The organism is Bacillus sp. Marseille-P3661, from assembly GCF_900240995.1.
In the GTDB taxonomy this organism is placed as follows: Bacteria; Bacillota; Bacilli; order Bacillales; family Bacillaceae_J; genus OESV01.
Genome location: NZ_LT965954.1, coordinates 1,038,088 through 1,153,430 on the forward strand (window position 1 = coordinate 1,038,088; position 115,343 = coordinate 1,153,430).

At 36.0% G+C, this 115,343-nt stretch carries 103 protein-coding genes and 3 pseudogenes (2 of these 106 only partly in view); 28 read left to right on the plus strand and 78 right to left on the minus strand.

Going from position 1 to position 115,343, the window contains the following annotated elements:
• Nucleotides 1-342, plus strand: the 3' portion of a protein-coding gene (locus C1724_RS16170) for a copper amine oxidase N-terminal domain-containing protein (RefSeq protein WP_102347737.1). 117 nt of this gene lie to the left of the window's left edge; 342 of the gene's 459 nt are visible here — the last part of the coding sequence; the start codon falls outside the window, past its left edge; the stop codon is at nt 340-342.
• Nucleotides 343-447: 105 nt separating this feature from the next.
• Here C1724_RS16170 and C1724_RS16175 read toward each other — a convergent pair whose 3' ends face one another.
• From C1724_RS16175 to C1724_RS16260, 18 genes are all read right to left on the minus strand, one after another.
• Entirely contained in the window at nt 448-870 is a 423-nt protein-coding gene (locus tag C1724_RS16175; RefSeq protein WP_142386561.1) for a hypothetical protein, read from the minus strand.
• Nucleotides 871-914: 44 nt separating this feature from the next.
• Nucleotides 915-2,240, minus strand: coding sequence for a hypothetical protein (locus C1724_RS16180; protein ID WP_142386562.1), 1,326 nt, complete (start codon nt 2,238-2,240; stop codon nt 915-917).
• A gap of 119 nt (nt 2,241-2,359) precedes the next feature.
• Entirely contained in the window at nt 2,360-3,709 is a 1,350-nt protein-coding gene (gudD, locus tag C1724_RS16185; protein ID WP_102347740.1) for a glucarate dehydratase, read from the minus strand.
• Between the two features lie 62 nt (nt 3,710-3,771).
• Nucleotides 3,772-5,283: a tripartite tricarboxylate transporter permease gene (locus tag C1724_RS16190; RefSeq protein WP_102347741.1), complete on the minus strand. Its 1,512-nt coding sequence runs from the start codon at nt 5,281-5,283 to the stop codon at nt 3,772-3,774.
• Between the two features lie 15 nt (nt 5,284-5,298).
• The gene (locus C1724_RS16195) at nt 5,299-5,700 is read right to left on the minus strand and encodes a tripartite tricarboxylate transporter TctB family protein (RefSeq protein ID WP_102347742.1); all 402 of its coding nucleotides are present in this window, start codon (nt 5,698-5,700) and stop codon (nt 5,299-5,301) included.
• 171 nt (nt 5,701-5,871) lie between these two features.
• The gene (locus C1724_RS16200) at nt 5,872-6,963 is read right to left on the minus strand and encodes a tripartite tricarboxylate transporter substrate-binding protein (protein WP_102347743.1); all 1,092 of its coding nucleotides are present in this window, start codon (nt 6,961-6,963) and stop codon (nt 5,872-5,874) included.
• 135 nt (nt 6,964-7,098) lie between these two features.
• Nucleotides 7,099-8,562, minus strand: a complete 1,464-nt coding sequence (gucD, locus tag C1724_RS16205) for an alpha-ketoglutaric semialdehyde dehydrogenase GucD (protein WP_102347744.1) — start codon at nt 8,560-8,562, stop codon at nt 7,099-7,101.
• Between the two features lie 81 nt (nt 8,563-8,643).
• Nucleotides 8,644-9,573 carry a 5-dehydro-4-deoxyglucarate dehydratase gene (gene kdgD / locus C1724_RS16210; RefSeq protein WP_102347745.1) on the minus strand — a complete coding sequence of 310 codons (930 nt, stop codon included), beginning with the start codon at nt 9,571-9,573 and terminating at the stop codon, nt 8,644-8,646.
• 21 nt (nt 9,574-9,594) lie between these two features.
• Complete coding sequence (locus C1724_RS16215; protein WP_258000421.1) at nt 9,595-10,308, minus strand: FadR/GntR family transcriptional regulator; 714 nt, start codon at nt 10,306-10,308, stop codon at nt 9,595-9,597.
• Between the two features lie 280 nt (nt 10,309-10,588).
• Nucleotides 10,589-11,941, minus strand: coding sequence for an IS1182 family transposase (locus C1724_RS16220; RefSeq protein ID WP_180994127.1), 1,353 nt, complete (start codon nt 11,939-11,941; stop codon nt 10,589-10,591).
• 224 nt (nt 11,942-12,165) lie between these two features.
• Entirely contained in the window at nt 12,166-12,855 is a 690-nt protein-coding gene (locus C1724_RS16225) for a FadR/GntR family transcriptional regulator (RefSeq protein ID WP_102347746.1), read from the minus strand.
• Between the two features lie 369 nt (nt 12,856-13,224).
• Entirely contained in the window at nt 13,225-14,154 is a 930-nt protein-coding gene (kdgD, locus tag C1724_RS16230) for a 5-dehydro-4-deoxyglucarate dehydratase (RefSeq protein WP_102347747.1), read from the minus strand.
• 9 nt (nt 14,155-14,163) lie between these two features.
• On the minus strand, nt 14,164-15,900 hold the full coding sequence (locus C1724_RS16235) for a CocE/NonD family hydrolase (RefSeq protein ID WP_102347748.1): 1,737 nt from the start codon (nt 15,898-15,900) through the stop codon (nt 14,164-14,166).
• 375 nt (nt 15,901-16,275) lie between these two features.
• The gene (locus C1724_RS16240; RefSeq protein WP_102347749.1) at nt 16,276-17,187 is read right to left on the minus strand and encodes an alpha/beta hydrolase; all 912 of its coding nucleotides are present in this window, start codon (nt 17,185-17,187) and stop codon (nt 16,276-16,278) included.
• Nucleotides 17,165-17,683 carry a DUF3237 domain-containing protein gene (locus tag C1724_RS16245; protein ID WP_102347750.1) on the minus strand — a complete coding sequence of 173 codons (519 nt, stop codon included), beginning with the start codon at nt 17,681-17,683 and terminating at the stop codon, nt 17,165-17,167. Before C1724_RS16245 ends, C1724_RS16240 begins: the two co-directional genes overlap by 23 nt.
• 82 nt (nt 17,684-17,765) lie before the next feature.
• Nucleotides 17,766-19,280 (minus strand): tripartite tricarboxylate transporter permease, encoded by a 1,515-nt coding sequence (locus C1724_RS16250; RefSeq protein ID WP_102347751.1) that lies wholly within the window; start codon nt 19,278-19,280, stop codon nt 17,766-17,768.
• A gap of 10 nt (nt 19,281-19,290) precedes the next feature.
• Nucleotides 19,291-19,821: a tripartite tricarboxylate transporter TctB family protein gene (locus tag C1724_RS16255; protein WP_102347752.1), complete on the minus strand. Its 531-nt coding sequence runs from the start codon at nt 19,819-19,821 to the stop codon at nt 19,291-19,293.
• Between the two features lie 81 nt (nt 19,822-19,902).
• Nucleotides 19,903-20,955: a tripartite tricarboxylate transporter substrate binding protein gene (locus C1724_RS16260; RefSeq protein WP_102347753.1), complete on the minus strand. Its 1,053-nt coding sequence runs from the start codon at nt 20,953-20,955 to the stop codon at nt 19,903-19,905.
• Between the two features lie 341 nt (nt 20,956-21,296).
• Here C1724_RS16260 and C1724_RS16265 point away from each other — a divergent pair, with 341 nt between their 5' ends.
• Complete coding sequence (locus tag C1724_RS16265) at nt 21,297-22,175, plus strand: LysR family transcriptional regulator (RefSeq protein ID WP_102347754.1); 879 nt, start codon at nt 21,297-21,299, stop codon at nt 22,173-22,175.
• A 134-nt stretch (nt 22,176-22,309) separates the two neighbouring features.
• Here the strand turns inward: C1724_RS16265 and garD are convergent, their stop codons facing one another.
• The 8 genes from garD to C1724_RS16305 form a co-directional block, all read right to left on the minus strand.
• Nucleotides 22,310-23,839 (minus strand): galactarate dehydratase, encoded by a 1,530-nt coding sequence (garD, locus tag C1724_RS16270; RefSeq protein ID WP_374703456.1) that lies wholly within the window; start codon nt 23,837-23,839, stop codon nt 22,310-22,312.
• Nucleotides 23,840-23,947: 108 nt separating this feature from the next.
• Nucleotides 23,948-24,964 carry a mannonate dehydratase gene (locus tag C1724_RS16275; RefSeq protein WP_102347756.1) on the minus strand — a complete coding sequence of 339 codons (1,017 nt, stop codon included), beginning with the start codon at nt 24,962-24,964 and terminating at the stop codon, nt 23,948-23,950.
• Nucleotides 24,965-25,329: 365 nt separating this feature from the next.
• Complete coding sequence (locus C1724_RS16280) at nt 25,330-25,659, minus strand: DUF2085 domain-containing protein (RefSeq protein WP_102347757.1); 330 nt, start codon at nt 25,657-25,659, stop codon at nt 25,330-25,332.
• 12 nt (nt 25,660-25,671) lie between these two features.
• Nucleotides 25,672-25,968 (minus strand): hypothetical protein, encoded by a 297-nt coding sequence (locus tag C1724_RS16285; protein WP_102347758.1) that lies wholly within the window; start codon nt 25,966-25,968, stop codon nt 25,672-25,674.
• A gap of 252 nt (nt 25,969-26,220) precedes the next feature.
• A complete protein-coding gene (locus C1724_RS16290) occupies nt 26,221-27,645 on the minus strand; it encodes a sensor histidine kinase (protein ID WP_258000422.1) in 1,425 nt (474 codons plus the stop codon).
• Entirely contained in the window at nt 27,642-28,343 is a 702-nt protein-coding gene (locus C1724_RS16295) for a response regulator transcription factor (RefSeq protein ID WP_102347759.1), read from the minus strand. Before C1724_RS16295 ends, C1724_RS16290 begins: the two co-directional genes overlap by 4 nt.
• Nucleotides 28,344-28,539: 196 nt before the next feature.
• Nucleotides 28,540-30,255, minus strand: a complete 1,716-nt coding sequence (locus C1724_RS16300; protein WP_102347760.1) for a hypothetical protein — start codon at nt 30,253-30,255, stop codon at nt 28,540-28,542.
• Between the two features lie 355 nt (nt 30,256-30,610).
• Nucleotides 30,611-30,982 carry a hypothetical protein gene (locus C1724_RS16305; RefSeq protein WP_102347761.1) on the minus strand — a complete coding sequence of 124 codons (372 nt, stop codon included), beginning with the start codon at nt 30,980-30,982 and terminating at the stop codon, nt 30,611-30,613.
• 515 nt (nt 30,983-31,497) lie between these two features.
• On the opposite strand from C1724_RS16305, the gene C1724_RS16310 reads away from it, so the two are divergent.
• Both C1724_RS16310 and C1724_RS16315 read left to right on the plus strand, forming a co-directional pair.
• Nucleotides 31,498-31,740 carry a hypothetical protein gene (locus C1724_RS16310; RefSeq protein WP_102347762.1) on the plus strand — a complete coding sequence of 81 codons (243 nt, stop codon included), beginning with the start codon at nt 31,498-31,500 and terminating at the stop codon, nt 31,738-31,740.
• 167 nt (nt 31,741-31,907) lie between these two features.
• Nucleotides 31,908-32,267 (plus strand): DUF1801 domain-containing protein, encoded by a 360-nt coding sequence (locus C1724_RS16315; protein WP_102347763.1) that lies wholly within the window; start codon nt 31,908-31,910, stop codon nt 32,265-32,267.
• 119 nt (nt 32,268-32,386) lie between these two features.
• Here C1724_RS16315 and C1724_RS16320 read toward each other — a convergent pair whose 3' ends face one another.
• Nucleotides 32,387-33,235: a DUF72 domain-containing protein gene (locus tag C1724_RS16320; RefSeq protein WP_102347764.1), complete on the minus strand. Its 849-nt coding sequence runs from the start codon at nt 33,233-33,235 to the stop codon at nt 32,387-32,389.
• Nucleotides 33,236-33,841: 606 nt separating this feature from the next.
• Here C1724_RS16320 and C1724_RS16325 point away from each other — a divergent pair.
• From C1724_RS16325 to C1724_RS16340, 4 genes are all read left to right on the plus strand, one after another.
• The gene (locus C1724_RS16325) at nt 33,842-35,476 is read left to right on the plus strand and encodes a PhoX family protein (protein ID WP_102347765.1); all 1,635 of its coding nucleotides are present in this window, start codon (nt 33,842-33,844) and stop codon (nt 35,474-35,476) included.
• A 167-nt stretch (nt 35,477-35,643) separates the two neighbouring features.
• Nucleotides 35,644-35,841: a twin-arginine translocase TatA/TatE family subunit gene (locus C1724_RS16330; RefSeq protein ID WP_102347766.1), complete on the plus strand. Its 198-nt coding sequence runs from the start codon at nt 35,644-35,646 to the stop codon at nt 35,839-35,841.
• 75 nt (nt 35,842-35,916) lie between these two features.
• Nucleotides 35,917-36,168 carry a twin-arginine translocase subunit TatC gene (locus C1724_RS16335; RefSeq protein ID WP_258000439.1) on the plus strand — a complete coding sequence of 84 codons (252 nt, stop codon included), beginning with the start codon at nt 35,917-35,919 and terminating at the stop codon, nt 36,166-36,168.
• A 690-nt stretch (nt 36,169-36,858) separates the two neighbouring features.
• Nucleotides 36,859-37,872, plus strand: a complete 1,014-nt coding sequence (locus C1724_RS16340) for a PstS family phosphate ABC transporter substrate-binding protein (RefSeq protein WP_180994300.1) — start codon at nt 36,859-36,861, stop codon at nt 37,870-37,872.
• 269 nt (nt 37,873-38,141) lie between these two features.
• Here C1724_RS16340 and C1724_RS26445 read toward each other — a convergent pair.
• The 3 genes and pseudogenes from C1724_RS26445 to rlmD all read right to left on the minus strand — a co-directional run.
• Nucleotides 38,142-38,210: pseudogene (locus C1724_RS26445) on the minus strand (hypothetical protein); the annotation flags it as partial.
• A 453-nt stretch (nt 38,211-38,663) separates the two neighbouring features.
• On the minus strand, nt 38,664-39,401 hold the full coding sequence (gene truA / locus C1724_RS16345) for a tRNA pseudouridine(38-40) synthase TruA (protein WP_102347768.1): 738 nt from the start codon (nt 39,399-39,401) through the stop codon (nt 38,664-38,666).
• Between the two features lie 113 nt (nt 39,402-39,514).
• Nucleotides 39,515-40,909, minus strand: coding sequence for a 23S rRNA (uracil(1939)-C(5))-methyltransferase RlmD (gene rlmD, locus C1724_RS16350; RefSeq protein WP_102347769.1), 1,395 nt, complete (start codon nt 40,907-40,909; stop codon nt 39,515-39,517).
• Between the two features lie 139 nt (nt 40,910-41,048).
• Between rlmD and C1724_RS16355 the strand changes: the two genes are divergently transcribed.
• On the plus strand, nt 41,049-41,768 hold the full coding sequence (locus C1724_RS16355) for a DUF421 domain-containing protein (protein WP_258000423.1): 720 nt from the start codon (nt 41,049-41,051) through the stop codon (nt 41,766-41,768).
• Between the two features lie 79 nt (nt 41,769-41,847).
• Here C1724_RS16355 and pdaA read toward each other — a convergent pair whose 3' ends face one another.
• The 5 genes from pdaA to C1724_RS16380 form a co-directional block, all read right to left on the minus strand.
• Nucleotides 41,848-42,627, minus strand: a complete 780-nt coding sequence (pdaA, locus tag C1724_RS16360) for a delta-lactam-biosynthetic de-N-acetylase (RefSeq protein ID WP_102347968.1) — start codon at nt 42,625-42,627, stop codon at nt 41,848-41,850.
• Between the two features lie 317 nt (nt 42,628-42,944).
• Complete coding sequence (locus tag C1724_RS16365; protein WP_102347969.1) at nt 42,945-44,468, minus strand: fumarate hydratase; 1,524 nt, start codon at nt 44,466-44,468, stop codon at nt 42,945-42,947.
• A 1,067-nt stretch (nt 44,469-45,535) separates the two neighbouring features.
• Nucleotides 45,536-45,718 (minus strand): SE1561 family protein, encoded by a 183-nt coding sequence (locus C1724_RS16370; RefSeq protein WP_102347770.1) that lies wholly within the window; start codon nt 45,716-45,718, stop codon nt 45,536-45,538.
• Nucleotides 45,719-45,829: 111 nt separating this feature from the next.
• Complete coding sequence (locus tag C1724_RS16375) at nt 45,830-46,576, minus strand: YfkD famly protein (RefSeq protein ID WP_258000440.1); 747 nt, start codon at nt 46,574-46,576, stop codon at nt 45,830-45,832.
• A 160-nt stretch (nt 46,577-46,736) separates the two neighbouring features.
• On the minus strand, nt 46,737-47,366 hold the full coding sequence (locus tag C1724_RS16380) for a YczE/YyaS/YitT family protein (RefSeq protein ID WP_102347772.1): 630 nt from the start codon (nt 47,364-47,366) through the stop codon (nt 46,737-46,739).
• 163 nt (nt 47,367-47,529) lie between these two features.
• On the opposite strand from C1724_RS16380, the pseudogene C1724_RS16385 reads away from it, so the two are divergent.
• The 3 genes and pseudogenes from C1724_RS16385 to C1724_RS16395 form a co-directional block, all read left to right on the plus strand.
• Nucleotides 47,530-48,670 (plus strand): annotated as a pseudogene (locus tag C1724_RS16385) (MFS transporter); the annotation flags it as partial.
• A gap of 176 nt (nt 48,671-48,846) precedes the next feature.
• On the plus strand, nt 48,847-48,996 hold the full coding sequence (locus C1724_RS16390; protein ID WP_102347773.1) for a BH0509 family protein: 150 nt from the start codon (nt 48,847-48,849) through the stop codon (nt 48,994-48,996).
• A gap of 509 nt (nt 48,997-49,505) precedes the next feature.
• Entirely contained in the window at nt 49,506-51,446 is a 1,941-nt protein-coding gene (locus C1724_RS16395) for a heavy metal translocating P-type ATPase (RefSeq protein ID WP_374703457.1), read from the plus strand.
• Between the two features lie 311 nt (nt 51,447-51,757).
• Here the strand turns inward: C1724_RS16395 and C1724_RS16400 are convergent, their stop codons facing one another.
• Together C1724_RS16400 and C1724_RS16405 are read right to left on the minus strand one after the other, a co-directional pair.
• Nucleotides 51,758-52,600: a YihY/virulence factor BrkB family protein gene (locus tag C1724_RS16400; protein WP_102347774.1), complete on the minus strand. Its 843-nt coding sequence runs from the start codon at nt 52,598-52,600 to the stop codon at nt 51,758-51,760.
• Nucleotides 52,601-52,613: 13 nt separating this feature from the next.
• Entirely contained in the window at nt 52,614-52,943 is a 330-nt protein-coding gene (locus tag C1724_RS16405; protein WP_102347775.1) for a YtxH domain-containing protein, read from the minus strand.
• Nucleotides 52,944-53,371: 428 nt separating this feature from the next.
• Between C1724_RS16405 and C1724_RS16410 the strand changes: the two genes are divergently transcribed.
• The 4 genes from C1724_RS16410 (at nt 53,372) to C1724_RS16425 (ending at nt 56,805) form a co-directional block, all read left to right on the plus strand.
• Complete coding sequence (locus tag C1724_RS16410) at nt 53,372-54,232, plus strand: basic amino acid ABC transporter substrate-binding protein (protein ID WP_102347776.1); 861 nt, start codon at nt 53,372-53,374, stop codon at nt 54,230-54,232.
• Between the two features lie 150 nt (nt 54,233-54,382).
• Nucleotides 54,383-55,039: an amino acid ABC transporter permease gene (locus C1724_RS16415; RefSeq protein WP_102347777.1), complete on the plus strand. Its 657-nt coding sequence runs from the start codon at nt 54,383-54,385 to the stop codon at nt 55,037-55,039.
• A 103-nt stretch (nt 55,040-55,142) separates the two neighbouring features.
• Entirely contained in the window at nt 55,143-56,489 is a 1,347-nt protein-coding gene (locus C1724_RS16420; RefSeq protein ID WP_102347778.1) for an alanine/glycine:cation symporter family protein, read from the plus strand.
• 91 nt (nt 56,490-56,580) lie between these two features.
• Nucleotides 56,581-56,805, plus strand: coding sequence for a DUF1128 domain-containing protein (locus C1724_RS16425; protein ID WP_102347779.1), 225 nt, complete (start codon nt 56,581-56,583; stop codon nt 56,803-56,805).
• 144 nt (nt 56,806-56,949) lie between these two features.
• Here C1724_RS16425 and C1724_RS16430 read toward each other — a convergent pair whose 3' ends face one another.
• Together C1724_RS16430 and C1724_RS16435 are read right to left on the minus strand one after the other, a co-directional pair.
• On the minus strand, nt 56,950-57,318 hold the full coding sequence (locus C1724_RS16430; protein WP_102347780.1) for a J-domain-containing protein: 369 nt from the start codon (nt 57,316-57,318) through the stop codon (nt 56,950-56,952).
• A 42-nt stretch (nt 57,319-57,360) separates the two neighbouring features.
• Nucleotides 57,361-57,807 (minus strand): DUF3052 domain-containing protein, encoded by a 447-nt coding sequence (locus tag C1724_RS16435; RefSeq protein WP_102347781.1) that lies wholly within the window; start codon nt 57,805-57,807, stop codon nt 57,361-57,363.
• 191 nt (nt 57,808-57,998) lie between these two features.
• Here C1724_RS16435 and C1724_RS16440 point away from each other — a divergent pair, with 191 nt between their 5' ends.
• The gene (locus tag C1724_RS16440; RefSeq protein WP_102347782.1) at nt 57,999-58,649 is read left to right on the plus strand and encodes a hypothetical protein; all 651 of its coding nucleotides are present in this window, start codon (nt 57,999-58,001) and stop codon (nt 58,647-58,649) included.
• 55 nt (nt 58,650-58,704) lie between these two features.
• On the opposite strand, the gene C1724_RS16445 is transcribed toward C1724_RS16440, so the two are convergent.
• Complete coding sequence (locus C1724_RS16445) at nt 58,705-60,390, minus strand: hypothetical protein (RefSeq protein WP_102347783.1); 1,686 nt, start codon at nt 60,388-60,390, stop codon at nt 58,705-58,707.
• Nucleotides 60,391-61,981: 1,591 nt separating this feature from the next.
• On the opposite strand from C1724_RS16445, the gene C1724_RS16450 reads away from it, so the two are divergent.
• Entirely contained in the window at nt 61,982-63,226 is a 1,245-nt protein-coding gene (locus C1724_RS16450) for a sensor histidine kinase (protein WP_102347784.1), read from the plus strand.
• A 282-nt stretch (nt 63,227-63,508) separates the two neighbouring features.
• Complete coding sequence (locus tag C1724_RS16455) at nt 63,509-63,895, plus strand: PilZ domain-containing protein (RefSeq protein ID WP_180994303.1); 387 nt, start codon at nt 63,509-63,511, stop codon at nt 63,893-63,895.
• Nucleotides 63,896-63,960: 65 nt separating this feature from the next.
• Here C1724_RS16455 and C1724_RS16460 read toward each other — a convergent pair whose 3' ends face one another.
• From C1724_RS16460 to C1724_RS16470, 3 genes are all read right to left on the minus strand, one after another.
• Nucleotides 63,961-64,833 (minus strand): YitT family protein, encoded by an 873-nt coding sequence (locus C1724_RS16460; RefSeq protein ID WP_102347786.1) that lies wholly within the window; start codon nt 64,831-64,833, stop codon nt 63,961-63,963.
• Nucleotides 64,834-65,062: 229 nt separating this feature from the next.
• Complete coding sequence (locus C1724_RS16465) at nt 65,063-65,893, minus strand: undecaprenyl-diphosphate phosphatase (RefSeq protein WP_102347787.1); 831 nt, start codon at nt 65,891-65,893, stop codon at nt 65,063-65,065.
• Nucleotides 65,894-66,243: 350 nt separating this feature from the next.
• On the minus strand, nt 66,244-67,341 hold the full coding sequence (locus C1724_RS16470; RefSeq protein WP_102347788.1) for a PRK06851 family protein: 1,098 nt from the start codon (nt 67,339-67,341) through the stop codon (nt 66,244-66,246).
• A 304-nt stretch (nt 67,342-67,645) separates the two neighbouring features.
• On the opposite strand from C1724_RS16470, the gene C1724_RS16475 reads away from it, so the two are divergent.
• Nucleotides 67,646-68,128, plus strand: a complete 483-nt coding sequence (locus C1724_RS16475) for a hypothetical protein (RefSeq protein WP_102347789.1) — start codon at nt 67,646-67,648, stop codon at nt 68,126-68,128.
• Nucleotides 68,129-68,285: 157 nt separating this feature from the next.
• On the opposite strand, the gene C1724_RS16480 is transcribed toward C1724_RS16475, so the two are convergent.
• From C1724_RS16480 to C1724_RS16490, 3 genes are all read right to left on the minus strand, one after another.
• Nucleotides 68,286-68,954, minus strand: coding sequence for a YczE/YyaS/YitT family protein (locus C1724_RS16480; protein ID WP_102347790.1), 669 nt, complete (start codon nt 68,952-68,954; stop codon nt 68,286-68,288).
• A gap of 108 nt (nt 68,955-69,062) precedes the next feature.
• Nucleotides 69,063-69,389 (minus strand): AzlD domain-containing protein, encoded by a 327-nt coding sequence (locus C1724_RS16485; protein ID WP_102347791.1) that lies wholly within the window; start codon nt 69,387-69,389, stop codon nt 69,063-69,065.
• Complete coding sequence (locus C1724_RS16490) at nt 69,380-70,114, minus strand: AzlC family ABC transporter permease (protein WP_102347792.1); 735 nt, start codon at nt 70,112-70,114, stop codon at nt 69,380-69,382. Before C1724_RS16490 ends, C1724_RS16485 begins: the two co-directional genes overlap by 10 nt.
• Nucleotides 70,115-70,616: 502 nt before the next feature.
• Between C1724_RS16490 and C1724_RS16495 the strand changes: the two genes are divergently transcribed.
• Nucleotides 70,617-72,173, plus strand: a complete 1,557-nt coding sequence (locus C1724_RS16495) for an ABC-F family ATP-binding cassette domain-containing protein (RefSeq protein ID WP_102347793.1) — start codon at nt 70,617-70,619, stop codon at nt 72,171-72,173.
• Between the two features lie 101 nt (nt 72,174-72,274).
• Here C1724_RS16495 and C1724_RS16500 read toward each other — a convergent pair whose 3' ends face one another.
• The gene (locus C1724_RS16500) at nt 72,275-72,904 is read right to left on the minus strand and encodes a nitroreductase family protein (RefSeq protein ID WP_102347794.1); all 630 of its coding nucleotides are present in this window, start codon (nt 72,902-72,904) and stop codon (nt 72,275-72,277) included.
• A 233-nt stretch (nt 72,905-73,137) separates the two neighbouring features.
• Here C1724_RS16500 and C1724_RS16505 point away from each other — a divergent pair, with 233 nt between their 5' ends.
• Complete coding sequence (locus tag C1724_RS16505; RefSeq protein ID WP_102347795.1) at nt 73,138-73,344, plus strand: zinc ribbon domain-containing protein; 207 nt, start codon at nt 73,138-73,140, stop codon at nt 73,342-73,344.
• 56 nt (nt 73,345-73,400) lie between these two features.
• On the opposite strand, the gene C1724_RS16510 is transcribed toward C1724_RS16505, so the two are convergent.
• Nucleotides 73,401-73,721, minus strand: coding sequence for a winged helix-turn-helix transcriptional regulator (locus C1724_RS16510; RefSeq protein WP_102347796.1), 321 nt, complete (start codon nt 73,719-73,721; stop codon nt 73,401-73,403).
• A gap of 186 nt (nt 73,722-73,907) precedes the next feature.
• On the opposite strand from C1724_RS16510, the gene C1724_RS16515 reads away from it, so the two are divergent.
• Nucleotides 73,908-74,435 carry a YceI family protein gene (locus C1724_RS16515; RefSeq protein WP_102347797.1) on the plus strand — a complete coding sequence of 176 codons (528 nt, stop codon included), beginning with the start codon at nt 73,908-73,910 and terminating at the stop codon, nt 74,433-74,435.
• A gap of 117 nt (nt 74,436-74,552) precedes the next feature.
• Here the strand turns inward: C1724_RS16515 and C1724_RS16520 are convergent, their stop codons facing one another.
• From C1724_RS16520 to C1724_RS16530, 3 genes are all read right to left on the minus strand, one after another.
• The gene (locus C1724_RS16520) at nt 74,553-74,972 is read right to left on the minus strand and encodes a VOC family protein (RefSeq protein ID WP_102347798.1); all 420 of its coding nucleotides are present in this window, start codon (nt 74,970-74,972) and stop codon (nt 74,553-74,555) included.
• Nucleotides 74,973-75,156: 184 nt separating this feature from the next.
• Nucleotides 75,157-75,954, minus strand: a complete 798-nt coding sequence (locus tag C1724_RS16525) for a hypothetical protein (RefSeq protein ID WP_102347799.1) — start codon at nt 75,952-75,954, stop codon at nt 75,157-75,159.
• 151 nt (nt 75,955-76,105) lie between these two features.
• On the minus strand, nt 76,106-77,869 hold the full coding sequence (locus C1724_RS16530) for a WG repeat-containing protein (RefSeq protein ID WP_102347800.1): 1,764 nt from the start codon (nt 77,867-77,869) through the stop codon (nt 76,106-76,108).
• A 185-nt stretch (nt 77,870-78,054) separates the two neighbouring features.
• On the opposite strand from C1724_RS16530, the gene C1724_RS16535 reads away from it, so the two are divergent.
• From C1724_RS16535 to C1724_RS16550, 4 genes are read left to right on the plus strand one after another with little or no spacing between them, the layout of a single operon-like run.
• Nucleotides 78,055-79,713: a spore germination protein gene (locus C1724_RS16535; RefSeq protein WP_102347801.1), complete on the plus strand. Its 1,659-nt coding sequence runs from the start codon at nt 78,055-78,057 to the stop codon at nt 79,711-79,713.
• Nucleotides 79,714-80,913 carry a Ger(x)C family spore germination protein gene (locus C1724_RS16540; protein WP_102347802.1) on the plus strand — a complete coding sequence of 400 codons (1,200 nt, stop codon included), beginning with the start codon at nt 79,714-79,716 and terminating at the stop codon, nt 80,911-80,913. It abuts the gene before it with no gap.
• Entirely contained in the window at nt 80,913-81,149 is a 237-nt protein-coding gene (locus C1724_RS16545) for a hypothetical protein (RefSeq protein ID WP_102347803.1), read from the plus strand. The genes C1724_RS16540 and C1724_RS16545 overlap by 1 nt, the downstream gene beginning before the upstream one ends.
• Before the next feature lie 17 nt (nt 81,150-81,166).
• The gene (locus tag C1724_RS16550) at nt 81,167-82,291 is read left to right on the plus strand and encodes a GerAB/ArcD/ProY family transporter (RefSeq protein ID WP_102347804.1); all 1,125 of its coding nucleotides are present in this window, start codon (nt 81,167-81,169) and stop codon (nt 82,289-82,291) included.
• Between the two features lie 1,752 nt (nt 82,292-84,043).
• Here C1724_RS16550 and C1724_RS16555 read toward each other — a convergent pair.
• From C1724_RS16555 to C1724_RS16565, 3 genes are all read right to left on the minus strand, one after another.
• The gene (locus C1724_RS16555) at nt 84,044-84,535 is read right to left on the minus strand and encodes a peroxiredoxin (RefSeq protein ID WP_102347805.1); all 492 of its coding nucleotides are present in this window, start codon (nt 84,533-84,535) and stop codon (nt 84,044-84,046) included.
• Between the two features lie 65 nt (nt 84,536-84,600).
• Nucleotides 84,601-85,851 carry an FAD-dependent oxidoreductase gene (locus C1724_RS16560; protein ID WP_102347806.1) on the minus strand — a complete coding sequence of 417 codons (1,251 nt, stop codon included), beginning with the start codon at nt 85,849-85,851 and terminating at the stop codon, nt 84,601-84,603.
• 328 nt (nt 85,852-86,179) lie between these two features.
• Nucleotides 86,180-86,872 carry a pseudouridine synthase gene (locus C1724_RS16565; protein WP_102347807.1) on the minus strand — a complete coding sequence of 231 codons (693 nt, stop codon included), beginning with the start codon at nt 86,870-86,872 and terminating at the stop codon, nt 86,180-86,182.
• 1,063 nt (nt 86,873-87,935) lie between these two features.
• Between C1724_RS16565 and C1724_RS26450 the strand changes: the two are divergent.
• Nucleotides 87,936-88,484 (plus strand): annotated as a pseudogene (locus C1724_RS26450) (methyl-accepting chemotaxis protein); the annotation flags it as partial.
• A gap of 129 nt (nt 88,485-88,613) precedes the next feature.
• On the opposite strand, the gene C1724_RS16575 reads toward C1724_RS26450, so the two are convergent.
• The 24 genes from C1724_RS16575 to C1724_RS16685 form a co-directional block, all read right to left on the minus strand.
• Nucleotides 88,614-89,165: an NADPH-dependent FMN reductase gene (locus tag C1724_RS16575; RefSeq protein ID WP_102347809.1), complete on the minus strand. Its 552-nt coding sequence runs from the start codon at nt 89,163-89,165 to the stop codon at nt 88,614-88,616.
• Between the two features lie 345 nt (nt 89,166-89,510).
• Nucleotides 89,511-91,076 (minus strand): peptide chain release factor 3, encoded by a 1,566-nt coding sequence (locus C1724_RS16580; protein ID WP_102347810.1) that lies wholly within the window; start codon nt 91,074-91,076, stop codon nt 89,511-89,513.
• Nucleotides 91,077-91,277: 201 nt separating this feature from the next.
• Entirely contained in the window at nt 91,278-92,282 is a 1,005-nt protein-coding gene (locus C1724_RS16585; RefSeq protein WP_102347811.1) for a LacI family DNA-binding transcriptional regulator, read from the minus strand.
• Between the two features lie 396 nt (nt 92,283-92,678).
• A complete protein-coding gene (locus C1724_RS16590; protein ID WP_102347812.1) occupies nt 92,679-93,821 on the minus strand; it encodes a conserved virulence factor C family protein in 1,143 nt (380 codons plus the stop codon).
• Nucleotides 93,822-94,752: 931 nt separating this feature from the next.
• Complete coding sequence (locus C1724_RS16595) at nt 94,753-94,947, minus strand: YwbE family protein (RefSeq protein WP_102347813.1); 195 nt, start codon at nt 94,945-94,947, stop codon at nt 94,753-94,755.
• Between the two features lie 3 nt (nt 94,948-94,950).
• Nucleotides 94,951-95,124: a hypothetical protein gene (locus C1724_RS16600; protein ID WP_180994304.1), complete on the minus strand. Its 174-nt coding sequence runs from the start codon at nt 95,122-95,124 to the stop codon at nt 94,951-94,953.
• Nucleotides 95,125-95,150: 26 nt separating this feature from the next.
• Entirely contained in the window at nt 95,151-96,116 is a 966-nt protein-coding gene (locus C1724_RS16605) for a calcium/sodium antiporter (RefSeq protein WP_102347815.1), read from the minus strand.
• A gap of 72 nt (nt 96,117-96,188) precedes the next feature.
• On the minus strand, nt 96,189-96,419 hold the full coding sequence (locus C1724_RS16610) for an excisionase family DNA-binding protein (RefSeq protein ID WP_102347816.1): 231 nt from the start codon (nt 96,417-96,419) through the stop codon (nt 96,189-96,191).
• Between the two features lie 134 nt (nt 96,420-96,553).
• Nucleotides 96,554-97,936 (minus strand): NADP-specific glutamate dehydrogenase, encoded by a 1,383-nt coding sequence (gene gdhA / locus C1724_RS16615; protein WP_102347817.1) that lies wholly within the window; start codon nt 97,934-97,936, stop codon nt 96,554-96,556.
• Nucleotides 97,937-98,307: 371 nt separating this feature from the next.
• Nucleotides 98,308-99,369, minus strand: a complete 1,062-nt coding sequence (locus tag C1724_RS16620; protein ID WP_102347818.1) for a tellurite resistance/C4-dicarboxylate transporter family protein — start codon at nt 99,367-99,369, stop codon at nt 98,308-98,310.
• A 127-nt stretch (nt 99,370-99,496) separates the two neighbouring features.
• Nucleotides 99,497-100,837, minus strand: a complete 1,341-nt coding sequence (locus C1724_RS16625) for a sodium-dependent transporter (protein WP_102347819.1) — start codon at nt 100,835-100,837, stop codon at nt 99,497-99,499.
• Between the two features lie 113 nt (nt 100,838-100,950).
• Nucleotides 100,951-102,330 (minus strand): tryptophanase, encoded by a 1,380-nt coding sequence (locus tag C1724_RS16630; RefSeq protein WP_102347820.1) that lies wholly within the window; start codon nt 102,328-102,330, stop codon nt 100,951-100,953.
• Nucleotides 102,331-102,606: 276 nt separating this feature from the next.
• The gene (locus tag C1724_RS16635) at nt 102,607-102,882 is read right to left on the minus strand and encodes a hypothetical protein (protein WP_102347821.1); all 276 of its coding nucleotides are present in this window, start codon (nt 102,880-102,882) and stop codon (nt 102,607-102,609) included.
• 322 nt (nt 102,883-103,204) lie between these two features.
• Nucleotides 103,205-104,161, minus strand: coding sequence for a 2-hydroxyacid dehydrogenase (locus tag C1724_RS16640; protein WP_102347822.1), 957 nt, complete (start codon nt 104,159-104,161; stop codon nt 103,205-103,207).
• A 430-nt stretch (nt 104,162-104,591) separates the two neighbouring features.
• Complete coding sequence (locus tag C1724_RS25715; protein ID WP_180994305.1) at nt 104,592-104,729, minus strand: hypothetical protein; 138 nt, start codon at nt 104,727-104,729, stop codon at nt 104,592-104,594.
• 1,270 nt (nt 104,730-105,999) lie between these two features.
• Nucleotides 106,000-106,761, minus strand: coding sequence for an SDR family NAD(P)-dependent oxidoreductase (locus C1724_RS16645; RefSeq protein WP_102347823.1), 762 nt, complete (start codon nt 106,759-106,761; stop codon nt 106,000-106,002).
• A gap of 204 nt (nt 106,762-106,965) precedes the next feature.
• Nucleotides 106,966-107,883, minus strand: a complete 918-nt coding sequence (locus C1724_RS16650; protein WP_102347824.1) for a ketopantoate reductase family protein — start codon at nt 107,881-107,883, stop codon at nt 106,966-106,968.
• 184 nt (nt 107,884-108,067) lie between these two features.
• The gene (locus tag C1724_RS16655) at nt 108,068-109,150 is read right to left on the minus strand and encodes a GGDEF domain-containing protein (RefSeq protein ID WP_180994306.1); all 1,083 of its coding nucleotides are present in this window, start codon (nt 109,148-109,150) and stop codon (nt 108,068-108,070) included.
• 461 nt (nt 109,151-109,611) lie between these two features.
• Nucleotides 109,612-110,613, minus strand: coding sequence for a Gfo/Idh/MocA family protein (locus tag C1724_RS16660; RefSeq protein ID WP_258000424.1), 1,002 nt, complete (start codon nt 110,611-110,613; stop codon nt 109,612-109,614).
• A 1,434-nt stretch (nt 110,614-112,047) separates the two neighbouring features.
• Nucleotides 112,048-112,176: a hypothetical protein gene (locus tag C1724_RS26160; protein ID WP_258000425.1), complete on the minus strand. Its 129-nt coding sequence runs from the start codon at nt 112,174-112,176 to the stop codon at nt 112,048-112,050.
• A gap of 202 nt (nt 112,177-112,378) precedes the next feature.
• Nucleotides 112,379-113,071: a TVP38/TMEM64 family protein gene (locus C1724_RS16665; RefSeq protein ID WP_102347826.1), complete on the minus strand. Its 693-nt coding sequence runs from the start codon at nt 113,069-113,071 to the stop codon at nt 112,379-112,381.
• 25 nt (nt 113,072-113,096) lie between these two features.
• Nucleotides 113,097-114,089 (minus strand): sulfurtransferase, encoded by a 993-nt coding sequence (locus C1724_RS16670; RefSeq protein WP_102347827.1) that lies wholly within the window; start codon nt 114,087-114,089, stop codon nt 113,097-113,099.
• Nucleotides 114,090-114,225: 136 nt separating this feature from the next.
• On the minus strand, nt 114,226-114,966 hold the full coding sequence (locus C1724_RS26455; RefSeq protein ID WP_374703458.1) for a glycine/sarcosine/betaine reductase selenoprotein B family protein: 741 nt from the start codon (nt 114,964-114,966) through the stop codon (nt 114,226-114,228).
• A gap of 177 nt (nt 114,967-115,143) precedes the next feature.
• On the minus strand, nt 115,144-115,343 hold the 3' end of the coding sequence (locus tag C1724_RS16685) for a dihydrolipoyl dehydrogenase family protein (RefSeq protein ID WP_102347830.1). Its footprint extends 1,228 nt past the window's final position; 200 of the gene's 1,428 nt are visible here — the last part of the coding sequence; its start codon lies beyond the right edge, outside the window; it ends in the stop codon at nt 115,144-115,146.

The following is a 115,343-nucleotide window of genomic DNA, read 5'->3' on the forward strand; positions in this document are numbered from 1 at the left end:
GTTCCAATCGATGAGGTTTTATATGTATTTGATGTCAGCTATAGTTGGGACGAATCTACCCAAACAGTTGTGATGACAAGAGGGGAACAAACCGTTGACTTAAAAGTCGGTGCAAATGAGATGACTGTCAATGGAGTAAAACAACCATTACCAACGGCCGCTAGAGTTGTCAATAGCCGCACGTATATACCGATACGGGCAGTTGGAGAATCTCTTGGTTTACTTGTAAGTTGGGATGCGGATCAGCAATTAACGATTATTCAAACACCAACTCTACGTACCGGTATGACTATCTATGCGCCTGATGCTCTTGTGAAATCATGGCAAGGTATTGGCAAGTAAACAGTTATAAGAAGAGAAGGCCAGCCCCAGTCCAAAAATCAGTGTACCAGGGGCTGGCATTAAATCAAACTCACCCTTACTTTTAACAATTGAGTGATGTGCATCTCAATTTTCAACCTGAAATTCAATGAAACAACTTCCTTGAGTGTTATTGCCATCTATTTGGATAGAGTACGATTTTTCCTCTGCAGCGAACTGGTATTTTCCACCCTCATCCGACGAAAAAGTCTTCTTGAATAGTTCTCCTTTTCTGTTTCGAAGAGTGATTGTAAGAGTCCCTTTTTCCACTTTTGCAGAATAACTTACAATAACTACAGATCCTTTTTTAAATCGAAAATAAAAATATTTGAATCCATGGAACAGTTTATACGTTGCACGGCAGGAACGTTTTGTATAAGAATCTGTGTAATCCAAATATTTACCGCTGCTAAAACGCAATATTCTTTTTTTCCATAAGAACCAGCCTATAAGCAGCAATATGGTGATTGGAATAAGTTCTAACAACTCATCTGTAAGTTGATTATCCAACATTTTTTTCCCCTTTCACCAAAAAGTGCTTTTGAAATGCTAACTTAAAAGTGTAACAATTTCAATAAATATATTACAACAATGCCAGCAAAGAATGTTGTAAGAATATAAGCTCCATTCCAAATAAATCCCACTTTGATACTGCTTGCTTTTACAGCATTTCTAATTAGCATATTAATTCCATTGAACGGACTAAGAATTGATGAAAGACACCATGCTAATATTAGGATAAAAGCTATTACAATCGGACTTGATCCTATTGAAACTGGATCAATTTGCATAATTAAAATCGGAACAATAATAATTTGATGAATTCCAATGAAAGCTAAAAGTACAACTATTAAAATAGTTAGACTGGCGAATAACAGGAATGATATAGAGGATACACTTGTAAGTACTTGACCGAACCACTTTGAAATCCCTGTATGGCTTAAAGCATTTCCAAATAAGCCTGCACTTAAGAATAACACAATTTCATTGCTTGTATTCGGAAGATTGTTTACAAAACGCTTGATTTCTATAAGCAGTTCCTTCCATTTCCCTTGAAATCCTCCAAGAACAAACGGACTAGCAATTGCAAATAAGCTAACTAGCAACAACATCGGCCTACCGGTCAATTGTTCTAGAAACAATAATAATACAGTCATAATAGTAATGGAAATAAAGAGTTTTAAGAGATTACTACTGTGGGCCTTCCTTTCTTCTTTTTCTATATTTTCATTCTGATCCTGCACAAGGGTAGATTTTTCCCTTTGAAAAATGTTATTAATCCTAAACAATCGATTTCCAATTATAAATTGAATAAATGCAAACGATACACCAATGAAAACATACTGACTAACCTTTATATTCATTAAAAAAAGAACTAACGTCGCCGAGGCAAAATATGGAGACCAGACCATTGCAGTTGAATATCCCAAAAAATAGGCCCTAGCAAGTAATTCAGGCTTTAATTCCAAATCTTTTACAATGTCATGAGTAACCCGTACCGAACCAAGATTTAAAATAGGGGCTATCATCGACATAAAAAAGGATAACCCAAAATACACCTTTTTGGGTGACCTCTCCGAATTATTCAAGAAATAATAAGCAGCGTTTAGGTATCCACTTAACTTCAAAGGTATTGAAAATAACGGAACCATTAGAATTAAAACTAGGATTGCCATATTTTCATGGAGACCCTCTATACTTGTAAATATATCTACCCCATTGAAACAATTAATAATTAGACCTAATAAAACTAAAGTTAACCCCATGATTTTCGGTGATTTACTAGCAGACCAAAGGCTGAAAATTAGAACAACTGTTATAAAAATTGAAAGAAAGTAATGTAGTAGAGAAGTTTGAACGAAATAATTAATTAAATACAAAATGCACATCCCTAAAATAAACAGACTCCTAATTGTAATTCCTCCTTTCTATCAACATGAAATAAGATTAACTGCTATAGATGTCAGTTAATCTTATTTCATAAAAATTTTTAAATTTATTACCTAACTAGGCAAGGACGCTTATTATCAAATTTCCACCCTGGAATTAAGTATTGCATAGCAATCGAGTCATCTCTCGCACCTAACCCCATTTTCTTATAAACCTCATGAGCTTGTTGAATTTTGTCCATATCTACTTCAATCCCTAGACCTGGCTTTTCAGGAACTTTAATTTTTCCATCGACAATTTGTAAAGGATCCTTTGTCAACTGTTGGCCATCCTGCCAGATCCAATGTGTATCGATTGCTGTGATTTCCCCTGGAGCAGCCGCTGCCACATGTGTAAACATCGCTAAAGAAATATCAAAGTGATTATTAGAATGCGAACCCCATGTTAAGCCCCAATCGGCACACATTTGAGCAACACGTACAGAACCTTGCATTGTCCAGAAATGTGGATCTGCAAGCGGAATATCTACAGCATGCAGCTGAACAGCGTGGCCCATCTGACGCCAATCAGTCGCAATCATATTTGTTGCAGTTGGTAAGCCGGTTGCTTTCCTAAACTCGGACATGACCTCACGGGCTGAAAATCCTCCCTCTGCTCCACAAGGATCCTCGGCATATGCTAAAACATGATGTTGATCCTTACAAAGTCGGATTGCTTCTTCTAGCGACCATGCACCGTTTGGATCTAATGTAATACGGGCATCAGGGAAACGTTTGGCCAACGCTGTCACTGCCTCAATTTCCTCTTCACCACGTAAAACGCCACCTTTTAATTTGAAATCATGAAACCCATAACGCTCATAAGCTGCTTCCGCAAGGCGAACGACTGCCTCAGGTGTTAAAGCCTCTTCATGACGTAAACGGAACCAATCATTTTCTGCATCCTGATCACTTAAATAGGCAAGATCTGTTTTGCGGCGATCGCCTATATAGAATAAATATCCAAGCATTTCAACTTCTGTTCGTTGTTGACCTTCACCTAATAGAGCAGCAACAGGCACCTGAAGATATTTCCCCAATAAATCTAGTAATGCAGCTTCTAATGCTGTAACCGCATGAATCGTAATGCGTAGATCAAAGGTTTGTAAGCCTCGCCCAGCTGCATCTCGGCCAGCAAATAGTTTCCTAACCTGATTCAAAATATTATTATAATTTCCAATTGATGCACCTATTAATAATGACTTCGCATCTTCTAATGTTTTTCTGATTCCTTCACCACCAGGAACCTCGCCAACCCCAACGTTCCCGCTGTTATCTTTTAAGATAACTACATTTCTTGTAAAATACGGTCCATGTGCCCCACTTAAATTTAATAGCATGCTATCATTACCCGCAACGGGTATAACTGACATCTCCACAATTGTAGGTGTATCGTGTTTTATTTTCATAGCTGATTCCATTAAAATCCTCTCCCAATCTTTTGGTATATACTTGTAGTAAGTTTTAATTGAGCAATTTTACCTTATATAGCATTATTTACAGGTTGATCGTCTATCTTTTTCGTTTTGCGATAATCAAGAAAGGCATAGATTAGTGATCCAGCAATTAATGCCCAAATCACAAGGGCAATTGGCCCTTTTGTAAAGAAAATCGTTAGATCACCGCTACTGCTTTTTAAACTATCGATAAAATACTTTTCAAGGTCTGCTCCTAAAATAAAGCCAATTAAAAACGGGATTACCTGAATGCCAATTTTCACAAATAGATAACCAGCAAAACCAAATAGTATTAGTGTCCAAACATCGAATAATACCCCATTATTAATAGCGTATGAACCAACTACACACATCACAATAATAATTGGATAAATAACAGACTTCGGTATATAAATAATTTTTGCAAAGTACTTAATCGAGAAGAACATCATTATAAACATAAAGATATTAGCGATAATTAAAGAGTAAATGATTCCATCCCATAATTCTGGGTTAGAACTAATGAATAAAGGTCCCACTTGAATTCCTTGTAACAAAAACGCTCCGACTAAGACAGCTGTTGTACTGTCTCCAGGAATACCTAAAGATAATAATGGAACTAATGCACCGCCAGTTAAGCCATTGTTAGATGCTTCACTCGCAATAAGTCCTTCAGGTTCCCCAGTCCCTAACTTTTCTGGATGTTTCGAGAAATTTTTTGTTGTAGAGTAAGCTGTAATCGAAGCGGCACTCCCACCAAGTCCAGGGAGAACACCTATAAATGTCCCAATTATTGAAGAACGAATGGTATTAATGGTTTGTCCCTTAAATATTTTGAAAGAAAACCTATTTTTCTTATTTTTTTCGAATTTAATAGATTGATGTGCTGAAACCTTCATCCCATCTTCTGCTTCTTCTAATATTTGTGTGATTGCAAATAGCCCAATTAAAACTGGCAGAAGTGAAAAACCATAAATTAATTCTTCTTCCAAGAATGAAGGAACAAGTCTCATTTCGTGATTATCGGCAAACGTTCCAATTAAGCTTAGATAGACACCGAATAAACCACTAAAAATGCCTCCAAGTAAACTTCCTTTTGATATTGAAGCAATAACTGTCAATGCAAATACAATAATTAAAAACTTTTCAACTGATGAGAATTTAATTGCCACAGATGCAAGAATAGGAGTGAAAAGATATAAAACAACTAAACTAATTACACCACCTATTAATGAAGCGGTTATTCCAATTTTCAGTGCCTTTTCGCCTTCACCTTTTTGTGTCATAGGATATCCATCAAATGTCGTACACAGTGAAGAAGGAGTTCCAGGAATATTTATTAAGGTAGCCGGTACTAATCCACCACTAATTCCTCCAACGTATAAACCTAGTAATAAAGCGATAGAATCAATAATGTCTAACGAATACGTAATTGGTAGAAAAATAGCGATCGCCATCGTAGCTGTCATCCCTGGAATAGCTCCAAAAATGATTCCTACAAGAACACCTAGAAAACAAAACAGGATTGTCATTGGTGATAAAAACTCAAGTAAATCCATTGCATGTCACCTGCCTTACGGTAAAGTAATATTAAATACTGTTCCAAATAAATACCAAATAACAACAGAAGTAGTAACTGAATTTGCTATAGAGACAATGATTGTTTTTCTTTTGAAGTTTCCGATAAATAAAAGCATGATTAAAAACATAAAAAGAATACTAGCAGCTAAAAACCCAATTATCTCAAGTGAAGAAACATAAACAATCAGTAATACAATCGTTCCAAAAAATTTTAACTTATCGTAGTCTTCCTTAAAGAACCTTGGTTGGAATTTAAACTTTCCTTGCTTTATTCTTTTTCTTACATTCGTTAAAACTATTAGTATTAATAAAAAGATAAGGATGGTTGAAATTATTTTAGGAAAGATTAGATGGTATTCACTATAGGTCATTTCAATTGTTAAGAGGTCTTTCAATTATGCCACCTTCCTTCTTGGGTTGTAATCAATTGGAAAAACATGATTTTGGCGTTAATGCCAATTTTAATGTTGTTCTTTAACTATAGTCCTTTAATGAAGTGAACCTTAATAAAGTTAAAGTCAGGCTGTCTGAACTCATGTACAGACAGCCATACGGTAATGCGGAGATTATTTTGCTATATCATCTAATTTCGGTGCATTTTGGATGATATATCGTAATGTATCTCTCTTTTCTAGTAGATAATCGACTGATTCAGCTTGTGGTTTATAATTAGCCATATACGCATTTTTCAATAAGTCATTTTGATAGCCGTCAGTTTCTGCAGCTTTGGCAACAGCTTGGTCTAAAGCTGTTAAGAAGGTTTGATCAATATCCTTCGGAAGGATAAAGAAGAATTCCTTATCAAAAACAAACTCTTTCCCATTTACTGTAATCCCTTGTTCAGCAAAAGTTGGAATATCGTAGCCTTCAACTCTATCTCCAGCTGTAAGTCCTAAAAACTTCATTTTAATCTTGGAGTCTACTTCATCTTTTGTATACTCGTTATTGGCACCAATGGAACCATGAATAATATCAACATTTCCATCCCATAGTGCTTGGTCTTTATCTTTTTGTGAACCAGTCACGTAAACTTTAATACGATCTGATACTTCGGTGCCATATTGCTCTTTAACCCATAAATAGAAACCATCAAAACCAATTTGTGACACGCCACCAGCTTCAATTGCTACCGAAAGTTCTTCTGATGGATTATTTTTTAACCATTCAGCAGCTTCTGCCATTGTGTTATATGGTGCATCTGCTGACGTTAAAAATGCATTCCCTGGATTTGTTGCAAAAACAGGACCAATTGTCCAATTTTCTAGGGCATTTTTTTCATCAAAGCTTCCATATTCAACTCCTAAGTATGCCATATCATGGAATACCATAACTTCGCTGCCGTCATTTTTAGCTTTTGCTAATTCGTTAAAAGCTCGTTCGCTGCCGACTGCATCTACTTTTATGTTCGTATCTAATGTTTCTGCTATATTTCTACTTATTAGATCCGCGATTTGGTATGTGTCGCCACCCGTTGAAGTCGAACCAATTAGTACCCTTATTCTAGAAAGATCAACTGCTGCTGTTCCCTCATCACTTGATTCTGATGTTTCTGATGTCTGCTCTTTTGTTTGTTCTTCTGTTCCAGTACTTTCACTACCACACGCTACTAAAAACAGTCCTAACAAAGCCACCATTAAAAAAGATAATAATTTCTTCATGCATACACCTCTTAGTAAGTTTTTTTGATGTAACCGATTACAACTATATCTAAATAAGCCGAACCGACTCGTGGTTACCAATAAAACAAGATTGCTATTATTATAGAAAAAGGGGATGGGAACTCCCCTTTTCTGTTACTTCACAAAAACAGTTTTAATAGAAGTAAAGAATTCTTTGGCTGCCTGTCCTTGTTCACGTGAATGTGAGCTTGATTGTTTCATACCACCAAATGGTGCTTGTAATTCAACTCCAGCACTTTCGGCATTAATTCTAATTAACCCTGCATCCATTTCATTTATAAATGAGAGCATTTTTTGGATATTAGTAGTGAAGATTGACGCACTTAATCCAAATGGAACATCATTCGCAAGTTCTAAAGCGCCTTCAAGTGATTCCGCTTTCATTAGTGCTAGAACTGGTCCGAAGATTTCTTCTTGGGCAAGCGTCATATCCTTTGTGACATTTTCAAATACAGTTGGTTCAATAAAATAGCCTTTATCATACTCTTCACCTGATAGTCTATTACCACCTGTAAGAAGGGCTGCACCTTCCTCTTTTCCTTTTTGAATATAATAAAGCACTGTATTTAATTGACTTTCACTAGCACTTGGTCCCATCCAAACTCCATCCTGAGTACCATTACCAACTTTAATTTCCTTTACCTTTTCAATCAGCTTTTCCTTAAATTCGTCATATACGTCCTCTTCAACAATGACACGGCTTGTTGCTGTACATTTTTGACCAGTTGAACGTAAGCCTCCGCTGATTGTCGCTTCAACTGCAAGATCAATATCAGCATCTGCAGCTACAATAACAGGATTCTTTCCGCCCATTTCAAGCTGATATTTTCCACCTCGAGCAAGCACAGTTTGTCCGATTTGCTTACCAACGCCACTTGATCCAGTAAATGTAATTCCGTTTACATCTGGATGGTCTGCCAATCCCTGACCAATAATTGAACCCGCACCAGTTACCATATTAATAACACCTGCTGGTAAACCTGCATCCGCAAAGCATTCGAGAACCTTTGCACATGTAATCGCTGTTTCTGTAGCTGGCTTAATGACAACGGAATTCCCATATATTAAAGCTGGCGCTATTTTCCAAATAGGAATTGCAACTGGAAAGTTCCAAGGCGTAATTACACCAACAACCCCTAATGGTGCTCTTGTTGTAAACATTAAGGCACTAGGATCTGTCGAAGGTATCACATCGCCAACACTTCTTAAGCCCTCACCAGCATAATAACGAAGAATTGCTATTCCACGAGCAGTTTCACCTTTCGCCTCAGGCAGGGTTTTACCCATTTCTCTTGTCATTGTTTCTGCAACTTCATCTAATCTACTTTCAAGGATATCTGCTACCTTATAAAGGTACTTTCCTCGGGAGTCACCAGATAATTTCCCCCAAGACTTTTGTGCATTTTTAGCTGCAGAGACTGCACAATTTAAATCTTCTTTTGTGGATTGCTGGACAAAACCAACGACGTCATCGATATTTGCAGGATTACTATTTTTAACTACCTCGTTTGTACTTGAAGCAACCCAGTTACCATTTATATAGTTCAAGTACGATTTTTTTTCAGTTTGTAACGCCATTTTTAACCTCCGATTTTTTCACATCATTTTATAGGAAAACCTAGGAGATGTTGCTTTGAGTTTCTAAATATTTACTAAGTATTAAATAACTGCTTTATTATTCGCAGGGTACTTTTCAAATGCTTTCTTTAGTATTTGTTCTAATTGTTGGTAATGGTCCTTTTCAACTGGTGTTACAGGCGGTCTTACTGATGTTGAAACTGGTAAACCTACAATTTCCATTCCCGCTTTTATAAGTGCAACTGCATATCCTTTTCTTTGTTTTCTAATTCGATTGATTGGTAGAATCACATCTTGATAGAGATCTCGTACTAGTTGCTTGTTATCATCAAGAAGTGCGTTATAGAACATTCTTGAAATATGCGGAATATAATTAGAGATTGCAGATGAATAAGAATCAAATCCTAATGGTAAATATGCTGGATGGGTTACTTCAGCCATTGGCATTCCATTTAACCAACTTAAACGATTACCAATTGCTGTCGTTAACTCAATATTCAAATCCATATTTCCAATACCATCTTTTAATCCAACAACTTGTGGAAGCTCTACTAATTTCTTGACAGCATCTAATTGCAGAACAGCATTTGCTCGGTTATAGACAATAGCATTTAGATCTGTGCTGTTAATGATTGTTTTATAATAATCTAAAACACCTTGTTGTTCCCCTTCTATTAAATATGGAGGTAAAATTAAATATCCTTCTGCTCCATACTTTGCAGAAATCTCTGCTCTTTCGATCGCTTCAGTTATATTACCACCGACACCTGTATAAACAGGAACCTTACCATCAACTACTGACATTGCTAATTCAACAGTAGATTCAAATTCTTTAGTGCTAAGCGCATGATACTCCCCTGCTCCGCAAGATACAAAGATTGCCTCTAATCCTTCTTCAAGTAAAAAAGTAATATTACGAGTTAAGCCCTTTTCATCAATATTTCCGCTTTCGTTAAAAGGTGTAACAGGAAATCCTAATATCCCTGTTGGTGCTTTTCTATTATTTGTCATATCTATTCCCTCACTTTTCTTTTATATTTTATTTAAATTACTAATACTAGCTAAGACTTTATTTCTTACATAATCTAGGTGTCGATACATGCTAGTAAAAGATTTAATTGGATCCCTTTTTTCTAATGCAATATAAATGTCCTTATGCTGTTGAATCGTTATACTTTTATTTCTATTTTCTAATGCGATATTTTCCAATGTTTTATCGTACATATTTAGCAAAGGGTCAATAATCCCTTCTGTGATAGAATTACTGGCGCTATGTGCGATGATTCTATGAAACTCACGATCTACAGCAGAATAATCACTTTCAGCAATCTCCATCTTTTCGATTGTTTCTTGTAAACGTTTTAGGTCAAACTCTGAAATTTTTTCAGCCGCTAAGGTTACTAATCCTAATTCTTGAGAAAGACGTGATTCCAGAATGGACTCAATATTCCCAGCCGAGAGCGCTAACATAATGCGATATGGATTACTACCAATTTTATCTGAAAAGTAGGTTCCATCTCTTGTTTTGCGGTGTATAAGACCAATCGTTTCTAATGAACTTAAGGCTTCACGTAAAACAGGTCGACTTACAAACAGCATCTCCATTAATTCCATTTCTGAAGGAAGTTTATCACCTGGATTGAGCTGCCCGCTCATAAGCAAATCAATAATCTGATCAATGACTTGATTTGATAGCGTTTTCCTTTTTACGGATTTCATCTTGACTTGAGCCAATTTTCCATCCAAGTTGCATCCGCCTCTCTTTTTCAATTGCTTGAAAATTTATTCTCTTGTTTGATGATTTTATTGTAAGACAAATAAAATAATCTGTCAATTCAAAATCGTAACTTTATTTATTTGTAAGACAAATTAAATTCATTATGCTATCAAAAAAAAAGCAAAAAGTACCACACAGGTACCCAGAGTGTAGAGAAAGGGGTATTTTTTCTCTACACTCTTTTTTGTTTAATGAAAATTAACCTAATATAAATATGAGATAGAATAAGAAAATATCACTCCCAACCACCTAGCCAAGTTTCGCTAGATGGTTGGCAATCTTTTTCATATTCTGGCAAGCTGCTGTAAGTAGCACTTGCTCACTTGCATTTTTAATTCCTCGTAACCGGCAGTAGCGAAGCCCATGCAGTTCTTTTGAATCTGCAAAGCTTCGCTCTACGGTTTCTTTTCTATATTTATAAAGAATTTTTCCTCCTGAAGATAATCGGTTAAGTCTCACCTTCTCTTTATGTTCTTCCCAAACATGTCGTGTGACCACTTTTTGCTTATTTTTTGACCGTGTACATTGTTGTAGGAGAGGGCAATTTGTACATTTTTTAGAGTCGGATTTATATTCACGATATCCTTCCCTTGTTGTGGTACGATAATTTAATTGTTCACCATTGGGACAGACATATACATCTGTATCCGCATCATATGTAAATTTCCACTTTTGAAAAAGTCCTCTTGTCGGTTGATATCTTCTGTGGGCAATTACACCAAAGATCTCACGATCAAATAATCCCTTACATATTGGATTTGTTAAGTATCCAGAATCTAGTGCCACCGCTTCTACGTTAAAATCAAATCGTGAGATTTGACGATCTAATCGCTTGAGATAAGGAACTGAATCATGGACATTACCGGGAGTTACAAAGGCATCTGTTATAATATTGTATTTAATATCGGTTGTACGGTGGTCTAGATAACAGAACATTTCTTGCTTATTATCACGTGACATAAATCCACAATCCGGATCAGTTGTACTCTTCCGGATTTCTTTCGTTTCATTCACCTCCTCTTTTTCCTTTAGAGGCTTTTTTCCATGTTTTACTCGATCTTCCTCAATGGCTTTATTTAATTCCTCTACATATTCACGTGTCTCCACTTCAACTTCTTCTTTTATAAATTTATGCTTATTTGCATTTGCCTTTAAATGAGTTGAATCAGTAAACAAGACTCTCCCACCAACCATTTTGTGATTAATGGCTTGCATAACACTTTCATCAAAGATCTCTTGAAAAATGTCAGTATCTTTAAAACGCATTCGACGGTTCCAACTAATAGTGGAGTGGTGTGGCACTGGATCAGTTAATTTAAGACCAAGAAACCAGCGGTAAGCAATGTTCATTTGTATTTCACGTTCAAGTTGTCTTTCTGAACGGATACCGTAAATATAACCAATAAACATCATCTTAAATAAAATAAGTGGATCCAACGAAGGACGTCCATTATCTTCGCAATAGTACGGTCGAACTCTTTCTGGAATAAATGAAAAGTCTATGTACTTATCGATTTTTCTTAATAGATGATCTTCAGGGACAAGGTCTTCGATAGATACAAATTCAACTTCGTTTTGAGTATTTTTTCTAGTGTTAAACATACTAATCACCATCCTATCTATATTACTTATATTATACCAAATTAACGCGGTGAATTGTTAAAGTTAATGTGAAAAAAATAGACTGTCGAGGGTTTCTCGACAGCCTGAGTACCACACAGGTACCTTTTGCTGCTTTTCAATGCATATAAAAGAAATAAAAGAGACAAAACTTTTGTCTAGCTTCCATCATAAAAGTAATTATTTCTTGGAATATATGTAGTCTTTTAGCTAGTTTTAATAATTCGTTTTCTTACAAAATCTAAGTGCTGAAACATGGCAGCCATTGCGGCTTCAGGGTCTCTATTTTTTAATGCATCATAAATAGCTACATGCTGCTTATATGTCTCATTACGATCCCGGTCCTCTAACGATACCAGCTTAATTGTTTTATCAAACATTTCTAATAGAGGGTCAATAAACCCCAATAAGATCGGATTGCTTGCGCTTGAAGCTATTATAAGATGAAATTGACGATCCGCTTCCGTGGTATCGTCTGCATTTTTAAATTGCTTTAATACCTCTTCAAGCTTTAACAAATCGTCATCAGAAATTTTCTCAGCAGCTAATGCAACCATACCTGTTTCTATCGATATCCTCGTTTCCATGATTGCATTTGCATTACCAGCTGAAAGTGCTAGCATTAACGAGAACGGCTCACTTCCTATTTGCTTTGCAAAATGACTTCCTTCTCTAGTTTTGCGGGTTATAATCCCCAGTGTTTCTAGGGAACTTAGCGCTTCTCGAATAACTGGTCTACTTACGCCTAGCATTTTCATTAGTTCCATTTCTGAAGGCAAACTATCACCTGGATTAAATCTTCTTTTTAATAATAAATCAATAATTTCGTCAATTACCTGTTTTGATAAGGTCTGCCGTTTTACAGAATTTATTTTAATATCGGAATTATTTCCCATACAAATAACCTACTTTCTATACTTTTCCGATGAGTTTATCTAACTTTATACCATTATAACAGGTTTAATTAACTCTTGTGAGGTATGATGGCCATTTCACCTTGCTTTATGCAATAAAAGTGCCTAATGTTAACTCTTTTCATAATTAAGAACAGGCTTCAAAATCTAAACCTTCTCATACCAATCTAAATCTTCCTTCTATAACATGAAAAAAGACTAACTACTTAAAGAAGCTAGTTAATCTTATTTCATACTAAATTCATATATAGTATACGTTAAATATGCCTACAACTTAGTAAGGGCGGCAGTTATCAAGAAGGTTCTAGTACCTCCAGCACATGTTCAATTTTATCTATACTTAACTTAATGTTAAATGACTGCCTTATTGTTTCGAGGATATTTTTCAAATGCCGTTTTTAAAATTTCTTCAAGTTGTGTGTAGTGATACTTTTCTACAGCAATAATAGGTGGCCTAGCTGTATTATTTACTGGTAATCCGATAATATCCATGCCCGCTTTAATTAAAGATACCGCATAGCCTTTTCTTGATTTACGAATACGATTGATTGGTAGAATGACATCTTGATAGATTTCATTCACTCGCTGTTGGTCCCCTTTAAGTAGGGCATTATAAAATGCTCTTGAAATATGAGGAATATAGTTAGATATAGCAGATGAATATGAATCAAACCCTAATGGCACATAGGCTGGCTGCGTTACTTCCGCCATTGGCATTCCGTTTAACCAGCCTAAACGACTACCAATCGTTTGTGTTAATTCAATATTTAAATCCATATTACCGAGTCCATCTTTTAAGCCAACTAACTGCGGAAAATCTGTTAATCTTTGGACTGCCTCTAATTGCAAGACTGCATTTGCTCTTTGATAGATGATTGCGTTTAAATCCGTACTTGTTATGATAGCTTTATAGTATTGATAAATTCCTTCCTGTTCACCTTCGATTAGGTAAGGAGGTAAAATCAGGTATCCATCAGCTCCAAGTTTTTCTGAAGTTTCTGCCTTCTCAGTAGCTTCTGATAAATTCCCACCTACCCCTGTATAAACTGGAACCCTTCCATCTACAACTGAAACTGCTATCTCTATCATCAACTCATATTCTTTACGACTAATAGCATTAAACTCACCTGAACCGCAAGCAATAAAAATAGCCTCTAGTCCTTCATCAAGTAAGAATTCAATATTACGAGTTAAAGACTTTTCATCAATACATCCATTCTCATTATAAGGAGCTACTGGAAACCCTAATATTCCTGTTGGCGCTTTCCTAATATTTGACATTTTTTTCCCTCACTTTTCTCTTTCAATTATTGGTAACAATATATGGGACTTATATGATTCATTGTGATGAACTTGATTAACAGCAGTAATGAAAGATTCCTCACTTTCACTACTAATACTTCCTCCCGAATTACTGTTCCGATCATACTTTGGAAAATTACTGCTTGATACTTCTAAGCGAATACGGTGACCTACTTTAAAAACATTTGAGGTAGCAGCCATTTCAATTTTGATTTTATAAATAGTCCCTTGTTCCATTAATTCAGGTGAGTCAAATGAATGACGGTAACGCACGCGCAGGATTCCTTCTGTAAGAATTTCTGCACGGCCATCTGGATGAACATCAACAAGTTTCCCTGTAAAATCAGTATCTTTCGCACTGGAGGAAATATAAAGTATTAACTCAATAGGACCCGTCACCTCCGTTGCTTCAAGTAAAGGTTCAGAAGTATAACAAAGTACATCATCGCGATCCTCAACACTACTCTGATCTAATGGCCCTGATATATGTTCATTGGCAAAATGTATATTGCCTCCTCTAGTTGGCACAGGTCTTTTTGGATTGTAAAGATAAACATCTGAAGGTTCATTTTTAGGTTCCGCTGCAGAAAGTACACCATCACCGTTTGCTCTGTTAGCATTACCATTACTATGTAAATAATAAGGACGATATTTTGTATCAGGTAACGGCCAATCTTCTTCATCACGCCATTCATTAATACCCATAACAAATAGCTTGACTGGTTTTTCCTCCTTAGTTTGGTTATCAATACCTTTAAGCCATTTATTAAACCACTCAATTAATAAACCCGTATGGTCGATCCCATCTAAGCCCGCCTTCATTCCGTATTCGTGCTCGGCAAATGTCCCCGTATTATTGGTATGTGTCCATGGTCCAATAATTAAGCGTTGATTTTTCTTTGCGATTTCACTGGAACTTCTCTGCTTAATTCCCTGAAAGTTTTTTAATGTTCCTCGAAGGAAAATATCATACCATCCAGCAGTGTGCAGAGCTGGTACGGAAATATCATGATAGAACTCTCTAAAAGAACTACTCTTCCAGTAATCATCTTTAACCGAATGTGTTAGCCATTCTTTGTATACTGGCCAATACTCGTTAAATTCTGCGGATTCCAATAGTGGTAGTTTCTCTACATTAAACGGATAAGACTTTCCACTTTGAAGAAACTCTATAAACTCTTTAGGCATCTCTTTTCCCTGCTCTAAAGCTCGTTTTACAATGACCGTAAAAAACATTCGAGTTGTCCAACTTAGTGTCCCTCCAAGTTCAAGTGCACCACCCCTATAGGCAAGATCTTCATAAAAATCAGATGGAGTAAGATGAGGGGCAATTGCTTTTAAAGCAGCAGGTTTTCTCTTTGCAGCAAGGATTTGTGTCATCCCATGATATGAACCGCCAATCATCCCAATATTCCCATCGCACCATGACTGAGCTGCAATCCAATTGATTGTATCTTCTCCATCTTCCGCCTCTTGATTAATAGGCAGAAACTCTCCTTCAGAAGCACCCGTACCACGTACATCTTGAACAACAACGATAAACCCTGCTTGCACAAGTCTTAGTATGTCTGGTCTGTCAAAAAACTTAGGTCTCTCTTTGTCATACGGCAACCTTCTAAGTAAGACTGGTAAAGCCTTTTCCACACAAGGTCGGTATACATCAGCCGCTAGTTTCACGTGATCCTTCATGGGTATCATTATATTTTTTTCTATTTTTATTTCCATTTAACCTAATCTCCTTTGAACGGAAAAAGTGTATGATAAAAATTACGGATACTTGGGGTAGATGAGTGATTTATGGGCTCAATTGAGATGTTTTGATTACCATAAATCCATTTCTTCCTTTTTTTACGGTCACCTAGCTCATACTTTAGTTATCGCTAGACCTCGTTTTTGAATTACGGTAACCAGACCAACAATTTTTTTCCTTTTGCGGCATTTTAACGGTGGTATGATTACCGTAATTAGCTATTTAAAATTAACTTTCTACACTAACAATATACGGTATTAGGTATTTAAACCGACAGAAACTATCAATATAACAATAGCAAGTTAGCAGAATATATTAACAATTGATCTTACTTTCCTTGATACATAACTCTACTTTTTTTTAAATACCTCTTGTAAGCAGGAAATGATCATTTCCTCTGCTTCCTTATAATCACCTGTATTTTTAACAGTAAACCCATGCTCACAGCCTAAAAACCTTTTAGCTGTAACCTTCACACCTGCTTCAATTAATTGCATAGCGAATTTTTCTGCCTCTTCACAAAGATTATCAAGTTCTGCCGATAAGATAACTGTTGGCGGCAAACCCTTTAACATTTCTACTGATGCATATACCGGAGATGCTAATGGTTTTTTTCGGTCGGCTGGGTCTATATAAAGGTCATTGTATGCTCTTGCCTTTTCTACAGGTATGGTTATATCTGTATTCTTCTTAAGAGCAGGATCTGTATATAAATCAAGAGGTGGATAATCTAAAATTTGTAATTTTACATCAAATTCCTTGCTTTCCTTAGCCATTAGCATTAATCCTGCAGTCAATGTCCCTCCAGCGCTATGACCGCCGACCACTATCCTATTGCGATCGATTGATAACAGCTCCGGATTATCGTATACCCATTTCACAATGTCATAACATTCATATAGTGCGTATGGGAACATTTTTTCAGGTGCAACTTTATAATCTATATCAACCACTACACAATCTAGTGCATATGCAATTTTTCTACAAAATAATGTATCTTGTTCTTGATGCCCCTTGATAAACCCTCCGCCATGGATATTGACATACACAGGATAAGCGGTACTTCCACCTAGAGGATAATGGATAATGACCCTTGTCTCACCATTCCTTGTCCTAACATACATCTCCCTTGATTCTTTCACAGGAAATTTTTCAAGAATGCTAGAAAGGTCACGATTTACTGTGTCGCTTTCTCTAATCTTATTGGCAATCTTAAGTTTTTCATCTAAATTCAGATGATTACCTGATGATATATGCATCATAAATAACACCCCGATTTGTTTTCGACATCACGCTCCCAATCGCAACTACATTATTAATCCAACTATATCTTTCGTCCCCACATTCAAAAAATAAATGTTGTCTAAAATAATAAGTATCTGGATCTACTGGATGACCTGATCTCTTTTCTAACATGATTTCTTCGCTCTGCTGAACATACCCTTTAGTAGACAAGCTGATATTAACACCATCGTCCGTTTGCAAAATATAACGAGTATCAATACCCTTGGTTGTGGATTGGTAATGATTTTCAGTATTCCAATCAGCCCCTATCGGAAGAACAATCCCTTTTAATTTAGGGCCTTCGAATTGACCGCCAATGATTGGGATAACTTTTAAAAACCCCTTTTCAACGTTACCGATCTCAATCGGCGGGCCACAATCAGCTATGAGTCTATATAAAAATTCAAACTTCGGTTTGGATGGTATAAAACCACCGTTCAAAGATAATACCTTTTTTTCGAATTCGACTGACATAAATAAACCTCCATATCTTTTAAACTAGATTTACGAATTATTAAACTTTATTGGTTAACTTTTCGTTCAATATTTCAGTTCTTTACAGATTAATTGAATCTTTAAGTTCGTTTTTTCTTGACTTTTTAATTTGTGAAATAAAGGTCATACCTACGAATATTATCGTGATTAATATAAATATTCCTGAAATAGGCTGAGTGATAAACGGAATGAACGATCCTTGACTTAGTTGAAGTCCTCGTCTAAGATTTGTTTCAACAATAGGACCTAAAATAAAACCTAGAACCATTGGAGGGAGAGGGAACTTTAAAAGCACCAATAAATAACCAATCACACCAAATAACACTAAAGTCCATACATCGAACATCCTACTATTCACACCGAAGGAACCAATTCCACATAAAACTAGAATAATTGGAAGAAGAATATGTTTTGGAACATCTAATAATTTAATAAAAATTCTTAAACCATAAAACTCAATGACTAGCATAATAATACTCGCAATGATAAGTGCGGCGAAAATCGTATATACAAGATCTGCATTGTTTACAAACAATAATGGCCCTGGATTGAGACCGTGTATTAAAAATCCACCTAACAGCATAGTCGTTACTCCGTCACCAGGAATCCCAAGACATAGCAATGGAATCATTGCTCCACCAATAGATGCATTATTGGCAGACTCAGATGCAACTACACCATCGTTAATACCTGTACCAAACTTTTCTGGATGTTTGGACATCCTCTTAGCTGCTGAATATGCCAAGATATTCGAAGTTCCTCCTCCAATACCAGGCAGGATCCCAATAGCAGAACCGATTACTGAAGAACGAAAGAAATTAACAATTTGACTTTTGAATTCCTGCAAACTAAAGCCATAGCCTTTTATCTTGCCCTTTTTATACGGTAGCTTTTTAATAACACCAGATTCTCGTGCAGATGACATGATTTCTGAAATCGCAAAGAGACCAATAATAGCTGGTAATGGATGAAATCCATTGTCTAATTCATGGAAACCAAATGTAAATCTCGGTAGTCCATCGATCGGTGCAATTCCGACAGTTGCAAACGCTACACCCATCATTCCACTAATAAGTCCTTTTGTGAGATTATTTCCGGAAAGTCCACAGATTAAAGAAAGCGAAAACAGAGCAATCGCAAAATATTCAAATGGACCAAACTTTAAAGCAACTTTTGCTAATGGAGGAGCAACAAACACTAATACAGCAATACTAAAAATGGTTCCGAGAAATGAGAACACCACACCTAATCCAATTGCTTTTGCTGCTTCGCCATTTCTAGCCATCGGCGCACCATCAAAAGTTGTTGCTAAAGATGCTGGCGTACCGGGCATGTTTAATAAGATAGCAGAAATTAAACCTCCGGAAACACCACCAATGTATAGTGCAATTAAAAGTGCAAAACCGGATGTAGGGCTAAGTCCAAATGTAATGGGTAGACATAGAGCAACTGCCATCGTGGCAGTAAGTCCGGGAATGGAACCAAATAGTATACCAACTGCGACACCCGCAATCATTAATAGCATGTTTGGTATAGTAAAAAGTGATAAAAATCCTTGAGCAAATAGATCTAACACTGTATCCCTCCTAACCCAATATCCCTATTGGAAGTAACAAATATAAAACATATCTAAAAATAAGATAGACTGATACAGATACAACTACGGAAACAATTCCAAATAACACATATCTTCTTTGGCTATTTTTTGATAACAATACCATTTGGGAAAATAGATAAAGAATGGATGATAACACAAAACCTAATGGGTTTAATAATAAAAAGTAAATAATAATACTAAGTAGCGTTAACAAAACACGGACATTATCATTTTTAGTGGAGGGAGTTTCTTCATTTTGTTCTATTACTTCTTTGGAACTCGTTGCATTCAATGCCTTCCGTACTCCTCCAGCAATAAGAATAACACTTAAAATGATCAAACAAACACTTGTAATTTTCGGCATAAAAGCTGGACCAATACTAGCGAAAGTAAGGGTTTTTATATTTGAAGATTCAATGTACATCCCAGTGAAAAAAAGTAATAAAAATGTCCCTACAATCACATCCTCAAATCTACGGAAATATCCCCCTAAATTAGTCATAGAATTTACCTTATTCACATTCTCACCTCACATATAGGATAAACTATCATTCACAGAATTTCTGTGAATGATAGTTATATAACTGCATAGTGGTTCCTACTATTTTGCTTCCACTTTAGATTTAAACATCATGAAAATATCTTTATTTTCTTGTAAGTACTTTAGTGCCTCATCAGGAGTTAATGCATATATTCTCGAAGCATATTTGTCCATTTGTGCTTTATACTCAGCATTATTGTTCAGTATGTTTAGTAAAGCCTCATTTACCTTAACTACAATTTCTTGATCTGTTCCCTTTGGATAGTATAATGCTCCCATTTGACCAGGGAATGTAAAGTCTATTCCTTGTTCCTTAAAGGTTGGAACTTCTGGAAGATGCTCACTTCTCTCTTCCGTCATTATTCCAATGTACTTTATGTCACCTGATTCAAGATAGCCTCTGTTATTCGCGTATTGGCTAGGCATTATATCGATCTGCCCCCCCATTAGCGCAGCTACTTTCTGAGCGTCTGGTCCTAAATCAACCACATTAAATTCAACACCGGCTGCTTCTTGGAATGCAGTAATCATCATGTGACTATGCCCCCCAATTTCAACGGCGATAGACAAAGATTTCGGCTCTTTCTTTAATTGCTCAACAACTTCTGTAACTGACTTGAAAGGAGAATCTTTACCTACAAAGAATCCATACGTATTATCAGCTGTAACTGTACCAATCACTTCAAAATCATTAATACCGAAGTCTGCTAATCCAATAACTTCGTTCATGATAATATTGTTAGTACCAAATAGCATTGTATAGCCATCTGGCTTAGCATCCTTTACTTGCCTGCTGCCGATTGTCCCTCCAGCACCTGCAACATTTTGCACAACCACCTGCTGTCCTAACTCAGCTTCAAAATACTCTGCAATACTTCTACCCATAATATCACTACCACCACCTGGGGCGGATGGCACAACTAGAGTTATAGGTTTCTTAGGCCAATCGCTTTCCTTTTTTTCAGTAGATTGATTGTCAGACTCAGATGCGCCTTCTTCTGCTGTTGGTTGGGATGACGTTGGCGCATTTTCTTGACTACCACAACCCGCGAGAAATGCTAGTGTCATAAACATTGAAATCATCAAAAATAAAGATAATCTAAATCTTTTCATTTTCTACCTCCTATAAACTTTTTTCATTGTAAGTTAAAAAATAAATCATCAATCCTTCTGTAAATACATTCTCAATCTCTTAGCGTCTCAAAACAGTACTCTCTTATCACTGATTATGAATTTCTGTTTCTAATAAAGACCCCCTTCCATTTAAAACGCTTTCAATTACCTTTTAAACATATTCTTCTGAAGGAGCAACAACTTTTCTGAATGTTTAAATAAAGTATAAGTCATTCTTAAATATAAATAAAATACAAAATTCTTTAAAAATTCTAAAAAATATTTTATAATTAAAATGTAAACTAACCAATTTTTAATAATTTATAAGGAGTTATTATGAAATGGATGAAAAGGATTGGGATATACTAACCACTATTTATGAAGAAAAAAACATCACAAAGGCAGCACAAAGACTTTATACTTCTCAACCTGCCTTGACCTATCGTATCAACCAATTGGAAAAAGAATTTAAAATTAAAATCTTTGTTCGTGGGAAAAGATTCATTAAATTTACAGCTGAAGGTGAGCATCTCGCAAAATATGCTCAAAAAATGAATAGTGAATTGATGAAACTAAAAAACCGGATTCAAGATATTAAAGGCAGTATAAGTGGGGAGCTTAGAATTGGGGCATCAAGTAATTTTGCGCTATACGAGCTTCCAGAAATTCTAAAGCGCTTTCATACAGAATATCCAAAAGTTCAATTCAAAATCCACACAGGACTAAATACATCCATTATAAAAAGTTTAGAAGAAGAAAAGGATCATATTAGTATTATTGGCGGAGATATTGATTGGAAGGACTCCAAACTATTTTTAAAGGAAAACCGTATATGTATAATCTCAAAAGAACCCATTAACTTAAATGACCTTCCAGACCTACCAAGAATAACATTCAGTTTAGATCCCACTGCCAAAAATACAGATAAAAGCTGGTGGGAGGAAAACTATTCACGTCCTCCATTAATTAGAATGGAAGTCGATAAGGTAGAAACTTGTAAAGAAATGGTTTTAAAAGGGTTAGGCTATGGTATTGTACCAAAGTATGCAATTGAGAGAGAGGAGGATATTAATAATTTGTACATTCTCCCGTTAACTCACAAAGATGGGACATATATTAGTCGAAATATTTGTGCTTACTATTATAAGGATGATCTTGAATTATCCACTGTAAAAGCATTTATAAACTTCCTAAAAGATTACTATTCTACAACTCAATAGCATAATTTTAAAGGTTAACCTAATCTTCCTTAGTGATTACATTTTCGAACATAAATTTTTTATAACGGAAAAAGCACCTACACATGTAGGTGCCTTTTTCCACTTCGATCATGAATCTTCCTACGAAATCTGAATTAGGTGATTGGCGCAGGATTAAATAAACTTAAATCATTATGAATTTCCCACTGGTCTGCGCAAGTCTTTTTCGTGCCGCTAGCAACCTCTAAAATAAAGTGAAAAATCTCCCAACCTACATCTTCAATAGTAGCTTCCCCAGTTGCAATCGTTCCTGCATTCACATCAATCAAATCATTCCATTGTTCTTTCAGTGAATTTCTAGTCGATACTTTTATAACAGGTGCCATTGCTAGTCCATATGGTGTTCCTCTTCCAGTAGTAAAAACTTGCATATGCATACCAGATGCAAACTGTAGTGTTCCACAAACAAAGTCACTTGCGGGTGTTGCAGCAAAAATCAACCCTTTTTCATTTACCTTTTCACCAGGAGCTAAAACACCAGAAATCGGACTAGTCCCTGATTTTACAATTGAACCAAGTGATTTTTCAATTACATTAGATAAACCTCCTTTTTTATTACCTGGCGAAGGATTCGCACTTCGATCTGCAGAGCCTTTTTCCAAGTAGTTGTCATACCACGCCATCTCACGTTTTAGGGCTTCCCCCACTTCCTTATTAATTACACGCGGTGTTAAAAGGTGAACAGCATCTCGTACTTCTGTGACTTCCGAAAACATGACAGTGGCTCCAGCTCGAACTAATAAATCTGCAGCATATCCAACAGCAGGATTTGCTGTTACACCAGAAAATGCATCGCTTCCCCCGCATTGCAAACCAACAACTAAATCAGAAACAGGACACGTCTCCCTCTTTCTTTCATTTAATATCTTTAATTTTTCATCGGCTGCTTTCACAATTGTAGAAACCATTTTAGAGAACCCATTTTGCTCTTGCAGCCTAATAATATTCGTTTCATGTTCTTCTGGAGCAATACTCTCTGGCACTAGCTTTTCACATCCTAAACCTACGACAAGCACTTCACCTCCGAAGTTCGGATGTGTCGTCATGCTTTGAATCGTCCTAATCGGAATAGTAGCGTCTGGGGCATTGATCGCAACACCGCATCCATACACGTGATTTAAGGCAATAACATTATCTACATTTGGATATTTAGGAAGTAGTTTTGCTTGTATACGATTTACTGCATAGTTAAGGACACCAGTAACACATTGCACACTCGTTGTAATTCCCAAAATATTTTTTATTCCTGCACTTCCATCTTTGTTCCGATAACCTTCAAATGTATACCCTTCAAGCGGTGGCAATGGTACCGGGATATTCGTTGCAATTGGTAATTCTTCTAACTTTGGAGGTGAAGGCAAGGTTATTGTAGATTCATTGATCCAACTTCCCCTTTTCTTCTCTTTAACGGTGTAGCCAATCGTCACACCATACCTAATTACAGCCTCACCCTGCTGAAAATCTTTTAAAGCTACCTTATGACCTTGAGGAACAAATTCCACTAGTTCCAAACCATTTTCAAAAACTGTTCCCTTTTGTAATCCTACCGTGTTTACAATAATTGCAACATTATCTTCGGGATGTACCTTTATATAAAGTGGTTTATCTTTGCTTAATGCATCCACTAGTTTCATCCTTTCATTTTAAATTCTTTCTGCAGTGCAATACCAGAAAGGAACGCCGCTTAAAACACTAGTTTTTCTCAATAACTTAATTACTTTCTCTTTTACTTATTAACATCTACCTTCAAATTCTGTTAAAGCTGTGAGCATAGCTTTGATATAGCCAATTGAATAAGCAAAACCAACACTAGAATAACTCCAACCCACATTTGAATTCGCAAAATTTTTATGCAAATCGGGACTGTCACCTTCCATAAGAGGGACATGGTCAGGATTAAGACAGCCGTTAAAGCCAACCTTCCTTAACTCTAATAAAATCTTGAACATGTTCATATCCCCATCGTCTAATAAGGCCTCCTCAAATGCTCCAGCTGTTGGAAGGCTTCCTCTTACATTTCTAAAATGAACGAGAAATATTCGATCTTTTCTTCCATATTGATTAATTTCATCAATAACGAGTGAGCTACCGCCTTCCTCTGCCCTCGTTCCAATACAATAAATATAACCTACATTTGAATTTGGAAATTCATCTATAATCCTTCGATAGCCTAATCCACTAAATGGCGAATCTGGAAAAGGTGGGTCGGATGGGTGCATCCCTATTTTTACACCTAAATCCTGAGCAGCAGGAACCAACTGTTGATATGCTTCTCTAAATCTTTTTCTCCATCTTTCAGTTTCTTCTAAAGTAGGCGTAGCTTCTTTCACCTTTTTATAGCTATAGCTTTCTCCTCGGGATATAGCACCGCCCCTATGTAACGCTTGATAACTTTCTGTTTGGCCAGGAAATACATCTCCAGCAAAGCGTTGTCTAACAAGTGAAATACCAGCTTCTGCAAATACCTTAATCGCATTCACACTATTTTCTACTTGTTGTTCACTACCGGGGGTACCATTCACATAATCCTCTGTCATATTCGGCAGAGTAACACGGTTAATATCCATACCCCAAGATCGTATTCTTCTTTTTATCTTTATTAAAGCATCTAGGTCAGGGAAACCTTGTTCCTTAACGCCAGGAAATGCAGAACCATTTCCAAAATCAATACAATCAACACCTAATTGGCTTAACTGCTTTAACTCACGGTCTTGTAAATCAAAGCTATTCGTAGTAATTGATACTTTCATTTTGCTCTCTCCTTTAAACTTGCTCTTAATGGAAAGGGGGAACATTTGTGCAACTGAGCATTATTCCTCAAGTAAAGTTCTCTTTAGGTATTCTTGTTGAACAATTTTCTTCCCCTTATAAACCGAATTACCATAATAATTATTTAAGAAAAATTATAAATTACATCCAAATATAAAGAAAATATAAAATTATTTGATAACTACAAAAAAACTTTTATAATCTAGGAGCCACAAAGGTTTGATAACTTATTATTTATAATTAATAATTAAAAAAGCACATGAACCAATGTTTGGTATTGTACCTACCTTTGGTTCATGCGCCTATTATTTTAGTTATGTAAATCACTTATAGACAAGAAATCCCTCTAATTTAAATATTGAACAATATAATGAACCACGATTGAAATTAGAAGTGATTGTCCGATGCCAAATAAAATTCCAGTTATAAAGCGGACAAGATTGGAACTATTCCTCCACTTCCATCTTTGTGTAAATCCGTCAATCAAAAGTGGCATCGCCATAATGATTGGTACCCACAAAGGTACAACCATGTTAAAAGCTAAAGCAATTGGTGTAAAAAAATAGCCAAGTAGCATAGCAAAGCATCTTGCACATACTAGCATTGGTTTCCCTTTAAAATGAAGACATCTTTCAGGCATACGATGACAAGGGATAGTCATTAGAATTTCCCTCATAATTCTTCCCCCCTATGGTGTTGAGCAATTCGGGCTACAGTCACAACCCAATCCTTTATCCCCATCACAATCCATCTTTTTCTTCGATGAAAAATCAGGACAATTAAGTGCACCAGCATTACAGTCGAGACAATCCAAACCGTCCTCTTCTTTTTTACGATTTCTTCGTCGATAATATCGAACTAATAAAATCAATAAAACAATACCCACTCCCAAAAGAATACTACCTATTAGATAAGAAGATTCTATAAGTAAGGCAACTCCAGACAAGAGCAATATAAGCGTAAAAGTTAATCCAACAAAGAACATAATATCCTCCCCCTTTTATTGTATATTCTACATTTCCACCAGAACTATATTTCTATTTTAATACTTTTGCTACTTATTCATGAACTGTTAGTGTCTGAGGAAAATCTCTAAAAAAAAATAAGGACCGTTCCTCTAGCTGTTTTATTAAAAGCAGACAGAGAAATGGTCTTTATTTTTTCTATAGCACAGTAATTTTTCTAGCTAAGGACTACAATATAAAATTAACTTTCATAAAGCGCTGGTCTTAAATCATCATTGCTGTGGCAGCCATATTTCAAATGTTGTTCCTTCACCGATTTTACTTTCAACAGTAATTTTACCTTCATGAAGTTCAACTAGTTCCTTCACTATAGCAAGACCAAGACCCGTACCTTTATTCTTTTTGGAACGTCCTCGATCGACTTTGAAAAAGCGCTCAAAGATAAATTCTTGATCAGCATCTGATATACCAATTCCAGTATCCACAATGCTAAAGCGAATATAACCCGCGTCCTCTTCAGCTTCTAGATAAATAGTACCCTGCTCTGTAAATTTCACGGCATTTTTCACAATATTGCCCAGTATTTGTTCTAGCCGATCCGGGTCAGCAATGACCGTCGGCATGTTATCTTCAACAGAAACATGAATCTCAGTCCCTTTCTCACTAGCTTCCTGCTGAAACTTAAAAGCAACTTTATTTAATAGATTTTCAACATGAATCGGTTGTTTTAGCAATTGTATTTCTTTATTTTCGATGCGAATCAGATCCATTAAATCATCTACTAATAGATTCATATGTAATGTTTCACTATACATCACACCATAATATTTTTGTCTTGCTTCTTCTTCCGTAATTAAACCGTCAATAAGCGCTTCTAAAAAACCTCGCATTGCAGTTAAAGGCGTTCTTAACTCATGCGATACATTAGCAAAAAATTCATTTTTGATCTGATCAAATCGATTTCTTTCTTGTTCGTTTTTTTCAAGTTTCATAGCCATGTTGTTAACAGTCTGAGCTAGCTCACCTATTTCATCTATTGAGTTAATATGAATTCGCTCACTATAATTACCTCTTCCAATTTCAGCTGCCGTTCGATCAATTCTTTTTAGTGGTCTAGAAATGGACCAAGATAAAAAAGACACCATCGCGGTTGATATGAGTAGCCCTACTAACGAGATCCACAAAATCGTCTCCCGAATGTTCCGCACCGTCTCATTTAAACCGACAATAGGTGAATGTAAAACAATGCCCCCATAAATATCATCTTCCTTCCCCCACGGGACAACAACTGATATCATCGGTTCTGTCAAACCCTCAAACTTAAGCTTGCTAACAGCATTTTCCCCTTTTAATACTTTTTTTACAATGTTAGGATGTATGGATTTCCCAACATATACATCGTCTTTTGTAGACGTGACAATAATCTCACCTTTATTGTTATGAACCCATATTCGTGTATTATAGGATTGGTCTAAAAAATTAAGAATTCCTTCTGTTTGATCTATTGATGGTACGTTTTGAATGGCTACATTAACATTTTTAGCTTTTCTCAGCAACTCCGCCTGAGTTGAATCATAAATATAACCCTTTGCAAAATAAGCAATTAAAAGACCTACTGCTCCGACTCCTAGCAAAACTGTAATGGTATAACTAAATAGCAATTTTCGAAAAATGCTCCGATTTATACTTTTAATCATTTAGTCTCAACCTCGAACTTATAACCAACTCCCCAAACAGTATGAATACAATTTATGCTTAAGTTGGCTAATTTTGCACGTACCTTTTTTACGTGTACATCGACTGTACGATTATCACCGATAAAATCATACCCCCATACTCCTTCAAGCAACCTTTCTCTTGTAAACACATTTCCTGGGGATGCTGCCATAAAAGCTAATAAATCAAATTCTTTCGGACGAAAATCAACTTTCTCCCCATTCACAATAACTTCTCGACGATTAATATTAATCTTCAATCCTTCAAATTCATAGGCATCCTTATCAATTTCCTCTGGATTTACCTGTCTTGGTTGCATTCGTCTGAAAATCGCCTTAATTCGTGCTACTAACTCCCTTGGACTAAATGGTTTTGTCACATAATCATCTGATCCAAGCTCAAGTCCTAGTATACGATCAATTTCATCACCTTTAGCCGTGAGCATAATAATCGGAATATCGTATTTTTTTCTTATTTCTCGGCAAGTTTCGTATCCATCCATCTTCGGCATCATGACATCCAGTAATATGATATCTGGTGATTCTTGTTCTACAATTTCAAGGGCCTCTACTCCATTTGTTGCCTCAACAAGTTCGATTTTCTGTTCTTCAAAATAAAGGCGGATGATATCCCGAACATTTTGATCATCATCAGCAACAAGTACTTTAAATATATCCATCACATCTCACTCCCTCGTAATGATGGGCAGATTCACACACTTAATATTTCGTACTACCTTTTCGATTTAAGGGGATAGTTATTTGATTAATAGTTAATCAGTCCAATAAACGGGAAGATATTAGCGATAGATTTATAAAGAATTAAAAGAAAACAGACTCAATAATTGAGCCTGTTTTCTCTAGTATTATATTGAACTATTTTTTCAATAAAAGGATGAAACTTTGATAAGCATCTGAAACCTTTTCATAATATTGAACTAGTTTATCCATTAAATAAGAACTTTTATTTTCTTGTTCTGTCACTTCAGATGTGTTAGTATCATCTTGTTCATAATTGTTATTTGTTGATGAATCATCTGTCCCAACAGTTGGTTCATCATTTTTTTCTGTATTTTCCTCATTATTAGCTGTAGACTCTTCTACTGTATCATTGGATATTTCTTCTGTTTGGGCTTGCGTTTCATCTTCTGTTGTACTATCATTTTCTGCTGTTGTGTCTTCGTTTGTTGTTTCCTCATCTGTTGATTCTTCTACTGTGCTATCGGATGTTTCTTCTGTTTGGGCTTGCGTTTCTTCTTCCGGTGTACCGTCATTTTCTGCTGTTGTGTCTTCGTTTGTTGTTTCCTCATCTGTTGAGTCTTCTACTGTGTTATTAGATGTTTCTTCTGTTTGATCTTGCGTTGCTTCCTCTGTTGTACTATCATTTTCTGCTGTTGTGTCTTCGTTTGTTGTTTCCTCATCTGTTGAGTCTTCTACTGTGCTATCGGATGTTTCTTCTGTTTGGGCTTGCGTTTCTTCTTCCGGTGTACCGTCATTTTCTGCTGTTGTGTCTTCGTTTGTTGTTTCCTCATCTGTTGAGTCTTCTACTGTGTTATTAGATGCCTCTTCTGTTTGATCCTGCGTTCCTTCTTCAATTGTGCTATCAGTTTCAGGTGCTTTATCTTCGTTCTGTGAATTATCATCAGTAAAATAATTTCCTAAATAAGTCTGGTAATAATCAATAAGTTGATCATAATCATCAACTACTGATTGGTAAGTATCGATAACCCATTTATATACTTCATTATTTTCATTTGCCTGCTCATCACTTGATTCCTGATTACTACTCTCCTCTGTAGTTGAGGCCTCTTCATTTTCAGTCGGGATTTCTTCATCTTCCGCTGCATCTTTTAGTGATGACTGATCTTCTCCCTCTGTTTCATCCTCTTCTGTAGTTGGCTTCTCTACATCTTCAGTCGGGATTTCTTCATCTTCCGCTGCATCTTTTAGTGATGACTGATCTTCTCCCTCTGTTTCATCCTCTTCTGTAGTTGGCTTCTCTACATCTTCAGTCTGCATTTCTTCATCTTCTTCTCCATCTTCTGGTGATGACTGGTCTTCTCCTTTTGTTTCATCCTCTTCTGTCGTTGATTCCTCTACATCTTCAGTCAGGATTTCTTCATCTTCCGTTCCATCTTCTAGTGATGTTTGGTCTTCTCCCTCTGTTTCATCCTCTTCTGTAGTCGAGCTCTCTACATCTTCAGTCGGGATTTCTTCACCTTCCGCTCCATCTTCTAGTGATGTTTGGTCTTCTCCCTCTGCTTCATCCTCTTCTGTAGTCGAGTTCTCTACATCTTCAGTCGGGATTTCTTCATCTTCTGCTCTTTCATCATTTTTAGAGCTTGCTAATTTACTAATTTGTTGACCTTTATCAGCAACTCCCTTTAAACTAGTAGCCATTTCAGAAACCTGTTGACCATGATTTTTATAAGCCTTATCGACAATCTCTATCTTACTCTGAACCTGTTTTTCTACTTCATTAGCGGACGCTGGTACTCCCGCGGCTAACATTGTAGTAGCTAACATTGTGGTAGACATTACCATTGGTAATATTTTTTTCCTACTTCTTTTTTGATCTTGATTATTTTTCATGGTTTCTCCTCCAACTTATCTTTATTTTTATATAGGTTTATCTCAACACAAAAGGACTTTTAATATGTAAAAACGATCAATTCCCCCTTTCAATAACTAACACCATATTAAACAGTTGTTCATCTCAACTGCTTGTCTATAAACATAAAGTAAAGATGTAACCGTTTTGTTATTAATCATTTAAAAAATAATGAATCATTTTTACGTTTCTGTTTCAGGCTAAATTAAATTTGTAATATTTCCTTGCAAGTTATCAATGCTTTTTCTCCACTGAAATTACTTCATGCTAAAAATTAAACTTTCTGATCCCACAAAAAAGAGCCCTCAGGCTCTTTTTTTAAAATATCCTTAATATTTACATTTCACCATCTGAATCTGATTCAGATGTTCCACCTTCTTCATTCATATCCGTCTCACTAGTTGGCTCATCTAATGGCTCCTCATTTTCCGAAGAAAGATCTGATTCTAGCGATGGAACTTCTTCCATTTGACCTTCAGGTGTTGTTGGCACAGGATCATCACTGTTTTCCGTTTCTTCACTCTCTCCTCCTTCACCAACTATTGGTACTTCAGTTTCTGGCTGTCCACTGACCGGCGCTTCCTCACCTGATGGTTCTTCCATTTCTATTACTTCTGTATCGCCTTCAGTCTCTCCTCCACCACACGCTGTCAATACAACTAATGAAAACACTGACCCGAAAATTGCAGCTAACCATCTTTTACTCATTGAAAAATTCCTCCTTGATTGATATTTGATTAGAATAAATCCAATCTAATTTAATGCACCTTTCTTTGGCACACCTTTAATTTACCGGAAAAAAGTAATCAATCTATTATAAAATTAAGATCTGTTTGTAAAAAATTGTTAAAAGATTATGAACTCATCCATCCCCAAAGGTAAATGTCCTTCCAAAGAAAAAGTCGGTAGACATTAAGAAGGAAGGTTATTCCCCCCCCCGAGGGACTAGGCCCTGGAGTTGGCAAGTACGTAAAAAAACAGTATGCCTATGCACACTGTTCCTGCAAACATTCATAAAAATGAATTTCTCGCATTAAACTTTTTCTTACCGACTTTACTCAATAGACCAAGGTTTTTTCAGTAACTTATCCCACGATACCCTTAGAACTATTACAATCCAAATTGAATAGCATTTATTATTGTCACAATATATCCAAAGAATTATATAGGAAGAAATAGAATATTATAGAATTCTAGAAGTATAAGAGAGGTGAATTTTTGCCATGGTTAAAAAAATTTGGAATTGGTTTTGGTATCGGCAAGGAAAAGTAAGATATCATATTTGGATTGACGAAGATAGGTACATTGCCTCTGCATCGAATAAACATTTAATCGCTTACAATTATGGCAACACCCCTGAACTAGCAAAAGAAGCAGCGCTTTTTACACTTCATCAAACATTAAACAAAAAAAAACGAAAATTTTTAACCAAAGGGAATAGAAATGTATTATATCGTATTAAATAAAAACGACGCCCTTCTACTTAGAGGGGAATTCATTTATTACGTCATTTAACCTATTTTAATAAAATCCGTGGCTGTTCAATCTTTAAAATTATCACCTACTATTGTTATTGAATAAGTGCTATCCAATACTAATATCAAAACTTTCTTATGAATAAGGAGCTTTGCAAATGTCTAAGACGGAAGTAGATTCATGGTTTTATGAATATGATCACCCGCTAAAAGATGTCATGATGTATGTGAGGGAGACTATTTTATCGGCAGATTCCCGTGTGCAAGAATGTATTAAATGGAAAAGCCCTACATTTGTTTTCAATGGAAATATCGCAAGCTTTAATCCACGTACTAAGAAACATGTTAGTTTAATGTTTCATACCGGAGCTTCAATACCTGGAAATTTCCCTCATCTTGTTGGAGAGGGAACTACTGCACGTTATATGAAATTTTTTAATCAAAATGAAGCAGAAGCCATTAGAGCTGAATTAATAGAAGTTGTTCAAACATGGTGTAAACAAAAGTCGGATATCTAGTCCGTTCAAAATCATATCTTGGCTGTACCATAAAAAAAAGCGCCTGCCCCTGGTGCGTTAATGCATTAATACACTGAGGGTCAGGCACTGAGGAAAAACTACTTATTTATCCCTCCTCTTTAAAACAAACCCAACTGTTTGGGAGCAAGCCCATCATAATCAATTCTTAAAATTTCTTGAAATGCTTTTGCATCCTCTGCTGCATGTCCACCTGAATTATTATTGAATAATACAATAATAGTTTTGGTATGCTTTGACAGTTCCTGAATGATTTTTTTCCATTCTAAGAGCTCTTCTCTACTATATTTATATAAAAAGCGGACTTCTCGCCAGTCGACGCCTTCTTGTTTGTTCCACCCCTGAACATTTCTGCCATGTAACCGAACAATTGTAATGTCTGAATCCGTTGCAACAGGAACCAATGGAACCGACCCTTCTCCTACCTGTGGTTCGTCAGCAATCGAGTGAATCCATCCTTCCTGTTTCATGAACGTTAATGTACCCTCACGATATTCGGTACTAAACCATGACCGGTGTCGGAATTCAAGTGCTACAGGGATATCAGCCATCATTTCCTTACAATACCTTATATAAGCAACATTTTCCTTACGACAGTCGAACCACGGTGGAAATTGAAATAAAACCGCTGCTAATTTTTCACTCTTCCTATAAGGATCCAGTGAATCCTTAAATATTTGAAACATTTCCTTGCTCGTGTTATAAGGATTATGATCTTTCCGCAGATGTTTTGTCATTCCTTGATACGCCTTTACTACAAATTGAAATCCATCCGGAGTTTCTCTTATCCATTTTTCAGCATTACGGACCGGTGGAATAGCATAAAAGGACGTATCTACTTCGACAACTATAAAATGACTGCTATATTCAGCTAGTTTATCTTTTTGCTTAATTCCATTAGGAAAAAGGGAATCATGGTCCCCCCAACCTGTTAGACCTATATAAATCATGAACTCCCTCCTCTTTAACGTTCAGAACCAGTATCTAGTAGAACATTACTAAAAACCATTTCATTACATTCACCTCCGATTTTTCATTCCGCTAGTTATTATTATATATCGTATAGTTCGGTTTATTGTTGCGATCACTTGTCATTTTGTCTTAATTTTATTTTCTATTAAAGTTTCTATTGTAATTTTTAACATTTAGTCAGAATGTCTAGAAAAGAACTCTCCGGTAGAAATAGTGATATCACTTTGGTAGAAACTAATAATGTTTGAGATTAATGGCAGGTTTATCCTATTGGTAATAATTACTAAATTAACAACTGATAAATTCATACCATCAGCTAAAGGGAGAACGATTCTAGCAAGTACGTCATTGACAGTTGGTTGTTTAAACGTATCTTTGGGGACTAATACGGGTAGCTAATAAAGGTTCCTGAACCCTAGTACATTCAACATAATATGTAAAATTTGTACCTTTCCATTATTTACAAACTATTCATAATTTAATATATTCTTTACAAATCATTACATTAGCTTAATTAACATTTCAGTCTACCCTCTATATAATCAGGTTTGTAAATAACTTTGAATCATAGGGAGGCAATACAAATGGATCGTCGTAAATTTTTAACGTATGTAGGAAGTAGTACTGCTGCTGTTGCTGTAGCTTCTACTGGCTTAGGCTCACTTACAAAAGCTATGACTGCAGATCATTTAATGGATAAAGGTACAACTAATAATGGAATACCGATGTCAGCACCTTTCACACCTGTGAGCCGCACTTGGGAAGATGAACTTGTTTTACCTAAGGGCTATACATATAACATTATTGCATCTTATGGTGATGAAATTAATTCAAAGGGTGAGAAATTTGGGGATGCCGCTGATTTAACTGTATATTTCCCAATCGATGCATTAAAAGGTGGAAATAATTCAGAAGAAGGATTAATTTGGGTAAATCATGAATTTCCAGAACCAGAAAACTATATGCAACTATTAGGTATTAATTCTAATAACTTTGACAAAGCAAACCTAGCTAACTACCCTCAACTTCTTAAGATGGAAAAAGAAGCTGTTGGCGGATCCGTCATTCATGTAAAAAAGGAAAACGGACAGTGGAAATTAATTAAAGACGATAAGTACAACAGACGTGTGGATGGAACTACAAAAATCGAATTAACTGGACCTGCAAGAGGAAGTAGTGCTGTTAAAGGTGCAACACATGTTGAAGGTTCACTTGGTAACTGCAGTGGCGGCAGAACATTTTGGAATACTGTACTTTCCTGTGAAGAAAATACATTTTATGGAGATGACTACGGGTGGCCAAACTTTACAGATGAGCATTATGGCTGGGTAGTCGAAGTAGACCCTTTTAATCCGAATAAACCAGTGCGCAAACATACATCCTTAGGGCGTTTTGCTCATGAAAATACAGCAATGGGATTAACAAAAGACGGTAGAGTTGTCGTATACATGGGCGATGATAAGAGAGACGAGTTCTTCTTTAAATTCATTTCTGATAGAAAGTATAATCCAAACACACGTGAAGGCAACTTTAACCTATTAGAAAGCGGAACGCTTTACGTTGCAGATCTTGGCGGCCAAAATTGGATTAAGCTTGACTATGATTCAAACAAGGATCTTCAAAACTATGAAAAAGATGGAAAGAAACTCTTTAAGAATCAAGCAGATGTTTTAACTTATGCACGTGATGCTGCTCGTGCTGTTAAAGCAACACCACTTGATCGTCCAGAAGATGTTGAAATCCACCCACAGGATGGCAGTGTGTTCTTAGCGTTAACGAATAACTCTAATCATGGAAATTTCCACGGTCAAATTATTCGTTTCTTACCAACAGACGGCGACCATGGTTCAGACACATTCACATTTGAAGTCTTTGTTGCCGGCGGTAAGCAAAGTGGTATTACATGCCCTGATAACTTACATTTCGATAGTGTCGGAAATTTGTGGGTAGTAGAAGATTACAGTGCTACTGAAGACAATGTTTATGCTGAATATAAGAACTGCGGTGTATTCATGATTCCAACTGATGGCGAAAGTTATGGTGAACCATTCCAATTTGCTTCAGGCCCTCGTGGTTGCGAAGTGACAGGACCATGGTTATCGCCTGATGAGCGTACACTATTCCTAGATGTGCAACATCCTAATACTTGGAACCCATACCCAGGTCAAAAATTTGGACGCTCATGTTTAGTTGCTGTCCAAGGTGGTAGCTTTAAGTAAAAGCCTACTTTTTAGAGTATAGGTATAGACTTTACCTTAAGTCTATACCTTGCTTGATGTTTTATGGTCAGCGGAATTATATTTCTAGTATGTAGTTATATTAAATATACATTTAAAAGTGTTTGAAATCTACACCACCTATAGTTATTTAAGGAGGACAATTAGATATGTTGCAAAACATTGGAATACCAGGACTTATTCTTATCCTTGTTATTGCTTTGATTATTTTTGGGCCATCCAAACTTCCTGAAATCGGAAAAGCATTCGGGTCTACTTTACGAGAATTCAAAAAGTCTACACGCGAACTAGTTGCGGACGATGAACAAGAGGATAAGAAGAAATTAAAGGATGAAAAAATTATCTAATTATAGCGAAGATGCGAGTAAGATTTGATTACTTGCATCTTCATTTTTCGTAAGGAGTGCATTATTGTGAATACAATGGATATGGATTTGGTTAGTCATTTAGAAGAGTTGCGGAAACGCTTAATGATTACATTAGGGGCCTTTATTGCGTTTTTTATTTTAGCAATAGTTTATGCAAAAAATGTCTACCAATGGATCGTGGAGGACTTAACGATACAACTTGCCTTATTAGGTCCAAGTGACATCATTTGGGTTTATTCAATAAAGTTAATTTATCTTCCAATTATTCGCATATTCTCTTTTTACGAAATGCTCCTACCATATTGAAAGATATTAAATTCTGCCACATAACTTCTCTTAGAATTTATGTTTATCCTGTAAGTGAAATGTAAATTTACATAAAAATAACAATAGCTACGAAATAGATCAAGCCTATAGCTATCAAAATTTTTTATTTCTTCTTAATAGAACCTTAAAGATTTATTTACTATGAATTAATTCACGGAATATAATACTCAACTACAATATCTATAGGCAGGGTGACAACCGGGGTCGCCATCACTGGCAGCGAAGGAGGGGCTGTCAGTATCAACACATACTTTGAATATAAAAAACCACATCATACTCTCTTTCTAACCCCATGAAAAATAAACCTACATAATAATAAGCGCGCAGCTCTGTGCTTTAAAAGCTTATTAAAGGACAATTACACATTAGTTTAATCTTCGGCGAGTCATCTACGCTACGTCCTATACAAAAATAAGCTTGGAGACAAGGTTATTTACTCCTTATCTCCAGGCTTATTTGTATTACTAAATGGTTTGAATTACTAGTAAGTTAATCGATATCAAATATGAAGGTTTCTAAAACAAACAGTCTTATGGATAAATTTATATTGTATTTTCTTAGATAGATTGATTTACAAAACATTAATATTGAATTCATATGTAGTTAACACAGAAGCTTTAAAGTAGTTTTTGTGTGAAAGAAACAAACATTTCAGGAGGAACTTAGAATATGAAAAACGTGAAAAATCTACTTTTAATGTTAGTAATGTCAGCTCTAGTAATTTTTGCAGCTGCATGTGGCGGAGGTCAAGAATCTGCTCCGGAGGAAAGTAACCAACAAACAGAAGAGCAACCAGTTGAAGAAACTGCTGAATTAGAAGGAGAAGTCATTGTTGATGGCTCCGGTACAGTATATCCTTTGATGGCTCGTATTGCTGAAGAATATATGACATCTGAACAAGAAAATGTAAGTGTTCAAGTTGGTCGCGCAGGTTCATCTGCAGGTTTTAAAAAGTTCATTCCTGGTGAAACTGATTTCTCTGATGCTTCAAGAAAAATTAAAGACGAAGAAATTGCTCAACTTGAAGAGCAAGGTTTAAAGTTTGGTGAAGATGTTCTTGAATTTAAAGTTGCATTAGATGGTCTAACAATTGTTATTAATAAAGAAAATACTTGGGTTACAGAAATGACTCAAGAAGAAATCGTGAATATGTTTATTTCTGGAAAATACAAAGAAGATGACAAAGTATTATGGTCTGATATCCGCCCAGAATGGCCGGCTGAAGAAATTAAATTTAATGGACCAAATGAAAACCATGGAACATATGAATTTTTCTATGAAACCATTTTAGATGAGCAAGATTTAGTATCTACTGTTAATCTTCAACAAGAGTATTCAACTTTAGTTGACCTAGTATCAAAAGATAAAAATGCAATTGCTTTCTTTGGTTATGGTTATTATGCAAGTAACACTGATAAGCTCCAAGCTGTTAAGATTGATTTTGGTAATGGCCCAGTGGAGCCTAGCTTAGAAACAATTGCTGAAGATGGTCCTTACGCTCCATTTACACGTCCGGTATTCACATACTTAAACGCTAAATATGCAGCTGAAAAGCCACAAGTTCTAGACTATGCAAAGTATGTTGTTACAATGGCAGATGATTTTGCTGGCGAAACTGGATTTGCTCCTATTCCAGAAGATACACTAAATGGCTATTTAGAGCAATTAAACGCAATTAAGTAAGATCTTATCCAATTATAAAAGAGAGAAGTTAGCTAAAAAGTTAACTTCTCTCTTTTGTTTATTAGTTGGGGAATTACAACAGCTCATTAAAAAGTTTACACTATAACCATTAGATATTTATTAAGCAGAGGGCGTGTACGGTAAAGCACAGCTCTCTTTTTGTATTCATTACAAAAACAATAGGAAATAGCCTATTTTAAACTTATCAGTGCCCATTAACTCTATCCTATTAACGAAAATTCCTTATACGGAACCAAATCAACCGGTTATATGTAAGTCACTTTATAAGCCTTGCTTAATATTTGAACATCCTTTGCAAGCGTTGACGGGTTACACGATTTATTAACTCCTGCAGCTTATATTTCTGGCTGAGAGGCATTAGTTAAAGCCGCTTGCCTGATCATTCTTATTCGCCATTTAGTCAACACTGCAGCTCCTAAAATTGCAAAGGCTCCACCCGCAAAAAAGTGCCTATCCCCTAGTGCGTTAATGCATTGATACACTAGGGTCAGGCTATAAAATGACTGCTACATTCAGCTAATTTATCTTTTTGCTTAATTCTATTAGGATCCCCCCAACTTGTTAGACCTATATAAATCATGAACTCCCTCCTCTTCCAACGGAAATCAGGGTTGGTTTAGTGAGAGTTTATTCTAACAAGCAAAAAAATTTATTTTGGAGTTACACCTATGCGGCAGCAAATGAGATACTATTGATTATAGTTAATTTTAATAAACAATCTCTTCGTTAAAAGAAATGTTGGTATAAAAAATAAAAAATAAGGTGATGGTTTAAAAACCCACCTTCTCCAAATACAATCCCTCGGCATCCGCCATACGACCAGTTTGAATTCTTTCTTTTGATTCGAGAATACTTGGTATTGCAGCAGCATCTTTTTCTCCTAATCCAACTTCAATTAACGTACCTACAATTTTTCTCACCATATTGTAAAGGAAACCATTGCCACGCACTTTGATTTCGATAAAGCCTTCAATTTCATTTATCTCAAGTGAGTATATTTCGCGCACCATGGACTTTTTCTTCGACTTTGCGTTGGAATATGAAGTAAAGTCATGCTTACCTAGAAAATATTGAGATGCTTTTCTCATTTTTTCGATATCAAGCTTTTCCTCCACATGCATACTGTACTTTCGCATGAAGGGATGTGTATATTGCACGTTCCAAATCTTATACAAATACGTTTTATCTTTAGCATTATAGCGTGCATGAAAACGATCATCAGTTAACGTAACATCCACAACGCTAATATCATTAGGAAGATATCTGTTTAAATAATGCATAACTTCATCTTCTGTTGCATTTTTACGCATTTTAAAATTAGCGATTTGACCAAGAGCATGTACACCTGAATCTGTTCTTCCAGATCCAATGATTTCAATCTTTTCTCCTGCCAACTCTGTTAATACGTTTTCAATTTTCCCTTGAATAGTGTTATCACTATCACCGAGTCGTTGCCAACCTTTGTAACGGCCACCATCATACTGGATGGTTAATTTATAATTGTTCATTGCTTTGCTTTCTCCTTATTTAATTACTTTGTCGCTTTGATACCTACCGTGCTTATTAAAGGAAAGAATAACGATACGAAATTTTTACGTAAAGTCGTATACAATGTTTATTGCTATTTCCTAACCAGCATCACCACTGCTTCCACATGCGCCGTATGTGGAAACATATCAACCGGCTGGATGTAGTTCACTTTATAAGCTTTGCTTAATGTTTGAACATCCTTTGCAAGCGTTGACGGGTTACATGATACATAAATAAGTTGTTTTGGTTTAAGATTTAGCACAGTTTCCAAGAATTTTGAATCACAGCCAGTTCGTGGTGGGTCGACAACAATGACATCTGGACGCCACCCTTCCTTTTCCCATTTAGGCAGCCAGTATTCAGCTTTACCGACAACGTAATGGGTATTGTTAAATCCGTGCTTTTTGGCATTTTTCCTAGCATCTTCAATCGATTCCGCAATCGTATCCATACCACGGATTTCAGATGCACCTTTAGCAAGCCATAAGCCAATTGTCCCTACGCCACAATAGGCATCTACTAACTTTTCTTTGCCTGTTAAATGCGCTGCTTTTTTCACTTCATCATATAGCTTTACAGTTTGGATTGGATTAAGCTGGAAGAACGCACGGGCCGATAGCTCAAATTCCAAGTCACCCAATGCTTCTTGAATAACCTCTTCCCCTTCAAGATAGATCGTTTCTTCCCCAAAAATCAGTGACGTTTTCCCACCATTTATATTTTGTAGAATTGAAGTCACTTCTGGCAGCCTTTTCTTAATTTCTTGAAGAAGTAATTCTTTCTTGGGGATGTTGGCTTTCGTCGTTACTAACACAAGCTGAATTTCACCAGTTTGAAAGCCGACTCTAGTAATAATCGTCCGTACAAGACCGCTATGTTTTCTTTCATTATATATTGATATATCTAAATCCTCCAATATGGATTTCACAATCGTTGTCACTTTATTTGTACTAGAATGCTGCACCATGCAATCAGATATATCCACAAGTTTATGTGAATTCATTCCATATAAACCCGCTAAAACTTTTTCTCCTTCCTTAGCGACCTGAAGCTGACTTTTATTGCGATAGCCCCATGGATTTTCCATCCCAATAGTTTCACGAATTTCAAGTTTATCCATAGCTAGTTTTGTATGGCGCTCGAATGCTTGCGATACTATATCCCGTTTTTCTTTAAGTTGCTGTTCATAATCTAAATGCTGCAGCTGACAGCCTCCACATTGATCATAGACAGGACATTGTGGCACAACGCGATGTTCTGATTTTTTGCGTATTTTTTTTACTTTCGCTTCGGCAAAATTATTTTGTACTTTAGTTGTTTCAGCTACTACCACTTCACCAGGCAGTGCCCCGGGTATGAATACCGCTTGTTTTTTAAAAAAACCAACACCCTCCCCATTAATTCCAAGCCTTTTAATCGTCAACGGAAACTCTTGCCCAACCTGTAATTGCCCTTGACTTTGTTGTTTTTCTTTAGCTTTAGTCATATCTAAATACGTCTCCAATTCACATTGATTTATATCTACCTATTATAATTTGATTATTTGTAGAGAAGCAAACACTCAAACTGGTTTGAAAATCTTATTCATGGCAAAGCTGAATATAAGGACTATTCGAGGTGGTTTTATGCATATCTTACTTGATTCACTTTTAGTAATCGGCCGAATTGTAACAATCCTGCCTTTCTTGCTATTCATCACGATATTTATGGGAAAACGTTCTGTTGGCGAACTCCCTGTTTTTGATTTCCTTGTTGTATTAGTACTAGGATCCGTTGTTGGAGCTGATATTGCAGATCCGAAAATCGAGCACATACACACTATTGTTGCAATAATAGTGATAGCCCTACTACAGAAGGTAATTATTCGGATAAAATTAAAAAACAGTAAAATCGGCAAACTGTTAACCTTTGAACCTACAATAGTTATTTACAACGGTGAATTCCAAAGAGAAAATATGGAGAAAATAAATTTCTCTATCGATAATGTGTTACAAAAGCTGCGTGAAAAAAATGTATTTCATGTAAAAGATGTTGAAATTGCCATTATTGAAGCAAACGGATCCATGTCTGTCCGTTCTATTCCCGAGAAAGAAACTGTCAAAGCTGGTGATTTAAAAATATTAGCTAAACCTGCTGGATATGAATTTCCCGTTATCCTTGATGGTGTTATCCAAACAGATTTACTTACTAGATTAAATAAAGATAAAATCTGGCTAATAAATCAGCTTAATTCAATGAAGATTCCAGATGAAACACGCGTCTTTTACGGAGGGTTAAATTCTAAAGGGGAACTGAATATATCGTTAAAAAAACAACAGGACCAAACTCCACCCATTTATCATTGAATGAGATAATGAATAATTAATTATTAAACAACTTAAAAACCAGTACTGTATACTTCTCTCAGTACTGGTCAAATGCTATTTATTTGAAATAGTTTTGATAAAGTAATGGTTTAGGAAAACGATCTTTCACCATTAAATCATCCAAACTTTTAAATGTATAGCCTTCTTTTTTCAGGTCATCAATCACTTTTGGTAACGCTTTGGCATTATCCTCCGAAACGCTGTGAAGTAGCAATATAGCTCCCGGATGAATTTGTTTCATAATATTATCGTAAGCATACTGCCAGCCCTTCTGATTATTAGTATACCAATCAACAAAAGCCAACGACCAAAATACATTTGTATATCCAAGATCTTGCGAAAGCTTTAGCGTTCTCTCACTAAAAATTCCTCTTGGTGCACGAAGGTACAGCATGTCCTTACGTCCAGTTAATTTTTCATATTCCTCCGAAATCAATGTTAGTTCTTTTTTTAAACGGGTATCGCTTACTGCTGTCAAATCTGGATGGTGCCAGGAATGATTCCCAACAATATGTCCTTCTTTTATCATGCGTTTTACAAGATCATCACTTTCCGTTATATAATGACCAGTTACAAAAAATGCAGCTGGAACTTTCTTTTCTTTTAAAACATCTAATATTTCTGCTGTATATCCATTTTCATAGCCGTTATCAAAGGTTAAATAAATATCCTTTTTACTAGTGTCGCCTATATAAACGGAACCATATTGTTTTAATAAATTTTCGTACATCGGACCAGCATCTGCTGGCTGGCCATTACCGCCTTTTTTATAACCCCAATGAATCGGATTATTAGAAACTGATTCCGCAGACACAAGGTTTGTCATTGTTAAACACATTACAAATGCTATTACAAAACACAATTTGTTAACCATAATAAAATACCTCCTTCTTTGCCAATCTTTACGCTTAGTTTTTGAAAGGAATACATTTTAATACCCAACATTAAATGGAAAAGAAAAGCGCAAGTCTAGGAAATAGGTACATAAAACTTACCTACAAGGTGACTACAAGGTACAAAGTGACAGGCACTTGTTGTACAAAGTGACAGGCACTTGTCGAAAAAATTGTTAATTGCGATTTTCAAGCAAGTAATAGGCACCTCAATCCACGCAAAAAAGAAGGCCCTAAGTTGGCCTTCTCTCCGTAAATTGTATTAGTTAAATACTTTTTCTTTAAATTGTGCTAATTTTTCAAGTGAGGTTTTTTCTACATCTTTGTGTAAGCTATTGCCGTGTGAATCCATTGTTACAACTGCTTTGAAATCTTTTACTTTTAAGTGCCACATTGCTTCTGGAACACCAAATTCAAGTAAGTCAACGCCTTCAACAGATTCAATACAGTCTGCATAATATTGAGCTGCACCACCGATTGCATTTAAGTACACACCGCCATGCTCTCCTAGTGCTTTCAATGTTTTTGGACCCATGCCGCCTTTACCCATTACCGCACGAATACCAAATTTCTTCATAATATCGCCTTGGTAAGGCTCCTCGCGAATACTTGTTGTAGGTCCAGCTGCTTTTACAACCCAATTCCCATCTTCATCTTTGGCCATAACTGGTCCACAGTGGTAAACGATTTGGCCATTTAAATCAAGCGGTGCATCATGCTCCATTAAATGATGGTGGATAGCATCACGGCCTGTATACATCATACCCGTAATGTTAACAACATCACCTACTTTTAATGAACGGATTTGTTCCTCAGTAATTGGAGCTGTTAGCGTCACTTCACGTGAATCCATATCTGTTTCCGCTGCAGAAGCAACTTCTTCAAGTGCTTTAGCAAAGTCTACATCTTCACCTTCTGTATAGTGCCACTCTTGGATTTCACCTGTTTCCGGATTTAACTTCACACCTTGACGACGGAATGCCCAACAGTTGTAAGCAACTGATACATAGAAACTAGCTGGAATACGGTGTGCTACACCTACTTTACAGCCAAGTAATGTAGTTTCACCGCCGAATCCCATTGTTCCGATTCCTAATTCATTGGCATTGTCCATAACGTATTCTTCTAGTTTACGTAAATTTTCATTTGGATTTACATCATCACAATTTCTAAATAACTGTTCTTTTGCAAGTTCGTAACCTAAAGTACGATCTCCACCGATTCCAACACCGATGAAACCAGCTGAACAGCCTTGTCCTTGTGCTTGGTATACAGAGTGCATAATACACTTGCGGATACCATCTAAGTCACGGCCTGCGCGTCCTAAGCCTTCTAATTCACATGGTAAGCTATATTGAATATTTTTATTCTCACAGCCTCCACCTTTTAAAATAAGACGAACATCGATATAATCTTTTTCCCATTGCTCAAACTTAACAACTGGAATACCTTCTCCAAGATTATCTCCACTGTTAGCACCTGTAATTGAATCAACAGAATTCGGACGGAGCTTAGCATCCTTTGTTGCAGCTGCAATCGCTTTTCGAATCGTATCTTTAATTACTAATTGGTTTACTCCAACTGGTGTTTTTACCTTAAATGTTGGTAGCCCTGTATCTTGACAAATTGGCGATACATTTTCTTCAGCCATAATAATATTATTAGAAATGGTATCAAGTGACATCGCTGCTCTCGTTCCAGCATTTTCACTTAATTTTGCCTTCATAATTGCACGGCGAACATCCTTTGGTAATTTTGTTGATGTTTCAACAATGAGGTTATACATGCTTTCATATAATTTTTCCAATGTAAACTCCCCTTCCCCTTGCCTAATATAGAACCTTCTATAAAATTCCTATCATTCAGATAGAGATAAACATGCCATCTATTATTATAAGCCTTGTCTGATAATTTCGAAAGACTCTATGTCTGGAAATTACACTTTAAACCAAATTTTATATATATGATCCGGTTATTTAGGCGTGGGGGGCATTATTGCATTTTTATTGTACTGAATTTTAGTCGCATTCTTGGGGGGATTTTGGCAAGAGGGATTCTTGCCAGCTTAAAAAATAATAGGGGATTTCTTACGTCTTTACTAAACTTTTGATCCTCTATCTCACTTTTAACCACTATTTTCGTGGAATTTAATGAAAATAACGTACTATATGTCCGGTTAATCGCCACTAATAGTTGCTTTGAGGTCAATAAGGAACTATTTAGCCGCTTAGTTCTTCTCCACGCTACTTTTGCCGGACATCTAGGCCGCTATCCACCTAAAAACAGCTTGTTTCACAAGTTTACCGGACATTGGATCCGCTATTCCAGCTTTTAACCCCTGTTTCCGCTGAATTTAATGAAAATAACGTACTTTATGTCCGGCTAATCGCCACTAATAGCTATTTTGGGGTCAATAAGGAACTATATGACCGCTTAGTTCTCCACGCGACTTTTGCCGGACATCTAGGCCGCTATTCACCTAAAAACAGCTTGTTTCACAAGTTTACCGGACATTGGATCCGCTATTCCAGCTTTTAACCCCTGTTTTCCTTGTATTTAATGAAAATAACGTACTATATGTCCGGCTAATCGCCACTAATAGCTATTTTGGGGTCAATAAGGAACTATATGACCGCTTAGTTCTCCACGCGACTTTTGCCGGACATTCAGGCCGTTATTCACCTAAAAACAGCTTGTTTCACAAGTTTACCGGACATTGGATCCGCTATTCCAGCTTTTAGCCCCTGTTTCCGCTGAATTTAATGAAAATAACGTACTATATGTCCGGTTAATCGCCACTAATAGCTATTTTGGGGTCAATAAGGAACTATATGGCCGCTTAGGTACCCCCATCTACCAATCCACTCTAAATTGGTTAATCTTATCCTGCAAATCATCTAGCATTTGTAATAATCTGTCTATATCTTCAACATCCGCTTCTTCAGGATCAATGGTCTCCAACACACTAAGCAATAAATTCAAACGGTTTGTTAAATAATCGATATGTGATTTTTTATCATGAATTGACTTTGCCATCTCAATGATCGCTCCCTTCTTCTTTTCATAGTATCCAATCGATTACACTTTGACAAACAAATTAAAAGAAGATCATATGACAACTCACATGATCTTTTAGTTTATTCTTACTTATCTTGGTGATTCAGACGTAACAAATTTAAAAGATAAATGATCTTGAACAGGTATCCACGCTCCGATACCTTGCTGTGTGACATTTTTTACTTTTAGCTTTACTTTACTTCCTTTTAATTCAAGATAAACTTCACCAAAGGTAATCTTCCCTTTTTCATTAACTGCTGGTGTATATGCATATAAGTATCCAAGTTTTTTCGGAGCTACGTTATACACTTGTTCCTTCTTGGTACCTTGTCCAATAACAGTTTCAAATGCTAACGGGAGCTCTGTTTTCTTCATCGCTGTTAACATCATCATTTTTTGAACTTCTTCAGCATTGTTTATCCGCGATGTTAAACCACCTTTTATAACCTTCTCTTCTTCTTGTTGATAATGAAGCTTTTGTGCACTTTTACCGCTGCGATTGTCAAAATTATTGGTATTAGCAGGTTTATACTCCCAATTCACATTTGTTTCAGTGGACTCATAACTTAATGGCCATTGTCCTAAATATATTGTTGCACGATAGCCAATTGCAGTCGGCGTTGTATTAATAGAAGATTCATTTAAAATTCGAATTAAATCAGGATTTTGAATCGGTACTTCTGTTGTTTCAAGTAAAGTTTTTGTCAATTCACTCGGTTGAAGATATGGTAAATCCTGCGTCGGATTTGGATAAGTATTTTCCTTCGAAATATCTAATACCGAATCTGGAACTTTAATTTTGTTTGACTTAGTTCCTTTTGCATCTGCGGCGTTAATTGTTCCAAAAGTATTTGCAAATATGGCTAATAAAGCAACGAGAGTAAATAGAAATGTACGTAACGCTTTCAACTCAGTGACCTCCTTTAAAATACTTATTTGTATTTTTTTCGTTCCTATGTTTGTTTATCCATCCTTACATTTGGAAATTGAAGGTAAACTAAGAATACGTACCCTTCGGTTGTGTCCACTTCATCATCATCATTTCAAATTTAGGGAAGAAAAACTGAATAATTGGGCCGAGCAATAAAGTAATAACAATCGTTCCGAACCCAATTGGCCCTTGAAAAATTAAAGCTAATACCAAAGCACTTATTTCTCCTATTGTTTTAGCAATCATTAAGTTAACTCCAGTTCTACGCTGGATCGCAATCATTAAATTATCGATCGGAACTGGTGGGAATTTAGCTTGCAAGTACATAGATATCCCTATAGCTAATGTAATCGTACCAATAATAAATAGACCGACTCTTACATATAGCGATTCAATATATATGTTTTGAAAAACAATATACAACCAAAAATCAATAACTAAACCATTTATTACAACTGTGATCATCGCTAAGTATTGTGGCTTTACTTTCATCAGCCATGCATTAAAAAAAATTAAAAGAAACCCTATAATAAACACCCATGTCCCCACCGTAAATCCAATTACCTGCGATAAACCTACATTTAGTGCATCCCATGCACCTGCTCCTACATCTACCTTTACAATTAAGGCAATTGAAAATGCAATGATGACAATTCCGCTCAAATACATAAATAATCGTTGCAAAAAGTTATTCATTTTGAGAATCTCCTTATCAAGTAATCGGGAGTTACTGTAAAAGTAGACAGACTCTTTTAAGAATATTTCTCTAAACAGGAATTTATATTCCTTGTCAAGTATTGTAAATCCTAGTACGATAATTTCAATGACTAAAATTAATACAAGGAGCTTATACAGCATAATGTGTTCTGTTCACTCAAGATTCTGGATATTAATAAGCCTTGTTGCCATTTCTGGTTTTTCCCAAGGAATGCTGCTCCTTTAATTGCAATCATCTTCGAAAAAAATGGTATGTCCTCAAGCTTAATCGGGTTTCATGCAACATCACTTTACATTGGCGTTTTCCTAGCATCTCCATTTATTGAAAAACCATTAAGAAAAATTGGATTTAAACCAATGATTGGTATTGGTACCTTCCTAGTACTATTTTCCATGTTTTTTTTCCGCTTTGGCACTCTTTTTGGTTTTGGTTTGTGTTAAGAATGATAATCGGCATTGGCGATCAAATGCTCCACTTTGGTACACAAACTTGGATAACAGCGACATCACCAACGCATAAACGCGGGCGTAACATTGCATTTTACGGTTTCTTTTTCAGCTTAGGTTTTGCAATAGGACCTATTATGACTGGATTTATAACAGTTAATCAGTACCTACCTTTCTGGTTAGCTGCAAGCTTAAGCTTTATTGCTTGGCTTTGTTTACTAACAGTTCGCAATGAATTCCCTGAAGAAAACCTGAATGATAAAACCAAAAGTCAGGGATCACTGAAACGATTTTATAGCGCTTGGAAAATTGCATGGGTCGCCTTTCTTCCTCCTTTTGGTTATGGTTTTCTCGAATCTTCATTACTGGGTAATTTTCCGGTTTATGCACTAAGAATAGGCTTAAACGTCGATCACCTCGCGCTATTATTACCTTTGTTCGCAATTGGGAGTCTAATCACCCAAATGCCGCTAGGAATCTTAAAACTCGGAGGACAAAAGCTTTTGATTTTCATACTAATTGGCGGTTTGCTAATTTTTTCGATCGCGAGTCTCGTTGAAACTCATTATATTGGCTTGGTTGTTTGTTTAGTAATTGCAGGGATGCTGGTAGGCTCTACTTTCTCTTTAGGTATTAGTTTTATGGCCGATCTTTTACCTAAGAACCTGTTACCAGCCGGAAATATCCTGTGTGGTATTAGTTTTAGTGTCGGGAGCATCCTTGGTCCATTTGTAGGTGGTTTCTATATACAATGGTTTCCCAACGGCAGTTTCTTCTATGTTTTATGTACAATTTTAATATTTATTTTAATACCGTTGGCTTTATACAAGGATAAAAAAAACGATTTTAAAGGTCGTACCATCTTAAGGAACAGCAATAGGCTGATTCCTTATTTTATTATCCTTTCTAAAATAGTAAAAAAGCGGATTGACCGATTTTCCCTAATTGTTATATAATACAATTAATACACTTTATCTGTATTAATACAGTATAAAATTTAGGGGGATTTTTAATGAGTCGGCAAGAGCGAAGAAATATGATTGAATACATTAACAAAAAAAGAGAGTTGAGTACAGAAAAGCTAATTTATATGACAGATGAAGAAATAGAACATATCTATAACATCACCTACTTTCACTATGAACAAATAATTGAAGGTTAGTGCTTTTTTCTTAAATACTAGGCTTTGTTAAATGAGCATGTTGATCTCGCTGAATGCTCGCGGCATACCAACGGCGGTGAGATCCTTCAGCGCATTACTCCTACAAGGTCTCACGGGATATCCCGCAGGAGTCTCGCACCTTTCGCTCTCCAATCAACCTTAAGCTTTAACAAAGACAAGAACCAAATAAACTCATTTAGTAAAACCGTTTGTAACGGTTCTTTTTTTTGAAAAAATAAATAATACTCGTATTACAAAACAAAACATCATCGTCTCAATCGAGAAAATCAGTTCATAAAAAATTGTGCCAATTAAAAATATTCATACATAAATTAATTAACCTAGTATTCTCCTTTTCAATCCCCATTTTAGATGCTATAATTTAAAATAATTATAAATAATAATTTATAGTAATTATTACTTTTCTACGATAAAACGTTAAATAACTACTGAAAATAAGCGTATTAAGGATGATTTTTATTCTCAATTAAAAAAAGGAGGAGAGAATTTTGAACGCACAAACTAGAACAATAGATAATGATTCTCAATTGAGTTATGCACAAAACGTTCCAAATAGAATGACTAAAATAATTGAACACGGTGAGTTAATTGCAGCAATAACAAGCGGTTTCCTCATTGTCATCGCCTGGTTATTGTCTAAATCCAGCGGTAACGAATCTATCTCAATTGCATTTTTCCTAGCAGCTTTTATAATTGGCGGATACGCTAAAGCCAAAGAAGGTATAAAAGCCACTATTAATGAGCGAGAGTTAAATGTAGAAATGCTCATGATCTTCGCAGCCATTGGCTCGGCAATCATCGGTTATTGGGCCGAAGGTGCAATATTGATCTTTATATTCTCACTTAGTGGTGCTCTTGAAACATACACCATGAACAAAAGTAAGAAAGAAATATCAAGTTTAATGAAATTGCAGCCTGAAGAAGCGCTACTTATTACAAACGGTGTCGAAAATAAGGTTCATGTCAGTACGTTGGAAATAGGCGATGAAATTCTAGTAAAACCTGGTGAACGGATTCCGTCCGACGGTATGATCATTCGTGGACAAACAACGATTGATGAAGCGGCGATTACAGGTGAATCGATTCCTGTTTCAAAAGAAATTAATGAGAACGTGTTTGCAGGAACTGTTAACTTAAACGGTGCAATCGTTGTGGGTATTACGAAACGTGCTAATGAAACACTTTTTCAAAAAATCATTAACCTAGTGCAATCAGCTCAAAGTGAAAAATCTCCTTCACAGCTTTTTATTGAAAAATTTGAAGGTACGTATGTCAAAGTAGTATTGACCGTTGTATTGCTAATGATGTTTGTTCCACACTTTTTATTAGGCTGGAGTTGGACTGAAACTTTTTACCGGGCAATGATCTTTTTAGTAGTAGCATCACCCTGCGCTCTTGTTGCATCAATTATGCCTGCAACATTATCAGCAATATCTAATGGCGCTAAGCATGGTATTCTTTTCAAGGGCGGTGTTCATTTAGAAAAGCTAGCAGGCCTTCAAGCCATTGCCTTTGATAAAACAGGCACATTGACACGCGGAAAACCAGAGGTTACAGATGTAATCGTACGATCAGATATCGATGAGGAACAATTTTTAAAAATTACAGCATCTATTGAAAATCACTCTAATCACCCTTTAGCGCAAGCAATCGTTCAATACGCAAAAGCGAACAATTCATTTTCATTAACATTAGATGAACCTAGTGAATTTAAAGATGTTGCCGGCTGGGGTATCCAAGCAACACTATACAATAAACAATGGAAAATCGGCAAAAGCGGTTATGTTGGAAAAGAACTCGTTACTCAATTTGAAAATGGCGTTGGTAAAAAACTTGCGGAAGAAGGAAAAACGATTGTCTACGTTGCAGACGACGAAGGCATAGTAGGATTATTAGCGCTAAAAGATGTAGTTCGTGAAATTTCCAAACAAGCAATCCAGATATTAAAAGAAAACGGAATCTACACGATTATGCTTACAGGAGATGGCAACAGTACAGCAAAAGCCATCGCTAAAGAAAGCGGCATAGATCATTATATTTCGGAATGCCTGCCAGAAGAAAAAGTAGAGCATGTAAAAAAAATTCAAGATAAATTTGGAGAGGTTGCTATGGTAGGAGATGGAATTAATGACGCTCCTGCTCTTGCAACTGCTAATGTCGGAATTGCCATGGGTGAAGGCTCCGATGTTGCCTTAGAAACAGCAGATGTCGTTCTTATGAAGAATGATTTAACGAAGATATCTGATGCGATTGCTTTATCAATTCGCATGAATAAAATTATTAAACAAAACATTGTATTTTCCATATTAGTTATCATGTTTTTGATTGCGTCAAACTTCCTCCAAATTCTTGACCTTCCATACGGAGTTATCGGTCACGAAGGAAGTACTATCTTGGTTATACTAAATGGATTAAGATTACTAAAATAAGAACAGATTGTAATGGATAAGTTTGCATTGGTAATACCCACCCTAAAATCACAAAGTAAAAAGGCGACCTCGTAACGGTCGCCTTTTTACTTTGTCATGCCCTAGCCGGCGGGTTAAGGCATTTTTGCATTTTAATGATAGTTATTCTTTTTATTGGCGCTACCAGACGTCTTATGTTTTGTATTACTATGATTTTTCTTTTGATTTTTACCCATCGCTAACGCCTCCTACAAATGAGTTGAAAGCTATTTATTAACCGCCTTCTTTTATAGCATGCCCTGTTAACTCAACGTAATTAATGACAAATTCCTCTATTTATGAAAATGCAGCCCATTTAGCTTAATCATCGCATTTATTTCTCCACCTATAACAATTACCATGGCAGATAAATAAAACCAAATTAATAAAATGATAATACCACCAAGGCTTCCATAGGTAGCGGAGTAATTTCCGAAGTTTGTTACAAAATATGAAAAGGCAAGTGAAACAATTTGCCAACCTACAGTAGCAAATAAAGCTCCGATCCATACTTCTCTCATCGTTAATCGAATGTTAGGCGCAAACCGATACAAAGCAGCTAAAACAATTACCATAATAAAAAAACTTATAATAATTCGCATCACATTCCAAACACTTAAAAACGATTCTGATAAACCAAGGTTAGTAAAGATAAAAATACCGATTGCCTTTCCAAAAACGGGCAACAATAGTGCGACAATAATCACAATAATCATTGCAATTGTTAACACAATAGCCATTAATCTCGAGACAATAAAGGAACGGTTTTCTTTTACATCATACGCTCGATTCATCGCCCTTATAATCGCATTAATCCCATTAGAAGCAGACCAAATCGTTGCAATGACACCAAATGATAGCAATCCACCTCTTTGCTTATCCATGATTTCATTTAAGGTTGTTTCAATTAGGTGCATGGTTTGACCAGGAGCATATTCACTAACAATTCCTAACACGTCTACTTGGGAAATTGGTAAATACCCTATTAAGGTTATTAAAAAAATCAAAAACGGAAACAGAGATAAAAGAAAAAAATAGGCCAATTGTGCAGCTAAACCTACAACTTCGTCATGGTGAAACCTATAATAAAATTCTTCCCAAAAACCTTTAATGGTCGTAACCTTCTTATGAGTCATATACCCTCCGTATCTATTCGCGGTTTTCCTCATCTTCTTTTACTATTAGGTTTGGACTTGGTTTTTTTACCTGCTCGGTTGTTTCCTTTATATCATTTACTTTGTCCATAATAAATAATACATCTTCTGATAACTCTTCAATTTTATTCCTTGCATTTGTCACCTGATTCACTAGAGAAGTTATCGTCTCTTCAGGATTTTTTGCATAACTCCATAGTTTTCCTCCATACTTTTTTATATTTGTTGTTGTACTCAATCTTGTTTCCCGATCTAATAAAGAAATTGCTGCCCCTACTACTGCCCCAACAGCCATTCCTTTAAGTAATTTATTATTTTTATTCATATATATGACTCTCCTTTTTAGTTCCGCAACTTTCCAATATTTTCAACCCAATTATAACCCAACATCAACAATTCTTTAAACTGCTAATGTAAAAACATACTGGTCATTAATAATTTTAACAAACTGTTACGCGCAACTTAAAATATACAATTTCGAGTTGTTTCCGCAAGCCAAAATCTGAGATAATAATTATACTTTAATATTTATTAAAGATATTTAATGGTTTTAAACATTGTTATATACATTGATATATTAATGATCTTTCAAGGTGGTTTCTGAAAATTTTTACTATTTTTATAAAACAAAAAGTTATTGCATAAATATTAGTTCTGATTTATATTTATTACTATATTTTATAAGACGTTAAATTGAGCAAACTACTTATAGAACTAACTAAATTATAACCATTGAAATTGGGAGGAAAAAAGATGAAAAGTAAAACTATCAAATCGATGCTACTATTTTTACTTATTAGTTTTGTTTTAGTTTTAGGAGCTTGTGGCCAGTCTGAAACTGCACCAGAGGAGCCAACAGATACTGAAACAACAGAAGAAACTCAAGGTGATCAACAAGAACCGGCTTCAAAAGAAAAAGTAATCGTTGGAACGAATGCATTTTTTGCACCATTTGAATTTATGGAAACTGGTAAGGTTGTTGGTTTTGATATTGATCTTATTTCAGCAGTTTTAGATGAAGCAGGCTATGAATACGAAATCCAAAATAACGGATGGGAAGCATTATTCCAGAATGTTCAAAATGAATCAGTTGACATCGGCGCTTCTGCGATTACAATTACGGATGACCGTAAACAATCATACGACTTTTCAAGCCCTTATTTTGAAGCTAGACAAATGATTTTAGTTCCAGAAGGATCAGATATTAAAGGTTATTCGGATTTAAACGATAAATTAATCGGGGTACAAAATGGTACAACTGGTGATTTTGCAGCCCAAGAAATTTTGGGTGAAAAAAGCACGAATGTTAAAAAGTATGAGGATGCACCTACAGCTATTATGGCGATGCTAAGAGGAGAAACAGATGCAGTTATCGCTGATAATGCGGTTGTTAAGTATTACATTACTAGCAACCCTGATCAAAAGGTTGTAGCGATTGATGACGCAGAAAACTTCGAGTCTGAGTACTATGGCATCCTAATTCAAAAAGGAAATGAGCAGCTTAAAACAGATGTTAACGCTGCACTTAAAACAATAATGGAAAATGGCAAATTCACTGAGATTTATAAAAAGTGGATGGGCGAAGAACCTAACCTTGAAGCATTAAAGCAATAGTTTTAAAAAAAAAAACGTATTTGCAAATGACGATGTATTTCTTATACTTTCATCCTTTGATGAAGTTAAACTTCCATAAAGTATAAAATGAAAATTGCGTAACGGAAACTGCGTTACGCAATTTTCATATAGAAAAGGAGTTAAATCAAAATGGATTTTAAATGGAGCATCATAGCAGAATATCTGCCATTTTTTCTAAAAGGAATGCTACTAACAATTGGCGTATCAATTTCCGGGGTCCTTATTGGCAGCATTTTTGGTTTATTAATTGCCTTAGGTAAAATGTCATCTATTAAATTAGTTAGGTTGCCCTTTATTTGGTATATAAATTTTTTTCGTGGTACACCACTATTCGTTCAACTTTTACTCATTCACTTTGGAGTCGTGCCGCTATTTATGACACCTGCAAATCCGATTGTTTCCACAATAGTAACACTTTCTTTAAATTCCGCTGCATATGTGGCTGAGATTTTCCGTGGTGGGATCCAATCGATCGATAGAGGACAAACAGAAGCAGCGCGTTCTTTAGGAATGTCTAACTTTCAAACAATGAGGTATATTATTATTCCACAGGCTGTTAAGCGTATGATTCCACCTTTAGGAAATGAATTTATCGTACTTTTAAAAGACTCTTCGCTCGCAGCGATCATTGCAGCTCCTGAACTAATGTATTGGGGACGAGCTGCAGTTGGACAATATATGAGAGTTTGGGAACCATATTTAGCCGTTGCAGTTATCTACCTTATTCTCACCCTTTCATTAACATATCTTCTTAATTATATGGAACGCAAAATGGCAACAAGTTAATTGTCATTTTGAACAACTTTTAGTTTCTTATTATTTACATTGACATATTATTCGAAAAAATATATAAATTTATAGTACTACATGAAAGGAGGGAAATAATTATATGGAACTAATAGGAAAAATTAGCGAATTAGTTTGGGGACCCCCGATGCTTATTTTGATAGTCGGAACTGGTATCTTTTTAACACTACGTTTAGGTTTTTTACAACTTTCAACACTTCCCTACGCTCTAAAGCAAGCTTTTGGAAAGCAGCAGGACCAAAAGTCTAAAGGGGACATCTCGCATTACCAAGCACTTATGACCGCTCTAGCTGCAACTGTTGGAACCGGTAATATTGCTGGTGTTGCTACAGCAGTCGTGGCAGGTGGTCCGGGTGCAGTGTTTTGGATGTGGATTAGTGCTATTTTCGGAATGGCTACAAAGTATGCAGAAGGCGTACTTGCCGTTAAATATCGTGTAGAAGATGAAAATGGCGAAATGTCTGGTGGCCCAATGTATTATTTAGAACGAGGGCTAGGACAAAAATGGCTCGGTATTTTATTTGCAATTTTTGGTGCGATTGCAGCATTTGGAATAGGAAATATGGTTCAATCAAACTCTGTTTCAGAGATTGTTAAATCAACTTTTCATATTCCTACGTGGGTTACTGGTATTATATTAACTATATTAACAGCACTTGTTATTCTTGGTGGAATTAAAAGCATCGGTAAAGTTACTGCCTTTTTTGTACCAATTATGGCAGTATTCTATCTAATAGCTGGTCTTCTTGTTATGGTAATGAATTTTGACCTTATTCCAGCTGCATTTTCTTTAATTTTTACAGATGCATTTACTGGTGAAGCAGTTGCTGGTGGAGCGATCGGTACAGTTATTCGTTGGGGTGTTGCCCGCGGAGTATTCTCAAATGAAGCTGGTTTAGGTTCTGCACCTATAGCAGCAGCAGCAGCTAAAACAGATTATCCTGCTCGACAAGCACTCGTATCCATGACACAGGTGTTTATTGATACAATTATAATTTGTTCAATCACTGGTCTTACATTAGTTATGGGTGGAATTTATAAAGATGGTTTAACAGGTGCAGAATTAACATCTGCTACTTTCGAACAATTTTTAGGAGCAGCAGGTCCGATTGTAGTCGCAATTGGTTTAATTTTCTTCGCATTTTCTACAATTCTTGGCTGGTCTTATTACGGTGAGAAATGTTTCTCTTATCTATTTAGTAAATCTGCCGTTAAGTACTATCGTATCGTCTTTGTATTTGCTGTCTTTTTTGGGGCAATTTTATCACTTGATGCCGTTTGGGGAATTGCTGATATTATGAATGGTTTAATGGCTATTCCTAACCTAATCGGTTTACTAGGTTTAACTGGCGTAGTTGTAGCTGAAACGAAACGATTTAAACAGATAATGAGAGATGAAAAAGAAAACGCAAATCGTGCAGAAGTTTAAAAATATTAGGAGATTGCAAATTGCAATCTCCTCTTTTTATGATACGATAATAAGAAAAGCGGATCTTTTTATTAAAGAAAGGAAGTGCAAAATGGACTTAACTAATAAATCAGCCGAAAACGTAGAATTTATGATCAATGCAATTAAAGACAAGCTTCGCATGGTTAATGTTGGTGCCGTTAAAGCGGAACATTTTGATGGAGAAATGTACGAAGAACTGAAAGATATCTATGAAATGGTTATCGGGAAAGATTCGTTTAGTATTAGTGAAATGCAAGCAATTGCAGCCGAATTAGGTAACCTTCGCAAAGTATAGCAGATTTGCTGCTATACTTTTTTATTTTCTTATCTCGGGGTCCTTCTGAAGAGATTTATCACGTTTTCTTGGCACTGTTCGCCCTCATCAACATCTTCTGTAACATTTTCTGCTCATCGTATATAGGCAGCACAATATCCAATTCTAAAATAATCGATTAATTTTCCCCTTATACCGCTTAAACGCACTAGATCTACCCATTTTCCGTTTTTCCATTAACATATTAAATCGCAATAATTTTTCATTTAAACGTTTATTTAACTTTTCCTTTTCCTCTAGATCTTTGCAGCATGCTATTAAATCTTCTAATTTTAACATATCCTTTTTCAACTGAACTTCCTCCGGCACCATACCCGCATTTTTTAATATTTTATAACCCATACGCAGTTCGGAGGGTACAGCTGAATCATCATCAAAATTTAACGGTTTACCTTTTCCAGGCAATTTATCAAATTCACCATTTTTTATAGAGTCTTTAATTCTTTGTTCTACCAAATTTGTAAAGTAATCCAACTCTATCACTCCAACTCGGTTATACTGTCACTCTGCGCGTGATCATTCAGTTCTTTCTTTTCCTTTTTCAGTAACAGCAAAGTTCCTTGTCATCTTTTTAATATGCTCTACCTTTCTATAACGCAGCGCTGACCAATCATCATCTATTGCTACCTGACGTACAGGTTCAAACCCTTCATCAGCAAGTATACCTGTTACAGAATCACGACTACAGTCCGATCCTTTATACTTCTTGGACGTTTTTTTCGGATAGCACAACCATAAAAGACCATCCTCCACTAGAACTTCCGCTCCTTTTTTAGACCACATTTTAAGCTCTTCATTTGCAGTACCAAACACTTGCACGAATTGATATTGATCATTTATTACTTCTTTATGAACCTCCGCTTGAAAAGCTGCTAATATATCATTGTATTCAACAGGAGCATTCAATATTAATACTGGCTTGCTTTCATCTTTTAGCTGTAATTTTTTAATAACCGGATTCATATCAAATAACCTCACTTAGATAATATTATTTTAACCCTCATACATCACATAGTATAAACATATTATCTCCCTTTAAAATGAGCAAGTTATTTGCAGCTTGCTCATTACTAACAAAAGTTAAATAGCAAATCATGTATATTTTTACAAAATTGATACAAACTGCTGATAGAATATTTAAAGGAGTTTTTAGTTTGAGGTTTAAATCACTTATTTTAGCTGTAACATTAACGCTGTCTTCTTGTAGTTCAAGTGGGCAGCCTGATGCACCAAAAGTACAGCTATCATCATCGATAAGCGGAGAAAAAGAAGTAGAGAATGGCGAAAATACATGGATTGATATTACTACCAATTCAGGCGAAGTAAAGTACGATATGACAACTAACGCTAAAGATTTTATTGCTCAAAAAAATAACGCCTTTCAAAATATTACAAAGAACTTGAACAACCAAGAAAATAAAGATGTGTATTATGATTATTATGTTGCGGCCATGGAACTGGAAAGAGGACTGCAATTTGTTGAGGTTGAAGGTGTCTCTATTCGTAAGGACTTTAATAACCTACAACATCTTACTAGAATCATTAAAGATGAACAGCAAAAACGTGTAGAAAACTCAAATCCAGCAGATTTCGGGGAGTACAAAACAGCTATGATGAAAGATTGGAAGGCCCCAAGTGACCGGATGAAACGTGCAATAAATTATTTGACAAAATTATTAAATGACCTTGATATTACAATAAATCATGATGGAAATGGCAAGATATTCGGTTATGCTTATCAAGAGGATGGGCCAAAAACTGTAGAACTAGAAACCTTTCTCCAAGAAGATATACAACAACAATAATCTATTAAAGCCCATGTGAAGTCACTTTCACATGGGCTTTTACCTTTTTACATTTTTACTGTAAAGCGTTAATTTCTAACTTTGTAACAGGCAAGAAGGTCTCTCCTGTTTCCAAAAAGCTTACATTCACTGCATCGCCTTCTCTTAAATAAATAGCTAAAGGGCTGATTTCTGATGTAACTAAAAAGTTCTTCCCATTATCTAGTAAAAAGGAAACAATTGTGAATGACTCTGAACGTTCTTTGTAAACTCTTACAACCGTTCCACTGATTTGTTTCTGCTCTGCACGGGACGCTCCATCGACACTACTTCCACTTCGTTGTAAAGCAGTTTTATATTGTTTCAACGCAGCATTCGGTGTGTCAGCATATGCTGATATCTCAGGATTTGCCGCAGATACAATAAAGTAATTTTGCAAGAAACCATTAGGATCAAGTACCGGAGTTAACCAACTTGCTTCTCCATAAAAATTATATAAAATAGGCATTTCACCATTCCATTGCTTTTCAATAAATTTCTTTTCGATAATATCAAGAGCCCCTTGTGAATCCATATAGGAGTTTTCCAGATTCCCCGTATAATAGGTTGCTTCACCTGTTTTAGAATGCGTTAACGAGTAACCAAGCATAGAGTCAACCCCTTCTTTTGGGCTCGAGAAGTCAGTGAAATAATACATTTCTCCATTTTCATCAAACACAGGACTTACATTGGCTTCTGTTCCTTCATCCGACGGCAGCTTGACATCTTGTTTCCCAAACACACTATTCCAAAAACCATGGACATACTTTCCGAAATAGCTGTTATGCAAGCTCACACTTTCAGGTGAAACAGCACCATCAATAAAATTCGGAACTTCACTTAATGGAACATCTCCAGTTACACCATTTGTTGGGTCAACCATGATAATTCCGGTTGGCGTAAAACCGTTACGAGCAGAGATAAAATCTCCATACGTACGAATATAATATGGCTTACCTTCTTCATCCACCTCAAGTTGGACATCACCGTAAAATATATGTTTCGGATATTCCATACGGATAAGACGTTCCACACTTTTATTAAAATATGATGAAGGTGTGTAGACCATTTGACTTTCGATAAAGATTGGATTTGCTGAAGAGTCTGTTGCGCTTAATGTGAAGTAACCTGGTGTTTCTTTACCTTTTAACCATTTAAAAATCCCAGAAAATTCAACTGGAGCAATGTACACATATTCTCCATTGACCTTTTGTATTTGTAGATTGCCTAACTGGTAATAACTCGTATTCGGAACTTGACCAAATGATTTTTTCATTTTATTTCGAGCAAATTGCGGAGGGACACTGGCAGGTGTTTTCGTTTCATCAAAAGCTGTAATTTCTACTTCCTCTTGCATTTTTGCTAGTTCGAATTTTTCATCTGCATTAAACATTGGAGCAGCCAGGAAAAAGCCTCCTACTAATAAACTTGCTCCGAACAAACAAATCTTTAGAAAACGCTCTTTACCACTTGCAAACGATGCACCAATTGCTGTTATAACAATTAATAATGGCCATACTGAAGATATATTTCGATCGAGATTCGTTAGATAATAAAATACAAACACAACTGATAATAGCAGCACTACTGTAATAACAAGTAACGTAGTTTGGCCTACCTTTGATTTTTCCTTACTCTTATCATCCCTCTTATTCGTAAGTGGAAAAATTAACAATGCTGATGCTAGTGCAACGATGACTGAAAATAGTAATATATTACCCATTAAATCTCCCCTTATTTAAGATATAGACAGAACTTGTTTTTGTTATAGTATATATACGTTACCTCTAGTTCATTAGTTTCAAGCAGTTATTTCCAAAAAAGCAACTAAGAGAACGTTGTCCTAGGAGGTTCTCCCTGCAAGATTAACTAGGACCCGGCTAACGGTATTTACTCCGATTCTGACTCGTTTGATGGCTTTTCTGGGTTTCCTGTCAGAATCACGTTCGGATTCTGACTCGTTCCACTCCTTTTCTTCGTTTCCTGTCAGAATCAAGCCTGAATTCTGACTCGTTCCACCGCTTTTCTGGGTTTCCTGTCAGAATCACGGTAGGTTTCTGACTCGTTTGACGGCTTTTCTGGGCTTCCTGTCAGAATCACGCTCGGATTCTGACTCGTTCCACTCCTTTTCTTCGTTTCCTGTCAGAATCAAGCCTGAATTCTGACTCGTTCCACCGCTTTTCTGGGTTTCCTGTCAGAATCACGTTCGGATTCTGACTCGTTCCACTCCTTTTCTTCGTTTCCTGTCAGAATCAAGCCTGAATTCTGACTCGTTCCACCGCTTTTCTTCGTTTCCTGTCAGAATCAAGCCTGAATTCTGACTCGTTCCACTCCTTTTCTTCGTTTCCTGTCAGAATCTGGCCCGAATTCTGACTCGTTCCACTCCTTTTCTTCGTTTCCTGTCAGAATCACGCTCGGATTCTGACTCGTTTCACCGCTTTTCTGGGTTTCCTGTCAGAATCACGCCTGAATTCTGACTCGTTCCACTCCTTTTCTTCGTTTCCTGGCAGAATCTGGCCCGGATTCTGACTCGTTCCACCGCTTTTCTGGGCTTCCTGTCAGAATCACGGTAGGTTTCTGACTCGTTTGACGGCTTTTCTGGGCTTCCTGTCAGAATCACGCTCGGATTCTGACTCGTTTCACCGCTTTTCTGGGTTTCCTGTCAGAATCACGTTCGGATTCTGACTCGTTCCACTCCTTTTCTTCGTTTCCTGTCAGAATCACGCTCGGATTCTGACTCGTTTCACCGCTTTTCTGGGTTTCCTGTCAGAATCACGCCTGAATTCTGACTCGTTCCACTCCTTTTCTTCGTTTCTTGGCAGAATCTGGCCCGGATTCTGACTCGTTCCACTCCTTTTCTTCGTTTCCTGTCAGAATCAAGCCTGAATTCTGACTCGTTCCACCGCTTTTCTTCGTTTCCTGTCAGAATCACGCTAGAATTCTGACTCGTTCCACCGCTTTTCTTCGTTTCCTGTCAGAATCTGGCCCGGATTCTGACTCGTTCCACCGCTTTTCTTCGTTTCCTGTCAGAATGACGCCCCGTTTCTGACTCCACAACAGCAAACCTCACAACCTGTCAAAATCACACACCTATACTGACTCAGTCAGCAACTTTTCCTCCTTCACTTCCTACCTCTACTAATTCACAAATAGAGTATCTAACCCGTTCAATCGTGAAAATATGTATTTATAAGATATGATTAATACTACAAAATTTGTACGAATCTGGTAATATGGGGATATGCTGTCATTATAGTATATTTTATTTGCATCAACTTCTTTACATAGATCCACCATATGAAAGGAGAACTAACTTGACTGAAACATTATTAATAAATTTTCTTTTTTTACTTATACCAGCCTTAGCTTATCTTATCTTTTTTGAAAACAAATTTCATTTCAACCACAATAGCATACATATTACCGTATTCTCAGCAGTTTCAATGATTCTTTGCATGTCCTTCCCCATTCGTCTAGAGTTGGGATTTATTTTTGATTTACGCTATATTCCCTTTATTATCGTTTCGCTTTTTAGCGGATACAAAGCTACCTTCCCCTTATTTATCGTTTTGAATCTTTATCGTTTGTATATTGGTGGGGATGGTGTATTGCTATCCTTCTTATTTTCAACACTTATTTTTAGTGTAGTGCCCTTATTTAGTAAGAAGTTTATAAATCTAGACACCCAAAAACGTATATTAACTGCAGGAAGTATCACTTTTGTAACGTTTACTATTTATCTATTTATTTATAGCACCCTACTGGAGACAGTATCCAAAACGTTTTGGATGAATGCTTTTAGTATGCTTTTCATTTATGTTATTGGAATCATCGTTATTCTGTCATTAATAGAGAAAATTATCGATAATGTGAAAACTCGCGAAAAGCTCGTCGATACAGAAAGATTGAATGTTCTAAGCGAACTGGCTGCAAGTATTTCACATGAAATAAGAAATCCATTAACTGTTACCAAAGGGTTTCTACAACTTTTAAATAATTCAACTAATATAACTAATGATGAAAAAAGATATGTTGATTTTTCATTACAAGAATTAAAACGTGCCGAAAAAATTGTAAGTGACTTTCTGTCGCTAGCCAAGCCACAAGCAGAAAATATGGTCAGTACTAACCTAAAAGAAGAAATAGAATATGTAAATAATATCATGATTCCATATGCCAATATCCATCAAGTGGATCTGCAGTATAATTTTAATAATACCCTTACTAAAAGGTTTGATAAAAATCAAATTCAGCAGACTTTAATAAACTTATATAAAAATGGTATTGAGTCTATGAAAGACAAAGGCGGTACTCTTACAATCAATGTATCGCAACAAAAAAATAAAATAATTATTAAAATAACTGATACAGGAATTGGAATGACAAAAGAAGAAATAATGCGGATAGGAAAGCCTTACTATTCTACTAAACAAGAAGGCACAGGGCTTGGCATGATGGTCGTTTATAGCACAATTAATAAGCTCAAAGGAAAAATAGAAGTAAATAGTGAAAAAGGGAAAGGAACAACTTTTTTAATAACTATACCGGTTAACAATTAATAATAACAATCAATCTATGGGGTAGATGACCTTTGTATTTTACAATGTCATTTACCCCTATTTCCTTTCCAGGAGTTACCTTCAAAATTTAAAAGGCACTTTTCTTCCATACAAATTAAAAATGCAGAGTAGCTCTGATCGGACCTATTCTAAATATTTAATACTCTTAGGATTCTAGGAAGTAATTGATATTTTTAAAAAAATCCCCCAAAAAATTCCCTCAAATTTCGAAATATGTAATAAAAATATTGGAAGTTAATCCATTCGGTGGAGGTTTTAAAGTTGATTAATAGACGTGGTTCCAATAAGAGACTAATTTTAAATAATCCATTAAAAGGTAGTTTGAGTATACATAAATTTCAAGAAAAAAAGGTTCCTAATAAAACAAGTTTAATAAAAGTTAATCATATTTCCGTTAACGGTTTTCAGTTTTCATCAAACTTAAAATTCCCTATCGATTCACGAATAAAATTATTATTTAAACTGCAATTGCTAGGTCAAACACATGATCTCTATGGAGAAGTGGTTTGGAGAAAACAAGTAACAAGCAAGAAATTTCATTATGGTGTTAAATTAACTAAAGCACAAATTGGTTACATAAAAACTATCCTCACGTTAACTGGAGAACTGAATAATAAAAATTCCCGGAAGTTTATTGAAGTTTCTTAAACATTTAATTTTGTTATTCATCATGACTATCATCACAACGGTCCAAGTATTTATGGGTGGATTAACTAATGAATATTATGCTTTTTGAAGTTACCACCTTTAACTTCTGCTACATCATATACAATAACAAAGGCATTCTCATCAATTTCGCGAATGATTTCTTTCATTTTGCTTTCTTCTAAGCGGTTAATTACACAAGTAATTTCTTTAAATTGTTCATTTGAATAACCGCCTTCAGCTAGTTTATAAGTTGCGCCGCGGCCTAAACGGTCACGTATTGTTTCTACCATTAGCTCTGGTTGAGTTGTGATAATCTTAAAGGTTTTAGAACCACTTAAACCTTCCTCCACTATATGAATAACTTTTGAGGCGATGAAATACGCGATTGCCGAAAGAAATGCTCCCTGTAGACCGAATACGGTGGAAACAAAAATAAATACAAATAAATTTAAAAATAAAATAAGATCACTTGTGCCAAATGGTAATTTTCTTGAAAGAAGTACAGCTAACATATCAATTCCATCCAGTGCGCCTCCATTCCGTAACGCTAACCCCATACCAAAACCAATGATAATACCGCCAACAACCGTTACTAACAACGTATCACCTTGAATAATTGTCGTGACGTGGTGCATAAGGATTGTTCCGATAGCAAGTGAAGCAATACCTATTACCGAATAAACCGCAAAGCTTTTTCCAATTTGTTTATATCCTAAAAAGATGAATGGGATGTTAAGAACTGCGATGAGTAATCCTAAAGGCAATCCAACTAGTTGTGAACCAACGATACTCAGCCCTGTTACACCACCGTCAGACACATCGTTTGGTATTAATACTGATTCTAGTCCGTATGCAGTTATAAAACCGCCAATAATAATCAATAGTGCTCGTGAAACCAATTTCAGTTTATTGGACTTTCGCTTTTTAATTACGCTCACTTTAAAATACCTCGTTTCAAACTTTTTTCATTCTATCTTCACTACTTTTCATTCGTTACCACTACCCCATTATTATATTAATATCTCTTTTATTAAGCAAAAATAAGAGAAATACACTATTGATTGATTGAGAAAGAAAAATAATCCTATTATAACAAACTCAGAAAAGACCAAATCAAATGATTTGGTCTTTTCTTTTTTATTTAACATCATATCCAATATCTTTTCCTTAAAAGTAAAAGATATAAATCGCAAGCGCTAATACAATGCGATAAATAGCAAATGGCGTTAGCTTAATTCTATTTATAAGCTTTAAAAAGAAACGAATAGATATTAGTGCAAATACAAAAGCGCTAATAAAGCCTGCAATAAAAAAAGGAATAGCATCTACAGTGAAATATTGCCAGTTTTTTAATAAGGATAAACCACTAGCCCCAGCCATAATTGGAACAGCCATAATAAATGTGAAGTCTGCAGCTGCTCGATGACTCATTCCCAGTAATACCCCTCCGGATATTGTCGAACCTGATCTAGAAAAACCTGGCCAAAGTGAAAGGCATTGAATGCACCCAACAAGAAAAGCTTGCTTATAAGATATCTCATCCACTGTCTGCACCATTGAATTCCTAGAGCTGAATCTGTCAGCAACTAACATCAATACTGCACCAACCACTAGTCCTATTAAAACAGTCGTAAGCGAAAATAAGTGTTCATCGATATAATCTTCAAATAAAACGCCTAATATTCCGGCTGGAAGTAAACCAACAATTACTTGGGATAACTTCAAACGTTTTGTCTTTGGCCCGGCTTTTTTATTGAGATTTTTTAATCCTAATAAATCAATAAAACGATCTTTAAAGACCACTACAACTGCTAAGATAGAACCAAGCTGTATAACAATTTTGAATGTATTTGCTACATATTTTGTTAAAAATTGTTCGGATTGCAACCACATATCATCTACAATTATCATATGCCCAGTTGATGAAACGGGAGCAAACTCAGTTAACCCCTCTACTAATCCTAGAATAATTGCTTTTAAAATCGTAATAATATCCATGCCTAATCCCCTTAATTCTAATTTTATCCATTAACATACATGCTAGAACAACCTATATACTAAGCTATTTTATAATAGCCTACAAACATGAAAAAGTCTCTATGTAATCCATCTGCAAAACAATTGTAACTTAGCCTTTTTATTTATCATCTTTATAATTTATGTTTACTGTCCCCTTTGCAGTATACTATGCAAATTAAAGTGTACAAATTCCTATTGTCTCCTCCTCACTATTAGATTATAAAATGTAAATCTTAATATTCTGTTCATCAATTCCTTAAGATTTTATGAACTAAAAAAACACCTGGCTTCTAGATGCACCAGATGTCTTTTTATATATAAAAAGAAAATTATCGTTTCTGAGCGATACTCTCAATCTCTGCTCGTAACTCCGCTTTAAGTTGCTCAACGATTGAAAAATCCATTGCTTCAATATAATAAGATTCTAATTCATCACGGAGCTGTTTTGCGTCTGAAAGAAGGGAAAGAGCCGCTTGCATTCTTTCTCGATAGCGTCCACTTATTTCTTTAATCTCTTCCGCATATTTTTCATCTGTTCCTGGCACGATCGCTCTTTCATACATATCGATAATTTCGTCGCTTTCTTTTTCAGGAAAATATTCATGCGGAGCTGTACTATCAAAGATTGCAAATCCTAACTCACGAACAATAACCATGTCTAAGCTGTTTGGATCAAAGCCACAATGATAAATTTCTACATCCAACCCGCGATCTTCCGCACTTTTAGCAAGCTTTTTTAACATCGTTGACTTCCCAGAACCAGGCCGGCCTTTGATAAAATACCGTTTCGCTAAACCTTCAGTGATATTAGGCACAAAATCAACCGCGCCTTCTGGAGTTGCTGCGCCAAGGAATCTGCGACGGACATCAGGCTGTTTATTTAAGTTAATTTCACCAAAAAGTTTAGCAATTAACTCTTCAGTTAAAGCGTTTGCTTCATCAAAATTCATGTTCTTAATATAAATTTCTTCCCATTCATCATGCACCTTAAGAGCTTGCCAAAAAGTATCATAAGCACTTTGAAATGTTTCAGCTATCTTACTGTTTAGCTTTAAAATTTCATCTTTATGTTGAACCAATTTCGCTGAATCCCAAGCTACTCCTAGATTGACATACTCGTCAATCACACCTGGCGCTTTAGGCTCAATAACATGTGGTGCCGTTCCATCTACAATTCCTACGTTCAGCTTTTTAATGATCACACCATCAATAGAATGGTTATCAGATGAACAATGTAATAATTCGATATCATACCCCTTGTTTAACCATTCTTCACCGATATCTTTCATCATTGATGATTTACCAGTTCCCGGTCCACCTTTAAGTATAAAAAGACGATCTAATCCTTGTAAATTAGATTCATATAAATTATGAAATCCTCGAGCTGTATTACCACCAGCATAATAATTTAAAATTTTTCCGGACATGTAAACACTCCCCATATAGCATTTTGTAATAATCGATCTACCAAGTCTGAATAATCTGGGTTTCTCGATATTTAATCATGCCTAAGAACCTATTTTACCAACTGAACTAACTTTATTGGTGACACTATAAATTATGTTTGAACAGTCAATAGGTGAATGTCTATATCATTAAATTTTTTTATATTTCTTATATGATTAATAAACATTCTAATTACACATACTAGTTGCGTTCGCAATGTTTACTAAATTTACCTGAATATAAAAGGTTAAATAAAACCTAAACCCAAAAAAGGGGGACCATTTTATGACACCCATCATTATACGGTTAGTGCTAGTTATCACTTCTTGGGCCTCTTTATTACTTCTGCCAAGAAGATCATTTGCTAAATTTTTGCCTGTAACATTATTTACTTCATTACTTGTATTATTTTTAAGCGCTTTATCCTTGCGTTATCATTTTTGGGTTGTAAAAGGCGGCTTAAAAGGAAAATTAGCCACTGACTTATCTTTCATTTTTGGACCATTCTTTGCCGGCTCATTATGGGTATTCCATTTTACGTTTGGTCGTTTTAAACGTTATATCATAGCAAATGCTGCCATGAACCTTTTTCTAGCTTATCCTGCTAATAAAATTTTCCAGAAATTAAATGTATACAAGTTAGTGAACTTTAAGTCAATTCATGTTTTTTTAACTTATATTGGTTATGCAGTTATCATTTATGGCTACCAACTCCTTTTAGATCAAGCAAATTCTAAATCAGTATTCATCCGAAAACTTTTTACGTAGTTCAAATCAGGTGCGGTGAGACTTTTCAGCAATAAAACCATATAAAAAACACTCGGATTCAAGAATGTATAGGATCCAAGTGTTTTATATCTCTAATCTTTAATTAAAAAAAGTATAGTCCAGCTAGTACACAGCACAGATTTTTTGAGAGAAATAATTAGACTTCCCCTTCCCGCACCTGTACCCAATGTTGCAGGTTTTTTTGATAATGACCGATAAGCCAGCCAAGAATTTTCCCGATAAAATATGCTGCCAGCAATGTACCTATTCCGATTGAGCCTAATGATTGAATGGATAATAAACATACCATACCAGCTACAGATACATTAATAAAATCACTTATAATCTTCGCTTTACTAAACTTTAACTGAAATCGCTCGCTTATAGCATATGTTAACGCATCATAAGGCATTAACGGAAGTTTTGCCGTTATATAACCTAGTAAACCGAGAGCCACAACTAATAAACTAAGCAATAAATATATACTGCGAACAACTATTGATTCAGGTGTAGGGAATATTTGCAAGATTAATAGGGTTCCATCCATAAAAAAGCCAAATAAAAAAGCAATAATTAATTGCACGGCAAATTCTTTTAAGTCAAGCCGTTTGTTTAAAATGACCTGAATTAGAATAAATAAAACATTCGCAAACACTGTAGTAGCACCTACAGAGATGCCGGTCGATAGTGTAATGGCAACGGCTAGTGATGATACAGGTGATACACCAAACCCCGCCTCAATCGAAAAGCTAACTCCAAGCGCTAAAATAAATAAGCCGAGCACGTACAATGCAAATTGTTTCAATGTAACATTTAGATGGTTCATACTATCCTTCACTTTCTTCCAATAATTTCAAACCCCAAAAATAAAGTATTAATATAATTATATCAAACTTGTATATGTTTTACTGTAATGTCGTATTCAAAGATAGTATTAAAGGAAGAATCGTAGAACCATTAATGAAATAATGCCAGCTAATACGGTAGCCAATAAACTGCGTGTTTTAATGGCTATTAAAAAAGTAGGAATGGCTGCCAATAGCTCAAGATTGCGGAAGGATAGTGAAACATTAGTTCCATCCATTAATATTTCCTGACCAACCAGCGCAGCCATAACAGAAATCGGAATAAAACTTAGCCAGCGTGTTCCCCACTCTGGTAACTCAAACCGACTAAGTACCATAAGTGGCAGCACTCTCGGAATAAATGTAACAATAGCTGTGCCTAAAATGATTAGAAATATATCCCATCTTACTTCCATTTTTCAATCACCATCCCAATAGTTGAAGCAATAATTGTTGCCATAATTACACCTAATGAGGCGGAAAACATCGCACTAATCCCAACTGCTATAATAATTGCAATGATAGCGACAACAATATCCAGTTTTATTTTACGGCGGCTTACCATTGCAAGTACAAGTAGACCGATAAACATAGCAGGTAGTGCATAATCCAAGCCGTATTTTTCCGGGTCCGAAATCCATTGACCAAAATAAGCGCCAGCTACATTCGCAAACACCCAGTTTAAATAAGCTGTTATATTTAAGCCATGCATCCACTTCTCATTAATTGATTTCTGTTTCATGGCTTTATTGATCGCAACACCAAATGTTTCATCAGTTAGCAATGTCCCAACAAGCATATTTTTGAGTGGAGACAAATGCCTAAAATACGGTGAAAGTGCTGCACTTAGTAAAATATGACGAAGATTCACAAAGAAAATTGTTATAATAATAGCAGTAGCAGAGCTATTTGCAGCAATCATACCAGCTGCAATAAATTGAGCTGATCCCGCATAAAGAATGAAACTTAATAGCACAATTTCAAATATGCTTAGGCCTGCTGTTTTTTCAACAACGCCCGCAGCAAATCCAATACTTAAATAACCTAACAGCGTTGGAATACAGTCTTTAACACCTTGTAGAAAAGTATCCTCACTCTTAGGTTTCACCGCTGGGTTTATCTGGTCATTTACGAGACCCATATAATCCCCTCCTTTTAGAGCTTTATTAAAATCCCTTTATGCATTCCGTAGCAAACTTTCCCAATTAATTATATAACTATAATTTCGCTTATTTAAGTCATAGTAGTAATTATAATTACCACTACCACTATTATCAATCTTTTTGAGTTTGATTGTTTCCTAGAAGCTTAATACTGGTAATAGATGCAAACAGTTCTAAAGGCATTATGACAATGCGATATTTTTCGGACATATAATCCCTTGGCTTGTTAAAATAAACACCTTTATTGAGCAGTAATGCTCCTGTTTTTTTTATTGCTATAAATCTAATACAAATACAATATACGAAAATTGGTACTATATTCTTTTCTAAAAGTACTCTTTTCTCTGTACGTTAACTGAAGTATAATCTTTTTATGTGTGTTTTAAATTTTCGAGAAAAGAATCAAGCTTTTTTTAATGAAATTCATATACGAATATAAATTCAGTTTTATATAAAGAGTCTAGAAAAGGAGGCCACCACATGAGTATTTTAACAGTTAAAAATTTAAGTCATGGGTTTGGCGATAGAGCAATCTTTAATGATGTTTCCTTCCGTTTATTAAAAGGAGAACACATCGGTTTAATTGGAGCGAATGGTGAAGGTAAATCTACGTTCATGAACATTATTACGCGAAAATTGGAGCCAGATGCAGGGCAAATTGAATGGTCAAAAAATGTACGCGTTGGTTATTTAGATCAGCATACAGTATTAGAAAAAGGCTTAACGATTCGTGATGTATTAAAAACAGCTTTTAAATACTTGTTTGATCTCGAAACGGAAATGAATGAAATTTGCGATAAAATGGGCGATGCTACACCTGAAGAGCTTGAAAAACTTCTTGAGGATATGGGAACGATCCAAGATTTGCTAACAAACAATGACTTTTATATTATTGATGCAAAGATTGAAGAGATAGCAAGAGGACTTGGTCTACAAGATATTGGACTTGAGCGTGACGTTACAGATTTAAGTGGCGGGCAGCGTACAAAGGTTTTACTTGCGAAACTATTACTTGAAAAACCAGATATTCTTCTACTGGACGAGCCGACAAACTACCTAGATGAACAGCATATCGAATGGTTAAAACGTTATCTATTAGATTATGAAAATGCGTTTATTCTAATATCCCATGATATCCCATTTTTAAATAGCGTTATTAATCTAATTTATCATATGGAAAATCAGGAATTAAACCGTTATGTTGGGGACTACGATAATTTTATACAAGTGTACGAAGTTAAAAAGCAACAGTTAGAGGCCGCATTTAAAAAGCAACAACAAGAAATCTCAGAACTAAAAGATTTCGTTGCTCGAAATAAAGCTCGTGTTTCCACTCGAAATATGGCGATGTCTCGTCAGAAAAAACTTGATAAAATGGAAGTTATCGAAATGGCTAAAGAAAAACCGAAACCAGAGTTTAATTTTAAAGAATCACGAGCATCCGGTAAGCTTATTTTTGAAACGAAAGATCTCGTGATCGGTTATGATGAGCCTCTTTCTCGTCCATTAACTTTACGGATGGAACGCGGGCAAAAAGTTGCATTAGTTGGAGCAAACGGAATAGGTAAAACAACATTGCTACGCAGCATCCTTGGTGAAATTCAGCCAATTGAAGGTGCAGTAGAGCGTGGAGATTACTTGTACACTGGTTACTTTGAACAAGAAATTAAAACAGCGAATAACAATACATGTATTGATGAAGTTTGGAATGAATTTCCTCATTTCAACCAATACGAAGTACGTGCAGCTCTTGCAAAATGCGGATTGACTACGAAACATATTGAAAGTAAGGTTGAAGTTTTAAGTGGTGGCGAAAAAGCAAAAGTTAGACTTTGTAAGCTGATTAACAATGAAACAAATCTACTCGTGCTAGATGAGCCAACAAACCACCTTGATGTTGATGCAAAAGACGAACTTAAACGAGCTTTAAAAGCTTACAAAGGTAGCATCCTAATCATTTGTCACGAACCTGAATTTTATAACGACGTTGTAACCGATGTATGGAACTGTGAGTCTTGGACTACTAAGGTATTTTAATTTGAAGGGCTTTGGGAAATTCCCCAAGCCCTTTTTAAAGTTATGAGCAAATCTATAAACAAGTTGCATATTACAACAACTTGGTCCATTTATTTATCCTGTTAAAACTGATTCCACACTGTAACTTCATCAACACTTAATCTATTGCTTGGATATGCAGGTTCTTTTGCCTTACCAACTGAGATTAACATGGTAGGGATGTATCTAGGTGGAATATTGAATTCCTCGATCATTTTTTGTCGATCAAATCCTCCCATTGGACAGGTGTCATATCCCATTGCTTTAGCTACTAACATTAACTGCATAGCTGCCAGCGATGAATTTAAGATACCTTGATCCTTTCCCATATTAGGGATTGTATAAGCGGATTCAATTTGATCGATTAATGTATTTTTTATTGTTTCCGTTACAAATCCCTTTTGAACCATATCATTAAAAACAGGTCCTGCATTTTTATTCGCTTCAAGGTCAGCCAAAATACATACGGTAATGGATGCATCAACGACCTGATGCTGACCATAAGAAATCGGCAATGCTTTTTCTTTTGCTTTCTGGTCCTCGAGGATTAAGAACTTCCAATGTTGAAGATTCCAGGCAGAAGGAGCTTTTTGTGTATGTTCGATTAACTCCTCAATTTCCTGTTTTGTCATCTTATGTGTTGCATCATACTTTTTTACTGAATGACGTTGATCTATAATCGTAAAAAAATCTAATAATGTAGCAGTTCCCATAAATACCTCCGATAAGCGATGTTGAATACCTATAACTATATAGAGGCAATCGATTGTTTGCCTGCATAATAAGCATAGTTTACTCATTATCAACATCATTCATAAAGGTAATATTTGTTTGGAAACTGCAGTCAAGAGCATAAAATAGTCATTTTACGCTCAACAATATTTGTAACAAATGATCCTCAAAAACGTACTAATAGATGAACACTAACAGAAAAGGAGCGATCATAATGAGCGAAAAGGGTTGTATTAAGTGTGGAAGTGCAAATGCAGGACAAAAAGAAGTTGCTATGACAGGAACGGGCTTGTCCAAGATGTTCGATATACAGAATAATAAATTTGTGGTGGTGTATTGCAAAAACTGCGGTTACTCGGAATTCTACAATAAGGAATCTTCTACTGCTGGCAATATTCTTGATTTCTTCTTTGGCGGTTAAAGCGAAATTATCACGTATACTATATCAAAGGGGAATTTCTTTTTCCCCTTTGATTGTTATTGTTCATCTTGACTGACCCAGCCTTCAGCCCATTTTTGAATTTCACGGATCGATGTTTCTAAAGCGACGCCTTTTTCAGTAAGTGAATATTCAATTCTAACCGGTGTTTCGTTAAACACTTCCCGCTTTACAATGTTTTCATTCTCCAAATCCTTCAAGCGTTCTGATAAAACTCTGCCGCTAATACCAATTTCCGATTCTATATTACTAAATCGCTGCGGACCTTTTAACAATTGAAAAATTATTAAGGTCGTCCAACGTTTACTTATGATTGATAAGGCTTTTTCGAATTTAGGACAAATATTTTCATTAACCATTGCATTCACCTCTTATTTCTATTATATACTAAATACCCTGAATGAATAGCACAAGGGTTTATCACGAATTAGGAATAAATCACTTGACTATATTTGATTGTAATATTATAGTTAGTTACATAAAGTAATTAGATTATTTTTTGTTTTAAGGCAAAATAAAATTTATTATCTGGGGGAAAATGTAAAATGACTACATTTAAGTTAGACAAAGTTCACAGTGGTGTTGCATTTCAAGTTAAGCATATGATGGTTGCAAAAGCTAAAGGCGAATTTAAAAACTTTGACGTCCAGGTGAATGGCGATCTAGAAAATTTAGAAGGTTTAACAATCGCGGCTACGATTGATGCTGCATCCATAAGCACAAATAACGACGACCGTGATGGCCATTTACGTTCAGGCGATTTTTTTGATGTTGAGAACTACCCAACTATTACAATTAAAGGCCAAAGCATCAAAATGATATCTGATGAAGAATATGAATTAACAGCACAAGTTACGATAAAAGATGTAACCAATACTGAAAAATTCATTGTAGAATTTAATGGTACATCAAAAAATCCAATGGATGGTTCCACTGTAACTGGTTTTGATGTGGAGGGGAAAATAAACCGTGAAGATTATGGTTTAACATGGAATGCTGCACTTGAAACCGGCGGATTTTTGATTGGAAAAGATGTTAAATTAAGTGCAAACTTTGAGTTTGTGGTTGAGTAAGCTAGAATAAACAAATGTAAGGCTATCTTAACTTGAGATAGCCTTACATTTGTTTCATATGTATATTCCTTAAAAGTTTAAAACTACTTAAATGGACATACAAATGCTAGCTTATTATCACTCTCTATCCTCATAACTAAACTGCCACCCTATCCCAAATTTATCAGTTAACATACCGTAACACTTGGTCCAGAACGTTTCCTGAAGTTCCATGATTATACTCCCCTCTTCTTTCAATTTATTAAAATAAGATTTCAGTTCATCAATATTTTTGCTCACTACTGCAACGGTAATGTTATTACCAACAGTATATGGTGCACCAGGGAACGTATCAGAAAACATGACATGACTCCCGCTAATGGTAAGAAATGTGTGCATGACCAGGTTCTTCGTTTCCTCTGGAGGTGAGAACTCTGGATTTGGCGGGGCATCACCATACGTCATGATTTGTGGTTTTTCTGTTTGAAAGACTTCTGCATAATACTCTACTGCCTCGCGACAATTTCCGTTAAAATTAATATAAACATTAACTGACATTATTTTATCTCCTTTACAAAAATTTCACCCTCTTAATATAGGCATTTAAAGTAACTTCTAAACAAAAATAAACTTAGTTTATTACATGTTGACAACTATGCACAAAACGTTCGGATAGTACCGAACGTTCTCATGTTATGAACTGGCCCTATCTTTACGAAACTACAGACAAATATTGAAATTGTTATGCTTGAAATTTACTAATAAAATATAGTTCACTTTGAAACTTATTTAATAGCTCGGCATATGTGTAGTTGATTAAAAACGGAAACAAATCTTCTAATGCATCATCATAATACTGACCAAGTCCTACTCTTATCGCAACATATTGATGAAAGAGCAATGCTTTTTCAAAGTCAATTCCTAATTCATATAATCCTTTATACAACTCTTCATTAGGAATCTGTTTTATCTTCTTAAAAACCCTTTCATTTTTTTCGATGAATTTTCTCTCAATAAAGTGTGTTAGATAATCTGCATATACCATTTGACCAATATCATCAGTATCCTTTTCGGTATTCGTAAAACCTATTACACTCTTATCTTTGCTCTCACGGATAATAAAAGTTTTATTTCCTTCAAGATGAGCAATAAAGCTCTTAACACTTTTATCAAAAATTTTATTGAATTCGATGATGTCATGTAGTTTTACTGCAAAATCTCTATGCTCATCACCGACAATAAATAATCGATCCACAATCGGTAGCAACTTTAGTACACCTTCCGAAAGCTGGCTCGAGGCGTCATATATAATGATATCGAATTCCTTTTTCATTTGCTTAACTTTTCGTTTTTGTTCGACCAAAGATAATTCAGAGAATCCATGGACTAGTTCATTTGTAGTCTGTTCTTTTTCCAAAGTCCCGTATGAAATAAAGGCTACCGATAACGCTGTGTTCCTTTTAAGCCAATTATAAATCGATAAAGAAAACTTAGTTACGCCTGACTTTGCTTTTGGAGAATAAAATCCTACTAAATACATTTCCACTCACCTACCTTTCTACTATAAATTATTCGAACAAGCAGATGAATGACTCGGACATCCTCCTACACAATATCAATTATTAAAGATTGCAAAACAAAGGGAGGATGAATTAAATCTATTCATTCTCCCATTTTGATTTATTAATATTTTATTTATCATGTCGTACATAGGTGTGGAAAGACCGCCAAAATTCCCCCTCGTTATTAATAATCGCCATAATTTCTTCAAATGGTATTTTAAAGGTCGGAAATCCCGCTGCATATGGCCCAATCTCGTATGGAGCAAAATAAAGATATAGTGCCTTATCATCTACATAAAACGGCTGATCAGGTGCAATTCCCTTAAATGCATCGGGAAAAACATAAGAATATGTTTCATCATTTTTGATTTGCTCTCGAATAATATCACTTAATACAGTTACATATTCACTATCTGCCTTAAATAAATCTTTTAATTCGTACATTTGACCGCTTTTAAGATTAATATGGGCATGTGCTTTATACGGCATCCCGTGAGCGGCCCCAAAAGGGTAATCATAGCCTTCAAATTCAATGACCAGTAGGTCTTGGCGATAAAATGAAATAGAAAAATCGCCACTATAGCTGCTATCTAGCGCTACATCACTTGGGACTGGTTTTACTAGTGATAGCTCCATAAGCCTTTGATTAACCTCAGATTGTGCACTTTTATTCTTCATTCCTTGTATTTCAGGATAATAGACAATATAATCCGGATTTGGATTATACTTTTTTTCTAGCACACGATATTGTTTATTTAAAGTAACCGTGTTATCTTGTTTCCAAACGATGTTTCCTGAACGATCATAATAAGTAATTCGGTTTTCTATATTTGCCCTAATCAATTTCCCTTCAAATGATAAAGTTCCAGCTCCCTCAACAACAGGTAAGTTTTTTACAATATTCCCACTACTATTAATAAAAAATGTCCTCGAACCATCTGAAACGGATGCGACCCCTTTTTCAAAATCAAGAATTATATTAAATTTGAATTCAGTTAATACTTTTCCTTCAAGAGTAGCTAGCGCATACCATAGTTCATTAGGTGGACGTCCTTCTTTCGTTTTGCCTAATGCAAGTCGATTATCACTAACCACTTTAATATCATTGTATTCGGGCTCAACAATAAATTCACCCTGCTTTTTAATAACTCCGTATACACTTGGGAAGGTTTCCCCCTTACCAACTATAGCAATTCCATGTTGAAATGGTTGCGCACTTTCAAAAGCTGGTTCGATTACAATGTCTCCACCCTCATTTATATATCCAAACCTTCCACCTTGCTCTTTCCTAAATGCTAATAACCCATCACCTTTACTCCCTACATATGGATAACGAAAAGTTTGGACCATTTTGCCTTGCTTATTAAGTAGTCCAAACTCTTCATCGCTTATTTGCACTAAGGCTGTGCCGCCTTCGAAGTCGTTAGCAGTTTGATAGGCTGCAGGAATGATTTCTTTTCCTTGCCGGTCCAAATACCCGTATATATATTTACCTGAAATCGTTTCAGAAAAAACTGCCCGACCTTCTTCGTACGTGCTGATATAGCTATATGGCTTTGAAGTTAGCAATCTGCCACTTTCATCCATAACATGATAGCCAGTTTCATCAGCGACAATTGCACGTTCTTCATAAAAAGGTGTAATTGTCCTGTATTGCGGCCTAACTATATATTTTCCTTTTTTATCAATGATTCCATTCAGCCCTTCATATTCAACAATTGCTAACTCGTTTGCTTGAAAGTCAAAAGCATAGTCAAATTTAGGCGTGATGACAAACTTTCCAAATTGATTTATATATCCCCATTTTTCCCCCGCCAATGTATTAATTTGGGCAGGAAATAAGGCGTTAGAATTGGGTGACTCTTTAAGTAGTTCACTTCTCCAAATATACATAAAAAAACTCCCCTACCTAATTTTTATTCAATATGATATGTAGGCCCACGCCTAGATGTGCCGCTTTAAAAATTAGTGAACTTTTAAGACTATCCAACCATATAATGTCGAAATTTATCGTTATAAACAACCAAATGTAGGAAATGCTAACACTATAAGGAATTTGATGGGAGATCTCGAACAACATGAAAAAATTAAAAGACTGGGTGAACGAAACTAAAGAAAAGAAAACGAAACCCAATGATCAGAATCAGAAACAACAACAACAAGAAAAGCCATCTAAGCCAAGCGATAAAACTCCAATCAAATTAAATGTGAAAGAATCGATCAGTTATATTAAAGAAAAGCTTGGTCAAAGCTCAGATATTATTACAAGGGAATTTTTAGCTGGTGAGAATGGAAGTTATAAAATAGCAATCGTGTATACTGACGGGTTAGCTGATAAAACATTTGTTCAAGATTTTATCCTAAAAACCTTAATGATTGATATTCGTAAAGCAGAATTAGATCAATCCTTCTCAAGTACATTGGATGCTCCTGACTTATTAGAACGTTTTTCAATTTCAACTGGAGATATGAAAAGGGTTTATGATTATGAGGCTACTTTTGAGCATGTTTTATCAGGAGATACAGCCATTTTTATCGAGGGCTATGCACTATGTTTTGTTGTAAGCTCACGCGGCTGGGAAGATAGAGGCATACAGGAGCCAAGTAGCCAAACAGTGGTCCGTGGACCGAAAGACGGATTCACTGAGACATTACGGACAAACACAGCATTACTTCGCCGTAAAATTAAAGATGAAAATCTTTGGTTTGAAGAAATGAAAATTGGCAGGAAAACGAAGACTGATATTGCAATTGCCTATTTAAATGGAGTTGCTGACAAAAAAATCATTGATGAGTTACGCCATCGACTAAAAAAAATTGATATTGATGGAATTTTAGAAAGCGGATATATCGAAGAAATGATCCAAGATGAAACATATACTCCATTCCCAACAGTTTATAATACAGAACGACCAGATACAATTGCAGCAGGTATATTAGAAGGCAGAATTGCTATTTTAGTTGATGGAACTCCTTTCGCTTTATTAGTTCCTGCTCTTTTTATTCAATTCTTTCAGGCAAGCGAGGATTATTATCAACGCAGCGATATAGGTACACTTATCCGCTTATTACGTTATTTTTCATTTTTTTTATCATTATTAGTTCCTTCTGTTTATATTGCTGTAACAACCTTTCATCAAGAAATGCTGCCAACAACGTTGCTAACAAATCTTTCACAACAGCGTGAAGGTGCTCCATTTCCAGCGTTTGTCGAAGCCATTATGATGGAAGTAACCTTTGAAATATTGCGCGAAGCAGGAATTCGAATGCCACGTGCAGTTGGGTCGGCCATTTCAATTGTAGGAGCCTTAGTACTAGGACAGGCTGCCGTTGAAGCCGGTATTGTATCTGCTGCCATGGTTATTGTTGTATCGTTAACGGCCATTTCAAGTTTCGTGGCACCAAACTTTAATATGGCTATTTCAACTCGAATCCTTCGATTTGGTTTCATGGCTTTAGCAGCATCGTTTGGATTATTCGGGATTATCCTTGGGTTAATAATGATGGTGGTCCATTTATGCAGCTTACGGTCATTCGGCATACCTTACTTATCACCGGTTGCACCATTTAATCTCAACGGCCAAGAAGACACTATGATTCGAAAGCCACATTGGGCCTTATCCTTCAGACCAAGACTGATTAGTCAAAAAAATATCACTCGTGAGCAAACAGAAGCACCAAAACCACCAAAAAATCGCAGTAAACAAAGTGAAAAAGAATCAAAAGGAGAAGGATAAATGAAAAAGATACCATTATTAATAGTATTTATCCTCCTGCTATCTTTACTTTCTGGCTGCTGGAGTAGAAGAGAATTAAATGAACTTGCTCTTGCAACCGCACTTGCCATCGACAAAGAGGACGATCAATACTTAGTTACCGTTCAAATTCTTAATCCGGGTGAGATTGCTGGACAAGCTCAGACTACGGCTGTTCCGGTATCCACTTATGAAACAACTGGGGAGAGTATATTTGAAGCGATTAGAAAGCTATCTGCTGAAACACCTAGAAGAGTGTACTTAGCGCACCTTCGAATGGTTATTTTTGGTGAAGACTTAGCTCGTGAAGGAATTAATAAAGTGCTTGATATTTTATCGCGTGATCACGAAATTCGAACTGACTTTTACATTGCGGTTGCAAAAAACCAAAAAGGATCCGATTTACTAAAGATTCTAACAGGCATTGATAAAGTACCAGCAAATAAAATTTTTAGTTCTATCGAAGTTTCGGAGAAGAATTGGGCGCCAACACGCGGTGTTCAACTTGATGATTTAATATCAGAAATTATTAGTGAAGGATCCAATCCAATATTAACGGGTGTCTACTATGAAGGAGATTTGGAAGAAGGTAATAAATTACAAAATATTGAAGAGATTAAATCTTCAGCGGTAATTAAACTAGATCATTTAGCCGCATTTAAACAAGCTAAACTCGTAGCATGGCTGAATAAAGATGAAAGCAAAGGCTATAATTACATTACCGACAACATTAATAGTACGGTGGTTGTCCTCCCATGTGATGAAGAGGATGATGGAACTATTACTCTTGAAGTGATTCGTTCTAAAACCGATGTAAAGGCAAGTGTAGCACAAGGAAAACCGAAAATAACCATTACCACTAAGCCCGAAGCGAATGTTGGCGAAGTTCACTGTAAGTTTGACAATATAAATGAAGAGCAATTAATTGAATTAGAAAAAGAATATGAAAAACACTTGAAAGATATCATGTTTCAAGCCATCGACAAAGCAAAAGAAAACAAAACCGATTTATTTAGTTTTGGAGAAACCATCCATCGAAAAGATCCAAAAGCTTGGAAAAGCCTAAAAGAAAATTGGCATAATGATGGTTTTGTTAACCTGGAGGTTGACATTGAAATTGACGCAGAAATCAGAAGACTTGGGACGATTAATGAGTCCTTTCAAGGAAAAGGAGGAGGCTAATGTGGTTAAGTTTACTATTACTTTTGTTATCTAGTCTAATAGCTTTATTTGAAGTACCCAAGCTTATCAAACAAAAACAAACACGGGAAATTAAAGTGTTTTTAAGCTTTTTAACTGTGGCCACGACTATTACTATTTTAAAAATACTAGGAGTTCACATACCTAACCCACTTGCTGGAATAAAAGCAGTTTACGAGCCGCTAGGAACTGTTATTTTAAGTTTTTTAACACCTTAAGGAAAGGTTAATGAATCATGGATGCCCAAAAACAACGTATAACAGGCTTGCAGCTTAATATCTTGATTATTTTATATACAGTGGGCAGTTCTATCTTATTTATTCCTGCCCATTTGGCGTCATTCGCTAAACAAAATGGATGGATTGCAGCGATTGGCAGTACACTGTTCGCTTTAGTAATACAATTATTTATCATTAAGTTTACTAAGTTATATCCAGAAAAAGACTTAATTGAATGTTGTGAACTTTCTTTTGGAAAGTGGATTGGAAATACAATTAATATTTTATTACTCTTTTTTTCATTTACTCTATCTGTTCTTACGCTTTGGAGTATTGGCGATTTCATGGTTACCATGGTTATGCCTGATACCCCCATTCATGCCATCTTTATCTTGTTTGTCGGCGTAGTTATTTATGGAGTACGGTTAGGATTGGAACCAATTGCTCGGGCAGCGGAAATTTTTATTCCGTGGGTTATCGGGCTCGCTCTAATTATCATAGTCCTGTTATTTCCAGTAGTTGAAGTGGACAATATTAGCCCCGTTTTCGAAGGCGGCATTCGCCCGATTTTGGCAGGAATGTATTATATGATTGGTTTTCCTTTTTTAGAGCTTGTACTATTCTTAATGATTACCCCACGCCTCAATAATAAAGAAAGTATGACCAAGTCTGTTATGATCGGGACCGTTGTAGGTGGAATAATTTTAGCGATCATTACTCTTCTGTGTATTTTAGTATTAGGACCAGACTTTACAGCAAGAAATAGTTACCCTGCCTATGTTTTAGGCAAAAAAATAAGTATTGGAAACTTTTTAGAACGTATCGAAATACTGATCGCGGTACTTTGGATATTAAGTATTTATTTTAAATTAGCCATCACTTTTTATATAGTTTGCGTTGGCACCGCAAAACTATTTTCATTGAAGAACTATCGATCCTTAACAATCCCATTTGGAATGTTAATCATTACACTTACACTGATTATGATCCCAGATACAGTTTTTCTTCTGGAATTTACTAAAAAGGCATCCATGCCGTTCAAATTAACGTTTGTAATCATTCTTCTAATAGTCTATATGAGATTAAAAGCAATAAAAAATAAAAGTAAACAAGCCAGCAACCAAAAAAACCAGGCTTTATAACGCCAACATGATGAACTTATTTTAGGATTGGAGCCAATGACCAACATTCAAATTTCTTGTCTTCAACTATTTGTATTAATGTTATTTAGTCAACTTGGATGTTCAATTGTACTAGGTATATTGGTATGGAAGTGAAGCAAGATGCCTGGATTGCTATTCTTGCGGCAATGGTTGCTGGTGTTCTATTATTTCAAGTCTATATTTTATGTGTTTCGTACACTACCATTGCCTAAGTTTATAAAAAAACTGTAACTACTTCTATACTTTATTGCTATAGTTATCAGCGCTTTCTTGGCCAGAGCCTACCGTACTTTTGTAAAAGGAATAGCAATTAAAAATATGAAAGATACTATTAAAAGGATAAACCAAAATTGTAATCTTCTTTTCAAATTACTTAAACGGAGTAGTGTATAAATCCCCTCAAGCATATACGCTCCTTCCTTTCAATCATCATAAGCAGGATTTTACCATAACTATGTGGTTAATATTTATAAAGATTTCGAACATTTTTCTACAAAGTTTATTAAATAAAAACAAAGTTAACAATAATCTTAAACAAATAGTTTGGCATCAATGGTTGCTGTGATTTTATGGACCGGTTTTCTCTTCATCGGCGAGTGATTCTGACAGATGCGAAGAAAAGTTATAGGTGAGTCAGAATCGGGGCGTGATATTGACTGGAAACGAAGAAAAGCCGGGGAGCGAGTCAGAATCCAGGCGTGATTCTGACAGGGTGCGAGGATTAGTCGGCGGTTGAGTCTGTATCCGGGTATGATTCTGAATGGAAATGGAGAAAAGCCGGGACCTGAGTCAGAATCCTAGCGTGATTTTGACTGGATGCGAGGATTAGTCGGCGGTTGAGTCTGTATCCGGGCGTGATTCTGACTGGAAACGAAGAAAAGCCGGGGAGCGAGTCAGAATCGTGTCGATTAAGGGGGTTTGCCTTGGCTTTTTTGGCTCATTTTCCCCTTCATCGGGTCTATGAAGGGTTTTACCTTGGCTTTTTTGGCTCAGTTTCCTCTTCATCGGGTCTATGAAGGGGGTTGCCTTGGCTTTTTTGACTCGGTTTCCTCTTCATCCGGTCTATGAAGGGGGGCCTTGGTTTTTTTGACTCGGTTTCCTCTTCATCGGGTCTATGAAGAGGGTTGCCTTCGTTTTTTTGACTCGGTTTCCTCTTCATCCGGTCTATGAAGGGGTTTGCCTTGGCTTTTTTGACTCTGTTTCCTCTTCATCCGGTCTATGAAGGGGTTTGCCTTGGCTTTTTTGACTCTGTTTCCTCTTCATCCGGTCTATGAAGGGGGTTGCCTTCGTTTTTTTGACTCGGTTTCCTCTTCATCCGGTCTATGAAGGGGGTTGCCTTCGTTTTTTTGACTCGGTTTCCTCTTCATCCGGTCTATGAAGGGGGTTGCCTTCGTTTTTTTGACTCGGTTTCCTCTTCATCCGGTCTATGAAGAGGGTTGCCTTGCTATTTTTGAATCCGTTTCCCTTTCATCGGCACTATGAAGGGTTTGCCTTGGCTTTTTTAACTCGGTTTCCTCTTCATCCGGTCTATGAAGGGGGTTGCCTTGGTTTTTTTGACTCGGTTTCCTCTTCATCCGGTCTATGAAGAGGGTTGCCTTGCTATTTTTGACTCCGTTTCCCTTTCATCGGCACTATGAAGGGTTTGCCTTGCTATTTTTGGTTCTGTTTCCTCTTAGGTTGTATTTTCATAATAAAAAAAGAGCCCCAAAACGGGACTCTTTTTCTATAAAACTATCTATTTTCAAGCTTAGCAAGCTCAGTTAGAATTTCTTCATTTTCAGGAAGCTCACCAATAGGATGAACGTCGATAAATTGGATAATTCCTTCTTTGTCGATGATAAATAAAGCGCGCTCAGACATTCCGTTTTCATGTCTAACACCATACTCATCTGTTACTTTACCTTGTGGGTAAAAGTCAGATAAAAGCGGGTATGTAATACCACCTACAGATTTTTGCCATGCTTCATGGCTAGGTACACTATCAACACTAATACCCAAAACTTGGGTATTTAAGCCTTCAAAATCTTCGAGAGCATCCTCGTAAGAAGGCATTTGCGCACCTCAGACAGGTGTCCAATCTAGAGGATAGAACGCAATAAATACATTTTTCTTGCCAAGATAGTCAGATAAACTAACTTCACGGCCACCATGTGCTTTAAGTGTAAAGTTAGGTGCTTTGTCACCTACTTTGAGCGTTTTTGTTTCAACAGCTCCTTTTGGCACGGTAATTCCCCCTTTATAAAAGTATAATTTATATAATTATCCAAAGGGCAAAGGCCCTTTGGTAATTAACTATATTGTGGTTTCATTTGTTTGCGCTTGTTAACGTGCTGATCAGCACCAAGTGCCGCAATACATCCATCAGCTGCTGAAATAACAGCCTGTTTAATCGGTGTACGACGTGCATCACCACCAGCAAATACACCATCAACGCTTGTACGTAATGTTTCATCAACATTGACATATCCTTCTTCATCGCGATCTACAGCATCTTTCAAGAAATCTGTTCCTGGCTTTAGTCCTGCAAGGTATAAGAATACACCATCAACCTTCCATTCTACTTCATTCTTATCAGCATCGCGAATAATAAGACTTTCTACTTTTTTACCGCCTTTAATTTCTTTTAAGCGGTGATTGTAAAATACCTTAACGTTTTCAAGCTCATTTAACTCATCAGCATTTGCGTCACCTTTAAACTTATTTGTTGGTACAAGTAATTGTACTTCTTTCGCAAATTTAGAAAGAGCAAGAGTTTCGTGAATAGCTTCATCTGTATCGCCAACAACTGCAACAACGCGATCCTTAAAGAATGCCGCGTCACATGTTGAACAATAGCTAACACCACGACCTGTAAATTCCTCTTCGCCTACAATTTTACTACCTGGTGCTTTAGCACCTACAGAAATAAATACACTCTTCGCCTTAATAATTCCTTCAGGAAGTTCTAATATTTTAATTTCAGAATCGGAAAAATCAACGCGTAGTACATTGGACCTGATAAAAGTAGTTCCAAAGTTTTTAGCTTGTACATGCATTCTTTGGAGCAACTCTTGACCTGTTAACTCATCTGGTACACCTGGATAGTTTGCAATTTTATGTGTAATTGCTAGCGTTCCAGACGTTGGGCTTTTATCAATAACTAGAGTTTTTAGTCTAGCACGTGAAGCATAGACAGCAGCTGAAGTTCCAGCAGGTCCTCCACCAATTGTAACAAAATCATATACTTCGTCAAATACTTCTTTAGTTGGTTCTTTAAAAATTTCTTCTGAAGTTTCCTCATTTGACTCAGTATCTGCTTTCGGAGCATCCGTTACATTAAGCAACTTTTTCATTTTATTAGGGCGATAACCAATTATTGCTTGATCGCCGACAAATGTTACCGGTGTAGAAAACATGCCTTGTTCATGTAGATCGTCAAAAAAATCAGGATTTTCTGTTACATTACGTTCTTCGTATTCAAATCCCCACTCTGTTAATTCGTTCTTGATTTTAGCACAATACGGACAGCCTGTACTACTATAAATAACAATATTAGCCACAGTCTTACCCCCTATTTATGATTAATTGTCATTTCTATTACTTTATAATAATTATTAACTAATTATTATTTTATATGTAGATTAGAATTATTTCAAGTAATTTATATTAATTTTAATATTTTTTCTCTACATTCTATTTTAAAGTCATAAAAAAGCCACAATTTTCATATTAAAAGGTAGTTATAAGTATGAATATTTACTACCCTGTATTATATCATTTAATTCTCACTAAAACTAACTTAAACTCCCTCTGGGACCAATTTTTGGTTAACCTTGCTGCTGCTCATATTTTCGCAATTAAATTAAAGACAACTACCGCATATATAACTTATAAATCTAATAAGAATTTCAAATCGCTTATTTCATCTATAGTTAATTCACGCCACTCCCCCGGTTCTAGATTTCCTAGCATTATATTCATTATTCGAACTCGTTGGAGCTTTAATACGCGATAATCAAAAATTTTGCACATTCTCCTAATTTGCCGATTCAATCCTTGTGTGAGCACAATCCTGAACGTTACATCATCTACTTTTGAAACCCTACACTGTCTAGTTTTAGTGTTTAAAATTTCGACTCCATTAGACATTCCTTCAAGAAAATCACTTGTAATCACTTTATCAACGGTAACAATGTACTCCTTTTCATGGTTAGATTCTGAATGAATAATTTTATTTGTTATTTCTCCGTCATTTGTTAATAGAATTAAACCCTCTGAATCCTTATCTAATCTGCCAATCGGAAAAACTCGTTCCTCATAGTTCATAAACTCTGCAATATTATTTTTTACAGACCGATCATTTGTACAAACAATTCCAACTGGTTTGTTTAACTTTATGTATATTGAGCGCTCTTTAGTTGGAAGCGGTTTTCCCTCTACTAAAATAACATCAGTAGATTTTACAATATAGTTTGACTCAGGAATGATTCCATTCACAGTTACCTTTTGCGCAGCCAATAATCGTTCAGCTTGCCGATGCGAACATAAACCTGAACTACTAATAAATTTATTAATCCTCATTATAATCCATCCTAAGCTAAATATTTTAACAATTATATGAACTCGTTAGTCAAACTGCTTTATCCTTATATAAAGTGTGATATAATCCTTTATATTTTGAAAGCTATTAGCATTATTTTTTTAATTTTGAGGGAGCGGTCATATGGAATATGTAAAACTAGTGGAAAGCCGAAATAAATTATTAATTTCCATCTTGTGGTTTACGTTTACTAGTGTGTTTCTTTGGAATATGTTTCATGTCGGACTTAAAATGAGTGCAATCACAGCTTTTCCTGAGTTCATTGTCAATACAACCATTTCAATTCTCATTTGGAAACGTAAATTTATATTACAGACAATGTACCTAGTTGTATTTTCCTCCATCTTAACAACTTTTATCGTTTTTAGCCAAGAACCATCCTTTATTATGTTTTTCCTTGTTATTCTCTATGTCACGTTAATTTCACTATATGAGGATTATAAACCCATCCTCATTACAGCAATTACGAATATAGCTATTTCAAATTATTACTTTTTTCACTACCAAGATACTGTATTTTCAGCGTTGGCAACAACGGATATTATCGGGATTGATTTAATGCTAATCTTAATTACAGGCGTTAATATTATTCAAGGATTATTTGGACGTCGCATGAGGATAAAAAATGAGCAAACTTATCTTCAGGTATTGGATGGTAAAAACCAAAGTGATAGTTTATTAAGCAGCATTAAGCAAACGGTTGAGTTTCTCCATAATTTTGAAACGGATCTGCGTGATAATGTTGAAAAAACAAGTGACCTCTCCAATAATGCAACATCAGCTTTTTTTGAGGTATCAAAGGGAATTGAACAACAAGCAACAAGTGTCATTGAAATGAATAAATCAATTCAATCTACCGGGGAGTCGATTGAAATTGTTACAAAGCAGGCCATGACTATGAATCAGCTTAGTACAACGACTATGGATACGATTGAAACAGGAAATAAAAACGTTTCCTTATTAAAAGTAGAGTTAGACAAAGTCCGGGAAATTATCGAAACAACTGTTAATGTAATGAATGACTTAAATAATCAAAACCACAAGATTGAAGAAATTGTAAGCCAAATCACACAAATTTCTGACCAAACCAACTTACTTGCACTCAACGCAGCAATCGAAGCAGCTCGAGCAGGTGAACATGGTAAGGGCTTTGCTGTTGTTGCTGATGAAGTTCGTAAGCTTGCTGAAGACTCACGACAATCCACTAACAAAATTACTGACATATTAAAGGGAATTCAGCAAAAAACTGACCATGCTACATCACAGGTTTCCTTAGGTGAACAAGCTATTTTACAAAGTGAATCCGCAATGGGAAATGTTAGTGAAACCTTTAGCGGTATTCATGAAATTAGCCAACGAGTAAACGAAGATTCTAAAAATATTCAAAACAGACTTCAATCTATATTACATGATTCATATTCAGTAACGAAGGAAATTAATGCGATCTCTTTGGTTACCCAAGAGAGCTCTGCTTCTTCACAAGAAATAGCAGCAACTATTGAAGAACAAAACAATCAAATTAAAACCATCTTAAATAGCTTTGAAGAATTGGATAACATGATTAAACATCTTGAAAAATTAACACATAACTAGAATAGCCCAAGCATTAAATTTTACCTAAATGCCTTCGTCCTTGTGCGTTTGACCCATGAGCTAGAAGCTGGAACTCGAAATTGATAATAGAAAAAATGCTTTCGCTTAAATCTAGCGAAAGCATTTTTTCTATTTTTCAGGCTTTGTTTTATGTATCCAATTTATAAAGTTCTCAACCACTACATCAAGAAATTGAATAGTTGGTTCATGTACCAACTTTCCTGATTGATCAACCTTTTCATGCACAGCACCAATAAACACTTCATTTCCTGGTAGTGTAAGTGCAGATACTCCTGGTGAATTTAAAATTTGACGTAGCTGCATTTGTGCACGTACAGTACCTAACGCTCCTGGTGATGCACCAACGACCATAACCGGTTTTTGTACCATTACCTTATCTTCTCTAGAAAACCAATCAATCGCGTTTTTTAATAAAGTAGGTACAGAATGATTGTACTCTGGCGTAACAATTAAAATCCCCTCACTACTGGAGACTTTTTCTTTAATATCCGATACAATTGCCGGTGGGTTCTTTTCATCATCTTGATTATACATTGGAAGTTTTTCAATTGGTAGAATTTCAATATCAATGTCAGTTTGATAGCGTTTTTGCATAAAAACTGCTATTTTTTTGTTAAAAGATTCTTTTCGATTACTACCTACAAGTGCTACTATTTTCACAACCACTCGCTCCTTATTCCATAATAACCCAACAGATAAAGTATAACATCGAGAATCTAGGATTCTAAATAAATTGCTCAAGTAGTAAGATGCCGGTTACTATATTCTCCTTTTGCAAGTGGTAAACGAATCGTAAATGTTGTTCCTTTTTCAGAAGTCTGAACTGAATTTGAGCCTTTGATATTGACTTTATGTGTAATTTTTAAACAAAATTTGATAAGTACAAGTCTTCAAAAAAATGGCCTTCAAATTTGAAGGCCATTAGTTGGTAATACATTAATAAAATTGTTTTTTAGTCGTTCTAATAATTAATTACTAAATTTTCCGTTTTAAAATACAACATACTTAAGAGCTTTTATAGTCATTTGCTTCAAACAAATCAATTAATTTAATATCTTCATTCTTTTCGCTAAAGTAGCGTAATGTAAAGTCGTTTTCAAAAAGAACAGCGTATCTGTCATATCGATCTTGAACTAATAAGCTCCTTGAATCGAAATAACGGCGTTCTTTAGGTGGTTCTGCTAGCCATCTAGGAATACGTTCTCCTAAGTGGCTGAATTCAACTTCGACGTTGTACTCTCCACGCATTCTATATTCGAACACTTCAAATTGGAGTTGTCCTACTCCACCTAGTATAATGTCATCATTCGAATCCTGCTTAAATAGCTGAATAGCTCCTTCTTGTACAAGCTGTTCAATCCCCTTTTTAAACTGTTTCGATTTCATAACGTTCTTAACGCGAACCTTCATGAAGATTTCAGGAGGGAATTGCGGTAGTTCACGATAATTCAGAGGTTCTTTTGACTCTGTTAGCGTATCGCCAATTTGATACATATTAGGATCATAAATACCGATAATATCACCAGCATAGGCCTCTTCTACGATCTCTCTACTAGACGCTAGGAACTGCTGCGTTTGATTCAAATTTATTGTTTTTTTCGTTCTTGTTACTTGTACATTCATACCGCGTTGAAATTTACCTGAGCAAATTCTAAGAAATGCTATGCGGTCCCGATGGGCCGGGTTCATATTGGCTTGAATTTTAAAGATATAGCCTGAAAATGTTGGTTGACTTGGATCAACAAGTCCATCATCTGTTTTTCTTGGCTTAGGTGATGAAGCATAACGAATAAACGTATCGAAAAATGTCCTCACGCCAAAGTTTGCTAATGCACTGCCAAAAAAGACAGGGGTTAACTCCCCATTCATGACCCGTTCCACATCAAATTCATTACCAGCTTCATCTAACAGTTCTAACTCTTCTTGCATCGTTTCAAACAAAGGGTTTTCACTCATGTCTAATTGATCAGCCGGTATTATCTCTTCCTTTTCATCACCTAGAAAACGAACAAACTCATTGTTGTATCGGTCCATAATTCCTAAGAAACCTTTACCAGAACCAACCGGCCAATTCATCGGATACGATTCAATACCAAGAACCTCTTCAAGTTCAGATAATAATTCCAAAGGATCCTTACCTTGCCGGTCCAATTTATTCATGAAAGTAAATATCGGAATGCCTCTCATTCGGCAAACTTTAAAAAGCTTAATTGTCTGTGGCTCGACCCCTTTTGTCGAATCAATAATCATGACAACACTATCGACTGCTGTTAAGGTACGGTACGTATCTTCACTAAAATCCTCATGTCCTGGTGTATCTAATATATTAACGAAATAATCTTTATACGGAAAACTCATTACACTCGATGTAACAGAGATTCCCCGTTTCTTTTCAATTTCCATCCAATCGGACTTTGCATACTTTCCTGTTTTCTTCCCTTTTACCGTACCAGCCTCACGAATAATATTTCCAAATAATAAAAGTTTCTCCGTCATTGTTGTTTTCCCGGCATCCGGATGCGAAATGATCGCGAACGTCCGTCTTTTATTTACATGATCAATTATGCTCATCGTTCATATTCCTCTCAATTTTAATAACTCTTCTAAATATACCATACAAATTTTAGTTGCGAAAATGCGCATTCTTAATAGTTGAAGAATATCTTCATAAGGATGACATCGTTTCAATGCAAAAGGAACCCACTTTCAATGTGGGTTCCATTCATCTACTAATCTATGGTTCTTTTTATCATGATTCAGTAACTTCATACTTTAACATGATTCCCTAATTATTAATTTAGGAGGTAATCGAAAAATCTGTTGAACTGGTACTTCGTTTTTATCGCGAATTTTATCAAGCAATACTTTAGCTGCTTTTGTACCAATTTCAAAAGATGGTTGCGCTATTGTTGTTAAAGGCGGACTGTAGAAACTTGCAAAGTTCACATCATCAATGCCGATTACCGCTACATCCGTCGGAATTTTTATATGGTTTTCTTTTGCAAATTTTAAAATCTCTACTAGTGCAAGATCATTCGCTGCTAAAAGTGCTTGCGGAAACATTTTCCGAGCATGCATTTTCTCAAGTTCATGCTTAATTTGCTGCACATCTAAACTTTTTATATAACTTTCATTTATTTGAATACCAAACTCCTGTAATGACTTTTTAAATGCGTTTAATCTTTCAACTCTCGGTGTTACATTTCTAATAATAGGCGGCGTAATGATCCCCATCTGGGTATATCCCTTAGAAACTAAGTAATCAACTGCTAATCTAGATGACTGTTCATTATCTAACAAAACTGTTGTTATGGGTACATTAGAAACCATTCGGTCAACAAAAACAACTGGAAAATTTTTTTCAACCATGCCTTGGTACAGGTCCAAATTGTCTCCTGTCGGAAATATAATAAGTCCATCAACTTGCTTAGCTAAAAGCATTTCAATATATTTTTTTTCTTTTTCAGGTTCATCGTCCGCATTACATACAATGATATGAAAGTCATCTTCATTACAAACATCCTCAATTGCCCGGATCACTTGAGTTGAAAATGCATGCAATATATTCGCTACGATTACACCAATCGTTGATGTCGACTTCTGTTTCAAGCTTCTTGCAACGAAGTTGGGCGTATAACCTAACTCTTCTACAGCTTCTTCAATACGTTTTTTTGTTTTAACACTCATATAATCGTATCTTTTATTTAAAAACTGAGAAACTGTACTTTTAGATACATTTGCATGTTTTGCAACATCAGTAATTGTAATAGTTTTCATGATGACTTCTCCTAGTTTTTTTAAAAAAAGTTAATTAGGTTACTATAGTTAGCTAGTTATGTAGTTCGTAAACTATTATACCAAAAAACTTTATTCTACCTAGTGGTACTCTTTTCCTAAGTTAGTACCTAAACACACCGAGCTAGTTTCGTTAAAGACATTATCACCGTGTTAAAATAGATAAATCGATTTAGTAAATCGGTTTAGGTTTACTATACTGCAGTTTTTTGTGTTTGACAACTATTAATTAATACAGTAAATTTTGGCTTTACATAGAAATAGTTCTGCAGAATGTTTGATTACTAATTTTCATAAAAAAAGATAGTAGGGATAATCAATCCTTACTATCTTTACTCCTAATATTTATGTGTCTTTCAATCCTCTGTCTTTAATACATTATGAATCAGCTTTATTCCTGCTTTCTGTCATTTGTTTCCACACAGACCCTTTCGCTTCTTCTCCACCTTCAATACGTTGTAACGCCAGCTTTACTTGCATAGCTACTTCAAATTCAGGGTCTTCCTGAGCATCACGTAATGCCGCTATTGCTGTTTGGTCGCCAACTTCAAATAAAAACATTGCAGCACGCCAACGAACTAATTTATTCTTGTCTTTTAACGATTTTATCATAACCGGAATACCATCCGGATTTCCGATATCTGATAAACAGTCCCCTGCAGTTCTACGAACAGAAATAGCTGGATCATCTAAAACAGCTCGGTACAACAGTGGTAGTACCTTTTCTGACTCAATCATTCCTAGGTATACAACTGCAATTCGACGAATAGACGCTTTTTCATCAGCTAATGCCTTTTCAAGTACTGGAATATCGTCTTCAGTTGGATCCATTTTTTCAAGTGCTGCAAAACGAACACGCCAATCCTCCGCATCTAGCATTTCTAGTGTGACTTTTTCTTTAATTTTACTTTGTGTTACAGGTTCGTCTACCTTTGATTTTGCCTTTTCGACCAATTTCTTTACCCGTTCTTCATCATAGGTTGCTTTAATCTCTTCAACGACCTGCTCCCCAACTTCGTCTAAGCTCCCATATCTCACACCATAATCATGCCATTTTCTTTCCAAGACTATATTTTCGGCATCCTTTGATGCTTCTACTGCTGCTAGTTTATAAATGTCGGGGAGACCAAAACGTTTTTCTTCATGACCGTCTAATAATTTAACTTGCATTGGTATTTCCTTAAAGAACTGGACTAAAACTTTTACCTCTCCAAACGAGTTCTCATTTACCTCTTGATCATTAGTAGTTTCAATTTTGTCACTAGTTTCTCCAAATACAGCTCTAACTTTTTGTAAAATAACCTGCCAATCTACACGTGGATTTCTTTCAAGCGCAAGAAAATCAGCCACTTGATAAATACTTTTCACGCCTTCTATATTTAATAATTGTTGAATTTGAGACGGGGCACCATCTAAATTTTTATTTGTGTAATTATTGCTTTTCCCAGCTGGTAATTTTTCATCAACGTTTATTTTCATTGAATTCGGACTTGGAGTAGGCTCTATTGATATAATCTTCATTTCGCATTTCTCCTTTTTTGAGTTTACACTATAGATCCATTGTTTACATGTAGTTAGAATACCATAGTTTTTCATTATTCTCATATAAAGCGATTTTTGGAGCTGGGAAGTTTAATTTCTCGGACGGCAGTTGAAAGGTATATTTTTGTTAAAGGCTACTGTTAAACCCCTTCATACCCCCGATGAAGTGGTTTCTCCTGGTAAATTCAACACCAATACCCCTTCATACCGCCGATGAAGGGGTTTCTCCTGGTAAATTCAACACCAATACCTCTTCATACCCCCGATGAAGTGGTTTCTCCTGTTAAATTCAACACCAAAACCTCTTCATACCCCCGATGAAGTGGTTTCTCCTGTTAAATTCAACACCAATACCCCTTCATACCGCCGATGAAGAGGTTTCTGCAGTAAAATTCAACACCAAAACCACTTCATACCCCCGATGAAGTGGTTTCTCCTGGTAAATTCAACACCAATACCCCTTCATACCGCTGATGAAGAGGTTTCTCCTGGTAAATTCAACACCAAAACCCCTTCATACACTCGATGAAGAGGTTTCTCCTGGTAAATTCAACACCAATACCTCTTCATACCCCCGATGAAGTGGTTTCTCCTGGTAAATTCAACACCAAAACCTCTTCATACCCCCGATGAAGTGGTTTCTCCTGTTAAATTCAACACCAATACCCCTTCATACCGCCGATGAAGAGGTTTCTGCAGTAAAATTCAACACCAAAACCACTTCATACCCCCGATGAAGTGGTTTCTCCTGTTAAATCCAGTACCAAAACCCCTTCATACCCCCGATGAAGAGGTTTCTCCTGTTATATCCAATACTGAAAACCCTTCATCAACATGATGAAGGGGAGCATCAGCACATAATTTAAATGAATGCCCATCATACAGCAATAAAGCGAACCATCCTTAAAAATTAATTATAAATACTTTTAACTCTTCCGACGTGTCCACTTTCAAGTCGTACTTTTATTCCGTGTGGATGGTAGCTAGAGTTCGTTAAAATATCCTTTACAATCCCTCTAGTCGTAAGGCCCGTTTTTTGGTCTTTTTTTAATACGATATCTACCTCAAGCCCCGGTGCAATCGATGATCGCTGCTGCCCATTCACTATTTATACTCCCATTCTTTTTCGCTGATTATTAGGTTTCTTAGTTAATTGACTTGTTAGCGGTTGTGTCTTTTTAACGAGACCTTTACCTTTCTGACCTGCTACCTGATCTTGCTGTTTTTGAGCCAATTTTTGTTTCATTGCTTCGGCTAAATTAATTTTCTTTTTTTCCGACATTATAGTTATTCTCCTTCATATTACATTTAGTTTCTAATGATAATGTAGACAGTATAAGCGATATAACATAGAGCAAGGATTACTCCTTCTCTTTTACCAATTCTATACCCAGTTCGTGAAAACACAAGCAATACCAAGGTTACCATGATCATTATTTTTACATCGAAAAATATTTTATCCTCTACAGTAAGGGGAGCGATAATTGAAGAAGCACCTAATACAAATAAAATATTAAAGATGTTACTACCAACAATATTTCCTAATGCAAGTTCGCTTTGTTTTTTGAGAGCAGCTGTTACAGATGTGATTAACTCTGGCAAGGATGTACCAACAGCTATAATCGTTAAACCAACTAATGTTTCACTCATTCCGAACGAATAAGCGATTTCAGTACTATTCCTTACAACTAAATCTCCTCCAAATATAATAGCTGCAAGCCCACCTATTGTAAATAGAATGTTTTTTATCCATGATCCTCGGCTTTGTTTCACTCGGAGGTCAGGATTAGCGGCTACTTTTTCACGGCTATTTCTAGCAACTTCAAAAATATAGAACATAAAGATAGACATAAATAAGAGGAGAATTAAACCATCACTTCTAGTAATTAAATTTTGATTCCAGGTTTGGAGTATTACATCACTGATAATAAAATAAAGAGCAAAGCTGGCAAGCAATGTGAATGGTATTTCTTTTCTAATTGTTTCACTTTCAACCTTTAAAGGATTTAAAAATGCCGTTAAACCGACAACAAACGTAATATTAAAAATATTACTGCCAACTACATTCCCAATTGCCAGCCCTGCCGTCCCGTCCATTGCAGCTAATATACTTACTGTTGCCTCAGGTGAACTTGTACCAAATGCTACAATCGTCAACCCAATTAAAATCGGAGGAATATGAAGTAAAGTAGCGATTTTGGACGAACCCTCTACAAAAAAATCCGCACCCTTAATTAATAAGGCAAATCCTATAAATAATAATATATATGTCATATATACTAATAAACCTCTTTCCGTAAGTCTCACCTATTAGTATGTACGACAATACTATGAAGTATTAACGATTTAATCCTCATCTTTTATATCAATATCCTCTGGAATGGGCTCATTCAATATTTCTTCGACGAACTTTTTATACTTTTCCAATTGTTCTAAATGTGTTTTAAATTGATCTTTATTAATTAGGTACTGTTCACCATCATGTATAGCCCGAATTTGTTTTTGTGAAATTAAACTCTCAATAGTTTTTTCGGGTAACGATATATATTCCGCAGTTTCTTTTATTGTTAAATACATTTATGATCACCATACATCTTAAATTTCCACATAAATTTAATTCTACCACTAAATCAGCTGCATTCTCTACATTTTTAACGGCAAAAAGGGAATTACTTAAGTCTAAGCAATTCCCTAGTTAGATTTTAATGATTTTATATAATGCCTTGTGCCAACATGGCATCAGCTACTTTGATAAATCCTGCAATATTAGCACCTACTACAAGGTTTCCAGGGTAACCATATTCTTCTGATGCTTTAACACTGTTTTGATAAATATTACTCATGATTTCGTGTAATTTTGCATCTACTTCTTCAAAAGACCATGATAATCTCATGCTGTTTTGGGCCATTTCTAATGCAGAAACAGCTACACCACCTGCATTAGCTGCTTTGGCTGGAGCAAACAGTACGTTGTTATTTAAGAATACTTCTATTGCTTCTAGAGTGGATGGCATATTGGCGCCTTCTCCAACTGCTTTTATGCCATTAGATACAAGTACTTTTGCTGCTTCCTCATCAATTTCATTTTGAGTCGCACATGGTAAAGCAATATCACATGGAATTTCCCAGATACCAAGGCAATTTTCATGGTACTCAGCATCTGGATGTTCGATCACATACTCGCTAATTCTTTTTCGTTCAACTTCCTTTAATCGCTTAACTGTATCAAGATTAATTCCGTTTTCATCGTAAATATATCCATTAGAATCACTACATGCAACAACCTTTGCACCTAATTGTGTTGCCTTATCAATCGCATAAATCGAAACGTTACCAGACCCTGATACGACAACCGTACTTCCTGCAAAGCTTAAGCCCTGGTCTTTGAGCATTTCTTCAACAAAGTATACTGTACCGTATCCAGTTGCCTCTGTTCTAGTTAAACTTCCACCATAGCCTAGCCCTTTCCCGGTTAATACACCTGCTTCATAAGCGTTACAAATTCTTTTGTATTGTCCAAACATATAGCCAATTTCTCGACCACCAACTCCAATATCACCTGCAGGTACATCAATATCTGGACCAATATGTCTATAGATTTCAGTCATAAAGCTTTGACAAAAACGCATAATTTCATTATCTGATTTTCCTTTCGGATCAAAATCAGACCCACCTTTTCCACCGCCGATAGGTTGACCAGTTAAAGAATTCTTGAAAATTTGCTCGAAACCTAAAAACTTAATAATACTAGCATTAACAGATGGATGGAAACGCAACCCACCCTTGTATGGCCCAAGGTTACTATTAAATTGAACGCGGAACCCACGGTTTACACGGATTTTTCCTTGATCATCAACCCATGGTACTCTGAATGAAATAACTCTTTCTGGCTCAGAGATTCTCTCAAGTACACCATTTTCCATGTATTTTGGATGTTTTGCAAATACAGGGACTAGTGAGTCAAAGATTTCCTTAACAGCCTGATGGAATTCACTCTCATTAGGATTACGCTTTTTTACAGTTTCAAAAACTTCATAAACATAATTCTTTGCAACTTGCATCGAATCTTGATTTGCGGATTGGATAATAGTCATTTGATGTGCTGTTCTCCTTTTATATAAATTTTATTTATTAACCATTTTTTAATTCTAGGGTTACATGTTCGATATTAGTTTTCCAAGTAATTGATTAATAATATATATTTTATAGCTCAACTTATTGGAATATTATGGTATTTAAAATCGGTAATAGAGGAAATTAAACGTAAATTCCTCAGAACACTAATAATAAAATATCTGTCAAAGCAACTAAGACTATTCTGGCTGAATACAAATGCAAAGTAATTCGTGAGTCTTTTCACAATAGGATCGCAACTTATTTTTTAAAAGTAAATTAAAAACGATCCATTTTAGAAAATGGATCATTATTAAAAAACATTTATATGATTAATACGCTGAGATTATTCTTAAAAGCTACTCTCCTTTTTAACGTAGTTAAAATGACCTCTTGTCTCAAAGAATAAATGCTTAATTAAGGCGTACAAACCACATAGCCAAGCCGCTATTGCAATGTAGATCATAAACTGAGGAATAATATTTAAAAATGAAATATTTAAGGCCTTTGATAACTGATATGTGCTCGTTGTATACATTGCAAGCGGAAATGCTAATCCCCAAAACTGTGGACTGTACGTTAATGGATACCTGTGATATAAATGTCTCCAAATTGTTAAAATAAATAATAATGGAATCCACCACGTACCAGTAACCCAAAAGAATAATGTAAATCCTTTTAAAAAAGGAGCAATTTCTACTAAGAATGACCAATTTTGAGTATGTAACATCAGCGTTGCTCCTGCCAATGTAGTGATCGCTACAGCCCCCATATTAATCCAATATGGTGGCGTTAGAGCAGCTAACTTAAATTCTAAAAAAGTAAAGCGGTAAAATATTATCGTGATAATTTGCAAATACAGCATACAACCTAACAAATACATACATAAGCTAAAAAACAAAACAAACTCAGAAAATCTCATTTCAGAAGAAAGCAATGTACCTAATATAGAAACAGCATGTGTTGATACCGCTGTAATTAGCCATGCCCCGTTAACACCTTCTGCCAAAGGGGGCTTGTCCTTGCGCATTGTAATCACTGCAAAAAATGCATACATGATTACAAACCATAATAAAATACTAATTCCCCATAAAAATGTAGCTAATAGGTAATGATTTTCAACAATGACAAGTTGACTTCCTAGTATACAGCTTCCAGCAACTAAAGTAAAAAAACCAGGCCCCCTAGTATGACTACTCAAATCCTTTTTTATGCATTGGAAATATTTAAATAAGCGTACTATTGTTAACAAAGACAAAAATAAATAAGCCAATACATTAAAGTATACAAGTAACTTTGAAAAAGCTATCATACCCTGATAATACGCCGCTAAAGATAATGCCCCAGTAGCCATAACCAGAGCAAAATATCCTGGGAACAAACTTTTTGCCTTCAGCTTTATTAAGTTAATCATAATCCCACTCCTATCTAAAAGCACAAAGGCGTATCATAGCAGGTTATATTTCACCCGCAACCGCTTTTCTTTTAAGATTAACATACAGTGGTGACTTTTTGGAATATTAAATCTATTCAAGCTCGTGTTAAATAACTCCCAGCGTACTTAAGAAAACTATAATGATTGTAATTGGAACAACAACTCGCATGAGGAACCACCAGCTGTTATACCAGTAGTCTGCTAGTCTAAAACCTAAATTAAACTCTTTTTTTAGTAACGAACGGTCTACCTTCATCGTAATAAATAATGCTATTAACAAGCAGCCCAACGGCAGCATTATGTTGCTTACAAGGAAATCCGTAAGGTCAAAAATAGTTATATTAAATAATGTTACCTCGCTAAAAATACCTGAAGACAATCCAGCTGGAATTCCTGCTACGAATACTATGATTCCCGCAATCCAAGCTACTTTCGTCCGTGATCTATTTCCATCGTTTGTAAAAGCGGCAACCATGATTTCTAACAAAGAAAACGAGGATGTAAGGGTTGCGAATAAAAACAAGATTAGGAAAATAGCTAAGAACACTTCACCAAATGTCATCTGACTAAACACTGCAGGCAGTACAATAAACAATAGCCCCGGACCTTCTGTTGGTTCAAATCCGAAAGCAAAGACAACTGGAAAAATTGCTAAACCCGCTAATAATGACACTGTTATATTCATAAATACAATTGTATTTGCAGATTTTGGGATACTAACTTCTTTTCCTAAATAGGAACTATAAGTTACCATACAAGAAAAACCGACTGCTAATGCAAAAAAGGATTGTCCAAGTGCATATAAAATTCCTTCAGCTGTAATTTTGGTGAAGTCTGGCATCAAAAAGAAGGATACCCCTTCAATTGCACCTTCTAACGTAAGAGCACGGACAACTAAAATAAGAAAAAATAAAAATAAGAGTGGCATCATATATTTTGACGCTTTTTCAATACCATCTTTAATGCCTAAAGCAATAACAATTATGTTAATCATTAAGAAAGCGGCTGTGCTTACTAATGTCAGCCAAGGTGAACTTGTTATGTATCCAAATGTGGCTCCAAAATCAACGCCTTCTTGAATAATAAGACCAAAGACTGAAGCTATTGTATAGATGAGTACCCAACCACCTACAACAGCGTAAAAAGTCAGCAGAAGAAAACAACCAACTACTCCCATTCTACCAATCAATGTCCATACACTCTTCGGGGCAAGTTTTTCGTAAGCACTTATTGCTTCCTTCCCTGTACTACGTCCAATCAAAAATTCAGAAATAAGCATTGGCAGGCCGATCAATAAAGTAAATACAATAAAAATAAGAAAAAAAGCTCCGCCACCATTCATTCCTGCAACATATGGAAATTTCCATATAGCACCTAGACCAATCGCTGCACCTGCCGATGCCAACACAAAACCTACTTTTGACGACCATTGATTTTCTTGTTTCACAAAAACTTCCTCCTAAAATTAAAGAAAGGCAGCTTGCATTAATAATTAAACGTTTATTTAGTAAAGCAAACTTCCTCATAACTAAATCTTTTCATATTATCTATAAACTCATATTATTCTACTGGTTTCAAATTGGCTGTAAAGTGTCTAAGTAATTTGGGCTCGCAAGTGAAGGTTAAGCCTTTGAGACTGCTCGCACGCTCTTTAATCGCTATTAGTCCATCAGCTACCACATCCATATGATTATACGTATAGACGCGCCGTGGAATTGTTAAGCGCAATAACTCTAACGGGCTTTTTATTTGCTCACCTGTTATTGCATCTCTACCGATAAGTAACGATCCTATTTCAACCCCACGAACACCGGCCTCTAAATATAATTCATTTGCCAATACTTGTGCTGGGAACTGTTCACTCGGGATATGTGGTAACATTTTTTTTGCGTCAACAAAAACAGCATGTCCTCCTGGTGGTGTTTGGATCGGAATTCCACCTTGAATTAAACGATGTCCTAAATATTCTACTTGATGAATCCGGTATGCCAGGTAACTTTCATCAATACCTTCTTGAAGTCCGCGCGCTAACGTTTCCATATCACGTCCGGCCAAACCTCCATATGTCGGAAACCCCTCAAACGGTACTACTAAAGAACGAGCTAGTTCGTATAATTCTTGCTGACGAGCGCTAAAAGCAAGCATTCCACCAATATTAACAAGACCGTCTTTCTTAGCACTCATTGTTAATAAATCTGTATACGAGTACATTTCACGAATTATACTCTTAATGGATTGATTTTCATAGCCTCGTTCACGTTTTTTAATAAAGTAAGCATTTTCTGCGAAACGCGCTGAATCCATTACCGTTAAAATTTTATATTTTTTTGCAAGTAGAGATACGTTTCGAATGTTCTCCAATGAGACCGGCTGACCTCCAGCGCTATTATTTGTAATCGTAATAATAATCATCCCAATATTCTTTGGTTGTTTTTCTTTAATAATTTTTTCTAGCTTTTCGATGTCAAAATTCCCTTTAAAGTCATACGGCGCAGTTGTATCAAATGCTTTTTCTGTTACAACATCAATAGCTTTCCCTCCTGCTATATCAACATGCGCACGAGTAGTATCAAAATGCCAATTGCTCAATACATATTGACCTTTTTTGATAACTAGTGGAAATAAAACCTGCTCTGCTCCACGGCCTTGGTGCGTGGGAATCATGTAGGGGTACCCAATGATATCCTTCACAGTCTCCCTTAAGTGATAGTAATTTCTACTACCAGCGTAGGATTCATCACCCAGCATCATTCCAGCCCATTGATAGTCACTCATTGCCCCAGTTCCGCTATCAGTTAGTAAATCTATATATACAGCATCAGACTTTAAATTGAATAAATTATACCCTCCCTTGATTAAAGCCTGTTCTCTTTCTTCTTTTGAAATCAATTTAATCGGTTCAACCATTTTAATTTTAAAAGGCTCGGCCTTACGTTCCATAATTCGTAATCCCCCTTCACTTTTTATTGAAATATCTTTGTGACTTGAGTTCACATTTATATTCAATTGCTTATTAGGGTATTATCGATGTATATCATACCTTTACACTAATTTATTCTTTGTTAGAAAAAATAAGCACGAATTCAAGAGTTCTTTTGGATAATGGATGCTTTAAGAAAAGGGAGGAACTTCCCGGACACTATAGAAATTAAAATGATTTTATAAGTTTCCTAGAGAACAAAAAAAGCCGCTAAAAAGCCGCCACTTGAAAAATCTCTATTTATTTTGAATTAGGTCCTGATCACTTTTTTGTTTTCTAGGAAAAATGTAAGCTTTCCAAACCCCGCTTAAAAAAAATATCAAACCTGTTAGGCAAGCTAAAAACGTCCAAAACGTAAATCCCCAACCTATTGCATCATAGCCACCTTCAAAGTAATTAGCTCTTTCATTGTTCATATTGGTGACCAATAACGCTGCAGTGATATGCCTAGTACTATATAAGAAAGCCGCTAATCCGAGAAAAAAACACCCAATTTTAATTTTACTGTTCATCTATTTTCCTCTCCCTTTCTTTTCTTAAGGGTACTCCACAACCTTATCTCCTAAACATATATTCTACTATTTAAAATGTATCATAACGATAAAAATCTTAATGGAACACAAAAGAAGGACCTTTTTAATTAGTGGATAAAGAAGATTGTAGGTCATAAGTCATTGAAGTTAAACAAACATTTAATTAAAAGCTGCTATGTTGATTGGAGCGGAAATTAACAGGCAAGATTAACAAAGCCAATTAAAAATAGCCTAAGCTTAGGATATTCTGCACGAACATTAAGCATAGGCTCTTATATTTATCTCATATTATTAAAATAGATCAATTAATTTTGTTAGGCGGAATTTCCCCCATAACGCCTTTCACTAAATTCTCAGCAGCTAATTTAGCCATATTAAAACGAGTTTCATAGGTTGCTGATCCGATATGTGGCAGTGTGACAACATTTTTCATTTCTAAAAGCGGATTGTCTTTATTAATCGGCTCTTGCTCGAACACATCTAATCCAGCGGCTAATATCGTTCCATTTTGCAGCGCTTCGATTAAATCCCGCTCTACAACAGTTTCCCCTCTTGAACCATTAATAAAGATCGCCGACTTTTTCATTAATGAAAATTCTCTTTTACCAATTAATCCTTCTGTTTCCGGCGTTAACGGTGTCATTAAACAAACATAATCAGCTTGCTGCAATAATTCATCTAATTCACAATATGTAGCGTTATATTCAGTTTCCGCTTTTTCATTGCGAGAGCGGTTATGATAAAGAATATTCATATCAAAACCAAGGTGAGCCCTTTTAGCAATGCCTTGACCAATACGGCCCATTCCGATTATCCCTAATGTCTTATGGTGTACATCCACTCCATATAGGTCTTCGCCAATAATTGCATTCCACTGTTTATTTTTAACTAAGGCATCTAATTCTGGCAGTCTTCGCGCTGTTGCTAGCAGCAAGCCAAATATTGTGTCAGCTGTAGTATCTGTTAACACATCCGGTGTATTAGTTGCTATAATGTTACGTTTTGTTAGTTCATCAATATCTAAATTGTTATATCCTACTGATACATTTGAAACGACCTTTAAGCTTGGAGCTTGATCTAACAACTCTTTATCGACCTTAAGTCCGGAACCAATTAGTCCATTAGCATCTTTTAAAGCTGCGATAAATTCATTATATTGTGTTTCAAGATTATCAAAAGACGTCACATCACAATATTGTTCGATATAATTTTTTATTTCTAAAGGGAGCTTCTTATAATTAATAACTTTTGGTTTCACTTTATACGCCTACTTCCTATTAAACTTAATTTTGTCAGTAACATAAAATTAGAATAACAGTAATTTTAGAGTTTGTTAAGAAATTTCAATCTACTCCACAGGCCTCTGCTAATAGCTCCACCAAATGAACAACCTCAATATGTTCGCTTTGTTGCCCACGCTGTACACCGAGCTTTAGTTGCAAATGACAGCCAAGATTGGTTGCGACAATAATATCTGGTGATATTTTTTACATTAACATTTTTTCATCTAAGATATTCATCGACCCTTCATAGTTTACAAGAATATATATACCCGTAGAGCCACAGCACATGTTGCATCGACCATTTCCAAATAATTGAATACCCGGAATTGATAGAAGTAAATCCCTTGGTTCTTTAACTGTTTTTTGACATTGGTCCTATGACATGAAGGCTGGTAGGTTACTATCCTATTGTTTTTCATGTGTGAATGGTAGTTGAGTTTTAGATGAAATTACACTAATATCTACATTTTTTCTAGCAAACTGCGCAGCTCGATCAATCCAAACAGGTTCATCCTTTAAAAGATGATCATATTCTACTAGCATCGCTCCAAAACCACCAATACGAATTAAAGGTCATTTCGTGAAATATGATGAGTGATTATGTACATTCTTAAGCAATCAAAAATGTACATCATAACATTGACATTCATAGTCAATCGTGATCATCAGAGCGAAAATCAGGTCATCACGGTAACGAAAAGCAGTTAATCGTGCCCGTCAGAGTGAAAAACAGGAGGTGAAGGTAACGAATAGCGGCTAATCGTGCCCGTCAGAGCGAAAAACAGGAGGTGAAGGTAACGAATAGCGGCTAATCGTGCCCATCAGAGCGAAAATCAGGTCATCACGGTAACGAATAGCAGTTAATCGTGCCCATCAGAGCGAAAATCAGGACGTGATGGTAACGAATAGCGGCTAATCGTGCCCGTCAGAGCGAAAAACAGGTCATCACGGTAACGAATAGCAGTTAATCTTGCCCGTCAGAGCGAAAATCAGGTCATGACAGTAACGAAAAGCAGTTAATCGTGCCCGTCAGAGCGAAAAACAGGTCATGACAGTAACGAAAAACAGTTAATCTTGCCCATCAGAGCGAAAAACAGGAGGTGAAGGTAACGAATAGAGGCTAATCGTGCCCATCAGAGCGAAAATCAGGACGTGATGGTAACGAATAGCAGCTAATCGTGCCCGTCAGAGCGAAAATCAGGTCATGACAGTAACGAAAAGCAGTTAATCTTGCCCATCAGAGCGAAAATCAGGTCATCACGGTAACGAAAAGCAGTTAATCGTGCCCGTCAGAGCGAAAATCAGGTCATGACAGTAACGAAAAGCAGTTAATCGTGCCCGTCAGAGCGAAAATCAGGTCATGACAGTAACGAAAAGCAGTTAATCGTGCCCGTCAGAGCGAAAATCAGGTCATGACAGTAACGAAAAGCAGTTAATCTTGCCCATCAGAGCGAAAATCAGGTCATGACAGTAACGAAAAGCAGTTAATCTTGCCCATCAGAGCGAAAAACAGGAGGTGAAGGTAACGAATAGAGGCTAATCGTGCCCATCAGAGCGAAAATCAGGTCATCACGGTAACGAAAAGCAGTTAATCTTGCCCATCAGAGCGAAAATCAGGACGTGATGGTAACGAATAGCGGCTAATCGTGCCCGTCAGAGCGAAAATCAGGTCATGACAGTAACGAAAAGCAGTTAATCGTGCCCATCAGAGCGAAAATCAGGTCATCACGGTAACGAAAAGCAGTTAAAAGCGTAACTTTCGCATGTATCATTTTGATCAAACTATATTACATAACCCAGAAAATGTGTCTTTTTAAAAATTCATTTTAGATTGGCCCCCGTCCACATTAATGCTTACTCCGACAATCCATGAAGCTTTTTCTGATGCTAAAAATGAAACAACATTTGCGACCTCCTCAGCAGTGCCAAATCGACCTGCCGGTATATCAGCCTTTATAAACGCTTGTATTTTTTCCGGATCTTCTTCAAGCCTTCTTTTCCAATTTCCTGATTCGTGAAGAATGCTGCCTGGTGCAACACTATTTACCCGAATACCAAACGGAATCACTTCATCTGCCAATGCCTTTGTAAAACTAATTAACGCAGCTTTTGCATTATTATATGTCACCTTACCTCCACTTTCACGACCATAAACAGAAGTAATATTTATTATCGCACCACTTCCCGCTTTTTTCATTTGTTCTACAGCCAGTTTACTTAAATGGACAGCCGAAAAATAATTCAAATCAAGGGCTGCTTGAAATAACTCCATCGATGTTTCTTCCACTGTACTCCCATTACTACCACCTGCATTATTGACTAAAACATCTATGGTTTTGTTTTGTTCAATAAAAGCTTTTAACAACTTTTCCCGATCAGTAGCATTTGTTATATCAGCTTGATAAATCGTTACATTTCCACCAAGCTCTTCTTTAGCTTTTTGTAAAATTTTAATATCTCGGGCTGCTATTGAAACATTAGCTCCTTCGTCCACAAACACCTTTGCTATTGCTTTCCCAATCCCCTTCGAGCCACCTGTTACTAGAATATTTTTACCATGTAGGCCTAAATCCATCTAGAATTCTCCTTTAATTATATTTTTCAATCATTATAACTAAACAATTCCCAAATATTTACTAAATAATACCACGTTTGCTATTCAATAATGATGATTCATAGTTTATTAAATGTATTTCAAAAATACTCCCAGTACGTTCTGCAAAAGAATTCACTGGGAGTTAGTTACCTATTCGAATACAAATTCTAAGTAATAAAATTTTTAATACTGACTCTCTATCATTTTTATCCTGTCATATAATTCCTGATTAACAGGAGTAGGCACCCCATGTTTTTGTCCTAAAGCTATTACTGTTCCTGCAAATAAATCAACTTCACTGAACCGTTGTGCATCAACATCTTGTGCCATAGAAGGCTTTCCTTCTGGACTTAATTTACTTAATACACTTAACCAGTAGTTTAAATCTTCCTCAGTAATTACAATGCCTTCTTTTTCTGACAGTGCCATTACCTCTCTCATAGCAGCTATCATCATTTCCCTAGCTCGACCTTGTTTTTGGATTTCCCCATAATTACTCTTATATACCGCTACAGTTTGATTTACACCGACATTAGTCATAAATTTACCCCATAAACGTTTAACCATATCAAGATCTAAAACATAAGGGAACTCGGTCTTATCAAAGAAATTAGCTACTGTCTTTGCCCTTTCGGAAACTTTCCCAGGTTCCCTGTCTCCGAAACATAACATCCCCATATTTTCATATGTAAGCCTATTTCCTACTTTCACCGCATCCATACCTTGCGCGACACAGTACAAAAGCTTTTCCATCCCATATGTTTCACCTATAATGGTTTCGCTCGTAATCCCATTCAATGCGGATAAAATAATCGTTTGGTCGCCAACGTGATTTTTTACAGCCCCGATCGCATCTTTTAACCCATCATACTTCACCGTAAAAATCAATAAATCTGCTGGTTCACTTTTTTCCTCAGGAGAAACAAAGTTAAAATCACATTTTTCACCATTACAATAAACATGCTCTTTTTCATATTTATTAATACGGTCCCGATCAGCTATAAATCTTAAATTTTCTTTTGGCATTATCTTAGATAAATGATGGCCAAATAATATTCCTAATGCACCTAAGCCAATAATTGAAACTGTTTTGATTTCCATACAACTCCAATTCCTTTCACGTTATTTAAAATGAATTTTATCATAAAATTCCAGATTTTATAATTAATCCACCTTATTAAAGGCCTCTCCTCCAAGACGGGATGGTCATACGCCTACAATATAGAAAAGCGCAATAGCTCACTCATAAACCATCTGCGCTTAATATATTGAATAGATTCATAGATTAAGAATAACTGATTTGATTTCTACCATTTTTTTTGGAATCATATAAAGAATGATCAGCATGTTTTATAGCATCATGTAGGTTTGCACTTTCAGGTAATTGTGAGACACCTATTGAAACAGTTAAATTAACTCTACGCTCCATATCCTCTGTGCAAAAATGTGTATTCTCTATTTGGTAACGAATGCTTTCCACAAGCTCAATCATCTTACGTTCATTATCAGTAGCCAGAAAAATAATAAATTCTTCGCCACCATACCGTCCAACCACCACTTCATTACCATTAGCCTTCTCAGTGCTATCAACAATAACTTTGGCAACACTTTTAATAATATGATCTCCATTTAAATGCCCATATGTATCATTGATCGATTTAAAATGATCAATATCAGCCATAATGATATACATCTTTTTATCCTTTTTTGAATAGGAGCAGATTTTAGCCTCTAAATAACCAATGTTATATAAGCCTGTCAACGGGTCTCGTTCTGCATAATATTGAAGCTTTTCCTTTAATTTTACTTCATTTTCCATACTATTAATAAAAAAATATAAAGTAAACGCTGTTAAGTTAAAAGATATGAATCGCAATAGCGCAATTTCTTTAAAAACATTCCAGCCGTCTGGAACGAGATAAATAATCGGCAGGTCTGAAATTAACCATGCCATATTAATTATATAAAACAAGATAACAGAGGTAATCGTTGATTTTTTAATTTTCATTATGAATAAAGTAACCAATGTTGGTAAAGCCATACCAAAAATAACCCCTGGTAATGCTCCTGCACCACCCATACCTAATCTCCAAAATATCGTTATAATCAATGCCGGTATCACATACTTCCAACCCCATTTAATTGCAAAAAACACTAATGGTATAAACCTTAAATCAAACTGATATCCCCCATACCTTATCGGTAGGTAAAACATAATAATAACTGCTATTGAGACAGTGGTAATCATAGCTATGTCGAAGTAAAATTTTTTGATATTGTTTCTCTTTAAAATTAGCGTATCGATACATAAATGCATTAAAAATATTATAGCGATATTCGATAAACATGATTGAATAGCTATATTCACGATAAGCTCTCCCTTACGATCAACATTCCTTAGATTAACTATCATCTAAAATGAGTTATCTTACAGTTAACTCCAATAAGAATATTATTCTAAGGACTATTCAGTTATATAATCATAGGAAAATTATACTATAATTAAAGTTTAACCTTGGATAAATATATGTAAAAATACAAAAATTATACAAAGTTGGCTACCTGTTTCCAATACGTTATTGGCTGTTGTCTAATCCTATATTCGGACATATTGTGCGTTATTTTGCTAACTTTTCATACATCTGCGGAGATACGTTACTTATTTTAAAGAAGTGAGTGAGCGTATTTAAGGTACTAAATGTCCGCTAATTCTCTAAAATATACCTTTATTATGGAAATAAAAATTTGTATGTCCGCATAAGTATTAATCCGCTAAAAATACATAAGAAGCGATTCTTTGGTGTGGCTCATTTACGAAAAACAACTATATTAAATAGCAACGTTTGATTGACATGCTAACGACTTGTAACAGGCATCGAGCACCTTCATGTTTTTATAAGTATCCTCACCCGAATAACTTGGTTGACTATCATCTATTATTGCCTGTGAGATATGCTCTATTTGTGCACGATATTGATCAGTGATTACTTCCAACATTCTAACCTCATTGCCTTGTTGTAGCAAAACTTGGCCTACTCCACTATTTACATCCGGACGAAATGCCCGCGGAACAATTATTTTACCCTTCGTTCCAATAAGTTCATATTTATGCCTAAATGCCATATCGAAGCTACAATCAAACATTGCGTTCACACCGTTTTCAAACTGCAAATAGCCAACTGCTGATGTATCAACATTATACGCAGGGTCAACATGTGCATGCACATGAACACAAAGTGGTTCAGCTTGTAGAATTGAGCGAATTGAATGAATACAGTAGCTGCCAACATCATAAATACTGCCGCCGCCCATTTTGTTATTTAATCGAATGTTGGTGCTATTTGACTTCTCTAAAAAAAATGAGAAACTTGCTCGCATCAATTTTACTTGCCCGATTCCTCCAGCTGCAATCAGTTCTCTTACAACAGCATGTTGTTGATGAAATTGATACATGAATGTTTCCATAAACTTAACGTTTTCTAACTTACAGACAGCAATCATATCTTCCACCTCTTGTGCATTTAACGCAGCTGGTTTCTCCCAGAGGACATGTTTCCCTTTTCGAGCTGCCTTTACTCCCCATTCCTTATGCAAATGATTAGGTAGTGGTATATACACAGCATCCTCGAGGAGCGTCTCATAACTAGTATATGCTTTTGGAATATTTAACTTTTCAGCAACCTTTATAGCCTTATCATCTCTACTAGCTATCGCAGTTACTGCAGCATTACTAGCCCGATCGATTGCTGGAATTACTGTGCTTTTTCCAATATGCGCCGTGCTTATTGGCTTTTTAAATACTATTTTTCTGTTTCGAACTATTATAAGCACTATTCGTTACCACTATCACCTTTCTCTGCTTTTCACGGGTACGATTACTTGCTTTTCGGTACCGCCACGCGCCTTGGTTTTTGCTTTGATGAGCATGATTAGACACTGGACCCACCGTTTTCTTTAGTTAATGGAGGAGCTTTAGCTTTTTTCGTTACCGTGATGACCTGTTTTTAACTCTGATGGGCATAATTAGCGCTATTCGTTACCTTCACGACTTGATTTTCGCTCTGATGGGCATGATTAACTGCTTTTCGTTACCGCCACGACTTGATTTTCGCTTAGACGGGCACAATTAGCTGCTATTCGGTACCGCCACGACTTGATTTTCGCTCTGATGGGCATAATTAGCGCTATTCGTTACCTTCACGACTTGATTTTAACTCTGACGGGCACGATTAGCTGCTTTTCGGTACCGCCACGACTTGATTTTCGCTCTGATGGGAACGATTAACTGCTATTCGTTACCTTCACGACTTGATTTTCGCTCTGATGGGCATGATTAACTGCTTTTCGTTACCGCCACGACTTGATTTTCGCTTAGACGGGCACAATTAGCTGCTATTCTGTACCGCCACGACTTGATTTTCGCTCTGATGGGCATAATTAGCGCTATTCGTTACCGCCACGACTTGATTTTCGCTCTGATGGGCATGATTAACTGCTTTTCGTTACCGCCACGACTTGATTGTCGCTCTGATGGGCATGATTAACTGCTTTTCGTTACCGCCACGACTTGATTGTCGCTCTGATGGGCACGATTAACTGCTTTTCGTTACCGCCACGACTTGATTTTCGCTCTGATGGGCACGATTAACTGCTTTTCGTTACCTGCACGACTTGATTTTCGCTTTGACGGGCACAATTAGCTGCTATTCTGTACCGCCACGACTTGGTTTTCGTTCTGATGGGCATGATTAACTGCTTTTCGTTACCTTCACGACTTGGTTTTCGTTCTGATGGGCAATTTTAGCCGCTATTCGGTACCTTCACGACTTGGTTTTCGTTCTGATGGGCATGATTAACTGCTTTTCGTTACCGCCACGACTTGGTTTTCGTTCTGATGGGCATGATTAACTGCTTTTCGTTACCTTCACGACTTGGTTTTCGTTCTGATGGGCAATTTTAGCCGCTATTCGGTACCTTCACGACTTGATTTTCGCTCTGATGGGAACGATTAACTGCTATTCGTTACCGCTACGACTTGGTTTTCGCTCTGATGGGCATAATTAGCCGCTATTCGGTACCTTCACGACTTGATTTTCGCTCTGATGGGCATGATTAGCCGCTATTCGGTACCTTCACTACCTGATTTTCGCTCTAATGGGCATGATTAGACATTGGACCCATCGTTTTCTTTAGTTAATGGAGGAGCTTTAGCTTTTTTCGTTACCGTGATGACCTCATTTTCGCTCTGACGGGAACGATTAACTGCTATTCGTTACCGCCACGACTTGGTTTTCGTTCTTGACGGGCACGATTAACTTCTTTTGTTACCTTCACTACCTCATTTTCGCTCTGACGGGAACGTTTAGCCGCTATTCTGCTTTTCGTTACCTTCAACCTTCACTACCTGATTTCGCTCTGACGGGCACGTTTAGCCGCTATTCGTTACCACTACCACTGGTTTCTGCTTTTCACGGGTTCGATTACTCCCTTTTCGTTACTGCTGCCACCGTTATTCAAGAGTAAATAACAAAAAGCCCTCTTCCTATTTTTATAAGAAGAGGGCTTATATATAGTGCATATCATAGTATTACTTTTACTATTTTAAATCTTCCATACTAATTCCTTTTATCTTCGCAATATATTTTGGTATCAGCGAAACTAGGAATAAGATAATCCCGGCTATTGCAAATTGAATAATCAGTGAGAAAGATAAACCTTCTTTTACAATTTGGCCAGCCATATAAGCATAAATGAAAGCACCAGGAGCCATTGTTATAAAGGTTACAATTGAATACGTTGCAAATGGAATTTTTGTTATTCCATAAGCGTAATTTTGTACATTATAAGGGAACACTGGTACCAGTCTGGTTAATATTAAAAAACTGACGCCGTTATGTTCTACACCTTGATCGATCTTCTGAAAGATTTTATTGTTTTTAAATTTTTCAACAATCATGTCTCTTGCTACATATTTTGAAATTAAAAATGACACCATTGCACCAAGTGTTGCTCCAACTAAAGCAAGCAACGCTCCATTTATCGAGCCAAATGTAATCCCAGCGACAATTGTTAACAATGCTGCAGGGAGCATAAATACTGCAACCAGTATGAACACTGCGATAAATAAAATATAAGCATAAACCCCGAAACTTTTGAACCAAGCTTGCATCGCTTCAACATCTTTAAGCAAATCTACAAGTCCTAATTTCCAAGCAATCAAGAAAACTGCAGCAATGATTGCGATCACTACGATAAGTTTTATTGGGCTTGCTTTTTGTTTTTTGTTCATTTTTAATCAACCTCTATAAATTAGATTAAAATTTACCATTTTCTGTATGTTCAGCAACAGCTGGGTCTTGTTTTTCATATGCATTATAGCTCCATTCAATCCAAGAGCCATCATAGTTTTGAACCTTATCATACCCAATTGCTTGTGTTAATACAAACCAAGTATATGCTGAGCGAACACCTGATTGGCAATAGCAAATAATTTCTTTATCTGACTTAAGAACATCCGCATATAGCTCTTCTAATTCTGCTTTTGATTTTAAAGTTCCATCCTCAGCAGTTGCCTGTGAATATTCGATCCAATCTGAACCTTCGATTTTACCTGGTCCAAAAGCTCCTTGTTTCGTATCACTGCCCGTTTCCTCAGATTCACTACGTGTATCTAAAAGGTAATAGTCTTCAGTGTTTTCTACAGCTTCCACTACTTCCTCAAGATCTGCATTTAATGCTTCCTCGTTAAAATTTGTTGCAACATAATCTGTTTTCGGACGGTCGCCTACTTCTGCAGCTGCTGCTGTTTCATAACCTGCACCGATCCATACATTAAGACCACCATCTAATAAACGAACATCTTCATGACCTAATACTTTTAGCTGCCATAATAAACGTGTTGCATCATGCTGATCATTTGCTGCATATGTTACGATTGTGGTATCTTCTTTAACGCCAAAATCACTCAATAATTTCTCCATATCTTCTTTTGGAGCTGCTACCCCGCCATATGGAACTTCTTTTGATTCTTGATAATCAGGGCGCCAAAGCACGAATGAGCCTGGAATAGCCTCATCTTTTGACTTTAACACACCAATGGCTACAACATCTTGATTTTCATCTTCTTGCATTGCCTTAAGCTCTTCTGGTGTGATAAAAGATTCTGGATGTGCATATTCATTAATTTTTGATTGTTGAGCAGAAACATTTACTTCCTGAACCTTTACAGCTGTTATGTTTTGATATACAAAAAAACCAATTACTAAGGCGACAACTATTGTCAAACTTGATATGACTTTCTTATTCAATTAAACTACCTCCTAGATGATTGTTTTATAGTTTTAGTTTTTAAGATAAATAAGTTTTCTTATTAAATTACTTGGATTTAAAATACAATAAAAGCTGAGGTCTTTCTAATAGCGAGTTAACCTCAGCTCCTTAATATCAATCTTTTTTCCAATTATACGGGAGTGGTTGAATCGTTCCTGTTTCTTTTATGTCTGTAACACCATTAATCATATCTAAAACGATTTTTCGCTGCAAATCAGACCGACCTGGTGCACCAAAGGTACTTCCCATTGGGAACTTAATGTGTAATGCTCTTGGCACATTCGTTCTTTCTGTTAGTTCAGGCAAATGACTGATTGAGAGTGTTGGAATTCCTTCTTGTTCGACTGCTCTTTGAATCAATCCCACGGATTGATGACAAATATATCAGCCAGGTGATGCAAGCAATACATCAACATTTGCTTGCTTTAATTGCTCAATGATAATCGGAATACTTTCATTTTTTAGCTTTTCAGTGTCTGGAATATAACCCATCATTCCAAAATGAACATCAGCTACATTCCCAATTACACCTTCATCCTTAAGTTCACGAAGTATTTCAAGAGGAAACACACAATTGATATCCTTAGTTGCATCCGTTGTATCATAGTGTGTATGGGTGATCATTAAGTCATCGTAGCTAACATCACCAGGAATAACATGTACTGTATTATCTCCTGCGTCAACATCGAAAGGTTTTTGGTTTTTCATGTGAACACCGGCTGTCGTTAAGAAAGCAACATTCCATTTATCCGGTGTTGTTTCTGGAATGGCTAACTGTACGGCATCAGCGTTTCTTTTGATACCTTTTTTGGCCATCATTTTATAGACCTGATGTGCTAACAGATTTTTACTCATACCTTTATCATTCCTTTCCTTTTAGAGTACAAAAATTAGTAGATTTATATTATACGTGTATTTTAGTCAGTAATATTATAATTCCTATCAACTTAGTTTATTTTATCAAAATTAGCGCTAATGTCAATCCTAGTTTTCACATCGGAATTAATTTTTTTTAAAAAAAAACAAAAAAAATTACCGGAACCATTGCACATATTTTTTTAACAATAATCCTAATTTACTTTCAAACAACTTTTCGCGCCAATATTGATCTGCTGCACGTTGGACAATTGACCCCCTAGTTGGGTATGGATGAATAACTTTTGAGATACTGCCAATTTTATGTCCGTGCTGCTTGGCATAAACAAGTTCCTGCATCCAATCGCCAGCGCCTT

Excerpts from the sequence above, each read along its gene's own strand:
- gudD (WP_102347740.1), bottom strand. The coding sequence starts at position 3,709 with ATGGAATCAGCTATGAAAATAAAACACGATACACCTACAATTGTGGAG.
- C1724_RS16190 (WP_102347741.1), bottom strand. The coding sequence starts at position 5,283 with ATGGATTTACTTGAGTTTTTATCACCAATGACAATCCTGTTTTGTTTT.
- C1724_RS16200 (WP_102347743.1), bottom strand. The coding sequence starts at position 6,963 with ATGAAGAAATTATTATCTTTTTTAATGGTGGCTTTGTTAGGACTGTTT.
- gucD (WP_102347744.1), bottom strand. The coding sequence starts at position 8,562 with ATGGCGTTACAAACTGAAAAAAAATCGTACTTGAACTATATAAATGGT.
- kdgD (WP_102347745.1), bottom strand. The coding sequence starts at position 9,573 with ATGACAAATAATAGAAAAGCACCAACAGGGATATTAGGATTTCCTGTT.
- C1724_RS16220 (WP_180994127.1), bottom strand. The coding sequence starts at position 11,941 with ATGTTTAACACTAGAAAAAATACTCAAAACGAAGTTGAATTTGTATCT.
- C1724_RS16225 (WP_102347746.1), bottom strand. The coding sequence starts at position 12,855 with ATGGGAAATAATTCCGATATTAAAATAAATTCTGTAAAACGGCAGACC.
- kdgD (WP_102347747.1), bottom strand. The coding sequence starts at position 14,154 with ATGTCAAATATTAGGAAAGCGCCAACAGGAATATTAGGGTTTCCAGTA.
- C1724_RS16235 (WP_102347748.1), bottom strand. The coding sequence starts at position 15,900 with ATGGAAATAAAAATAGAAAAAAATATAATGATACCCATGAAGGATCAC.
- C1724_RS16240 (WP_102347749.1), bottom strand. The coding sequence starts at position 17,187 with ATGATGCATATATCATCAGGTAATCATCTGAATTTAGATGAAAAACTT.
- C1724_RS16245 (WP_102347750.1), bottom strand. The coding sequence starts at position 17,683 with ATGTCAGTCGAATTCGAAAAAAAGGTATTATCTTTGAACGGTGGTTTT.
- C1724_RS16260 (WP_102347753.1), bottom strand. The coding sequence starts at position 20,955 with ATGAAAAGATTTAGATTATCTTTATTTTTGATGATTTCAATGTTTATG.
- C1724_RS16265 (WP_102347754.1), top strand. The coding sequence starts at position 21,297 with ATGGATGAAAAGGATTGGGATATACTAACCACTATTTATGAAGAAAAA.
- C1724_RS16275 (WP_102347756.1), bottom strand. The coding sequence starts at position 24,964 with ATGAAAGTATCAATTACTACGAATAGCTTTGATTTACAAGACCGTGAG.
- C1724_RS16280 (WP_102347757.1), bottom strand. The coding sequence starts at position 25,659 with ATGAGGGAAATTCTAATGACTATCCCTTGTCATCGTATGCCTGAAAGA.
- C1724_RS16285 (WP_102347758.1), bottom strand. The coding sequence starts at position 25,968 with ATGTTCTTTGTTGGATTAACTTTTACGCTTATATTGCTCTTGTCTGGA.
- C1724_RS16290 (WP_258000422.1), bottom strand. The coding sequence starts at position 27,645 with ATGATTAAAAGTATAAATCGGAGCATTTTTCGAAAATTGCTATTTAGT.
- C1724_RS16295 (WP_102347759.1), bottom strand. The coding sequence starts at position 28,343 with ATGGATATATTTAAAGTACTTGTTGCTGATGATGATCAAAATGTTCGG.
- C1724_RS16300 (WP_102347760.1), bottom strand. The coding sequence starts at position 30,255 with ATGAAAAATAATCAAGATCAAAAAAGAAGTAGGAAAAAAATATTACCA.
- C1724_RS16305 (WP_102347761.1), bottom strand. The coding sequence starts at position 30,982 with ATGAGTAAAAGATGGTTAGCTGCAATTTTCGGGTCAGTGTTTTCATTA.
- C1724_RS16310 (WP_102347762.1), top strand. The coding sequence starts at position 31,498 with ATGGTTAAAAAAATTTGGAATTGGTTTTGGTATCGGCAAGGAAAAGTA.
- C1724_RS16315 (WP_102347763.1), top strand. The coding sequence starts at position 31,908 with ATGTCTAAGACGGAAGTAGATTCATGGTTTTATGAATATGATCACCCG.
- C1724_RS16320 (WP_102347764.1), bottom strand. The coding sequence starts at position 33,235 with ATGATTTATATAGGTCTAACAGGTTGGGGGGACCATGATTCCCTTTTT.
- C1724_RS16325 (WP_102347765.1), top strand. The coding sequence starts at position 33,842 with ATGGATCGTCGTAAATTTTTAACGTATGTAGGAAGTAGTACTGCTGCT.
- C1724_RS16330 (WP_102347766.1), top strand. The coding sequence starts at position 35,644 with ATGTTGCAAAACATTGGAATACCAGGACTTATTCTTATCCTTGTTATT.
- C1724_RS16335 (WP_258000439.1), top strand. The coding sequence starts at position 35,917 with ATGGATATGGATTTGGTTAGTCATTTAGAAGAGTTGCGGAAACGCTTA.
- C1724_RS16340 (WP_180994300.1), top strand. The coding sequence starts at position 36,859 with ATGAAAAACGTGAAAAATCTACTTTTAATGTTAGTAATGTCAGCTCTA.
- truA (WP_102347768.1), bottom strand. The coding sequence starts at position 39,401 with ATGAACAATTATAAATTAACCATCCAGTATGATGGTGGCCGTTACAAA.
- rlmD (WP_102347769.1), bottom strand. The coding sequence starts at position 40,909 with ATGACTAAAGCTAAAGAAAAACAACAAAGTCAAGGGCAATTACAGGTT.
- C1724_RS16355 (WP_258000423.1), top strand. The coding sequence starts at position 41,049 with ATGCATATCTTACTTGATTCACTTTTAGTAATCGGCCGAATTGTAACA.
- pdaA (WP_102347968.1), bottom strand. The coding sequence starts at position 42,627 with ATGTGTTTAACAATGACAAACCTTGTGTCTGCGGAATCAGTTTCTAAT.
- C1724_RS16365 (WP_102347969.1), bottom strand. The coding sequence starts at position 44,468 with ATGTATAACCTCATTGTTGAAACATCAACAAAATTACCAAAGGATGTT.
- C1724_RS16370 (WP_102347770.1), bottom strand. The coding sequence starts at position 45,718 with ATGGCAAAGTCAATTCATGATAAAAAATCACATATCGATTATTTAACA.
- C1724_RS16380 (WP_102347772.1), bottom strand. The coding sequence starts at position 47,366 with ATGAATAACTTTTTGCAACGATTATTTATGTATTTGAGCGGAATTGTC.
- C1724_RS16390 (WP_102347773.1), top strand. The coding sequence starts at position 48,847 with ATGAGTCGGCAAGAGCGAAGAAATATGATTGAATACATTAACAAAAAA.
- C1724_RS16400 (WP_102347774.1), bottom strand. The coding sequence starts at position 52,600 with ATGACTCATAAGAAGGTTACGACCATTAAAGGTTTTTGGGAAGAATTT.
- C1724_RS16405 (WP_102347775.1), bottom strand. The coding sequence starts at position 52,943 with ATGAATAAAAATAATAAATTACTTAAAGGAATGGCTGTTGGGGCAGTA.
- C1724_RS16410 (WP_102347776.1), top strand. The coding sequence starts at position 53,372 with ATGAAAAGTAAAACTATCAAATCGATGCTACTATTTTTACTTATTAGT.
- C1724_RS16415 (WP_102347777.1), top strand. The coding sequence starts at position 54,383 with ATGGATTTTAAATGGAGCATCATAGCAGAATATCTGCCATTTTTTCTA.
- C1724_RS16420 (WP_102347778.1), top strand. The coding sequence starts at position 55,143 with ATGGAACTAATAGGAAAAATTAGCGAATTAGTTTGGGGACCCCCGATG.
- C1724_RS16425 (WP_102347779.1), top strand. The coding sequence starts at position 56,581 with ATGGACTTAACTAATAAATCAGCCGAAAACGTAGAATTTATGATCAAT.
- C1724_RS16435 (WP_102347781.1), bottom strand. The coding sequence starts at position 57,807 with ATGAATCCGGTTATTAAAAAATTACAGCTAAAAGATGAAAGCAAGCCA.
- C1724_RS16445 (WP_102347783.1), bottom strand. The coding sequence starts at position 60,390 with ATGGGTAATATATTACTATTTTCAGTCATCGTTGCACTAGCATCAGCA.
- C1724_RS16465 (WP_102347787.1), bottom strand. The coding sequence starts at position 65,893 with ATGGATATTATTACGATTTTAAAAGCAATTATTCTAGGATTAGTAGAG.
- C1724_RS16470 (WP_102347788.1), bottom strand. The coding sequence starts at position 67,341 with ATGTCCGGAAAAATTTTAAATTATTATGCTGGTGGTAATACAGCTCGA.
- C1724_RS16475 (WP_102347789.1), top strand. The coding sequence starts at position 67,646 with ATGACACCCATCATTATACGGTTAGTGCTAGTTATCACTTCTTGGGCC.
- C1724_RS16480 (WP_102347790.1), bottom strand. The coding sequence starts at position 68,954 with ATGAACCATCTAAATGTTACATTGAAACAATTTGCATTGTACGTGCTC.
- C1724_RS16485 (WP_102347791.1), bottom strand. The coding sequence starts at position 69,389 with ATGGAAGTAAGATGGGATATATTTCTAATCATTTTAGGCACAGCTATT.
- C1724_RS16490 (WP_102347792.1), bottom strand. The coding sequence starts at position 70,114 with ATGGGTCTCGTAAATGACCAGATAAACCCAGCGGTGAAACCTAAGAGT.
- C1724_RS16495 (WP_102347793.1), top strand. The coding sequence starts at position 70,617 with ATGAGTATTTTAACAGTTAAAAATTTAAGTCATGGGTTTGGCGATAGA.
- C1724_RS16500 (WP_102347794.1), bottom strand. The coding sequence starts at position 72,904 with ATGGGAACTGCTACATTATTAGATTTTTTTACGATTATAGATCAACGT.
- C1724_RS16505 (WP_102347795.1), top strand. The coding sequence starts at position 73,138 with ATGAGCGAAAAGGGTTGTATTAAGTGTGGAAGTGCAAATGCAGGACAA.
- C1724_RS16510 (WP_102347796.1), bottom strand. The coding sequence starts at position 73,721 with ATGGTTAATGAAAATATTTGTCCTAAATTCGAAAAAGCCTTATCAATC.
- C1724_RS16515 (WP_102347797.1), top strand. The coding sequence starts at position 73,908 with ATGACTACATTTAAGTTAGACAAAGTTCACAGTGGTGTTGCATTTCAA.
- C1724_RS16520 (WP_102347798.1), bottom strand. The coding sequence starts at position 74,972 with ATGTCAGTTAATGTTTATATTAATTTTAACGGAAATTGTCGCGAGGCA.
- C1724_RS16525 (WP_102347799.1), bottom strand. The coding sequence starts at position 75,954 with ATGTATTTAGTAGGATTTTATTCTCCAAAAGCAAAGTCAGGCGTAACT.
- C1724_RS16530 (WP_102347800.1), bottom strand. The coding sequence starts at position 77,869 with ATGTATATTTGGAGAAGTGAACTACTTAAAGAGTCACCCAATTCTAAC.
- C1724_RS16535 (WP_102347801.1), top strand. The coding sequence starts at position 78,055 with ATGAAAAAATTAAAAGACTGGGTGAACGAAACTAAAGAAAAGAAAACG.
- C1724_RS16540 (WP_102347802.1), top strand. The coding sequence starts at position 79,714 with ATGAAAAAGATACCATTATTAATAGTATTTATCCTCCTGCTATCTTTA.
- C1724_RS16545 (WP_102347803.1), top strand. The coding sequence starts at position 80,913 with ATGTGGTTAAGTTTACTATTACTTTTGTTATCTAGTCTAATAGCTTTA.
- C1724_RS16550 (WP_102347804.1), top strand. The coding sequence starts at position 81,167 with ATGGATGCCCAAAAACAACGTATAACAGGCTTGCAGCTTAATATCTTG.
- C1724_RS16565 (WP_102347807.1), bottom strand. The coding sequence starts at position 86,872 with ATGAGGATTAATAAATTTATTAGTAGTTCAGGTTTATGTTCGCATCGG.
- C1724_RS16580 (WP_102347810.1), bottom strand. The coding sequence starts at position 91,076 with ATGAGCATAATTGATCATGTAAATAAAAGACGGACGTTCGCGATCATT.
- C1724_RS16585 (WP_102347811.1), bottom strand. The coding sequence starts at position 92,282 with ATGAAAACTATTACAATTACTGATGTTGCAAAACATGCAAATGTATCT.
- C1724_RS16590 (WP_102347812.1), bottom strand. The coding sequence starts at position 93,821 with ATGAAGATTATATCAATAGAGCCTACTCCAAGTCCGAATTCAATGAAA.
- C1724_RS16600 (WP_180994304.1), bottom strand. The coding sequence starts at position 95,124 with ATGTCGGAAAAAAAGAAAATTAATTTAGCCGAAGCAATGAAACAAAAA.
- C1724_RS16605 (WP_102347815.1), bottom strand. The coding sequence starts at position 96,116 with ATGACATATATATTATTATTTATAGGATTTGCCTTATTAATTAAGGGT.
- C1724_RS16610 (WP_102347816.1), bottom strand. The coding sequence starts at position 96,419 with ATGTATTTAACAATAAAAGAAACTGCGGAATATATATCGTTACCCGAA.
- gdhA (WP_102347817.1), bottom strand. The coding sequence starts at position 97,936 with ATGACTATTATCCAATCCGCAAATCAAGATTCGATGCAAGTTGCAAAG.
- C1724_RS16620 (WP_102347818.1), bottom strand. The coding sequence starts at position 99,369 with ATGATTAACTTAATAAAGCTGAAGGCAAAAAGTTTGTTCCCAGGATAT.
- C1724_RS16630 (WP_102347820.1), bottom strand. The coding sequence starts at position 102,330 with ATGGAACGTAAGGCCGAGCCTTTTAAAATTAAAATGGTTGAACCGATT.
- C1724_RS16635 (WP_102347821.1), bottom strand. The coding sequence starts at position 102,882 with ATGAACAGTAAAATTAAAATTGGGTGTTTTTTTCTCGGATTAGCGGCT.
- C1724_RS25715 (WP_180994305.1), bottom strand. The coding sequence starts at position 104,729 with ATGCTAGTAGAATATGATCATCTTTTAAAGGATGAACCTGTTTGGATT.
- C1724_RS16645 (WP_102347823.1), bottom strand. The coding sequence starts at position 106,761 with ATGGATTTAGGCCTACATGGTAAAAATATTCTAGTAACAGGTGGCTCG.
- C1724_RS16650 (WP_102347824.1), bottom strand. The coding sequence starts at position 107,883 with ATGGAAATCAAAACAGTTTCAATTATTGGCTTAGGTGCATTAGGAATA.
- C1724_RS16665 (WP_102347826.1), bottom strand. The coding sequence starts at position 113,071 with ATGAACAAAAAACAAAAAGCAAGCCCAATAAAACTTATCGTAGTGATC.